We start from the raw sequence: 115,343 nt of genomic DNA, 5'->3' as shown, positions 1-115,343 counted from the left end.
CCTCCGGAGCCTTGGTCCGAATGGTCTCCAGGAGCTCCAGGAAGCGGTCGGTGTCACCGAACCGCCGCATCGCGCGCAGCACGCCCGGCGCCGAGTGCTGGAACGACAGGTCGAAGTAGGGCGCCACCTTGTCGGTGCCGGTCAGGACGTCGATCAGGCCGGGCCGCATCTCGGCGGGCTGGAGGTAGCTGACCCGGATCCGTTCGATGCCGTCGACCGCGGCCAGCTCCGGCAGCAGCGTCTCCAGCAGCCGGATGTCGCCGAGGTCCTTGCCGTAGGAGGTGTTGTTCTCGGAGACGAGCATGACCTCCTTGACGCCCTGCTCGGCCAGCCAGCGGGTCTCGCCGAGCACGTCCGAGGGGCGGCGCGAGATGAACGAGCCGCGGAAGGACGGGATCGCACAGAACGAGCAGCGCCGGTCGCACCCCGAAGCCAGCTTCACCGAGGCCACCGGGTCGTTGCCCAGCCGGCGGCGGAGCGGTGCTCGCGGCCCGGAGGCCGGCGCGACACCCTCGGGCAGGTCCTGCGGCGGGGCCGCCGGCTCCTCGGCACCGGACTGGGCGTGGCCGGGCAGCGCGACCCCGGCTGCGTCCTGGCGCTCGGCCGGGCTGATCGGCAGCAGCTTGCGGCGGTCGCGCGGGGTGTGCGCGGCGTGGATGCCGCCGCTGAGGATGGTCTGTAGCCGGTCGGAGATGTCGGAGTAGTCGTCGAACCCGAGCACCCCGTCCGCCTCGGGCAGCGCTTCGGCGAGCTCCTTGCCGTAGCGCTCGGCCATGCAGCCGACGGCCACCACGGCCTGGGTCCGGCCGTGATCCTTCAGATCGTTGGCCTCCAGCAGGGCGTCGACGGAGTCCTTCTTGGCGGCCTCGACGAAGCCACAGGTGTTGACGACGGCCACGTCCGCGTCGACGGCGTCCTCGACGAGCTCCCAGCCGTCCGCTGCCAAGCGGCCTGCGAGTTCCTCCGAGTCCACCTCGTTACGGGCGCAGCCAAGGGTGACAAGGGCGACGGTACGGCGTTCGGGCATGGGGCTCAGCCTACTTCGTCCCGGACGCCCCCATGGCGCGCAGGTCTCCGCCGCCCGTCCCGGGACCCCGGGGGCGGGCGGCGGGAAGCGCCCGGGCGGCGGCCCTCAGCCCGCCTGCGGGTCCCCCGGCGTGTAGCTCAGCCGCTCGACCGAGCCCTCGTCGCCGACCTTCTTGACCTCCTTGCCGTTGACGTACAGCTGTACGGCCCCGGCGTTCCCGACGACGAGATCGATCCGCTTCTTGTCGGTGAACGTCTTCGACTCCCCCTGCTTGAGCAGCCCGTCCTGCAGGAGTTTGCCGTTGGCGTCCTTGGCGGAGATCCAGCTCTGCCCGTCCTTGGCAGTCACCTTGATCGTGACCTTGTCCTTGGGCAGTCCGGCGATGGCGCTGTCGGACGGGGCCGGGCGGGGCGGCTGGGGGGCCTGGGGGTGGATGGTGCTGGGGGCCGGGCCCGGCTTGTCGGCCTTGGCGGTGTCGGAGGCGATCGGGCCGCCCTGGTGCTTGCTGCCGCTGCTGAAGAACGTGAAGCCGGCGAAGCCGATGACGGCGACGATCGCCGCGACCATCGCGGCGGTCCAGTTGGGGCGGCGCGGTTCCGACCGGATCCGCTCCGCCTCGAAGAGCGGGGCGGCGACGGTCGGAGTGGGCCGGCCGCCGTGGTCGGCGTCGTAGCGTTCGATCAGGGATTGGGGGTCGAGGGAGACGGCACGGGCGAGCGCTCTGATGTGTCCGCGCGCGTAGACGTCGCCGCCGCAGCGCGAGAAGTCGTCCTGTTCGATCGCGTGCACGAGGGGGATCCGCACCCGCGTCGCCGTACTGACCTCTTCGACGGTCAGTCCCGCACCGATGCGGGCCTGCTGGAGGGCTCGGCCGACCGATGGCCGGTCCGGACCGGCGGAAGGCCGGTCCTCTTCGGGGGAGTTGGGGGAGTTGCCGATGGACACGGGGGCGCCTTTCGAGCGTGTAGCCACCTGCTGGAAGTTCAGTCTAGGGGTGTTACGAAAGGGTCGGGCAAGCGGGAGAGCCGGGTTTGTACGCCATCAGAACGCCCCGTGGCGCTGCCTCGGGGCCGGAGGCCGGAGCAGCCTCCCCCGCCTCCCTCAACTTGACGTACCGCCAAGGGAAACGGTTGCCTCCGCGCGCGGACGAGCGGGTCCGCACGTGCGTGCTACTGGGTAGCCTCCCCCCGGATGACCGCCAGCACTCCGTCCAATTCATCCGGCTTCACCAACACGTCACGCGCCTTGGAGCCCTCGCTCGGCCCGACGACGTTCCGCGACTCCATCAGGTCCATCAGCCGCCCGGCCTTGGCGAACCCCACCCGCAGCTTGCGCTGGAGCATCGACGTCGACCCGAACTGGGTGGACACCACCAGCTCCGCCGCCTGGCACAGCAGGTCGAGGTCGTCGCCGATGTCCTCGTCGATCTCCTTCTTCTTGGCGGTGCCGACGGTGACGTCGTCCCGGAAGACGGGCGCCATCTGGTCCTTGCAGTGCTGGACGACGACGGCCACCTCCTCCTCGGTGACGAACGCGCCCTGCATCCGGACCGGCTTGTTGGCCCCCATCGGCAGGAAGAGCCCGTCGCCCTTGCCGATCAGCTTCTCGGCGCCCGGCTGATCGAGGATGACCCGGCTGTCGGCCAGCGAGGAGGTGGCGAACGCCAGCCGGGACGGCACGTTGGCCTTGATCAGACCGGTGACGACGTCGACCGACGGCCGCTGGGTCGCCAGCACCAGGTGGATGCCGGCCGCGCGGGCCAGCTGCGTGATGCGGACGATGGCGTCCTCGACGTCCCGCGGCGCGACCATCATCAGGTCCGCCAGCTCGTCCACGATCACCAGCAGGTACGGGTAGGGCGTCAGCTCGCGCTCGCTGCCCTCGGGCGTCTTGAGCTTGCCGGAGCGGATGGCCGCGTTGAAGTCGTCGATGTGCCGGTAGCCGAAGGCCGCGAGGTCGTCGTAGCGCAGATCCATCTCGCGCACCACCCACTGGAGCGCCTCGGCGGCCCGCTTGGGGTTGGTGATGATCGGCGTGATCAGGTGCGGGATGCCCTCGTAGGCCGTCAGTTCCACCCGCTTGGGGTCGACGAGCACCATGCGGACGTCCTCGGGGCTGGCCCGCATCATGATCGAGGTGATCAAGCAGTTGATGCAGGACGACTTGCCGGAGCCGGTCGCGCCGGCGACCAGTACGTGCGGCATCTTCGCGATGTTCGCCATCACGTAGCCGCCCTCGACGTCCTTGCCGAGCGCGACCAGCATCGGATGGTCGTCCCCGGCGGCGTCCGCCAGGCGCAGTACGTCGCCGACGTTGACCATCTCGCGGTCGGTGTTCGGGATCTCGATGCCGACCGCGGACTTGCCGGGGATCGGCGAGATGATCCGCACGTCCGGGGAGGCCACCGCGTACGCGATGTTCTTGGCCAGTGCCGTGATCTTCTCGACCTTCACCGCGGGGCCGAGCTCGACCTCGTACCGGGTGACCGTCGGGCCGCGGGTGAAGCCGGTGACGGCGGCGTCGACCTTGAACTCGGTGAAGACGTTGGTCAGCGACTCCACTATGGCGTCGTTGGCGGCGCTGCGGGACTTGCCGGGACCACCGCGGGTGAGCAGGTCGAGCGACGGCAGCGCGTAGGTGATGTCGCCGGCGAGCTGGAGCTGCTCGGCGCGCGGCGGCAGGTCGCCGGTCGGCTCCGGTGCCGCCTTGGTGAGGTCCGGCACCGCGCCCTTGGTGAGGTCCGGCACCGACGAGGAGCGCTCGGCCTTGGGCGCCGGGACGGCCGCGGGCGGCTCCGCGCCCCGGGCCGGCGGCACCGCGCCGCTCTCCTCGGCGATGTCCGCGGTGCGCTCCCGCCGCTCCCCGGAGATGCCGCCGCTGAGCTCGGCGACCAGCGGCGAGGGTTGCACGCCGTGCAGCACCGCGCCGTCCAGCGCAGCGGCGGCCGCGGCGGCGACGTCCACCGCGTCCATCGGCCGGTCGGCGGGCTGGGCCGCGGCCCGGCGCGGCCGCCGCCGCTTGGCGAGCGCGGCCTCCTCCAACGCCTCCGGTTCGGCCTCCGTGGGAGAGGTCCGGTACGACCGGCGGGCCGGCTGTTCACGCCACTCCTCGGCGTACTCCACCTCGTCGTCGTACGCCGCCTCGTCCGTGGTCTCCAGCAAGCCGAGCCGCGCGCCGAGCGCCCGGAGCCGCTGCGGGATGGCGTTCACCGGCGTCGCGGTCACCACCAGCAGGCCGAAGACGGTCAGCAGCACCAGCAGCGCCACCGCCAGGGTCTGCCCGACGGTGAAGATCAGGGGCTTGGACACCGCCCAGCCGACATAGCCGCCGGCGTCCTGTATGGCGGCGAGCCCGTCGCCCCGCCCCGGGGACCCACAGGCCATCGCCACCTGTCCGAGCACGCCGATCACCAGCGCCGAGAGCCCGATGATGATCCGGCCGTTGGCTTCCGGCCGCTCCGGGTGGCGGATGAGTCGGACCGCGATGCCACCGAGCAGTATCGGGACGACCAGGTCGAGCCGCCCGAACGCACCGGTCACCAGCAGCTCGACGAGGTTGCCGACCGGGCCGGAGAGGTTGGACCAGGTGCCGGCCGCGACGACCAGTGCCAGGCCGAGCAGCAGCAGCCCCAGCCCGTCCTTGCGGTGCGCCGGATCGAGGTTCTTGGCGCCGCGGCCGAAGCCGCGGAACACCGCCCCGATGGCGTGCGCGGCACCCAGCCAGCAGGCCCGCGCGAGACGGTAGACGCCGCCGGTCGGCGACGGCGCCGGCTTCGGCGCGACCTTCTTGGCGGGCGCCCTCTTCGCCGGGGCCTTCTTGGCGACCGCGGCCTTCTTGGCCGGCGGCCGCTTCGCTGGCGCCTTCTTGGCGGCGGTCTTCTTCGCGGCGCCTCCGGACTGTCCGGCGCGCGGCTTCGAGGGGCCCGCCGTGCGCTGGGTTCCCTTGCCGGACGTACGTGAGGCCATGCCGACGAGATTACAGGCGCCGGCGTGCGCGGCACGAGCGCGTGGCGCTTCACCCATTCGTGTCGCGCGCCCGGCTCATGAAAGGCCGTCAGCCGGCCGCGGACGTTCCGTCAGCCGGCGGGTGCCCCGGCCCCGGGCTCCAAGGCGTCCAGCGCCCGCCGCAGGCCGGTGAGTTTGCGCTCCAGGTGCGCGGCGGTGGCCACCGCCGCGGCGTCCGCGGACTCGTCGAGCTGTTTGGAGAGTGCCTCGGCCTGCTCCTCGACGGCGGCCAGCCGCGCGGAGAGTTCGGCGAGCAGCCCGGGGGACTCCTTGGCCTCACCGACGTTCTGTCGGCCGCCGTCCAGTTGCAGCCTCAGCAGCGAGGCCTGCTCACGCAGTTGGCAGTTCTTCATGTACAGGTCGACGAAGACCGAGACCTTGGCGCGTAGCACCCACGGGTCGAACGGCTTGGAGATGTAGTCGACCGCGCCGGCCGCGTAACCGCGGAAGGTGTGGTGCGGGCCGTGGTTGATCGCGGTGAGGAAGATGATCGGGATGTCCCGGGTGCGCTCCCGCCGCTTGATGTGCGCGGCGGTTTCGAAACCGTCCATCCCCGGCATCTGCACATCGAGCAGAATGACCGCGAAGTCGTCGGTGAGCAGTGCTTTGAGCGCTTCCTCCCCGGACGATGCCCGCACCAGTGTCTGATCGAGCGCGGAGAGGATTGCCTCCAGCGCCAGCAGATTCTCCGGCCGGTCATCGACCAGGAGGATCTTGGCCTTCTGCACCATGGCCCGTCCTCCTCGCCCCGGCATGGAACCGGACGCCGCCCCAGGGGACGACTCCGTCATGCCGCCCGTCCTTGTGCCGGTCATCGTAGCTGCACCCCGCCCGTCGCCACACCCTGTCACCGCGATGTCACTGTGCACGTAGCAGAAACGCAGCGAGAGACGAGAAAGTTCCCCGAATCCCGCGGTTCCACACGTCCACGGCCACACTGAGTCAGCACGCGATGATCCTTCCGGATCCCATATTGGACGCCCACTGGACGGCCCGTCACCTCTGGCGCATCCAGTGCTCCATGACCGACAGCAGATGATCGGTGTCCACCGGCTTGGTCACGTAGTCCGACGCCCCGGAGTCGATGCTCTTTTCCCGGTCGCCCTTCATGGCCTTCGCCGTCAGCGCGATGATCGGCAGGCCGGCGAACTGCGGCATCCGCCGGATCGCCGAGGTGGTCGCGTAACCGTCCATCTCCGGCATCATGATGTCCATCAGGACCAGCACGATGTCGTCGTGCTGCTCCAGCACCTCGATGCCCTCCCGGCCGTTCTCGGCGTACAGCACCGACAGCCCGTGCTGCTCCAGCACGCTGGTGAGGGCGAAGACGTTGCGGATGTCGTCGTCGACGATCAGCACCTTCTCGCCGTGGAACCCACCCTCGAAGCCCGGGTCGACCAGATCCTGTCCGTTGCCGAGCCAGGACTCCTCCGGCTGTTGGGCGACCGGCTGCGCCGCCGCGGAGAGTTGCTGCGACCCGAGCGTCGGGTGGCCCGGCAGTGCGAACCGCTGCGCCCCGCCGGAAACCGCCCGCCGGCGGCGCCGGTTGAGACTGCCGACGGTCCCCGTCTCGCGCGGCGGCTCCACGCTCTCCTGGAGCCCGTCCTCGGTCTCGCGCGCCTCCGCGTCCATCGCCAGCCCGCCGGCTACCAGCTGCGGATAGCCCTGCGGCGGCAGCCCGCCCGGGTTGTGCGGCAGGTACAGGGTGAACGTCGAACCGCGGTTGGGCTCGCTCTGGGCGTGGATCTCCCCACCCAGCAGACGGGCGATCTCCCGGCTGATGGACAGGCCCAGGCCGGTGCCGCCGTACTTGCGGCTGGTGGTGCCGTCCGCCTGCTTGAACGCCTCGAAGATGACCCGCATCTTGCTCGACGCGATGCCGATCCCGGTGTCGGTCACCGAGAACGCGATCATGTCGGCGTCCGGGTCGCGCAACGAACCGTGCTCCAGCAACTGTTCGCGGATGGCCACCGGGACGTCCTCCCCGGCCGGCCGGATCACCAACTCGACGGCGCCGCTGTCGGTGAACTTCACCGCGTTGGAGAGCAGGTTGCGCAGCACCTGCAGGAGCCGCTGCTCGTCGGTGTGCAGGGTCGCGGGCAACTCCGGAGAGACCCGTACCGAGAAGTCGAGTCCCTTCTCGGCGGTCAGCGGCCGGAACGTGGCCTCGACGTAGTCGACGAGCTGGACCAGCGCGATCCGGGTCGGACTGACGTCCATCTTGCCGGCCTCCACCTTGGACAGGTCGAGGATGTCGTTGATCAACTGGAGCAGGTCCGAGCCGGCGCCGTGGATGGTCTCGGAGAACTCCACCTGCTTCGGGGAGAGGTTCCCCTCGGCGTTGTCGGCGAGCAGCTTGGCGAGGATCAGCAGCGAGTTCAGCGGCGTCCGCAGCTCGTGCGACATGTTCGCCAGGAATTCCGACTTGTAGCGCATCGAGACCGCGAGCTGCTCGGCGCGCTCCTCCAGGACCTGCCGCGCCTCCTCGATCTCGGTGTTCTTCACCTCGATGTCGCGGTTCTGCGCCCGCAGCTGTTCGGCCTTCTCCTCCAGCTCGGAGTTGGACAGCTCCAGCGCCTTCTGCCGGCTCTCCAACTCCGCGGAGCGCTCCCGGAGTTGTTCGGTCAGCTCCTGCGACTGCCCCAGCAGCACCTCGGTCTTGGTGTTCACCGAGATGGTGTTGACGCTGGTCGCGATCATCTCGGCGATCTGGCTGAGGAAGTCCTTCTGGATCTGGGTGAACGGCTGGAAGGACGCCAGCTCGATCACGCCGAGCACCTTGTCCTCGAAGAGCACCGGCAGCACGATGACGTTGGCCGGCGGCGCCTCCCCCAGCCCCGAGGCGATCTTGAGGTATCCGGAGGGCACGTTCTCCACCAGGATCGTGCGGCCCTCCTCCGCCGCCGTCCCGATCAGCGTCTCCCCCGGCCGGAACGTCGTGGGCATCCCGCCCATGGAGTAGCCGTACGAGCCCATCAGCCGCAGTTCGTATCCGCTGCTGCCTTCGGCGCCGAGCTCCTGCACGTCGGGCCGCGCGGCGAGGAAGAACGCCCCGTGCTGCGCGGAGACCGCGGGCGAGAGCTCGCTCATGATGAGCGTGGCGACGTCCTTGAGGTCGCGGCGGCCCTGCATCAGACCGGAGATCCGGGCGAGGTTGCCCTTCAGCCAGTCCTGCTCCTCGTTGGCGAGGGTGGTCTCCCGGAGCGTGGAGATCATGGTGTTGATGTTGTCCTGGAGCTCCAGGATCTCGCCAGCCGCGTCCACGTCGATCCGGACGTTGTGGTCGCCGAGGGTCACCGCCGCGGCGACCGCGGCGATGGCACGCACCTGCCGGGTGAGATTCCCGGCCATCTCGTTCACCGACTCCGTCAGGTCCTTCCAGGTGCCGGCCACGCCGCGCACCTGCGCCTGACCGCCCAGCTGGCCCTCCGTACCCACCTCGCGGGCCACCCTGGTGACCTGCTCGGCGAACGAGGACAGCTGGTCGACCATCGTGTTGATGGTGGTCTTCAGCGCCAGGATCTCGCCCCGCGCGTCGATGTCGATCTTCTTGGTCAGATCGCCCTTGGCGATGGCGGTGGTGACCATGGCGATGTTGCGGACCTGACCGGTCAGGTTGTTGGCCATGGAGTTCACCGACTCGGTGAGGTCCTTCCACGTACCGGCGACGCCGGGGACGCGGGCCTGGCCGCCCAGGATGCCGTCGGTGCCCACCTCACGGGCCACCCGGGTCACCTCGTCGGCGAACGACGAGAGGGTGGTCACCATGGTGTTGACGGTGTCGGCCAGCTGCGCGACCTCGCCGCGCGCCTCGACCGTCACCTTCTTCGTCAGATCGCCGTTGGCGACCGCCGCCGAGACCTGCGAGATGTTCCGCACCTGGATGGTCAGGTTGTTGGCCATCAGGTTGACGTTGTCGCTGAGGTCCTTCCAGATACCGGTGACGCCCGGAACCCTTGCCTGGCCGCCGAGTTGACCTTCGGTACCGACCTCGCGGGCCACCCGCGTCACCTGCTCCGCGAACAGCGACAGCTGGTCGACCATGGTGTTCACGGTCGTGACGAGTTCGAGGATCTCGCCCTTGGCGTCGACCGTGATCTTCTTCGACAGGTCGCCGCGGGCCACCGCGGTGGTCACCTCGCCGATGTTGCGCACCTGCGAGGTCAGGTTGTTCGCCATGAAGTTGACGGACTGGGTGAGGTCCTTCCACGTACCGCTGACGCCCTGGACCTCGGCCTGGCCGCCCAGGATGCCCTCGGTGCCGACCTCACGGGCGACCCGGGTGACCTCCTCGGCGAACGAGGAGAGCTGGTCCACCATGGTGTTGAGGGTGTTCTTCAGCTCCAGGATCTCGCCGCGGGCGTCCACGTCGATCTTCTGCGACAGGTCACCGCGCGCCACCGCGGTCGCGACCTGCGCGATGTTGCGGACCTGGGCGGTGAGGTTGCCGGCCATGCCGTTCACCGAGTCGGTCAGGTCACGCCAGACGCCGGCGACGCCCGGCACCTGCGCCTGCCCCCCGAGCCGGCCTTCCGTACCGACCTCCCGGGCGACCCGGGTCACCTGCTCGGCGAAGGCGGAGAGCTGGTCGACCATCGTGTTGATGGTGCTCTTGAGCTCCAGGATCTCGCCGCGCGCATCGACGTCGATCTTCTGCGACAGGTCGCCGCGCGCCACCGCCGTCGTCACCTGGGCGATCTGCCGCACCTGCGAGGTGAGGTTCCCCGCCATGAAGTTGACGGAGTCGGTCAGTTCCTTCCAGGTGCCGCTGACGCCGTCCACCCGCGCCTGACCGCCCAGTCGGCCCTCCGTGCCCACGTCCCTGGCCATGCGGGTGACCTGGTCCGCGAACGACGACAGCTGGTCCACCATGGTGTTCACGGTGTTCTTCAGCTGGAGCATCTCGCCGGAGACGTCGACGGTGACCTTCTGCGACAGGTCGCCGTTGGCCACCGCCGTGGTCACCTGCGCGATGTTGCGCACCTGTCCGGTGAGGTTGCGGAAGGCGGTGTTGACGGAGTCGGTGAGGTCCTTCCAGGTGCCCGCGGCGCCCGGTACGGCGGCCTGGCCACCCAGTTCGCCCTCGACGCCGATCTCCCGGGCCACCCGCGTCACTTCGGCGCCGAACGCCGAGAGCTGGTCCACCATCGTGTTGACGGTGTTCTTCAACTCCAGCATCTCGCCGGCCACATCGACGGTGACCTTCTGCGACAGGTCGCCGTTGGCCACCGCCGTCGTCACCTGCGCGATGTCCCGGACCTGCCCGGTGAGGTTGCGGAAGGCGTTGTTCACCGAGTCGGTGAGGTCCTTCCACGTACCGGCGGCACCCGGCACCTGTGCCTGGCCACCGAGCTGGCCCTCGGCCCCGACCTCGTTCGCGACCCGCGTCACCTCGTCGGCGAAGGTGCGCAGCGTCTCGGTCATGGTGTTGATGGTCTCGGCCAGCTGCGCCACCTCGCCGCGGGCGCTGACCGTGACCTTCTGCGAGAGGTCGCCGCTGGCGACCGCGGTGGTGACCTGGGCGATCCCCCGCACCTGCGCGGTGAGGTTGCCCGCCATGAGATTGACCGAATCGGTCAGGTCCTTCCACACCCCGGCCACACCGGGCACCTGGGCCTGACCGCCCAGCTCGCCCTCCGTACCGACCTCACGGGCGACCCGGGTCACCTCGGAGGCGAACGAGGACAGCTGGTCCACCATCGTGTTGACGGTGTTCTTCAGCTCCAACATCTCGCCGGCGACGTGGACGGTCACCTTCCGCGAGAGGTCACCCTTGGCGACGGCCGTGGTGACGAGCGCGATGTCCCGCACCTGCGCGGTCAGCCGGGACGCCATCGTGTTGACGGAATCCGTGAGGTCCTTCCACGAACCCGACATGCCGCGCACCCGCGCCTGGCCGCCGAGCTTGCCCTCCGTACCGACCTCGCTGGCCACCCTGGTGACCTCGTCGGTGAAGGCGGAGAGCTGGTCCACCAGACCGTTGACGGTCCGCCCGACCTTCAGGAATTCACCGCGCAGGGGATGCTCCGAAGAGCTGTCCGAACTCCGCGACCGCAGATCCATCCGCTGTTCCAGGTCGCCCTCGGAGACCGCGGACAGTACCCGTCCGACCTCGGAAACCGGCCGTACCAGATCGTCCACCAGGGCGTTGGACGCCTCGATGGCCGCGGCCCAGGAGCCCTCGGCGGCGCCGGCCTCCAACCGCTCCGTGAGTTTTCCCTCACGTCCCACGACCCGGCGCACCCGGGCCAGCTCACCGGTCAGGTGAAGATTCCGGTCGGCGACCTCGTTGAAGACCGCCGCGATCTCCGACATGACGCCTTCGCCGGAAACCGTCAATCGCTTCCGGAAGTTCCCATCCCGCATGGCGACGAGCGCGGCGAGCAGCCGATTCAGTGCAGCTGTATCGACCTCAGTCGTCCCATTACTCCGGGATCGTCCGCCTTTTGCGCGCGTGCTTACGCCCCGCGCCGCTACGCCAGACTCCACCGTGCCCCTCCCGCAGGGTCGACCGTTCTCTCCGGGCTCGCTCTTCATGCTTGCCCAGTGTTTCACCATGCCTCAACCAGGCCATAACAGTTCGGCAGCATCGCACACCGTCCCGATGCACGATTGGGGCGAAAGACACGTGACCGGCATCCCCGGGCCCGGCGAAGGTAAGTAACCTGGCATACGGCTGTCCACCCGCCCCAGTTTTTCCCCGGGCGGTGGTGCGAGCACGACAGGTATTCGGAGGGGCACCGCGACCATGGGGGAGCAGATCACCGACACACGCATGAGGAGACCAGTGATCACCGCGCGGGCCGCCGCCACCTTCGAGCCGGTCGGGCGCTCTGTCGCCACTGCCCGTGCCTTCGTCCGTGACACCCTCCAGGGATGGGGCTACGCCGACATCGTCGACGACGCCGTGGTCCTCACCAGCGAACTGGTCACCAATGCCGTGGTGCACGCCGGCACCGCCGCCGACGTGCTCTGCCTGCGCAGCGACGGCGGCGTCCGCATCTCCGTCGCCGACCGCTACCCCGAACGTGAGATTCCACTCCAGAGCACCGGCCAGGCCATGGTCCACCCCGACCGCGAGGGCGGCCGCGGTCTGCTGCTCTGCGGCGCCCTGGCCGCCCGCTGGGGCGTGGAGTACACCACCGCCCAGAAACACGTCTGGTTCCACCTCGACCTCCCCGAACGCCCGGCCGGCACCCGCTCCGCCGGCCCCGCCCTCCCCGTCGATGCCCTCCCGGTCACCGACGCCCGGGTCCGGGTCGCGGTGATCCAGATCGAGCGCGGCGGCTGCGTCACGTTCTGGAACGAGGACGCCCAGGACCTCTTCGGCTACGACCCCGAACAGGTCATCGGCAAACCCCTCACCGACTTCGCCGCCTGGCCGCACACCCCCGGCACCGGCACCGGCATCGCCGAGGCCCTCCAGCTCTCCCGCTGGGAGGGCTCCTACGGCATAAGGGGCGCCGACGGCCGGGTCGTCCCCGTCTACGCCTCCCACCTGCGGGTCCGCGACGCCGACGGCGAGGCGTCCACCGTCTGCCTCCTGGTCCGCGACCACGAGCGCGCCATCCTCCAGAGCCCCCAGCGTCCCCCCGCCGCCGACGCCGCCACCTCGTCCGAGGGCCGCCCCGTCGACCCCTTCGAGGTCTTCATCGGCTCCCCCGCCCCCGACGACCTCGACGGCCTGCTCCAGCGCACCGTCGAACGCGCCCGCGACATGCTCGACGGCGACGCCGCCTACCTCCTCCTGGCCACCGACGACGAGACCGAGTTGGAGGTCCGCGCCTCGACGGGCCTGCCCTCGGCCCGCCAACGGTTCGCCCGCGTCCCCGTCGAGGCCGGCTCAGGACGCTACGGCTCCGCCCGGATGCCCGCCGTCCACGAGGACCTCACCGCGGTCCCCGGAGCCGTCCCGCTCCTCGCCGGCACCGGCATGCGCTCGGTCGTCACCGTCCCGCTCAAGGTCGAGGGCCGCCTCACCGGCTCACTGGGCGTCGCCGCCGAGGGCCCGGCCCGCTACACCAACGAAGAGGCCCTGCGCCTCCAGTTCGCCGCCGACCGCATCGCCCTCGCCGTCGAACGCGCCCGCCTCACCGAGTTGGAGAAGCTCCGCCGCGGCTCCCTCTCGTTCCTCGTCGAGGCGTCCGACCTCCTGGCCGGCACCCTCGACCGCGACCAGACACTCGCCCTCATGGCGCAGATGACGGTCCCCACCCTCGCCACCTGGTGCGCCGTCTACACGGTCGCCGACCAGAGCTCGGAACCAGAACTCTCCTACGTCCTCCATGAGGACGAAGACCGCATCGACGGCCTCAAGACCCTGCTGATGAAGGTCGATCCACCCGAGCCCGTCCCCACCCCCGGCGCCCGCGTCTGGACCGCCCCCGCCGACGCCGCCCACGACGCGGCGCTGCGCACCTCCCTGCGCAGCCTCGGCTTGGAGGAATCCGCCCGCCCCTCCACGGGGCCCGGCGCCACCCTGGCCACCGCGTCCGCGGTCGGCGGCGAGACCGTCGTACTCCCCCTCGTCGCCCGCAACCGCGTCATCGGCATGCTCACCCTCGGCAAGCCCACCGAGGAACACTTCCGCCAGGAGATCCTCGAACTCGCCGAGGACCTCTCCCGCCGCGCCGCCCTGGCCCTGGACAACGCCCGCCTCTACAGCGAGCGCACCGCCATCAGCCAGTCGCTCCAGCGCAGCCTGCTGCCCCCGGAGCTCCCCGACATCCCCGGCGTCGAGGTCGAGGTCATCTACCGCGCGGCCGGCGAGGGCAACGAGGTCGGCGGCGACTTCTACGACCTCTTCCCCATCCGCGACGGCGCGTACGGCTTCGCCATCGGCGACGTCTGCGGCACCGGCCCGGAAGCCGCCGCCGTCACCGGACTGGCCCGCCACGCCCTCCGCCTCCTCGCCCGCGAGGGCTTCGGCGGCCCTGCCGTCCTGGAACGACTCAACGCCGCCATCCTCGACGAGGGCGCCCGCAGCCGCTTCCTGACGCTCCTTTACGGCGAACTGTGGCCGCAGCCCGACGGCAGTGCCCTGCTGAAGGTGGTCTGCGCCGGCCATCCGCTACCGCTACGCCTCCGCCAGGACGGCACGGTCGCCCCAGCCGCCGAGCCGCAGCCCCTGCTCGGCGTCATGGACGACCTCGAACTCTACGAACAGACCGTCACCCTCGACCCCGGCGACGTCCTGCTGTGCGTCACCGACGGCGTCACCGAACGCCGCGAGGGCACCCGCATGCTCGGCGACGACGGCCTCACCGACGTCCTGACGACGTGTACGGGCCTCACCGCCGGCGCCGTCGCCGCCCGCGTCCTGCGCGCCGTGGAACGCTTCGCCGCCGAACCAGCCTCCGACGACATGGCCATCCTCGCCCTGCGCGTCCCCGAAGTCCCCGCCGCCTAGCCCCCATCGGGCCGGACGGCGGGGGCCCCCTCCTCCGCCAACCCCATACAAAAAAGTCCCCCGCCGAATGGCGGGGGACTTTCCCTTATTTGAGCCCCAATACGGAATCGAACCGTAGACCTTCTCCTTACCATGGAGACGCTCTGCCGACTGAGCTATTGGGGCCGGCAACGAGATAAATACTACCCCACGCCCAGGGCAATTCCGAACCGTCCCCGCACCCACCTAGAAGGCCGGCTGCAGCAATCCCCCGAGTGCATTGCAGGCCCCCGCCATCCGCTGCACCTCACGCCGCGTCATTCCCGCGTCCAACGGCAGCGCCAACGTCTCGTCAACCGCCCGCTCGGTCTCCGGAAGAAAGACGTCCCGCCGCAGCCCCGGCATCCGGTACACCGGCGTCTGCACCGGCACCTTGCAGCCAACTCCCTTGGCCTGCAACGCCCGCGCGAACGCATCCCGGTCCGGCCGCCCATTCCCCGGCACCCGCACCACGTACTGCTCATAGCGGTGCCCGGACGCCGGCGCCGGCGTCCGCACGCCACTCAGCCGTCCGTCCAGATACCTGGCGTGCTCCCGCCGCAGCTCCGCCCCGTCCGGCCGCGCCCCCAGCTCGTCCTCGACCAACACCAACAACCCGTACCGTTGGCCGACTTCACGGATCCACGCCACATCCGCCGGCCGCCCGAACCGGTGTACCGCCATCACCGCGGCGGTCCGACCGGTCACCGCGTCCGCCACCGCCGCCGCATCCAGGCAGTAACTGTCGGCATCCACATCGGCGAACACCGGCACCGCCCCCAACTCCACCACCGCCCGGGCGACTTCGGCGTTGCCGTAGGCCGGCACCACCACCTCATCACCAGCGCGGACACCGGCTGACCTGAGCGTTCCCACTGTCCCCATGCCGCGGAGCATGTCCAGGTCAGTTGAACGTCACGTTACGACCACCACTGCACATCCCAAACAAAAAAGCTCCGGTCCCTGAACCAGAAGGTTCAGGGACCGGAGCTAAATAATTGTTCGGCGGCGTCCTACTCTCCCACAGGGTCCCCCCTGCAGTACCATCGGCGCTGAAAGGCTTAGCTTCCGGGTTCGAAATGTAACCGGGCGTTTCCCTAACGCTAAAACCACCGAAACACTATGAAGATAACCAACCGGAGCATGACTCAACAGTCGTTACTTCAGAACCTACACAGTGGACGCGAGCAACTGAGGACAAGCCCTCGGCCTATTAGTACCAGTCAACTCCACACCTTACGGCGCTTCCATATCTGGCCTATCAACCCAGTCATCTACTGGGAGCCTTACCCCATCAAGTGGGAGGGAGCCCTCATCTCGAAGCAGGCTTCCCGCTTAGATGCTTTCAGCGGTTATCCTTTCCGAACGTAGCCAACCAGCCATGCCCTTGGCAGAACAACTGGCACACCAGAGGTCCGTCCGTCCCGGTCCTCTCGTACTAGGGACAGCCCTTCTCAAGACTCCTACGCGCGCAGCGGATAGGGACCGAACTGTCTCACGACGTTCTAAACCCAGCTCGCGTACCGCTTTAATGGGCGAACAGCCCAACCCTTGGGACCGACTCCAGCCCCAGGATGCGACGAGCCGACATCGAGGTGCCAAACCATCCCGTCGATATGGACTCTTGGGGAAGATCAGCCTGTTATCCCCGGGGTACCTTTTATCCGTTGAGCGACGGCGCTTCCACAAGCCACCGCCGGATCACTAGTCCCTACTTTCGTACCTGCTCGACCCGTCAGTCTCACAGTCAAGCTCCCTTGTGCACTTACACTCAACACCTGATTACCAACCAGGCTGAGGGAACCTTTGGGCGCCTCCGTTACTCTTTAGGAGGCAACCGCCCCAGTTAAACTACCCACCAGACACTGTCCCTGATCCGGATCACGGACCCAGGTTAGACATCCAGCACGACCAGAGTGGTATTTCAACAACGACTCCACACCAACTGGCGTTGGCGCTTCAAAGTCTCCCACCTATCCTACACAAGCCGAACCGAACACCAATATCAAGCTATAGTAAAGGTCCCGGGGTCTTTCCGTCCTGCTGCGCGAAACGAGCATCTTTACTCGTAATGCAATTTCACCGGGCCTATGGTTGAGACAGTCGAGAAGTCGTTACGCCATTCGTGCAGGTCGGAACTTACCCGACAAGGAATTTCGCTACCTTAGGATGGTTATAGTTACCACCGCCGTTTACTGGCGCTTAAGTTCTCAGCTTCGCCCCACCGAAATGGAGCTAACCGGTCCCCTTAACGTTCCAGCACCGGGCAGGCGTCAGTCCGTATACATCGCCTTACGGCTTCGCACGGACCTGTGTTTTTAGTAAACAGTCGCTTCTCGCTGGTCTCTGCGGCCACCCCCAGCTCAGGAAGCAAGTTCCCTCACCAGAAATGGCCCCCCTTCTCCCGAAGTTACGGGGGCATTTTGCCGAGTTCCTTAACCATAGTTCACCCGAACGCCTCGGTATTCTCTACCTGACCACCTGAGTCGGTTTAGGGTACGGGCCGCCATGAAACTCGCTAGAGGCTTTTCTCGACAGCATAGGATCATCCACTTCACCACAATCGGCTCGGCATCAGGTCTCAGCCTTAACGTGTGACGGATTTACCTACCACACGGCCTACACCCTTACCCCGGGACAACCACCGCCCGGGCTGGACTACCTTCCTGCGTCACCCCATCGCTTACCTACTACCACCTTGGGTCAACGGCTCCACCACGTCCCTTTGTCCGAAGACTCCAGGCCGGCTTCACGGCTTTAGCATTAATGGATTCGATATTGGGCGTTTCAAAGCGGGTACCGGAATATCAACCGGTTGTCCATCGACTACGCCTGTCGGCCTCGCCTTAGGTCCCGACTTACCCTGGGCAGATCAGCTTGACCCAGGAACCCTTAGTCAATCGGCGCAAGAGTTTCCCACTCTTGTATCGCTACTCATGCCTGCATTCTCACTCGTGAACCGTCCACAACTCGTTTCCACGGCTGCTTCACCCGGCACACGACGCTCCCCTACCCATCACGATCCCCGTTGGGGGTAATATCGCAATGACACGACTTCGGCGGTGTACTTGAGCCCCGCTACATTGTCGGCGCGGAATCACTTGACCAGTGAGCTATTACGCACTCTTTCAAGGGTGGCTGCTTCTAAGCCAACCTCCTGGTTGTCTCTGCGACTCCACATCCTTTCCCACTTAGCACACGCTTAGGGGCCTTAGTCGATGCTCTGGGCTGTTTCCCTCTCGACCATGGAGCTTATCCCCCACAGTCTCACTGCCGCGCTCTCACTTACCGGCATTCGGAGTTTGGCTAAGGTCAGTAACCCGGTAGGGCCCATCGCCTATCCAGTGCTCTACCTCCGGCAAGAAACACACGACGCTGCACCTAAATGCATTTCGGGGAGAACCAGCTATCACGGAGTTTGATTGGCCTTTCACCCCTAACCACAGGTCATCCCCCAGGTTTTCAACCCTGGTGGGTTCGGTCCTCCACGAAGTCTTACCTCCGCTTCAACCTGCCCATGGCTAGATCACTCCGCTTCGGGTCTTGAGCATGCTACTCCACGCCCTATTCGGACTCGCTTTCGCTACGGCTTCCCCACACGGGTTAACCTCGCAACATACCGCAAACTCGCAGGCTCATTCTTCAAAAGGCACGCAGTCACGACGCACCAAGCAAGCTTGATGCGCGACGCTCCCACGGCTTGTAGGCACACGGTTTCAGGTACTATTTCACTCCGCTCCCGCGGTACTTTTCACCATTCCCTCACGGTACTATCCGCTATCGGTCACCAGGGAATATTTAGGCTTAACGGGTGGTCCCGCCAGATTCACACGGGATTTCTCGGGCCCCGTGCTACTTGGGTGGTTCTTAAGCAAGCCGCTAATGTTTCAGCTACGGGGGTCTTACCCTCTACGCCGGACCTTTCGCATGTCCTTCGCCTACATCAACGGTTTCTGACTCGCCGACCGGCCGGCAGACCGATCAAAAGAACTCCCACAACCCCAACCACGCAACCCCTGCCGGGTATCACACGTGACTGGTTTGGCCTCATCCAGTTTCGCTCGCCACTACTCCCGGAATCACGGTTGTTTTCTCTTCCTGCGGGTACTGAGATGTTTCACTTCCCCGCGTTCCCTCCACACTGCCTATGTGTTCAGCAGCGGGTGACAGCCCATGACGACTGCCGGGTTTCCCCATTCGGACACCCCCGGATCAAAGCTTGGTTGACAGCTCCCCGGGGCCTATCGTGGCCTCCCACGTCCTTCATCGGTTCCTGGTGCCAAGGCATCCACCGTGCGCCCTTAAAAACTTGGCCACAGATGCTCGCGTCCACTGTGCAGTTCTCAAGCAACGACCAGCCACCCGTCACACACCCACAAAGGATGCTTCACCGGGGCCGGCATCGCGAAGGTCCAGACCACAGTCCGTACCCTCAGACACCCAACAGCGCGCCCAACACGACCAGTCAAAACTTGCGTTCCACGCCGAAGCAGTACTAACAAACCCAACCCATCGTGCCGAATAGTCAACGTTCCACCCATGAGCTAACCACCGTCGAACATTCGCCGACGTAGTGGCTCTGGACAATCTTACGACCGTCTAGATGCTCCTTAGAAAGGAGGTGATCCAGCCGCACCTTCCGGTACGGCTACCTTGTTACGACTTCGTCCCAATCGCCAGTCCCACCTTCGACGATTCCCTCCCACAAGGGGTTGGGCCACCGGCTTCGGGTGTTACCGACTTTCGTGACGTGACGGGCGGTGTGTACAAGGCCCGGGAACGTATTCACCGCAGCAATGCTGATCTGCGATTACTAGCAACTCCGACTTCATGGGGTCGAGTTGCAGACCCCAATCCGAACTGAGACCGGCTTTTTGAGATTCGCTCCACCTCGCGGTATCGCAGCTCATTGTACCGGCCATTGTAGCACGTGTGCAGCCCAAGACATAAGGGGCATGATGACTTGACGTCGTCCCCACCTTCCTCCGAGTTGACCCCGGCAGTCTCCTGTGAGTCCCCATCACCCCGAAAGGCATGCTGGCAACACAGAACAAGGGTTGCGCTCGTTGCGGGACTTAACCCAACATCTCACGACACGAGCTGACGACAGCCATGCACCACCTGTACACCGACCACAAGGGGGGCACTATCTCTAGCGCTTTCCGGCGTATGTCAAGCCTTGGTAAGGTTCTTCGCGTTGCGTCGAATTAAGCCACATGCTCCGCTGCTTGTGCGGGCCCCCGTCAATTCCTTTGAGTTTTAGCCTTGCGGCCGTACTCCCCAGGCGGGGAACTTAATGCGTTAGCTGCGGCACGGACGACGTGGAATGTCGCCCACACCTAGTTCCCAACGTTTACGGCGTGGACTACCAGGGTATCTAATCCTGTTCGCTCCCCACGCTTTCGCTCCTCAGCGTCAGTATCGGCCCAGAGATCCGCCTTCGCCACCGGTGTTCCTCCTGATATCTGCGCATTTCACCGCTACACCAGGAATTCCGATCTCCCCTACCGAACTCTAGCCTGCCCGTATCGAATGCAGACCCGGGGTTAAGCCCCGGGCTTTCACATCCGACGTGACAAGCCGCCTACGAGCTCTTTACGCCCAATAATTCCGGACAACGCTCGCGCCCTACGTATTACCGCGGCTGCTGGCACGTAGTTAGCCGGCGCTTCTTCTGCAGGTACCGTCACTCTCGCTTCTTCCCTGCTGAAAGAGGTTTACAACCCGAAGGCCGTCATCCCTCACGCGGCGTCGCTGCATCAGGCTTTCGCCCATTGTGCAATATTCCCCACTGCTGCCTCCCGTAGGAGTCTGGGCCGTGTCTCAGTCCCAGTGTGGCCGGTCGCCCTCTCAGGCCGGCTACCCGTCGTCGCCTTGGTGAGCCATTACCTCACCAACAAGCTGATAGGCCGCGGGCTCATCCTTCACCGCCGGAGCTTTCCACACACAGAAGATGCCTCCGTGTGTCATATCCGGTATTAGACCCCGTTTCCAGGGCTTGTCCCAGAGTGAAGGGCAGATTGCCCACGTGTTACTCACCCGTTCGCCACTAATCCCCTCCCGAAAGAGGTTCATCGTTCGACTTGCATGTGTTAAGCACGCCGCCAGCGTTCGTCCTGAGCCAGGATCAAACTCTCCGTGAATGTTTACCGGTAATCCGGTGTGACACTCGCGTTGAGCGGAACCACGAGGAGGAATAATCCTCACGGTTCACAGCGTCCTCGCTGTGCGCCTCCCAAAAACTTGGAAGGACTTTCAAAGGAACCTCATCTCCATGATGGAGACGGGGTATCAACATATCTGGCGTTGACTTTTGGCACGCTGTTGAGTTCTCAAGGAACGGACGCTTCCTTTGTGCCCGTTTCACCAGGCTCTCCGGGCGCTTCCCTTCGGTCTTGCGTTTCCGACTCTATCAGATCCTTTCGGCCCTGACTTTCGCCGGTGCGATTCGGCCTTTCGGCTTCTTCGCGGTTCCAACCTTACCAGATCCGTTTCCGTCTCTGGCCCCCTGCTGGAGCGAGGTCCGGCCGCTTCGCTTTCGCTTTTCGACCTTTCCGACTTTATCAGATCCTTTTCGCTTCCGGCCCGCTTCTCAATGAGGCGCTACCGGTTCGAATTCGGTTCTGAATTCTGATCGGAGGAGTTTGCCTTTCGGCTGATCCGACTTTATCAGATTGCTCTGGGCCGGAATTCCGCGGTTTGTGGGGAGCAGTCCGCACGCGCAGCGCGCGGTGCTTCCCGTTCTGGCGGAGCCGTAAACGTACTGGAGCGGGGCGCCCGATGCAAATCGGGGCGCCCCGCTCCTACTTGAGGACCGTCGGACGGTCCGTCCGTCAGACCTCGACGACCACAGGGAGGATCATCGGGCGGCGACGGTAGTTGTCCGACACCCACTTGCCGACTGCGCGGCGGATCAGCTGCTGGAGCTGGTGGGGCTCGGCGATGCCGTCCTGGGCCGCCTTGGACAGCGCCTCTTCGATCTTGGGGACGACAGCCTCGAACGCCGCGTCGTCGATGCCCGAACCGCGGCCGTGGACGTTGGGTCCGCCCACGGTCTTTCCGGTGCTGCTGTCGACGACCACGAAGACCGAGATGATGCCCTCGTCGCCCAGGATGCGGCGGTCCTTGAGGTGCGCCTCGGTGACATCGCCGACCGAGAGGCCGTCGACGTAGACGTAGCCGGCCTGGGTCTTGCCGGTGATCTTGGCGATGCCGTTGACCATGTCGACGACCACGCCGTCCTCGGCGATGACGATGCGGTCCTTGGGGATGCCCGTCAGTGCGCCCAGTTCGGCGTTGGCGCGGAGGTGGCGCCATTCGCCGTGTACCGGCATGAGGTTCTTCGGCTTGCAGATGTTGTAGAAGTACAGCAGCTCGCCGGCCGAGGCGTGGCCCGAGACGTGGACCTTGGCGTTGCCCTTGTGGACCACGTTCGCGCCCCAACGGCTGAGGCCGTTGATCACGCGGTAGACCGCGTTCTCGTTACCGGGGATGAGCGACGAGGCCAGGATGACCGTGTCGCCCTGGACGATGCGGATCTGGTGGTCGCGGTTGGCCATCCGGGAGAGGGCGGCCATCGGCTCGCCCTGGGAGCCCGTGCAGACCAGCACCACTTCGTCGTCCGGCAGGTCGTCGAGGGTCTTGACGTCGACGACCAGGCCCGCGGGGACCTTGAGATAGCCCAGTTCGCGGGCGATGCCCATGTTGCGGACCATCGAGCGGCCGACGAAGGCGACCCGGCGGCCGTACTCGTGGGCCGCGTCGAGGATCTGCTGGATGCGGTGCACATGGCTGGCGAAGCTGGCGACGATGATGCGCTTGTCGGCGTTGGCGAACACCTGGCGCAGCACGTTGGAGATGTCGCGCTCCGGCGGGACGAAGCCGGGGACCTCGGCGTTCGTGGAGTCGGAGAGGAGGAGGTCGATGCCCTCCTCGCCGAGCTTGGCGAAGGCCGGGAGGTCGGTCAGTCGACGGTCCAGCGGGAGCTGGTCCATCTTGAAGTCGCCGGTGTGGACGACCATGCCCGCGGGGGTGCGGATGGCGACCGCGAGTGCGTCGGGGATGGAGTGGTTGACGGCGACGAACTGGCACTCGAAGGGGCCCAGGCGCTCGCGGTCGCCCTCGGCGACCTCCAGCGTGTAGGGGCGGATCCGGTGCTCCTGGAGCTTGGCCTCGATGAGGGCCAAGGTCAGCTTGGAGCCGATCAGCGGGATGTCCGGCTTCTCGCGCAGGAGGTAGGGGACGCCACCGATGTGGTCCTCGTGGCCGTGCGTGAGCACGATGCCGTCGATGTCGTCGAGGCGGTCCCTGATGGACGTGAAGTCCGGCAGGATCAGGTCGATTCCGGGCTGCTCCTCCTCGGGGAAAAGCACTCCGCAGTCGACGATCAGCAACCGACCGTCGTACTCGAAGACCGTCATGTTGCGGCCGATCTCACCCAGGCCACCGAGGGGGGTGATGCGCAGGCCGCCCTTGGGCAGCTTCGGCGGGGCGCCGAGCTCAGGATGCGGATGACTCAAAAGACTCTCCTCACCATGCGCGCCACGCTGCCGTCGAGGCACGTGGCGCGCATGACATTCGTGCACTTGCTATGTGGCGGTTGTTGTTGGTCCGTATTCAGTTATGAAGTCTGTATTCAGAGCTGTACCCCGCCGGCGGCGAGATCGCGCTTGAGCTGTTCGGTCTCCTCGGGCGAGAGGTCGACCAGCGGCAGCCGCAGCGGACCGGCGGGCAGGCCCTGCAGGCTGAGGGCGGCCTTGGTCGTGATCACGCCCTGGGTGCGGAACATGCCGGTGAAGACGGGCAGCAGCTTCTGGTGGATCTCCGCGGCCTTGGTGACGTCGCCGTTGAGGTGGGCGTCCAGCAGGGCGCGCAGCTCGGGCGTGACGACGTGCCCCACGACGGAGACGAAGCCGACGGCGCCGACCGAGAGCAGCGGGAGGTTGAGCATGTCGTCACCGCTGTACCAGGCCAGGCCGGAGCGGGCGATGGCCCAGCTGGCGCGCCCGAGGTCGCCCTTGGCGTCCTTGTTGGCGACGATCCGCGGGTGCTCGGCGAGCCGGACCATGGTCTCGGTGTTGATCGGGACGCCACTGCGGCCGGGGATGTCGTAGAGCATCACCGGCAGGTCGGTGGCGTCCGCGATGGCGGTGAAGTGGCGCAGCAGGCCCTCCTGCGGGGGCTTGCTGTAGTACGGCGTCACCGCGAGCAGACCGTGCGCGCCGGCGTCCTGCGCCGCGCGGGCCAGCTCCAGGCTGTGCCGGGTGTCGTTGGTGCCGGCTCCGGCGACGACGAAGGCGCGGTCGCCGACGGCTTCCACCACGGCACGGACCAGCTGGGATTTCTCCGTATCGCTGGTGGTCGGGGACTCTCCGGTGGTGCCGTTGACGACAAGGCCGTCGTTGCCGGCGTCCACCAGGTGTGCGGCGAGCCGCTGCGCGCCGTCGAGATCGAGGGCGCCATCCGCCGTGAACGGCGTGACCATGGCGGTCAGCACCCGCCCGAAGGGGGTCTGCGGTGTGGAAGTCGGAGCCATGGGTCCCACGCTACTCGTAGGGCGCCGCGGGGTGTGCCTCTGGGGAGGAGGGATGTGGACTCCGGCACTGCCTGCTCGGGGGTTCAAGCAGTGCCGGGTCCGTTTGTTCAGCGTAAAGGAACTTCACAAAGTGCCGCAATCCGGACACTTCGGACGGGTATCCCGGTGGCGCGAGCGCGGCACGTCGTGCGGGCCGTGCGGCGCCGTACGCAGCCGAAGCGCTACGGGGCGATACGGCCGTTCGCATTGAAGGCGGCGTAGGTGAGGGGCATGAGCTTGGCCCAGTGGGCCTCCATCTGCTCGCCGACCATCTCGATCTCGCGCTGCGGGAAGGAGGGGACCTTCGCCTGCTCGTGCTGCGTCCGCAGGCCGAGGAAGTGCATCAGGGACCGGGCGTTGCAGGTGGCGTACATCGAGGAGAAGAGGCCGACGGGGAGCACCGCGCGGGCGACCTCGCGGGCGACGCCGGCGGCGAGCATCTCCTGATACGCCTCGTACGCCTGGCGGTAGCTGTCCTCCATGACCCGGTCGGTGAGCTCGTGCTGCGCCGAGGTGCCCGCGACGAACTCGTACTTGCCGGGGCGGCCCTGCTGGACGAGCTTGCGGGACTCACCGGGGACGTAGAAGACCGGCTCCAGCTGGCGGTAGCGGCCGGACTCCTCGTTGTACGACCAGCCGACGCGGTGGCGCATGAACTCGCGGAAGACGAAGATCGGTGCGCTGATGAAGAACGTCATGGAGTTGTGCTCGAACGGGCTGCCGTGCCGGTCCCGCATCAGGTAGTTGATCAGGCCCTTGGAGCGCTCCGGGTCCTTCTGCAGTTCTTCCAGGGACTGCTCGCCGGCCGTCGAGACCCGGGCCGCCCACAGCACATCGCTGTCCGCTGCGCTGTGCTTGACCAACTCGACCGTCACTTCGCTCCGGAAGCTGACGGGTGCGCTCTCGGCGCGGTCGGGGGTGTGGGACACCGGCGGTTCCTTCCATTCGATCCTCGTGCGCGTCCAGCCTACGGCCCGCCACTGACAGTCCGGGAAATGCCAGCTGATGCCGCGTTAGCGACAAAGCGGAGCAAAGCTGACCCCGCCTGCAACCCGGCGGACGGCGGTTGATATTTTTCACAGAAGTAACGGAAAACGGGCACCAAACGGACGCCTCCGTCGTCTTTCCCTGTGACAGTGCCCACTTCGAGGTTCCTAGGAGAGCCCCCTCATGTTCCGCCGGCGAGAGCCCGTCCCGTTCGCCTTCGTTGCCGAGGCAGACCGGTTCCGCAGCAATATCACTCCCCCGCCGCGCTCGCGCCCCTCGCGCGCGCAGCTCGTCGGCCAGTCCCTGATCACACTCACCGTGGTGGGCGGCCTGACGGGCGCCCTGCTGTTCGGCCTGCCGGCCCTCCAGCAGGACACCTCCGGTTCGACCGGGGTGCACCAATCCGAGGCCGCGCACCGCTGAGCCGGCGGCGGAGCGGGCCACCGGGTGGTTCCGCTCCGCCAGTCCCGATAGCCTCACCGCTCACAGCTTCCGTCGGCATGCCGTTCCGTGCCGACCAGCCCTGAGTGAGGACCAGCAGTGCCCCTGCCCTTCCTGACGGCCGACCGCGCCCTCCAGGCCGACGGCCGCACGGATCCCGTCCCCCCGCCGTACCACGACCCAGAGCACTGGCGCCGTCCCTACCGCCCCGGACCGTGGCGGGTGGGGGCGGCGGCGGTCTTTCTGCTGCTCGCCTCGTTCGTCCTGCTCTCGGCGCTGATCATCGCGCTGGCCGGGTCGCCGGTGGGGGCGGCGGTCTGCGCGGCGGTGGCGGTGCTGGTGATCGCACTGGCACTGCGGCTGGTGCGGGTGGGGGTCTGGGTGAGCGCCCGGGGGCTGCGGCAGGTGAACCTGCTGCGCACCACCACGCTGCAGTGGTCCGCGGTCGCCGCGGTCCGTACGATCCAGCAGCCGGTGCGCTGGCTGGGGCTGCCGCGGACGGTGCAGGGACAGGCGCTGCGCGTCGAGCGGACGCAGGGGGAACCGCTGCGGGCCCTGCTGACGGACCGCAACGGTGACTTCCTGGGCCGCTCGGAGCGGTTCGAGCAGGCCGCCGACGTGCTGGAGGCGTGGGCGGCGGAGTACTGCACCCCCTGAAGACGCCGACCGCCCGGGTCCGTACGACTGTTCCGTACGGACCCGGGCGGTCGGCGTTTTTCCTCGGTGCTTTCCTCGGCGGTATTCCTCGGCGTTTTCCAGGACTCAGCCGGTCCGGACCGGCTCGCCGGGGACCGGTTTGCCGTCGTGCAGGGCGATGGCGCGCTGCATGGCCTTGCGGGCGCGCGGGGTGTCCCGGGCGTCCCGGTAGGCGACGGCGAGCCGGAACCACGCGCGCCAGTCGCCGGGCGCCTCCTCGGTCTCGGCCTGCCGCCGGGCGAAGGCCGCGTCGGCTGCGTCCCGGTCGATCCGGCCGCCGGGGGTGCGCGCGAGGTCGTCGACCGTCAGGCCGCCTTCCGCCTCCAGCTCGCCGGCCAGCCGGTTCGCATCGCGGGCGAAGCGGGTGTTGGCCCACAGGAACCAGCCGCCCAGGCACGGCAGGACGAAGGCCACCGCGCCCATGCCCATCGCCGCCGGCTCCCCGGTCAGCAGGAGCAGGACGCCCTCCATCGCCACCACGCCGAAGACCAGCACCAGCACGGTGGCGAGGAAGAAGTACGTGATCTTTCCGCCCATGATCGTCAGCTCAGATCGAGGAAGTTCTCCAGGCCCACCGTCAGGCCCGGAACGTCTACCACGCGCCGCACACCGAGCAGGATGCCCGGCATGAAGCTGCTGTGGTGCAGGGAGTCGTGGCGGATGGTGAGGGTCTCCCCCACCCCGCCGAGCAGCACCTCCTGGTGCGCCAGCAGACCGCGCAGCCGCACCGAGTGCACCGGGACGCCGTCCACGTCCGCGCCGCGGGCGCCGTCCAGCGCGGTCTGGGTGGCGTCCGGCTGCGGCGGGCAGCCGGCCTCCGCGCGGGCCTTGGCGATCAGCTGCGCGGTGCGGACGGCCGTGCCGGACGGGGCGTCCGCCTTGTTGGGGTGGTGCAGCTCGACGATCTCGGCGGACTCGAAGAAACGCGCCGCCTGCTGCGCGAACCGCATGGTGAGCACCGCGCCGAGGGAGAAGTTCGGGGCGATCAGCACACCGGCGCCGGGGGCGGCGTCGAGCCAGGTGCGCAGCTGCGCGAGGCGCTCGTCGGTCCAGCCGGTCGTGCCGACCACACCGTGGATGCCGTGCCGCAGGCAGAAGTCGAGGTTGTCCATCACCGCGTCAGGATTGGTGAGTTCCACCGCGACCTGGGCGCCGGTCTCCACCAGCGTCTCCAGACTGTCGCCGCGGCCGAGGGCCGCGACCAGCTCCATGTCGTCGGCGGCCTCGACGGCCCGGACGGCCTCGGAGCCGATGCGCCCCTTGGCTCCCAGGACGGCCACGCGCAGCTTGCTCATCGTTTTCCGCTCTCTCTCGTGGTGGGACGGCCCGCTGACGCCGTCGCCTAGGCGACGGCGTCTTCCAGGCGGGCCGCCTGCCGGTCCTTCAGGGGGCCGATGACGGACAGCGAGGGGCGTGCGCCCAGGACATCACGGGCCACCTCCCGGACCTCGTCCGGGGTCACCGCCGATATCCGGGCCAGCACCTCGTCGACCGACATGTGCTCGCCCCAGCACAGTTCGCTCTTGCCGAGCCGGTGCATCAGTGCACCGGTGTCCTCCAGGCCGAGGACCGTGGAGCCGCGCAACTGGCCGATCGCACGACGGATCTCGTCGTCGGTGAGGCCCTCGGCCGCCACCGTGTCGAGTTCGTCGCGGCAGATCTTGAGGACGTCGTGCACCTGGTTGGGCCGGCAGCCGGCGTAGACGCCGAACAGGCCGCAGTCGGCGAAGCCCGAGGTGAAGGAGTACACGCTGTACGCCAGACCGCGCTTCTCGCGGACCTCCTGGAAGAGGCGGGAGCTCATCCCGCCGCCCAGTGCGGTGTTCAGCACGCCCATCGCCCAGCGCCGGTCGTCGTTGCGGGACATGCCCGGCATGCCGAGGACCACATGGGCCTGCTCTGTCTTGCGGCCGAGCAGTTCGACCCGGCCGGCGGTGCGCAGGACGCGGTGGCCGGCGCGCGGGGCGACCGGGGTGGCGTCCGCGCGGTGCAGTGCGCCGGCCCGGTCGAAGGCGCGCCGTACCAGGCGGACGACCTTGGCGTGGTCGACGTTGCCGGCGGCGGTGACGACCAGATGGGTGGGGTCGTAGTGCTTCTTGTAGAAGCGCCGGATGCGATCGGCTGACAGCGCGTTGACGGTGTCGACGGTGCCCAGGACGGGGCGGCCCAGCGGGGTGTCACCGAGCATGGTGTGCGCGAACAGGTCGTGCACGCAGTCGCCCGGGTCGTCCTCGGTCATCGCGATCTCTTCGAGGATCACCCCGCGCTCGGCGTCCACGTCCTCGGCCTCGATCAGCGAGCCGGTGAGCATGTCGCAGACCACGTCTATGGCGAGCGGCAGATCGGTGTCGAGTACCCGCGCGTAGTAGCAGGTGTACTCCTTCGCCGTGAAGGCGTTCATCTCGCCGCCGACCGCGTCGACGGCAGCGGAGATGTCCAGGGCGGAGCGCCGCTGCGTGCCCTTGAAGAGCAGGTGCTCCAGGTAGTGGGTGGCACCGTTCAGGGACGGGGTCTCGTCGCGGGAGCCGACGTGCGCCCAGATCCCGAAGGTGACGGAGCGGACGGTGGGCAGCGTCTCGGTGACCACGCGCAGCCCGCCGGGGAGGGTGGTGCGGCGGACCGTGCCGGCGCCCGCAGCGCCCTTCAGAAGCGTTTGGGTACGGGCGACGGCCCGCCCCTCCGAGGAGGTGCGGGCCGTCGTCGTGTACGTACGGGACGTCACTTGGCCTGGTCGTCCTTCTGATCGGCCGCGGTGTCTTCTCCCTCGATCACGGGGATCAGGGACAGCTTGCCCCGCTGGTCGATCTCGGCGATCTCGACCTGGACCTTGGCGCCCACGCCGAGCACGTCCTCGACGTTCTCGACGCGCTTGCCGCCGGCCAGCTTGCGGATCTGCGAGATGTGCAGCAGGCCGTCCTTGCCCGGGAGCAGGGACACGAACGCACCGAAGGTGGTCGTCTTGACGACGGTGCCCAGGTAGCGCTCGCCGACCTCCGGCATGGTCGGGTTGGCGATGCCGTTGATCGTGGCACGGGCGGCCTCGGCGGCCGGGCCGTCGGCGGCACCGATGTAGATGGTGCCGTCGTCCTCGATCGTGATGTCGGCGCCGGTGTCCTCCTGGATCTGGTTGATCATCTTGCCCTTGGGGCCGATGACCTCACCGATCTTGTCCACCGGGATCTTGACGGTGATGATCCGCGGGGCGTTCGGGGACATCTCGTCCGGGACGTCGATGGCCTCGTTCATGACGTCCAGGATGTGCAGACGCGCGTCACGGGCCTGCTTCAGCGCGGCGGCCAGGACCGAGGCGGGGATGCCGTCGAGCTTGGTGTCGAGCTGGAGCGCGGTCACGAACTGCTTGGTGCCGGCGACCTTGAAGTCCATGTCGCCGAAGGCGTCCTCCGCACCGAGGATGTCGGTGAGGGCGACGTAGTGGGTCTGGCCGTCGATCTCCTGGGAGATCAGGCCCATGGCGATACCGGCGACCGGGGCCTTGAGCGGCACACCGGCGTTCAGCAGCGACATGGTCGAGGCACAAACCGAGCCCATGGACGTCGAGCCGTTGGAACCCAGCGCCTCGGAGACCTGGCGGATCGCGTAGGGGAACTCCTCGCGCGTCGGCAGCACCGGCACGATGGCGCGCTCGGCGAGCGCACCGTGGCCGATCTCGCGGCGCTTGGGGGAGCCCACGCGGCCGGTCTCACCGACGGAGTACGGCGGGAAGTTGTAGTTGTGCATGTAGCGCTTGCGGGTCACCGGGGAGAGGGTGTCCAGCTGCTGCTCCATGCGGAGCATGTTGAGGGTGGTGACGCCCAGGATCTGGGTCTCGCCACGCTCGAACAGCGCGGAACCGTGCACCCGCGGGATCGCCTCGACCTCGGCGGCGAGCGTACGGATGTCCGTGACGCCGCGGCCGTCGATCCGCTTCTTCTCCTTGATGACGCGCTCGCGGACCAGGGTCTTGGTCAGCGAACGGTACGCGGCGGAGATCTCCTTCTCGCGGCCCTCGAACTCCGGGAGCAGCTTCTCGGCGGCCAGAACCTTGACGCGGTCCAGCTCGGCCTCGCGCGCCTGCTTGCCGGCGATGGTGAGCGCCTGCGCGAGCTCGTCCTTGACGGCCTTGGTCAGCGCCTCCAGGACGTCGTCCTGGTAGTCGAGGAAGACCGGGAACTCGCCGGTCGGCTTGGCGGCCTTCGCGGCGAGGTCCGCCTGGGCCTTGCACAGGACCTTGATGAAGGGCTTGGCGGCCTCCAGGCCGGCGGCGACGACCTCCTCGGTCGGGGCCTCGGCACCGCCCTTGACCAGCTCGATGGTCTTCTCGGTGGCCTCGGCCTCGACCATCATGATCGCGACGTCGCCGTCGGGCAGCACCCGGCCGGCCACGACCATGTCGAAGACCGCGTTCTCCAGCTCGGAGTGGGTCGGGAAGGCCACCCACTGGCCGTTGATCAGGGCGACACGGGTGGCGCCGATCGGGCCGGAGAAGGGCAGGCCGGCCAGCTGCGTGGAGCAGGAGGCGGCGTTGATGGCGACCACGTCGTAGAGGTGGTCGGGGTTGAGCGCCATGATCGTCTCGACGATCTGGATCTCGTTGCGCAGGCCCTTCTTGAAGGAGGGGCGCAGCGGCCGGTCGATGAGGCGGCAGGTGAGGATCGCGTCCTCGCTGGGGCGGCCCTCACGGCGGAAGAAGGAACCAGGGATCTTCCCGGCTGCGTACATCCGCTCCTCGACGTCGACGGTCAGCGGGAAGAAGTCCAGCTGGTCCTTCGGGGTCTTGGAAGCGGTGGTGGCCGACAGCACCATGGTGTCGTCGTCCAGGTACGCCACGGCGGAGCCGGCGGCCTGCTTGGCCAGGCGGCCCGTCTCGAAGCGGATGGTGCGGGTGCCGAAGGAACCGTTGTCGATAACGGCCTCGGCGTAGTGGGTCTCGTTCTCCACCAGGAATATCTCCTCGTCTGCGTCCGCTGCCCGTGTGGCAGGGGACCGTCTTCGGTGGAGCGCCGGTGCGGGCCGGTCTTCGATCGAAGCACCCGGAGTGATGTCGCATGGTCTGCCATGGACGGCCCGGGGGCCACTACCGAGGACCGGCGGCCAGGAGGCGCTCCTACCGCGTTCGCTTTTGCGATATGGCACCAGACTACAAAGCTTCCGCCCATCGCGCGGCGGGACGGCAGTCAGGTGCGTACGGCAAAGGGAGCGGCCCCCGGTGGGAACCGCTCCCTATGCGGCACTTCTGCGGACTACTTGGCGCCCGCCGCACCGCGGCGGATGCCCAGGCGCTCGACCAGCACGCGGAAGCGCGTGATGTCCTTCTTCGCCAGGTACTGCAGCAGGCGGCGGCGCTGGCCGACCAGCAGCAGCAGACCACGGCGGGAGTGGTGGTCGTGCTTGTGCGTCTTGAGGTGCTCGGTCAGGTCCGAGATACGGCGGGAGAGCATCGCGACCTGGACCTCGGGGGAGCCGGTGTCACCCTCCTTGGTGGCGAACTCGGCCATGATCTGCTTCTTCGTGGCGGCGTCGAGCGACACGCGTACTCCTTTGGGTTCCGGTCCACGAGCGCCCCTGGAATTGCGTCACAGGGAATCTTGAATGACTCAATTGGACCGTCGGACAGCGTACCAGCAGCAAGGCGGCCCCCCGACCGGGTGGTCGGGGGGCCGTCTCGCCAGCGGTGTGGTGCGGGGCTAGCTGCTGGTGAGGCCGCGCACGGTGTTGTACACGTCGAGCACTGCCAGGCACAGCGGCACCAGGGACAGCAGGACCAGGCCGTCGAAGATGTCGAAGATCCGGCCCCAGAAGGGGGTGACGCCCTTCTTCGGGACGACCAGGCCGACGCCGACGAGGATCGCGGCGCCCACGGCGATGCTGCAGGAGAACCAGACCGTGCGGACGTTCAGCGGACCGGAGTCCTGGAAGCGCTCCAGGGTGACGAAGATGTCGAGCGGCGGGTGCAGCGCGATGCCCAGGATGAGCAGCACGATGGTGAAGATGCCGGCGATGGTCAGGCAGGCGACCTGGGCGGTGTAGTCGAAGAGCCGGGCGCGCAGCATGATCGTGATGCCGGCGGCCATGGCTAGTACCTGGGCCCAGACGTTGTCGGAGAAGCCGAGGACGATACCGGCGGAGCCGACGACCAGGGCGGAGCAGCCGGCGACCAGGCCGAGCAGGAGCTCGTGGCCGCGCTTGGCCTGGTTGCCGATCTTCACGAAGTCGACCGACTCGGTCTCGGAACCGCTTTCCAGGGCGCCCTTGGCGATCTGGTCGGGCGAGCGGTAACCGATGGGCAGCCGGGCGAACCGGGCGGAGAGGCTGGGCAGCCAGGCGACCATGGCGATGGAGACGACGGCGGTGACCGCGGCGACCTCGCGCGGGGCGGCATCGGTGAGGATCGCGGCGAAGACCGCGAGGGTGCCGATGGCGGAGAGGAAGGCGGCCGCGACGAAGGGCGCGTCACCGCGCGGCAGCATGACCACCAGGAGCACCGAGGCGATCAGGACGGTCACGCAGCCGACGAGCAGGTGGAGTCGGCCGGGGCCGCCGCCGGGGTCGACGGGGAAGATGCCGGAGCCCGCGATGAGCAGGTGCGGCAGCGACGCCAGGCCCAGGGCGATCGACGAGGCGTGGTCGTCGTAGACCCGGGCCCGGACGCCGGACAGCGCCACCAGGACGACGCCGACCACGCCGGCGATGATGCCGGGGAGCCGGTGCATGTCGCGGTTGACCGGGTTCGAGAACCACAGGGCGAACGCCATCATGACCAGCAGCAGCACACCGGCGCTGAGGCCGACGACGCGCATCAGGTCGTCGCTCCAGCGGCTGCGGTTCTGCTTGACCGCGGAGGCGATGGCGTCCGAGACGTCGTCGAAGACCGGCAGCGGCAACGACTCGGCGAAAGGCTTCAACAGCAGCAGGTCACCATCGAGGATCTGCTGCTGGGCCAGCGACTGTCCGGCGTCGAGCACCGTGCCGTCGCGGCGTACGAGGTGATATCCGGTCGGGGCGCCCTCGGCCTGGGACTGCCCGGAGAGCCGCAGGATCTCCGGGTAGATATCGACGAGTGCCACGTCCTCCGGCAGCGCCACGTCGATCCGTGCGTCCGGCGCGGCGACGGTGACCCGGCAAAAGCCGGTGCCAGTGCTCGTGCTCACCTGGCGGTTCCCCCTATCCGTTGGGCGTTTTGTCGCGTCGCGCGCCCTATATATAGGGCCGTCCATACGGGGCTGTGGCGCGCTCGCGGGGCGTCAGCGTACCGTCCGATCGGGGCCCTGCCCCACCCACCCCTTGACTTGACGCCTAACAGTAGGATCAACGCCTGCGTCGGGCCAAGGACTTGGCTCGGGGGACCGTCGAATCCAACGGGGGCGGTCCGAGACTGCGAGATGCATGAAGGACTGATGCCTCGGTGAGCGTTGTCATCGTTAAGCGCCCGCCCCGCGCGCTTCCACCTGAAGTCCCCTCCGAGGAGGTGGTACTTGAGGCACCGCCGGAGCTTCCCCGCGAGGGAGAACCGGAGAACCTGCTGATGACCTTCATGCCCATGATGGGCATGGCGTCCTCGGCGGGCTTCTTGTTCATGGGGAACCAACCGTTCATGAAAATCATGGGCGGTTTCATGGTGGCCACCACACTGGCGATGGCGATCATGCAGATCGTCAAGGCCCGCCAGGGGCCTTCCGGACAGATGGTCCAGGAACGCCAGGATTACCTCAAGTACCTTGCGCAGAAGCGGAAAGAGGTACGGCGCACCGCCCGCAGGCAGCGGGACGCGCAGCTGTTCACCCATCCCGATCCGAGCCAGCTGTGGTCCGTCGTGGCCGAGGGCAAACGGGTCTGGGAACGCCGGGCGAACGACCCGGACTTCGCGCAGGTGCGCCTGGGGCTGGGTCCCCAGCAGCTGTCCACTCCGCTGCGGGCGCCGGAGACCGCCCCGGTCGACGAGCTGGAACCGCTGACCGCGCACGCGATGAAGGAATTCCTCGACAAGCACGGCCATCTGGACAGCCTCCCGCTGGCGGTGTCGCTGCGCGCCTTCTACCACCTGACGGTCTCCGGTGACCCGGACACCGTCTACGGCGCCTCGCGCGCCATCCTCGCCCAGCTGTGCACGCTGCACTCGCCCGAGGACCTGGTGGTGGCCGTGGTCGCCGCGCCGGGTGCGCAGGCCGAGTGGGAGTGGACGAAGTGGCTGCCGCAGGTCCAGGACAAGACCACCGACGGCGCCGGTACCCGCCGACTGGTCGTCGGTGACCTCGGTGAGATCGAGGAACTGCTGGCGGACGAGCTGGACGGCCGCGGGCGGTTCAGCCCGCAGGGCCAGCCGGTGACCGACAGCCCGCACGTCGTCGTCGTGCTGGACGGCGGCGACGTCCCGATGGACTCGGTGATCGCCGGGGCCGAGGGCCTTCAGGGCGTCACCATCCTGGAGGTCGTGCCGGGCGACCTGGACGAGATCCGCGGTGGTCTGGCCGTTCAGGTGTGGCCGGGCAAGCTGGTGTTGGAGTCGGCGAGCGGTGCGGTCTACCACGGGACGTGCGACACCCTGTCGATCCCCGAGGCGGAGGCGCTGGCCCGTCAGCTGGCCCCGCTGCGCGCCGGTTCGGGCGCCGACGGCGAGGATCCGCTGCTGTCCTCCATGGACTTCACCGACCTGCTCAACATCGGCGACGCCGGCACGCTGGACGTGTCGCGCACCTGGCGTCCCCGGACGCTCTCCGAGCGCCTGCGTGTCCCGCTCGGTGTCGACCGTGACGGTCAGCCGGTCATGCTGGACATCAAGGAAGCGTCGCAGCAGGGCATGGGCCCGCACGGCCTGTGTGTCGGTGCGACCGGTTCCGGTAAGTCCGAGGTGCTGCGCACCCTGGTGCTCGCGCTCGCGGTCACGCACTCCTCGGAGACCCTCAACTTCATCCTCGCCGACTTCAAGGGTGGCGCCACCTTCACCGGTATGTCGGAGATGCCGCACGTCGCGGCGGTCATCACCAACCTCGGTGAGGACGTCACCCTGATCGACCGCATGCGCGACTCGATCACCGGTGAGCTCCAGCGCCGTCAGGAGCTGCTGCGCTCGGCGGGCAACTACGCCAACATCACCGACTACGAGAAGGCACGTGCCGCCGGCGCTCCGCTGGACCCGCTGCCCTCGCTGGTGATGATCATCGACGAGTTCTCCGAGCTGCTCGCCGCGAAGCCCGACTTCATCGAGATGTTCATCCAGATCGGCCGTATCGGCCGTTCGATGGGTGTGCACATGCTGCTCGCCTCGCAGCGACTGGAAGAGGGCAAGCTGCGCGGTCTGGACACCTTCCTGTCCTACCGACTGGGTCTGCGGACGTTCTCCGCGGCCGAGTCGCGGACCGCGATCGGTGTGCCGGACGCCTACCACCTGCCGAACGTTCCCGGTTCCGGCATCCTGAAGTACGACACCGAGACGATGGTGCAGTTCAAGGCCGCGTACGTCTCCGGTACCTACCGAGGCCCGGGCGGCGGTGGCCGCAGCGCCGGCGGTGGCCGGTCGATGCGGATGCCGGTGCCGTTCACGGCGGCCCCGGTCATCGAGCAGATCATCGAGGAGCCCATCGCCGTCGAGGCGACGGAGCCGGAGATCGACGACGCGCTGGCCGACACCGTCCTGGACGTCATGGTCCAGCGGATGCAGGGTCAGGGCCCGCCGGCGCACCAGGTGTGGCTGCCGCCGCTGGAGGAGGCGCCGACGGTCAACCAGTTGCTGCCGGCCCTCGCGGTCACCCCCGAGCGGGGTGTGCACGCGCCGGAGTACACCGCGCTGGGCAAGCTCGTGGTGCCGGTCGCGCTGGTGGACAAGCCGTTCGAGCAGCGGCGTGACGTGATGTACCTGGACTTCTCCGCCGGTGCCGGTCACGGCCTGGTCGTGGGTGGTCCGCAGTCCGGTAAGTCGACGCTGATCCGGGCCGCCATCGCCTCGTTCGCGCTCACCCACACCCCGGCCGAAGTGCAGTTCTACTGCCTCGACTTCGGCGGCGGCGGCATGCTCAGCCTGGAGGGGCTGCCGCACGTCGGCGGTGTCGCCTCGCGTCTGGACGCCGAGAAGGTGCGCCGTACGGTCTCTGAGGTCGTCGGCATCCTCAACGAGCGCGAGGAGTTCTTCCGCTCGAACAGCATCGACTCGATCTCGACCTACCGCCAGCGGCGGGCCGCGGGCGCCTTCCCCGACCAGAAGTGGGGCGACGTCTTCCTGATCATCGACGGCTGGGGCACGTTCAAGACCGACTACGAGCAGATGGACCCGGTGATCCTGGACATCGCCAGCCGGGGTCTCGGTTTCGGTATCCACCTCATCATCGCCGGCTCGCGCTACACCGAGGTGCGGCCCGCGCTGCGCGACCAGCTCCTCAACCGCGTGGAGCTGCGTCTGGGCGACCCGATGGAGTCGGAGTTCGACCGCAAGCGCGCGGAGAACGTCCCGATGGGCAAGCCCGGTCGCGGTCTGTCCCCCGAGAAGCTCGACTTCCTGGCGGCGCTGCCGCGGCTGGACGGGATGAGCGACCCGGAGACGCTCAGCGACGGCGTCGCGAACCTGGTGCAGACGGTCAGCGAGCACTGGAAGGGCGAGCCCGCCCCCGCGGTGCGGATGCTGCCGACCATGCTGCAGGCCCGCGACCTGCCCCGGGGCAACGACTACCCGGACCACGGCATCGCGATCGGCGTCGACGAGACCACGCTGTCCCCGGCGTTCATCGACTTCGAGACCGACCCGCTGCTGGTCATCTACGGCGAGAGCGAGTCGGGCAAGTCGTCGCTGCTGCGCCTGCTGACGAAGCAGATCGCCGAGCGGTACGCGACCGACAAGGCGCTGATGGTGGTCTCCGACTACCGGCGCGCGCTGCTCGGCGAGATCCCCGACAGCCACCTGTACAAGTACTGCGCCGCCGGGCCGCAGCTCCAGGAGGTCATCAGCGGTCTGGCCGGTTCGCTGGGCCGGCGCATGCCGGGTCCGGACGTCACGCCGGAGCAGCTGCGCAACCGCAGCTGGTACGACCTGCCGGACGCGTTCGTGATCGTCGACGACTACGACCTGGTGGCGACCAGCAGCGGCAACCCGCTGCAGCCGCTGCTGGAGTACCTGCCGTTCGCCCGTGACGTGGGTCTGCGTCTGATCCTGGCGCGCAGCTCCTCGGGTGCCGGCCGGTCCTCGTTCGAGCCGGTCATGCAGCGTGCCAAGGAGCTCGGTGCGCAGGGTCTGATCCTGTCGGCCGACCCGGCCGAGGGCCCGCTGATGGGCAACGTCAAGGGTCAGCAGCTGACGCCCGGACGTGGCACGTTCATCACGCGCAAGCGCGGTGCGCAGCTGGTCCAGACCGGCTTCCTGCCGCTCAGCGGTCAGTAACGACCGGTCCGTACAACGGCGGTGGGGCGCCCCTCTCAGGTGGGGCGCCCCTCTCAGGAGGGGCGCCCCACCGCCGTTTTCCGTTCTTGCGGGCCGGCCCGCACTTCCCGCCGGCGCCTCGCGGGTCAGCCGAAGGCGCCGTGCTGGGTGACGTCCGGGCCGGGCGGGCCCGCCTCGGACGCGGCGCCGGCGGACTTCCCCGCCTTCTGGTCGGCAGCCGTGCCGGCCTTCTCCTCGACCTTCCCGGAACCCTTCTCCGGCCCCTTCCCGGCCGCCTTCTGCTCCGCCGCCTTCTGCCGGGCGGCGGCCTTCGCCTCCTGCTCCTCCGCCGCGCGCTGCGCCTCGGCCGGGTTCGTCCGGACGCCCTTGGCGATGCCCTCGCCGCCGCGCGTCGCGGCCGCGCCGTCCCGGGGCGTGTCGAACGGGTCGGGCCCGTGGGCGCCCGTGGAGGAGGCCCACTGGTGCCGCAGCTGCGGGCCCTGACTCTGACCGCCCCCGCCGCCCCCGCCGCCCCGGCCGCGCTTGCCGAGCGCGCCGCCGAGTCCGTTGGCGAGCTGGCCCAGCGCCATGAAGCCGTAGGCCATTTCGTTGCCGGACGACTGGGTGGCGTTCTGCGCGCCGCCCCCGGAGGACGCGGCGGCCGCGGCGTGGTCCCCGTCGGTGCTGTCGGTGTGGTGCGTGGTGGCGGCGTTCTCCAGGTCGGCCGCGGCCAGCTCGAAGGCCGGCAGGGAGTCGTCGACGGACCGCTTCAGCTGGTGCCACTCGGCGGCGAACGCCTCGCCCGCCGGGCCGTGCCAGTCGGCCGAGGCGGCGGTGCCGACGTGCCGGTCCAGGTCGCGGACGAGCCCGTCCAGGTGCTTGCCCATGTCCCGCCAGCCGGCCGCCGCCTCGTGCAGTGCGTGGGGATTGCGTCGTGGCTCGGTCACTTGACGCTCCGCATGATCTCGACCAGCTCGTCTTCTGCCGCCTGGGTGTTCGCGACGGTCTCCTTGATGCCGCCGCCGACCTCGGCGAGCCGCTGCTGGAGCTGTGCCAGGGCGCGCTCGGCCTCCTCGAAGAGCTCGCGGTAGGGCCGGGCCTCCTCGTCGCTGCCGAAACCGTCCCTGAGCGCATCGGCGTCCGCCCGTCGCCTGAATGCGCCCAGCTGCCGGCTCAGTTCTTCCGCACGCGTCTCGAAGGTCGTACCGAGCTTGTGCAACGCCTCGGTACTGAGCCGGACTTCATCGGACATCATTTCTCCCCGAATTGAATGACAGCGACCTGCTGTACATCGCTCCAGGTCTAGCACACCCGCAATAGGCCCGAAGCCCCTCGGCGGAGTGGCTTGTGTGCGAAGCGGGGAAGGGACGCGGAGCAATATGCGGCAATACCGACAACCCCGCCTTGACGACCCGTTCATACCCGTCATTACACTCAGGACGCCGGTGCAGCACGCGCGGTTGCTGTGCCACCACGTACGAGGGGGCAGACATGAGCAATGAGCGGCAGATCCAGGACGAGGATCTAATGGACGTCGCCCACGATCAGGAGCAGGCGCATCGGCTGCGGAAGGCGCTGAAGGTGCTCGCGGACAACCCGCATGTGGGTGGCAAGCTCCAGGAGATGGCCAAGGAAGTGCTCGCCGGCCGGATGGGCATGAAGGAGGCCATCGAGACGCCCCGTTACATGGACGCGCTGGGCGACCGGCTGAACCAGATGCGGCGGGCGGCCGAGGACCAGACGATGGAGGAGCGCGAGGAGTCCCGCGCGAAGTTCGCCGACTGGCAGCAGAAGCAGGAAGAGGAGGAGGACCGGGAGCGCGCCGAGCGCGACGCCCCGAGCCTCAACCTCGTCACCGGCCCGCGCCGCGGTGGCGGCCGCGGCCACCGCTGACCCGCCCGGCGGAGCCCGGAGTACGCCACGATCCGCCCTCGCTGCCGGTGCGACCGGCACGGCGAGGGCGGATCGTTGTTTTTTCGCGCTCCGCCGGAGTGCTGTGCGGCCCCGCCCGGGAGCCTTTCCGGGTTCTCTGTCCGGGATCATCCGGTTTTTGATCTCCGCCCGGAACCGCCCGACGGAGATCCGGAGAAATATCAGCCGGACAGCACCGTGCCGAACAAGAGCACTCCGCGCAAGAACCCCCCGGACAAGAACAGTCCGGACAACCTCACCTCGGACAAGAACCCGACACCGCACGGAAATTACAAAAAAGGGAATAAGAGGGTAAGGAGGACCCCATCAGCCCCTCTCTCCGCTTCCCCCACTCCCCGTTTCTCCCATAGCGCGGCACTTCCGTGTGCCAGTTCCGGAACAGCCACCCCTCGGCCGTCCCGCGTATCCGGCCCGGATCATAGGATCTATCCCGTACAGGCACGGATCCACGGAAGTGGAGGGCGGGATCGATGGGGGACGAGGAAGTCATGAGCGCCTCAGGCGAAGCAGCCGGCGCGGCGGCCGGATACGCGCCGCACCCGTACATCGGCGGCCGCACCGCCGTCCTCCGCGCACTCGCCGCCTGGCGCATGCGCTGGCCGGGCGCACCGCGCGTCATCGTCCTCACCGGCAGCCCGGGCAGCGGGCGTTCCCGGCTGGTCGCTGGCTTCCTGATGCTGTGCGACCCGGACTACCGCAAGCGGCTCCCGCTGGACGACCTGGATCCGGCGACGGTCCCCCCGGACCTCCCGGCGCCGGCCGTGCCGAACCCCCGGGGCCTGACGGCCGCGCAGGTGTTGTGGCTCCTCGCCGACCACCTCGACCTGGCCGCCGGGCGCGCGGCCGACATCTTCCCCGAAATCGCCTCCCGCGAGGAGCCGCTGACGGTCGTCGTACCGGACGTGGACCTGGCCGGTCCGGTGCGCGCCGCCGACGAGCCGGCGCGCCTGGTGCGCGAGGTCCTGGTGCCGCTCGCCGCGGCGCCGGCGGTCCACCTGCTCGTCGACGTCCCCCGCGAACTCGCCGGCGAGCTGGCCGGTTCGCTGCCGCGCGGCCAGGTGCAGGTGATCGACCTCGACGAGCCCGAGTGGGCCGACCCCGAGGGCCTGGCCCTGCACGCCGAGACCGCGCTCGCCCCGGAAGCCGGCGCCCCCGACCTGCCGTTCACCACCGACCCGGCCGCCCGGCGGGCGCTCGCCGAGGCGCTGGCCCGGCGCGCGAACGGCAGCCGGCTGACGGTCCACCTGGCGGTGCGGTCGCTGTTCGCCCACGCGGAGGGGTTCGATCCCACCGACGAGGCGCAGCTGCCCGCCACCGTGGGCGAGGCCCTCGATCTGCACGCCCGCCGCCTGGGCGCCGATCCGCAGACGCTCCGGCAGATGCTGGCGCCGCTGGCGTTCGCCGAGGGCGACGGGCTCCCGGTCCAGCTGTGGCGCCCGCTGGCGGACGCCGTCGCGGGGCGTGACATGGGCCAGGTCATCGCCGAGGGGATGCTGCTGGCCGCCCCGTTCGTGGAGCCGGTGGAGGTCCCCGCGGACGAGGACACCGCCGACGAGGACATCGCCGACGACGAGGAGACTTCCGGGAGCGCGGGCCCCTCGGATGACGCGGGCGCTGCCGGAACCGCGCTCCGCACCCTGATCCGCCTGACGCACCCGGCCCTCGCCGCCGAGATCCGCTCCGGCACGCCGGACCCCCGGAACGCCCAGACCAAGATCGCCATGGCGCTCCTGGAGGCGGTGCCGCAGCAGGACTGGTCCCGGGCCGATCGCTACGTCCGCGATCACCTCGCCGGGCACACCCTCGACGCCGGCCTGCTCCCCCAACTCCTCACCGATCCGGGCCTGTTCACCCACGCCGACCCGATCACGCTGCGCACCGCCGTCGAGGCCGTCCCGCTCGACCAGTTGGGCGCCCCGGCCCGTACGTACCTGCGCACCGCGCCCCTGCTCACCCGCCTCGGGGCCCAGGCCGACATGCGGGCCGCGCTCCTGGAGACCGCGTTCGTCGAGGACGGCCTCCAGCCGTACGCGGAGGCGCTGCACGGGCTGGGCCTGGATCTGCCGTGGCGCACCCTGTGGAGCCTGCCGCTGCCGGGCGTGGTCTCGGTGACGGTCGGGGCCCTCCCGGCTCCGGAGACGGCGACGGGGGCGGACCCGGCGGCGTCCGGTACCGCCCGCCGCCCCGTCGCCGCACTGGTCGTCCCCGCGGGAACCCCCGGCTCCCACCCGCTGCCGACCGCGGACCACCCGGAGGCCCCGGCCTCCCCCGCGCCCTCGGAGCCCACGGAGGCGCCCAGGGAGGCGGCGACGACCCCCGAGCCGTCCCCCACGCCCCCGTCCCCCACCGCCCTCGTCCTCCACGACCTCCTCCGCCCGGGGTACGTCGACGCCGACCCCGCGCGGGTGCTGCGCCCGTCGGAGCAGGAGCGGGCCATCGCCCCGTACGGGTTCAGCCGCGGTGCCGACTACCTACGGGTGTGGGCCCGGGAGAGCGGCCAGGTGGTGACCGCGCTGATCTCCGACTCCCCGTTCCGCGACGCCGACCTCTCGCCGGAGGGCATCCTCGTCGTCGCCACCGAACGCGGCGTGACGGCCCGTCAGATCCTCGCCCCGGCACCCGCCCCGGCACCGGCCGCCGAGCCCTCCGGGACCAGCGAAGCCAACGGGACTGACGAGACCAACGGGACCCCTGAGGCCACCGGGACCCCCGAGGCCGCAGCCCCCGCCACCGCGTCCGCCCTCCCCCCTCAGGCCACCGCGCCCGCCGAGGCCGCCACCACACCCGCCGGCGCCACCTCCACCGACGCCGCCCACGGCCGCCCCCACGGCCCCGAAGGAGTCCCCTCGTGAACACCCAGGCGCAGGCAGGCGCCACCGCCCAGCCGCCGGTCACCGGCCCCGGCAACACCGCCGTGGCGACCTACCTCGACCCGTCCACCGGCGAGGAGACCAACCTCGCCCAGGTCTCCCGCCCCGGCCTGCCGCCCGCCGAGTACCAGCTGTTCGACGAGTTGCAACGGCTGGGCGTGGACGGCGCCGCGGTCCGCGCGGTCCACACCGACCTGGGGCCGGCGATGCTGCCCGGCGGCTACACCGGCGACTTCGTCCTACGGGCCTTCCCGAACGCCGCGTTCTCCTGCACCACCGAGTACGGCGTGCGCCCCGAGGAGCGCGCTGCGGCCATCACCGGACTGCTCCAGCACATCGAGACCATGCACCGGCTCGCGGGCCGCCAGGCGCCGCCCCAGCCGCACCGCACGCCCGTTCCGCAGGCCGTCGCCCCCGCGCCGCCGCTGCCGAACGCGGACCTCGGCGCCCACCTCACCGAGGTCTTCGGCCCCGACGGCGTACGCCGCCCCGACGCCACGGCGCTCGCCGCCACCCAGCTCCCCGAGGTCACCAGGGCCACCCTGACCGAGGCCGGCCTCCCCGCCCTCGTCCCGTACTTCTTCACCGCCGACGACCCCGCCGCCCCGCCGGCCGGCGGCCTGTTCACCGACGCGGCCGCCCACCTTCGGGGAGCGGGGACGAACGCCCGGCCGGAAATCCTCGACATCCTCGCCGGATACGTCCGCCTCGGCACCGACGGCCTGTACACCCTCGCCGTCCAGTGCACCGCCCCGGAGGACGACCCGAGCCAGCTCGGCACCCTCTGGGCCGTCCAGCCCAGCACCGGCGGCGCCCGCTTCGTCAACCGCTCCCTCGCCGCCTACCTGCGCTCCTTGGCCCTCCTGGTCACCACGCGCCGACAGTTGGCCGGCCTCGACCCGTACGCCTCGGGCGCCGCGGTAGCCGCCTTCCAGGAACAGCTCGTGGCCCTCGATCCGTGGTCCCTGGACGACGCCGACAACTGGTGGTCCCTGGTGACCGAGCAGATGTGGCACGGCCTGTTCTGACCGAGCCTCCGCCACGGCCTCCGCGCGAGATGAACGAGGGGGACTAGGGAGACGAGGGGGACGAAGAGGATGAGAGGGACGAGGGGGACGCACCCCAACGCCCGAGGGCGCCGTGACGCGGTACACCGCACCACAGCGCCCTCACCGCACGAGCCGGGTCCGCAACGCCCACCGTCGACCCGAAGTGAGCCGACGTCGGCGCCCGTTGGTCACCAGGTTTCCACGGCCCAGAACTTGTTGAGGTAGGTCCGGACTTCGTCGAGGGTCAGCCAGCACTCCCACATCTGGCGGGTGGCGCCGTCGCCCCAGGGGTTGCCGAGGCAGATCCGGCCGCCGGCCACGTCGACGTCCTTCACGAAGTAGGCGTGGCTGGCCGCCAGCCGTCCGCCTGCCAGCTTTTCGCGGTCGTTCCCCTTGCCCCAGGTGCCGACCGCGAGCGCCTGGCCACGAGCCCGCCGGTCGGCGGCCTCGTGGCAGAGCCAGGGCGAGTGGTAGTCGAGCGGCTGCGGCTCCCGGCCGGTGAGGAGGCTGAACGCGTCATCCACCCAGCCGCCGCTGATCTGCTCGTAGCCGCCGCGGAGCTTCGCGGCGGCCTTCTCGTAGTAGCCGGGCCAGGTCTCGGCGTAGCGGGCGTCGTCCGTGTGCCCCTTGGCGCACCACAACATGCTGTGCCCGTAGGGCAGATCGGGCACCATCGTGATGTCGACCGGCCGCCCCTCGACGTAGAGCGTGCAGGTCACCGTGCCGTTGGCTTCGAGTCGGAGATGGCGGGCAGCGTGCTGGGGGTTGGCCTGGATCACCCCTTGGATGCTGGTGAGGAACCAACAGGTGCCGAACCGTCCCTGGTCCATGTCCTGCCAGGACATCGCGTCCGTCGAGCCGGAGACCCGCTGCCAGTTCTGGGTGAAGTAGGCACCGTCCACCTTCGCGAACGGCCCCTCGGGCAGTACCCAGCCGTGGTCCGCGCAGTCGCACTCGGGGTCGTACTCGGGCTGGCTGCACACCATCCAGGTGCCGACCAGCATCGCCGCGTACGGGCTCACCGCGCGCAGCAGCCAGCTGAACAGCTCGGCCTGCCTGCGCCAGTCATAGGCAGGTTCGCCGTGCTCGTCTACGACGTGGGTGAGGTCGTCCCAACGCTCCAGGCCCTGCTGGCCCCAGCGGCGGACCACCATGTCCAGCTCGGTCGGCGGCAGCGGGACCAGGAGGTTGGCCACCTGGTCCAGCAGCGACCGCGCGCTGTAGCGGGTCTCGTCGGCGAACAGCAGGTTCCACGCTTGCTGCCCGACGGCCTCGGCCCGCTGCGGGTTCGGCGGCGGGCCGGGTGGCTGCCAGGGGAGTTCGACCAACGGGTGGCCGTCCTTGGTGTAGTTCAGCCGGCTCAGCCCGATGCTGTCGTTGACCCCGCGCACCAGGTCGACCGTGCCGAGCAGCACTTCACCGCCAGGTATGAAGTCCGCCGCGTAGCCCGCTACTTGACGCCAGTTGTTGCGGCCGTATCCCACCGGTCCACCCCCGTACCACTGCTCAACCGCCCAGGAAAAGCCGCTCATGCAGTTCGTGTAGCCGGCCTCGCACCCTGGTGCCTTATCTTGATGAGCCATCAGTACGATGTGAGGCTCACAATCGCTTATGAAGGGTACCTGACATGGGGGACTCCGGGTTTCGGGTTGAGCCCGAAACAATCGGAAGTTATGCGTCAACGGTCGGTGACCAGGTCGAGCAGCTCAGGACGATCCAGAACGCGGTAGCTGCCATCCAAATCTCGTCCACCGCCTTCGGACACCTACCGAACGCGCAGAACCTGGCGGAGGCGTACAAGGAGCACGCCGACGCGAGCCGACAGAACCTTTCCGACCTCGTGCAAGCGCTGACGAACACGTCGGAAGGGCTCCACTTCACCGCGCAGAACTACTCCGAGCATGACCAGGCGGTCAGCTCGTCCTTCGGGGGTGCGTGATGAGCCGAAGCCGCTCGCACTCGACTCCGCACCACCCGTCCGCGCCCTCGCACGGCGGGTCGACGGACCACCCCAGCCCGTCCCCCAGCGGGCCCACCGGCAACAACCACCCCAGCCCGCCCAGCGGGCCCACCGGCAACAACCACCCCAGCCCGCCCAGCGGGGACCAGGACCACACCCAGACGCCCAGTCAGAACCAGAACCACAACCCGCCGGACCCGAACCACAACCGGCAGTCGGATCAGAACCACCCCGACCCGAACCACAACCGCACCGACCATCAGGACGGCGGAGGCGGCGGCAACAGCGGCGGCAACGGCGGCGGCGGTTCTAACGACGGAGGCTCCGGCGGGGACGGCGGGGCGGACGGGGACTCGCCAGGCGGCTGGAAGGGCATCCTCCAGGAAGGGGGCAAGTCCGCAGCCCAGAAGTTCGGCGAAAAGGGCGGCGAGTGGGCCGGGGACAAGCTCTTCGGGGGCTCCAAAGACGAAGGCGGTAAAGGCGGAGGCGAAGGCGGCGCAGGCGGCGGCGAAGGCGCAGGCGGCGGCGAAGGCGGCGCAGGCGCAGGCGGCGAGGGATCCGGCGGTGGCGAGTCCGGGGCACCCGCACCCGGCCAGTACTCCACCCTCCCCTACCCCGCCCCACAGGGCGGCCCCGGGGGCATGTACGGAACGCAGAGCGGATCCGCCGGCGGATATCCGGGTGCGACCACGGGCCTCGCGCCGGCCGGGGACGCGTACGGGTGGATCCGAAAGCCCAACCCGGCGCCCATGGCTTCGCTCCCTGAGGCGACCCATCCCTCCCGGAGCGGGATCGGCGGCATGCTGGACGAGGCCGTCGAGTGGGCCCTGGAGAAGTCCGGCCTGCTGAAGGTGCTGGAAAAGGTCACCGGCGACCTCGCCCAGCTGAACGCGGCCGCCGACGCATGGCAGAACCAGGCCAAGGCCGTGCAGTTGGTGGCCGAGGAACTGAGGACCAACGCCAACCCCCTCTCCCGGCAGTGGGAGGGGCAGGCATCGGGCGCCTTCAGCGGCCACATGGGCGAGATCGTCGAGGCGCTCGACTCCACCGCCGAGGGCATGGCCCAGACCGCGAAGATCATCAACTCGGCCGCGCAGGAGTGCGCACAGGCCGAGGGCATGATCATCGAGATCATCAGTGAGGCCATCGAGGCGCTGATCGTCTCCCTCGCCGCCGAGGCCGTTATCGCCGTTCTCACGGCCGGCATCGGGCTCATCGCGGACGCGCTGATCACCGAGGCGGAGATCACGGTCTTCGTCACGCGCGTCGCCCGGGTGTCCGAAGAGCTCGCCACGAAGCTGGAGGAGCTGCTCAAGGCGCTCAAGGAACTGGGCTCCGCGGTCAAGGCGGTCAAGAACATCAGGACCGCCAAGAACGCCCTCAGCGGGATCAAGAAGGTCGAGAAGGCCGTTGAGGGGGTTCGCGAGTTCGAGCAGGGCGAGGGCGCACTGGCCAAGGGCATGAAGAAGGCCGACGACTTCGTCACGGGCAAGGTCAGGGGCGGGATCGAGTCGGGAGTCAAGTCCGGCCTCGGCATCGATGACGACGACCCGGTGCAGTTCGCCGAAGACGGCAGCGGGAAGGGCCTGGGCAAGGCGGCGGGCAAGTCGGCCTGGGGCGCGGCGAAGGAAGGGCTGATGAGCGACACCAACAAGGAGGCCGTCAAGCAGGAGATCCTGCACGACACGGGTCTCGCGGACGAGCCCAAGCCCTACCGCGTCGACCGGTCCAAGATCGATACGCCCTTCGGGTAAGCACGCCCTTCGGTAGGGCGCCGGCCGTCCCTCACCGGGCGGTCGACCACCAAGGGGGCACCGTGACATCCACGGTGCCCCCTTGGCGCACTCCGGACGCGAACCGGATATCCGGCGGAGACCTCAGCTGACGGCAATCAGTCCAGCAGGACCGCGAACTGCCGGGAGTCGTCCTACTCGTACACGTGCAGCGCGATCCACGAACCGTCGCCGAAGGCCAGGCCGAGCCGGTCCGCGAACGTGAACATGAACGTGAACCAGGATGGGGCGCGTCACGGCGCAACCCGTAGGCGTCGCGGGGCGGTTCGAGCAGGGCGAGCGCGCCAGATGCCCCAAGCGCAGCCGCTCAAGCCCCGATCCGAGAGGGCGAAGCCCCTTCCGAAACCACCCGCCGCCGGACACCGGCACACCGGTACACCGGCCCCCTCCGGAACCGCGCTCCTCAGGGCAGCAGTAGCCAGTCCGAGACGATCGCGGCCACCAGCCCCACGCCGAGCAGCCAGGTGCCCAGTCGGGTGCGCCCGTGCCGGCTGAGTTCGATGACGATTCCGCAGAGTATGAGCGCGGCCCCGTACACCCCGACCACCAGCACCGATCCACGGGTGGCCAGCCGCACCAGGAGCAGCACCGCCATCAGGGCCATCATCACCGAGGCCAGCACGACCCGCACCCGTCGCGCCTGACGTGGCGTCAGCCCCATGCGCCTTTCCTCGCCCTCGTCCTCTTCCTGGGCGTCGGCGTCGGCGTCGGCGTCAAGAAGGGGCTCATCGGAGCGATCAGGCTGATCAGAGTGGTCGTTCCCCTGATCGTTTTCAGCTGCATCCATGAGCGGAAATGCTACGGGACGACCTACGCGCCCACTTCACGCGCCGACCGCCGCTGCGCACACCAACTCCCACCCCGCCATCACCCGAATTTCACCAGTTTCACCCTATCCCCGGCAGGTCAAATCTCCAGAGTTTCAGCATTGTTGCCCCGGGTCCACCGCCGGGCGGCGATCACGCCACTCGCCTTGACACGCTTGCGCACAGTTCGCCTACTGTGGGATCGGCAGGCGTAACGAGACGTAATGATCATGGTGCCGTGTGCACCGTAAAAACAGGGGCAATGGTGGCGGGCAACGCATTCGACGTAGATCCGGATGTACTGCGGGCGCAGGGAAACGCATTCGTCCACATCGGCAGCGATTTCACCAAGGCGTCGAAGAAACTCCAGGACGACCTCAAGGGCATCGGCGACCCTTGGAAACAGTGCGACTTCGGCGACATCTTCGACACGATCTACACCCCCATCCGGGACGGGATGTTCACGTCGATGGATTCCCTGGGCGAACGTCTGGAAGGCATCGGCGACAAGCTCCAGGAAATGGCGCGTTCGTACACCGAGTCCGACGAGCAGGGCGTCCACACCATCAGCGCGGTCGGCCGTCCGGCCATCTGACGCACACCCCGCCGGCCACACTCTCGTCCGGCATCTCCCTTTCACCAGCATTCGCCTACCACCGCACGGGGGACAAGCACTGTGTCACTGACGCTGCCGAGCGAGGTCACCTGGGTCCTGGACCTGCTCGGCTACAACTGGCCGGACGCCGACGAGGACAAACTCCACGAGTGCGCCCAGGTCTGGCGCAATTTCGCCGAATCGGTGAACACGGCGCACGGCCAGGGCTCTTCGGCGGCCAATGCGGTCGTCTCCGCCAATTCCAGTGAAGCCGTCGAGAGTTTCCAGAAGGAATGGGGCGCTTACGACGGCAGCGGCGGCAGCGGGGACAACTACTGCCGCGACGCCGCCACGGCGGCCGACGCCATCGCGCTGGCCTTCGACGCCGCGGCCGTCGCCGTGCTCGCCGGCAAGATTGCGGTCATCGCCCAACTCGTCATGCTGGCCGCCGAGATCATCGCGGCCCAGGCCGCCGCGCCCTTCACTTTCGGTACGTCCGAACTCGCCGCGGCCGGCGCCACCCAGGCGACCCGCCTGATCGTCCGCGAGATCCTCGAAAAGATCAAGCGCGAGGTGATGCAGGCGGCGACCAAGGCCATGGAGCACGCCACCATGGACGCCATCAAGAAGATGGCGAAGAAGGTGGTTTCCAAGGAAGCCCGCAAGGTCGTCACGGACTACGCCAAGCAGCAGATCAAGGAAACGGTCAAGGACACCGTCAAGGACAAGGTCGTCGACGCGGCCAAGGAGAAGGCCAAGGAAGCCGGCACGGAAATGGCGCAGAACGTCGCGCAGCAGGGCATCGAAGCCCACTTCGGTGAACGCGACGGCATCGATCTGGGCGAAACCGCCGACATCGGCAAGAAGAAGGCCGAAGAATACGTCGACGGCGTCAAAGAAGGCGCCAACGACCTCACCAACCCCAAGACGTACATCGACCACGCCAGGGACGACCTCACCAACCGTGGCCTGGACGAAGCGCAGAAACACGTCGACAAGCACACCGGCGGCGCCGCCAGCCGCCACCAGGGCGCCACGGACGCCGTCAAGGACAACGTGAAGGGCAGCGTCCAGGACGTCTTCGGCTGATCCCGAGCCGCTCCCAGCCACGCTCTCCCAGGGCCGCCGCCAGCTGACCTCCCCGGTCCCGCGGCGGCCCTGCCGCCTTCAGTCACCGAGCACACTGCCCGTATCCGCGGCCACCCCGGATTCTTGGCTCCAATCCCGTCCGTCACGGTCATCGTGCCCGCCGTCGTCGCGGGCAGCCTCTCGCCGAATTCGGACTGGACGGCACGATTGGCCAGATCACACGCTGTGGCGTCAAGGCTCCCCGGGCTGCCGTCACATAGGGTGACACGCTGACCAACGTGTGGGGGGGCTCGATGGTGCACCCTCACGCACCCAGGAGTAGCCAGAGCTATGGGGAATTGGGGGAAGCATGTCGACCACGAACGTCGATCCGGCCGCGCTGCGTGCAGCCGCTGGCCACAGCGAGGAGATGCAAGCCGGCGTCGGGACCGCCTTGGGCAGTTTGAGCGCGCATCACCAGTCCGTGCCGGGACAGACCGAGGGCCTTGATTTGACTGGAGAACTTCTGAGAACCCATCAGTCCTGGCACGACCGACTCGATGACGTCAGAAGGGAATGCGGCGAGGTTGCACGGTCACTGAGGGCCTCTGCGGACAACTACGAGCGGAACGACGAGGAAACCGCCAATTCGTTCACTCGTCCCGCTGGAAATTCCCTCTCCATCCGTCCAGCAACGCAGAACACCGCCCGCCACACCAGCCCCTTTGGATGATGTCCGATGGCTCTGACTGTCCGCGAGCTCGAGAATCTTCGCTTCTCTGCATTCGAAAGCGCCAAGCAGGAATGGGAACAGCTAACCCATCGACTCGGAGGCTATAAAGACCGAGTTGATGCCCATATGCGCCTTCCGCTGAAGCACGGCTGGTCCGGAGAAGCAGCTGACACAGCACAGAAGCGCATGAACAGACTGGGCGAGAACTTTCAGTTCGGCAGCCAGGAATGCGCACTAATTCAGACCACCCTGGACGGCGCCATAACCGAACTACGAGCACAGCAGAAGGCGCTCCACCAGGCATTGGACGAAGCCACCCAGAAGGGATATCAGGTCGCTCCGACTGGTGAGGTCATATACGCCGACGAGGGTGACATACCCACCGGAGATCCTGACGCCGGGGTACCAGCGAAAGAGCAGGAGCGGCGCGCCCTTGAGGGGCAGATATTCTCCATCCTTCGCAATGCCGCGGAGATAGACGCTCGTTACTGCCTCGCCCTGGCAAGACTTCGGGTCGGCCGCGGACTGACCGTGGACACCCTGGAGTCACAGAGGGACGCCGGGGATGTTTCCAAAATTGCGGGCACCGCCGTCGGCCTTGAATCGGCTCCCACCAAGGGTACGAATCCGAAGAAGGTCCGGGACTGGTGGAACGGCTTGAGTGAGGAGGAAAAGGATGAGCAACTTGCGCTGAACCCGGGCGTCATCGGAAACCTCGACGGGATACCTGCAAAGACCCGCGACAAGGCGAATCGGGTCAACCTTGATCGGTTGATCGCCATGCACCCGCCTGGCACACCTATGTCGCCAACTGTGCAGCGTCAGTATGAGGGCTTCCAGATGATCAAGGCTCGCTTGGATATGGACCCTGAGCAGGGGCCAGAACCGCTACTGCTGGGCATCGGGGCTGAGGGGCAGGGACGGGCCATCCTGTCGTATGGCGATCCCGACACGGCGGACAATGTCGCCGCGTATGTACCCGGGCTCAATACGCAGCTCAGGGACGTTGGAGGCGAAGACGGCGCCCGTGCATGGAATGTATGGGACGCGGCTCAGAAAGCTGGCGATGGGCGCCACAAAACGGCTTCTATCGTCTGGCTTGGCTACGACGCTCCGCAGCTGGGCACGGATCGCCTCTCGGAGAGTAGCCTTGCGGTCGCCGACAGGGAGCGGGGTCAGCAGGGCGGCGCGGCGTTCGGGAAGTTCCTCGATGGCATCCAGACCACGCATCGAGGTGAACGGCCACATGTGACGGCCATCGGGCACAGTTACGGGTCGTTCACGGTGGGGCAGGCCGCCCAACGCGAAGGTGGAATCCCTGCGGACGACATCATCCTGGTGGGCAGTCCCGGGACCGGAGCTCAAAGGGCCGAGCAGCTTGGTGTGGGTGCAGACCATGTGTGGGCGGGTGCAGCAGAGAGCGATCCGGTCACCCACGCCCCATCCGACTTGGAACTCATCCCTGGTGGCGCCATTGCCCACCTCATGGATCCGCATGAACTTCATTTCGGACAGGACCCGGCCAGCGAGGAGTTTGGTGGGCGAAGATTCGGAGTTTCATTTGGCAATCCCTCGGAGTCCCACTCCAACTACTTTGACAGGGATAAGGGCGGCGACTCTCTGGATAACATGGGGGCGATCGTTGCGGGGCATCCGGAGAAGGTTTCCATCCAGGGGAGACGGTGAAAGTGATGAGGCGAAGGAAGTTCCTCGCAGCAGCCGGTAACGTGGCGCTCGTATCCGCCTGTCTCGCTGGCTGCTCGGCACTCCAAGGAGGTGATCCTGACCCGACCCTGAATCCAAATCAGGCTGTAAAGCGAGTCGACGCTGTTCTAGATGACACCTTCAAGGCAGTACGCCCGGAACTTAAGTGGCGCGATGGCCCGATCAGGACAACAGAGGGCAGGAATTCGTTCACGAACACGTCAAACGGAGAATTGACCGTTGGCAGAACTCGTTATGTGCGCACCAAGGTATCGAAGGAGAAGCTATCCGAACTGATAAAGGCTGTGGATACACATTGGAGGCGGGAAGGGTTCAAGATTGGTGAGCTACATCCCGAAAGGCCGTCGTTTTCCGCTACGACGCCAGACGGCTGCACCATAAAGCTCTCGGTGGGCGGCGTCAACAATGTCTACTTCGACGTCGGCGTTGGCGCAATATCCCCAGGAAGCGGATTTCAACTCAAGGGCGAGGAAGGCGATAAATTCCCCAAGGCGCCCAATGGTGGCCCCGACTACACCCCGGACGTGCGTGACCGCTACTGGTCCACGTAGCACCCGCACCACGGCGCCGCGAGCGCGATGATGCCCCAAGGTGATGGCCCCTGGACGGACAGGGGCCATCGGTAAGGTCGCCCCACCCGATGACACCGCTTACCCCATAGCGGCGGAGTGTCCGCACTGCCTCCATTCCGTCATCGGACGTCGCGACCGAGGACGACCAGGATGCAGGGGCCGCGATGAATCAACGTACGCCCCACACACCCGGAACGGTGTGAGGGGCGGCTCGCCCGTTCCACGGCTCCTCGGACAGGCCAGCGCCTTGTGGCTGTTTCGGCTAACTCCCATCTGGCCAACCTGCCTTCAGTTATTCCACTGCCGGTCCGCTCAACGGCTGTGGCTGTTCCACGGCGTACTCTGCCCAGACGGTTTTACCCGGACCGCCAGAACGCGGAACGACCCCCCAACTGTCCGCAAGGTACGCAACGATCAGCAGCCCGCGCCCGTTCTCCGCGAGCACACCACCAGGATCCGCGGCCGCATCATCCCCTTCGGGCTTGATCACCGCCGTAGGTGCCATAGGCAGCCTCTCGCCTCGCGTATCGGACACCTCCACACGGATGCGCCGGGCGCCCGCTTCCCCCACCGCCGCGAAGAGCCCCAGCCGGAGCGCGAAGTCCCGCCCGGGAACGTGCCCGTGCCGTGCCGCATTGGCGGTGAGTTCTCCGACGACCGCCGTAACGGACTCGTTGACCTCGGTGTCGTACGGATACCCCCACTCGTCGAGACGGATCGACGCCAGCCGGCGGGCCAGCCGGGCACCGCGCCGCGTGGAGGTGAAACGCATCGCGAACTCACCGATTCCGGCGTGGGTTTCGCTGTTTCGGGAAGATGCCACGGAAGAGCGGACTGTGCTGTTCATGGGCCCAACCCTCGCGCCGCCGACATATCTTTGACGAGGAGTGATGCGCTGACCACGGTGCGTTGTACGCACCCGGAGCGCGCGGGTACGCGGCGAAGCCGGAAACCGGGAGGGCAGCGAACATGGACGACGGCGACCAGAGGCCGGAAGACGACGAGCAGTCGGAGTACGAGCCCGAGTCGAGCATCCTGAAGGTGTTCGGACGTCAGCTCAAGCGCCTACGGGAATGGGCGGGCATGGAACGCACCGAGTTGGGCGCACGGACGGGCTACTCCCCCTCCACCATCGCCTCCTACGAACAGGGACGGCGCATCCCACCACCCGACTTCATCGACCAGGCGGACGGAGTCCTGGGGGCACACGGCGTCCTCATCGAGATGAAGGAGGAGGTGGCAAGGGCCCGCTATCCGGCATTCTTCCGGGACGCGGCCCGGTTGGAGACCAAGGCGGTCGGGCTCCATGTTTACGCGACCCAGGCGGTACCCGGACTGTTACAGACAGAGGAATACGCGAACGCGGTCTTCACCATGTGGCGTCCCCTGCTGGACGAAGAGACCATCCGACAGCGAACTGCGGCACGGCTCGACCGTCAGAAGATCTTTGCCCGGAGCCCGCTGCCCACGATCAGCTTCGTTATCGAGGAGGCATCGCTGCGGCGCCCTTTGGGTGGCAAGGCAGTCATGCGGGGCCAGTTGGAACAGATCCTGCTGCACGGCCAGCGCCGCAACGTCGAGATCCAAGTGTTGCCGACCGAGCGGGAGGAGCACGCGGGGCTGGGCGGAGCCTTTACCTTGCTCGAAACGCACGAAGGGCGGAGGATCGCCTACGTGGAGGCGTACAGGGACAGCCGCCTGCACGCAGAGCGGAAAGTGGTCCGGGAGATCGAGGAACAGTACGGGATCCTCAGGGCACAAGCGCTCACGCCGCGCGAATCGCTAGCCTTTGTCGAGAAGTTGCTGGGAGAAGCATGACCATCAAAGAGACTGCGCAGGCCGTGCCCGAGTTGGCCTGGTTCAAGAGCAGCTACAGCAGCGGTGCGGGCGGCGAATGCGTCGAGGTCGCAACTGACCTAGCCTCTGTGCACATTCGCGACTCGAAGGACGCCACCCGGCTCGCGCTGACAACATCCCCCAGCGCCTGGTCCGCATTCGTCGGCTTCGCCAGAGCGCACGCATCCTGACGTCACAGCGGCGCTTCAGTCCCCCGAAGCACGAGGGACGAAGTACCGCAAACAACATGGGGGTCCGCAACCCGAAGGCTGCGGCCCCCCATACATTTCCACTCTTGCGCTGCATCAGAGCCCTACTGGTCAGGCGCAAGGCGGCACTCGCCGGCAGACCCTTCTCCGACCCCAACGAAATCGACCAGGCAACCCAAACCGCGACTCTCCAACCAACGGCCGTTGTCATGCCGCGGGTTGGGCAGTCAGCCTCCGCAACTCGCCGACGTCGACGCCGTTATACGTACACCCTTTCGGGGGGCGTAGCATGATCTCTCCTTTGAACACCCAGCACGAGACAACGGGGATCATGTTGAAGACTCATGCACGCGGCGTTCGCCGCGTCACGCTCGCTGTGACCTGCGTGGCCGCGATCACTTCCTTGGCGGCCTGCGGCCCCGACAACGCTGGCAAGGCGGCCGGCAACGCGTCTGGCCCGGCGAGCAGTTCCGCACCCGGTGCCTCAACCGGCAGCCAGGCCAAGCCGAACGGCATCGAGAAGCAGTCCGGCAAAGAGATCTACCTCAAGGCAACGCAGGCGAACGCCGACGCCAAGTCCTTCCGGGAGCAGGCGACCAGCTCCAAGCAGAAGACCGACCTCAAGCTCTCCGCCACCGAGTGCGTCGGCACGGTCAACAAGTTGCAGCAGGGCTCGTTCGAGATCATCCGCAAGGACAACGACATCTGGGTCAAGGCGGACGCTCAGTTTTCCGCGGGGGCGAAAGCGCACGGCGGCGCGATCCCGTCCGACAAGTGGCTGCACGGCACGCCCAGCAACCTGCTCATGAAAGCCCTGGGCACCTACTGCCACCAAGAGCAGTTCACCAAGCCCAGCAAGGGGCCCGGTGACCTCACCCTGGGCAAGAGCACCACCGTGAACGGGGTGTCGGTCGTCCCGGCGAGCATGAAAGTCGGAGACAAGGGCGTTACCTACTACGTCGCGAACACCGGCACGCCAAACCTCATCAAGCGCGAAGTCACGGGGCGGGACGACCTGCCGACCATCAGCTACTCCGACTTCGGAAAGCCTGTCGGCGCCAGCGCCCCGACGGGCGAGATCGTCGAGGCTCCCAGCCACTGAATCCAACGTGCCGCATGCCGTTGGCCGTCGACGCGGCACAGGACAACACACTGTGACAGCAGCGAGGTTGTGCCTGTGTTCGCCTGAAACGAACAGTCCGGCCTGACGTGCACGAGCACGGGCTCGTCACCACCTCAAGGTTCCTGGTGGCGGCCTACGGCTCAAACGCATTGGGGTCCGCAGCCCGAAGGCCGCGGACCCCAATCAATTTCCGCTACTTTGTGGCTCGCTCGCCCTACGGCAGAGCCTTACCTGCCGGGCGGTGGCGGGTACGAACCAGGCGCGCCGGGCTGCTGGGGCGGGGTCTGCGGGTAGGGCGCATAGCCACCCGGACCACCGAAGGCACCGGGACCGCCAGGCGGCGGACCGTTACGCCGGCCCTTCCGCCGCACCAGCATCACAATGACGACGATGACAACGACGACGACAACTCCGGCCCCGACCAGCATCGCGATGAAGAGCGGGCTCCAACCCTGCTTGTTCACGGGCTGCGTCGCGGTGTCGCTTCCGTTGCTTCCCGTGGAGGCTGCCTGGCCTCCTGTACCTGCGGAAGACGCCTGGTCCTTGGGCATCTTCAGCGGCCCGTTCTTCAGACCTGCGGGGATGTCACTAGAGAGCGCCCTGAGTGGCCTGATGTAGCCATAGCCGTACTTCTGATCGGGGAGAGAGATCCCCTTGGCGGAAGGGGGCAGGCCAGCGGTCTTTGCCAGGCGGTTGACGATCTGGCCAGCGGTCAGGTTGGGGAACTTCTCCCGGAGAAGGGCTGCAGCGCCCGACACGAAGGCGGCTGAATCCGACGTACCAGTGCCCTTCTGGTACTGCGAGGTACCGCTATCTCCAGCAGAGACAATGCCGACGGCAGGTGCCGTCAGCAATACCTGGGGACCATAGTTTGAATTCGCCCAGATATTACCCGATTCCTCAACTCCGCCAACCGTCAAAACGCCTGGGTAGATGCCGGGATATCCGATATCTTCGGCGCCCTTACCATGGTTTCCGGAAGCCACCACAATCAGCACGTTGTGCTTGAAGGCGTAGGCGACGGCCTCTTCTTCCGCTGGCGATCCAGCATTGGTGGCCTGCGAGATGTTGATGACCGAGGCACCCTTGTCGACCGCATAACGAATGGATGCGGCAAAGCCATCTGCGTTTAGCCCCTTGTCCCGCAATGGCAAGATCTTGGCGTCCGGCGCCAGCCCCTTGGCCCCCGATTCGCCTCCTGGCCCGTGCCCATGGGCGGCAATATCTGAGGCCATCGACGTACCATGCGTGTCGCCACCCCGCGGTTCCGCAGAGTTGCCTCCATCGATGAAATCCTTGCCTGGCAGTACGTTGCCCTTCAAGTCCGGGTGCTGGGACTGAACCCCGTCATCAATGACAGCGACGGTCACTCCCTTCCCTGTAGAAATCTTCCAGATCTCGTCGGCCTTGAAGGACCCCAGAAACCACTGCCCGTCTCTGACCTGGTCTGCCGATGCAACCGGCGCGGTGCCGAAGAGCAACGCTCCCGCCACAACCGCGCCGCCCACCGCACGCAGCGTCCGCGTGAAGCTCATGCTGTACACCTCTCTCAACAGGATGGGGCCCTCAGCTACGCATCGGGCCCCGTCTTGTTACTGCCGAATTGCCAACGACAGCTTCCTACTCAATGACCTTCGGAGCAATGTTCCGCTCCGGCGTCCAGGTCTCCTCGTCCTCCACCAGGTAGTCAGGGCGCTCGCCATTCTGGCCCTTGTTGTCCTTGCCCTTGGCACCGTGGGCGCCGGGCGCTCCCGCCATACCAGCAGGACGACGGCCTCCGGCACCAGCAGCACCGGCCTGCGCTCCACCGCGGCTACGGTGCAGGCCCGAGCCACCCTGCCCAGCGGCACCGGCCTTACCACTGCCGCCGCCGATGATGCCGCCCTTCTGACGGGCGAGCGGAGCACCGCGTCCGCCGCCAGCGCCCTTTGCGCCGCCGCCCTTGGCTCCCGCGGCACCGCCCATTCCGGGCATGCCGGGTCGCCCGGCGCCGCGACCAGCCGCACCAGCACCGCCTGTGCCAGCACCGGTACCGGAGCCCTTGATCCCTGCACCGGCGCCCTTACTGCCGCCGTTGCCACCGATCAAGCCACCAGCACCGCCGCCGATACCGCCGCCACCGCCCAGAGATCCGGTACCGGCGCCACCGCCGATACCGCCTCCGCCGTGCGCGCCACCACCGAGTCCGCCAGCGCCACCGCCGATGCCGGTACCACCGGCGCCACCGGTGCCACCACCGCTCGGAGGGTTGAAGCTCTCAAGCCCCGTGTTCACCTTGGGCCCGAGCGAACCAGTGCCGGGCGCAGGAGTCCCGACGCCGCCACTGATGCCAGGCGTGCGAGGGGTCTGGATTTGAGGTGCCCTGAGCCCTCCAGAGGAGCCACCAGGCCCCTGGCCCATACCTGAGATCGACGGGCGACCTACCTGGCGGGGTGCCGTTGATCCAGACGAGATCGGCATGGGGATGGGGGGCGGCGGGCCGCCATCGGGCGACCCGGGGTAGTCCTGGTGTTCGTGATTGGGGAGGCTGGCCTTCCACGTCCCCATAGCCTTGGCCTGCGACACATAGGCCGCCCCCAGCTGCTCCATCTTCACGGCCATGCGCAGCTGCTGCTCTTTACCCGCGGAAAGACTTCCGGAGTTGTTGTCCAAAGCTTGCTGCGTGGTCATGTTGGGGTTGGCCAGGTCACGCTTCAGGCCGGACTCGTCGCGGTCGCCGCCATCCTCGATGGCGTTGACGATGCTGTTGGCGGTACTCGGCTTCTCCATCGACTCGATGTCGGGCTTGAGCTGTTCGAGAACGGTCGCGGCGTTCGTCATCGCCTTGGAGGTGTAGTCGGCGTACGACGCACTGTCAGCGATCTTCTTGCTGATGACTTGCGCTTGGGCCTTGAACTTCTCCGCGGCGGCGCCGTGCCAGCTCTGAAGCACCTCGTTCACCGCCGCGTCAAAGGCGCCCTTGATGCCTCCGCCGCTGCCACCGATCAGCTGGTTGTGTACATCTGACCAGCCCCGCGCCACATTGTGAACCTCGGCCGGACTGGACGCCTTCACCATCTCCTTCATGGTGTCCATGTCCAGCTCGGCGAAGTTCGTCTCGTGCTTGGCGTTGACGCACATCGTCGCCGGAATGTACTCGTAGTCGGTGTAACCCGAGTCACCACTGCTCATGATCTGCTTCCCCCTTTACTGCTCTCCATGCTGACCTCAAGCTCTCCCATACCAGGTTCCGCGTCATCTAGGACATGTTCGCGGCGGTGTCGGCTTCCTGGTTCTGGTAGTTGCCGTGCACCTTCTTCGTCTTGGTGCCGAACTCGTTCGTGACGTCATGGAGATGTCCAACGATCGACTCGATGGCGTTCTTCATGTCCGTGTGGGCGTTGTGCAGCTTTTGCGCCTCGACGAAGTTGACGCCCGCAGAGCCGGTCCCCAGAGCATTCGGCGACAACGTCGTCTTGTACCGCGCGTCGGACTGAGCGCCCCCAAGGTCCTTCAGGATGCCGTTGAGCTTCCTCATGGTCTCTTCGAGGGCGCTCAGATCCACCCGATATTGATCAGCCATTCTTGGCCTCCCCGTGTGATGTCAATCCGGTCTTGCGGCGCCAGTCGCGCAGAGCGATCGAGGAGCCCACGACCACGCCGACGGCCAGAAGGCCGCCGCCGACAATGTAGATGGCGATGCGGCCGCGTCGCTCCTCGGTGGTTTCGCCGAGGGTGGCGACGGCCGGCAGGATGTTGGAGCCGTCGGCCGCGCTGGAGGGTTTGTCCGGCGTGGGTGCGGCGGTCGGTCGGGTGTTGTCGTTGAGCGCGGCGATCGGGTCGATGACACCCCAACCGACGTTGTCGTCACGGCCTCGACGGACGCGCTCGGCGGTCTGCTCAAGGTGCCAGATGATCTCGCGCGGTCCCCACTTGACCTTGTCGCCCTTGTGCTTGGCGACCAGGAGGGCGGCGGCTCCGGCGGCGTACGGGGCGGCGAAGCTGGTGCCCTGGTCGACACAGTTGCCGCCGAGCGGGACGGTGGAGACCATGTCGACGCCAGGGGCGGCGATGTTCACGAAGGCGCCGGGCTGGGAGAACGAGGCGCGCTCGTTGTTGCGGTCCGAGGCGGCGACGGCCAGCACGTTGTCGTAGTCGTCGCTGTACGCGGCCGGGTAGATGTTCTTCTCCTCGCCGCTGCCGCCGCTGTTGCCGGCCGCGGCGACGATCAGGACGCCCTTCTGCTGGGCGTTCTTCACGGCCTTCTCCAGCGGATCCAACTGGCCCCTGCTGGCGTTGGTGCCCTGCGAGATGTTGATGATGTCGACGTTGGCAGCGACCGCGTCGTTGATGGCCGTGGCGAGGCTGTCGGCGGTACCGGCCTTCTCGTCGCCGGTCTGCTGGAACGGGAGGGCCTTGGCTTGGGGGGCGAGGCCGTAGAAGCCGGACGTCGAGTTGGGCCGGGCCGCGATGATGCCGGCGACCTTGGTGCCGTGGCCGACCTTGTCCTGGGTGGGCTTGCCTCCGACGTAGGACTTGCCGGGGCCCTCGATGGCGTCCTGGAGCTGCTTGTTGCCCGCGTCGATGCCGGTGTCGATGACGGCGACCTTGATGCCCTCGCCCTTACCGCTCGCCCACATCTGGTTGGTGAGCAGGCGCTGGAGGGACCAGGGGGTCTCTTTGATGTCGTCGGCGCCGAACTTGCATTCACCGCTCTGCAAGGGCACGTTCTCGTCCGCGATCGCAGGCGCGGCGGTGACGGTCGACAGGCCGACGATGCAGGCCGCCGTGACCAGAGCGCCCGTCGCGCGGCGGCGGTGCACGGCTCGTTGACCAATAGCGCGAGATCCCACGGGTTGTCTGCTCTCCATGAGGAAGGTACGGAGCGGTACAGCGAGTACAGCAAGGTACGGAGTACGGCGGGGGCGGTTTTGGTGAAGGCGGGTGAGGAAGGAATGAGGAAGTGGTGAGGCAGCGGTGCGGATTTCGCCGGCGACCGCAACCGGACGGCAGAAGGGCGAGCGCACATGTGCAGCGCGCTCGCCCTCAATCACCACTGTGCGAGCCGTCGGGGGCTGCTCAGCCGTATGCCTTCCGTACCCGCGTGATGCGAGGTCGGCTACTGCCAGATGCTGGCGTTCTTGGACTCGGTGCTCTGGTAGTTCTGCGCCGCGGTGTCCAGCGCCTTGGCGATGGCCTCAAGCGTCTGCTGGAGGTGCTGGGCGCGCTGGTCCCACTCGCGCTGGCGGGCCTGGTAGCCCTCCTGCGCGGCACCTTCCCAGCTCGCGGCGATCTTCTTGACACCCGACTCGAGGTCGTCGAGCTGCGAGCGGATGTTGGTGGCGGTCGAACGTACGTCCTGACTCGCCTGGCTGATCGTCGAGAAATTGACGAGGATCTGGCCGCCCATGATGTCTCCTCAGGGGGTGATGATGTCTGCTGAATTCACATGCCGCGGTGGAGGGTCGGGACCGGAACTGGCCGGTCGACCGGACCGCGGCGGGTGGGCGATCGCGCCGGGTCAGCGGCGCGGCCCCATCATCCGAAGGGCGAAGCCTGGGCGGTGACGTGCGAGATCGACTGGGCCTGCTCCTCTTCGGAGGCGGTGTAGTTGCCCGTGGTCTGGTCGATCGCTTCCTTGATCTCGCTCAGCAGCTGGTTGATCCGGTTGGCGTCATCGTTCACCTGCGACTGCAGCTGGTGGTACGAGGAGGCCGCCTGGCCCTTCCACCCGGAGGTGATGGAGTCGACGACCGTCTGGAGACGCTGGATCTCACCACGGATCGCCTGGTTGACCGAGTCGATTTTGCCGCTGAACGCGACCATCTCCTCGTGAGTGGTTGTGAACTGACCAGCCATGGTCAAGGTCCCCCATGAGACTCGTACGGCGGCCGCGCGATGCCGGCGAGGGCTTGCGCGGATGGCATCTCTGCTGACGCCTCCTGCCACATTACCCACTCCACACGGGTGTTCCCAACAGGGGGGAGGGGTCTTGTGACGGGATCACAACATTGTCAACTGGGCGGCGGGAAACCGCGGTTCACCGGAACCCGACAGATACGACGCTATCGGGCGCGGTGCGCGGCCGGCACGGTGCGATGCCGCGCCACCCCTCAGGGGGCGGCGGCGCGGCATCGCACCGTGCGGGAAGTCCCGCCTCGGGGTCAGGACGCCTGCGGCTTGCGCGCGCTCGTGACGTCCAGCTGCGGCCCGGCGGAGAGCAGTTTGGACCACGCCTCCAGCATGAGCGGCGGGTGCGCCTCACCGTAGCCGAGGTGGACCTGCGCCTGGTCCTGCTCCTGCTTGTCGCTGCCGGCCTTGGTGGCGGAGTCGTTGTTCCGCGGGATCGAGTAGCGCAGGCCGGTGTCGGTGACCAGGAAGAGGCTGCCAGAGGTCGCCTTGGGGTTGGAGATCTGTTGGTACAGCAGGCCGCTGCCGGGGGTGACGTAGGTGGTGGCCCCCGGGGCGATCTTGGCCGGATAGTCCTTGCCGACCCAGGTGCCCATGTTCGGGACCCCGTTGGGGAAGCCGAGCTTGTCGACGCCCGGGTACTTGGTGGTGGTGCCCTTGTAGACGCTGCAAGAGACGCCGTCCTGGGTGGGCGAGCCCAGGCCGCTGGTCTGGGAGCCGTGCGCGAAGTCGTTGGCCGCGCTGACGGTGTCCTTGGGCCACGGGTTGTCCAGGTCCGTACCGGCGACCTTGCCGTAGAAGGTGTACGGGCGGTTGGTGGCGTCCAGCTTGAGATGGCGGATGCTGCCGGTGGAAACGCTCACCGGCTGCAACGCCTTGCCGTTGTTGCCGTTCAGCTTCGCGGCGTTGGGGCCCTGCTCCAGGAGGTTGGCGACGAAGTTGCTGACCTGCGCGACGCCGTCGAAGAGGACCACGTACTTCTGGCCGTTGCTGTCCTGGAGGATCGAGCCGACCTTCTGCGCCGCGGCCGGGAGGTCGGGGTCGGAGTGCGGGCTCCCCGCACCGGCCACGACCGGCATGCTGATCGCGTACGGGCTCTTGACCAGCGTGTTCATGAACTCGGCGGACACCTTCTGCGGTTCCGCCTGGGAGCCGAAGATGATCCGCCGCAGGGTCCGGTCTTCCTCGACGTCGGTGTGCTTGACGCCGCCCTGCGCCTCCCTCATCGCCTGGCTCGCATCGGCGATCATCTGGAACGCGAAGCCGTTGTTGTCGACCAGCCACTGCACCCCGTCGGGGTCCTCGACGTACAGGGCCTGGTGGAAGTCGAGCTTGCCCTTCTTGGTGTCGTCGAGGGCCTGCTTGTCCTTGCCGTCGAGGACGAAGACGGCCTGCTGGCTCTTGCTGTTCTCACCGCTGCCGGGCCGGTCGCACACCGCCCAGGTCTTCGCCTTGTCGACCTGGGACGCGGTGGGCAGGCGGTCCGGGGCGTACGGAATGCCGATGGCCGGGCCGTGGGGCAGCTTTCCGTCCAGCTCGGATTCCTTGACCTTCACGACCTTGTACTTCTTGGGGTCGAGAAGGAGTTTGGCCGAGGCCAGATTCAGGACGGGGTAGAGCAGTTTCTGCTTCGTACCGTTCGCGTCCTTGTTTTCCAAAACGACATAGCGCGTGGTGGATTCGTCCCCGACGAGGACATTTCCTCCCACGGTGTCCCATCCCTGCGGCGCGACCGGGCTGAAAACACCCAGGGCGCCGAACACCACGGTCGCCAGGACCCCCATCACCACGCTGGGCACCACCGCCTTCAGCGGCTTGGGCGCGCTTTCGATGGAGCCGTTCGGCAGCGGCTTCAGAAATGCCGCATTCGTACGCTTTCGAGCAAACGAATACGCATTCAGCTCGTCCCGACGTGATGCCATTGTTGCTTTCTCTCCCCGCCTGTCGGATCCACATCGACCGCCCCCGGCACTCACGCCGTAGCGCCCTCTACTATGCCGTGTATCGATCGAGCCGTACGGTACGGGTGCCACCTTCCAACGCACCAGTCTCAACGGCGGCCGATACGCCTAGAGCCACCACCAGTAGAGGAGCAGGCCGGGGGATGTCCAGCGCCACCAGGGCTCGACGCCGCAATGGGCGGCAACAGCAGCAACAGCCTTCCGCTGCACCGCAATACGCGGGAAATGAGGGCCAAAACGGTACAGCTCCGAGCGACAGAGGAACTGACGGTCGGGCCGCGGCCGGGCCGGTCTCGCCCCGGCTGCGCCAACAGGCCGGGACCATCGGCGGCGTCCGGGTACAACAGCTGGCCATCATCGAACTCGCCGCGGCGCTGGTCCTGGTGGGCCTGTCGATGCATCACCCGGTGGCGCTGACCGTGGCCGTGGTGGTGGCGGTCATCCTGGTCATCTTCGCGCTCGGCCGGCGCCGGAAGATCCCGCTGCCCGAGTGGATCATCACCGTGCGCGCGATGAACCGCCGCGGCAAGAACACCAGTGACAACCTCGCCGCCACCCAGGGCGTCGACCCCGCCTTCGCCCCGGTGGTGGAGTGCGACCCGGCGCTGCGCACCTACGAGTACACCGACGCCGAGCAGCGCACCGTCGGCTTCGTCGGCGACGGCACCTTCCTGACCGCGATCGTCCAGGTGGACGCGCGCGACGAACCGCTGCGACCGCAGCGCGGCAGCCACATGGTCCCGCTGGAGCTGCTGCACACCGCGCTGGACGTCGAGGACATCCACCTGGAGTCCGTGCAGTTCGTCCAGTACACCCAGCCCGCCCCGGCGCCGCACCTGCCCGAGCAGGCCGTCGCGGCCCGCTCCTACGCGCCGCTCCAGGCCCAGTCGCAGACCCCCGCGGTGCAGCTGACCTGGATCGCGCTGAAGCTGGACCCGGAGCTGTGCGCGGAGGCGATCGCGGCCCGCGGCGGCGGCATGGACGGCGCCCAGCGCTCCCTGCTGCGCGCCGCCGACCAGCTCGTCAGCCGCCTCACCGCACGCGGCGTGCGCGCCAAGGTCCTCGACGAGCGCGAGGTGGTGGCCGCGGTCGGCACCGCGGTGTGCGTCAGCCCGCGGGCCGCCAACGGCGCGATGAGCCGGGACGGTCGGGCCGCCCGCCGCACCCAGGAGACCACCCGGGCGATGCGCTGCGACGACCGCTGGCACACCACGTACTGGATCGGCCGCTGGCCCCAACTGGGCCGGGGCGGTGCCCCGTTGGCCGCCATCACCCAGCTGTTGACCAGCACCCGCGCGATGGCCAGCACCTTCGCGCTGACCGCGACGCACGGCGGCGGCCGACTGCCGGCCATCTCCGGCTACATCCGGTTGTCGACCCGTAGCGACAACGAACTCGACGCCGCGCAGAATGAGTTGGAGCGCCGTTCCGGCTCCGTCAAGGTCGGACTGGTCCGGCTCGACCGCGAGCAGCTGCCCGGCCTGCTGGCCACGCTTCCCCTCGGAGGTACCCGCTGATGGGCACTCCCACGTATCAGCCCCGTGTCAATGTCAGCAGCGACGGCTGGCGCACCCCGACGAACCAGGGCATCTCCGGCGGCCGGGTCTCGCACCTGCCGCGTCCGGACGAGGAGCAGTCCGGGCCGAAGGGGCCGAAGCCACGGCCCGGTTTCGGGCTGCGCGGCCCGCGGCGCAACCCGCACGTCCTGACGGCCGAAGCGCTCGCCGCGCTGACCCTGCCGGTCGGCGACGACGGCGTCATCATCGGCATCGACCCGCAGAACCAGCCGGCCGTGCTGAGCATGCTGCGCCCCGCGCCGATGGAGATCACGCTGGTCGGCAGCATGTGGATGGCGCAGGTGCTGGCGCTGCGGACGGTCGCCACCGGCGCCCGGGTCGCGGTGGAGACCGCCCGGCCGCCGGCCTGGGGTCAGATGGCACAGGCCGCCGGCGGCGGTCAGCAGTGCGTCTCGGTCTTCGACGTGCGCCAGATCGCGCCGCAGGGACCGTCGGTTTCCAGCCCCGTGTTGGTCGTCCGCGACATGGGTGCGCGCCCGCCGCGCAACCAGCTCGCACCGAGCCCCTGGCAGACCGTGTTGACGGTGCTGCCGTTCCTCGGGCCGCGCTCGCCGCAGATGCTCAGCCGGTCGGACCTGGTCGGCCTCCAGCGCCTGTCGCCCGAAGAGGCGGAGGTTGTGACGCGGATCATGCGCCTGCCGGAGAACGTCGGTGCGGTGCTGCCGACGCTGAGCGACAACGCCATGCTGTGGTGCCGGCGGGACGGCGCCCACCAGTTCGTCATGACCCAGCCCACCGAGCCGGAGACCAACCTGCTGGGCGGGCCGCGCCGCATGGACTGACCACTCCCACCGGCCGGTTGCCCGCGGGCGCCGGGCGCGCCTGCACGACCGGCCACCGGGCACGAGCTACGGGCGCATCCACGGGGTGCGCCCGTAGGCGTGCCGACCGGGCTTGAAGACGACATGGCATCGACTGCCGTTATGGGCCGACTGTTGATTAGGCTGTAGGGAGAGCCGCAGGAGCACCTCACGTCGGCAGTGCACGACGGCAGCCGATTACGGGGATGGAGACTTAGCAGTGGTGGCGCAACCCGGGGTGGCGTGCTCCGACTTCCGTTACATCCGATCGATCCGCCTGTATCCGGTCCTGCCGTTCAGGTGCGTTGCAGTAGACCAGGAGGCACAGTGAAAGACCAGGAGGCTTTCCGCCCGGACGGGAACGATCCTGAGGACGATCAGTCTGAGTTCGACCTAACCGGCGAGTTCAAGATCGATTTCGCGGCTCCGGCCTGGTACGGCAGCAACGACACCAGTGGCGGCGCGGCCTCCTCCGCGACCCCGCCCGCCGGTGCCCAGACCACGGATCCGCCGCCGCCGACCGGCCAGCCGCTGGCCGGGCCGGCCCAGGGCGGGCCCGTCCCCGGCGTTCCGCAGCAGGATGCACCCGGTTCGGCCGCGGCTCCCGGGTTCCCGACGCTGCGACCGCACGACGCGGGCGGCGACGCCCCGGTCACCGCACCTGACGGCCCATCGGCTCCGGTCGCCGGCAACGACGGCGCCAACGTCCGCGCCGGCAACGGCCCGGACCCCTCGGCCTCCCTCTGGGACGACGAGGACGACGCGGAGCCGGCAGCGGCGGACGCGGCGCCCGAGCCGCAGGCCGCACCCGCCGCCGCGGACGGCGCCGTAGCGCCCGAGGGACAGCCCGCGCCGGCTCCCGGGCCCGAGACCTCCGCCGCGGCCGCGGCAGCCGCCACAGCGGCCGCACAGCCCGTTGCGCAGCCCGTCCAGGGCCAGCCGCCGGCCCAGCAGCCGCCGCAGGGTGCGCCCGTCCAGGGGGTGCCGCAGCAGGGCGTCGCCCCACAGGGCATGCCGCCGCAGCAGGGGATGCCGCAGGGCACTCCGCAGCCGGGCGCCCCGTGGCCCGGTGCGGACGGTCAGCAGCAGGGGATGCCCGCGCAGGGCGCCCCGGCACAGGGCGGACTCCCGCCGCTGCCGCCGGAGTTCCAGCCCGCCGACCCGCGCATAGCACAGGCGCAGGCCGGCCAGCAGCCGCCGGCCGCTCCGCAACAGCCTCAGCCGCAGCCCCAAGCGCAGCCCCAGCCGCAGGCACCTCAGCAGGGCTACCCGCAACAGCAGCCCCAGCATCCGCAGCAGGGCGGCTACCCGCAACAGCAGCAGGGCGCCCCGGCACAGCAGCAGGGCGGCTACGGCTACCCGCAGCCGGCCTACGGCTACCCCCAGCAGGTGCAGCAGCAGGGTCAGCAGCCGCAGCAGCCGGCCCAGCAACAGCCCAACGCCCAGCCGCAGCAGCCCGCTTACGGCTATCCGCAGCAGGGCTACCCACAGCAGCAGGCCCAGCCCGGTTACCCGCAGCAGGCCCAGCAGCAAGCACCGCAACAGGCCCAGCAGGCCCAGCAGGCCCAGCAGCAGGCCCCACAGCAGCCCCAGCAGCCCCAGCCGGGCCAGCAGCCGCTCCCCGGCCAGCAATTCGGCGACCCCAACGCGGCGGCCAACTACGCCCAGTACTCCCAGCCGGGCCAGCAGCAGCCGCAGCGCGCCACCCCCGGCGCACCGCTCGGCTACAGCGCCGCGGTCGAGCTGACCTCCGACCGACTGCTGCGCAACCAGCCCAAGAAGCGCAAGCCGGGCGCCAACGCCCAGCCGTCCAAGTTCAAGTTGGGCGCGAAGAAGGAGCTGGAGGAGCGCCAGCGCAAGCTGGAGCTGATCCGTACGCCGGTGCTGTCCTGCTACCGGATCGCGGTGATCAGCCTCAAGGGCGGCGTCGGCAAGACCACGACGACCACCGCGCTGGGCGCCACCCTGGCCTCCGAGCGGCAGGACAAGATCCTGGCGATCGACGCCAACCCGGACGCCGGCACGCTCGGCCGCCGGGTGCGCCGCGAAACCGGGGCGACCATCCGTGACCTGGTGCAGGCGATCCCGCACCTGCACAGCTACATGGACATCCGCCGGTTCACCTCGCAGGCCCCCTCGGGCCTGGAGATCCTCGCCAACGACGTCGACCCGGCCGTCTCGACGACCTTCAACGACGAGGACTACCGGCGGGCGATCGACATCCTCGGCAAGCAGTACCCGGTCATCCTCACCGACTCGGGCACCGGTCTGCTCTACAGCGCGATGCGCGGAGTCCTCGACCTCGCCGACCAGTTGATCATCATCTCCACCCCGTCGGTGGACGGTGCGAGCAGCGCCAGCACCACCTTGGACTGGCTCTCCGCGCACGGCTACGCCGACCTGGTGCAGCGCGGCATCACGGTCATCTCCGGGGTCCGCGAGACCGGCAAGATGATCAAGATCGAGGACATCGTGTCGCACTTCGAGACCCGCTGCCGCGGTGTCGTTGTGGTGCCGTTCGACGAACACCTCGCCGCCGGTGCCGAGGTCGACCTCGACATGATGCGGCCGAAGACCCGCGAGGCGTACTTCCACCTCTCCGCCCTGGTCGCCGAGGACTTCGCGCGCCAGCAGCAGGCCCAGGGGATGTACGCGCAGGCACAGATGGGTCAGCAGCAGATGGGCGGCGACCCGTACGCCCAGCAGCAGTACGCCCAGCAGCAGCCCCAGCAGCAGGTCCCGCAGCAGCAGGCCCAGCCGCCGGCCGGCTATCCGCCGCAGCAGGGTGGCTGGTCCCAGCAGCCCGCCGCCCAGCCGCCGGCCGGCTGGCAGCAACAGCCGGCTCCGGACGCGCCGTTGCCGGAGCAGGGTGGCTGGACCCAGCAGCCGCCGCCGCAGTGAGCGGGGCATGAGCAAAGGGGCGGGGCCCGGCAGTCAGCTGCCGGGCCCCGCCCCTTCGTGCGCCATGTGCCGGCGCGGGATGCGTTATGCGTTATGCGTTATGCCAGATCGGAATCGGCGATCAGCCCGCGGGCCTGCTTCACGTCGACCGCCATCCGCTCCAGCAGCGCGTCCAGCGTGGCGAACTTCTCCTGGCCGCGGATGTAGGCGAAGAAGTCCACCGCGACGTGCAGCCCGTACAGGTCGAGCCCGACCCGGTCGATGGCGTACGCCTCCACCGTCCGTACCTTGCCGTCGAACTGCGGGTTGGTGCCGACCGAGATCGCCGCCGGCATCGGCTCGCCCTCGACGTGCAGCAGCCCCGCGTAGACCCCGTCGGCCGGGATCGCGGTGTGCGGCAGGGTCTCCACATTGGCGGTGGGGAAGCCCAGTTCGCGGCCGCGCTGCGCCCCGCGGACGACCACGCCCTCGACCCGGTGCGGCCGCCCCAGGACCTCCCGGGCGCCCGCCACGTCGCCCTCGGCGACCAGCCGGCGGACGAGCGTGGACGAGAACGGCTCGCCGCCGCCCGCGGTGCCCCGCTCGAAGAGGTCGATGACCTCCACCGTGTAGTCATAGGTCCGACCCAGCTCGGCGAGGCTCTCGACGGTGCCCTTGGCCTTGTGGCCGAAGCGGAAGTTCGGGCCCTCCACGACGACCTGCGCGTGCAACTTGTCGACCAGCACCTTCACCACGAAGTCGGCGGGCGCCAGCTGGGAGAACTCCTTGGTGAACGGGAGAACCAGCACGGCGTCCACCCCCAGCTCGGCCATCAGCTCGGCCCGGCGGTGGTGCGGGGCCAGCAGCGGCGGATGGGTGCCGGGGCGGACCACCTCGCTCGGGTGCGGGTCGAAGGTGACGACCACGGCCGGAATCCCCAGCTCACGGGCGCGGGCCACCGCCCGACCGATGATCAATTGGTGGCCGCGGTGCACTCCGTCATACGAGCCGATGGTGACGACGCTGCGCCCCCAACCCTCGGGGATGTCCTCCAAGCCACGCCAGCGCTGCACTCTGCCCGCTCCTCGCCCGAACTCTTGTCCGTCCACTGCGCCATTTCGGCATGACGCAGGTCTAAGACTGCCATGCCGCGAGCGCGGCTTCGCGCGAAGGGTCGCCTGGCCGCTGTTGCATCGGCCACCCTGCGGGGTCGTCCGGCCACCGGCCGGTCGCCGCCCCGGCACCCGGCGGGTCCGGCACCGGCGGCCGGCCCCACCGCCAGGGGCCGCTCCCCCGGCGCGCCACGGCCCGCCGCAGCGCCGCCGGCTCGTCCTCGGCCAGTGCGTCCAGCAGCTCCGCCGCCCGGGGGTGCCCGGCGCCGGCCAGCGTCTCGACGAGGGCGTCCAGCGCCCGGGTGCGGTGGGTGTGCAGCAGGGCCTGCGCGGCGTCCGCGACGGTGATCACACGGGGCGCGGTGGGTGCCGTCAGAAGTGGGCGGGTGTCGTCGAACCAGCCGCACAGCAGCGGCTGGATCCGCTCGGGGTCGGCCTTGAGCAGCTCCGCCACGAGGTCGAGGAACCGCCCTGGGCGGAGATCCGCGGCGCCGGGGCGGAACGCTTCTGCGCCCCCTTCGTACGGCCCTCCGGGACCGTCGGCCCACGGTCGGGCGTCCACCCACCCGTCGTCCGCGCCGCCCCCCGCACCGTGGTCGGCGGCGTGGACCCGGACCCGCGGCGGTGGGGCGAAGGCCCGTGGCGGTCGCCCGCCCGGTGCGGTCGCCCGTGGCCCGTCGGCCGGCAGCAGACGGCGCAGCAGCTCCAGCCGGTCCGTCGCCGCCAGCGCCAGGCACCGCCAGAACACCGGTCCGAACGCCGCCAACCCGGCGTGCGCGAAGCCGCCGGCCGCGACCGACCGCTCGATGATCTGCTCGGCGAGCAGCCGCAGCACGCCCAGATACGGCGTCGCGTCCGGCACCCCCAGCAGGACCCCGCTCAGCCGGCCGGCCGCCGCACCGCCGGAGCCCGTTCCGGGAGCCGTCGCGGCGCACACCAACTCCCGCCATTCCGCCGGCAGTTGCTCGCTCCCATCGGCCCCGCCGACCGCACCAACCACACTGCGCGCACCGCCACCGGGACTTCCGTACGCACTCCGGTACGCGCCCCCGCACACGCCCCCGTCGACCGCCCCGAACGCATCCCCGCACGCCTCCCTGTCGACGTCCAGCACCACCATCCGCGAACCTCCCCGCCCGTTACCGTCCGTGCTCATCGGCGACGACGGTAGACAGACAGTGATCTTCGCGACAGGGTGCACGGCGAACGCGCCCCCGTCCACGCCGTGATTCACTCCGAGCGCCTCCTCGGAGGGGTGAATCACCGCAGCGCACGGGACAGAGACTCAGCGAGGGGGATGGTGGAGCGCGGGCCGAACGCTCCGCGCCCGTCCGCACGGCCCGCGTTCCACCACCTCCCCCTCCGCCCGCCGACGCCGGCCCGGCCGTCCACACCGGGCCGGGAGTTCACCGACCGGACCTAGGGCGGCCTGGTACTTGCAGTACTAGGGCCGATCCGGTGGATCAGGGTCGGACAGGCCCTAGGCGAAGACCGCCAGGCTCTTGGCCCGCCCGCCCTGGTTCTCCACCAGCGCCAGGAACGTCCCGTCCGGCCCGAAGGCCGCCACCGGGCCGTCGCCCTCGAAGAGCGGCATCGGAACCCGCGCGCCGTTGAGCAGCAGCCGGGACTGCGCCTCGGGAACGTCCCAGCGGGTGAACGCGGCGGACGCGGCGTCCCCGAGCGGCATGACCGGCAGGCCACCGCCCTCGGGGTCGTCCACCGCCGCCTGGAGCTGCTCCAGCGTCCGCGCCTGGTCGAGCTTGTACGGACCGACACGGGTGCGGCGCAGTGCCGTCAGATGGCCACCGACCCCGAGCCCGGCGCCCAGGTCACGGGCGAGGGCACGGATGTAGGTACCGGAGGAGCAGACCACGGAGACCAGCACGTCGGTCACCGGGGTGCCGTCCTCGGCCTCGGCCTCGTGCGCGGAGTGCACCACGAACGAGGAGATGGTCACCGGCCGGGCCGGGATCTCCACGTCCTCGCCGTCCCGGACCCGCTTGTAGGAACGCTTACCGTCGATCTTGATCGCGCTGACCTTGGACGGGATCTGCATGATCGCGCCGGAAAGCTCGGCGACCCCGGCGTCGATGTCCTCGCGCGTGATGCCGTGCGCCGCCTTGGACACCAGGAGCTCGCCCTCGGCGTCATCGGTGACGGTGGTCTGCCCGAGCCGCACCGTGCCGACGTACTCCTTCTCCGTCAGCGCGAGGTGGCCCAGCAGCTTGGTGGCCCGCTCCAGTCCCAGGACCAGGACACCGGTCGCCATCGGGTCGAGGGTGCCGGCGTGCCCGACCCGGCGGGTACGGGCCATCCCGCGCATCTTCGCCACGACGTCGTGCGAAGTGAAACCGGACGGCTTGTCGACGATGACCAGGCCGCCCGGCTTGTTGCTCTGCCGCTTCATTCTGTCGCTGCGTCCTCGTCGTCCTCGTCGGCACCCGGCTTGCGGTACGGGTCCGCTTCACCGGCGTACTTGGCGCCCGAAGAGACCTCGCGCACCTTGGCGTCCGAGGCCCGGGCCCGGTCGAGCAGGTCATCGATCATCTGGGCGTTCTCCGGCAGCGCGTCCGCGACGAACGTCAGCGTCGGCGTGAACTTGGTGCCGGCCGCCGCACCGACCGCGGACCGGAGCACGCCCTTGGCGCTCTCCAGCCCGGCGGCGGCGCTGGCCCGGTCCTCGTCGTCTCCGTAGACCGTGTAGAAGACCGTCGCCTCCCGTAGGTCGCCGGTGACCCGGGTGTCGGTGATGGTCACGTGCGTGCCGAGCCGCGGGTCCTTGACGCCGCGCTGCAACTTCTGGGCGACCACCTCCCGGATGAGGTCCGCCAGCTTCTTCGCCCGCGCATTGTCGGCCACTGGTCCGTCTCCTTCTTGTCTTTCACAATTGTGCTTCCACCGGCGACGACCTGCCCCCTCACTCGGGCCAGTCATCGTCGCCGTGCAGCTGCCGGTGTACGGACAGCAGCTCTACTTCGGGCCGTGCGACGACCAAGCGCTCACAACGGTCCATGACGTCCGTCAGGTGTCCGGCGTCCCCGGACACCACCGCCAGGCCGATACGGGCCCTGCGGTACAGGTCCTGGTCCCCCACCTCCGCGACGCTCACCGCGAATTTGCGGTGCAGCTCGGCGACGATCGGGCGGACGACGGAGCGCTTCTCCTTCAGCGACCGTACGTCGCCGAGAAGCAGGTCGAAGGACAGCGTCCCTACGTACATGCAAGACGGGTCAAGCCACCCGTGGGGCCTTAGGGGTACCTCCCGGCGTCGGCCGGGGGCGTACGTGCCATTTCGAACCGTACACGGAACGACCGGGGCCGATCGACGGAAATTCCCGCCGACCGGCCCCTCCCGCCCGTCGCCCGGCCACCACTCCTGGTGGACCGCGCTACGCACGGGCTGTCACACGCGCGTCAGCCGCGCGGCTTCTCCCGCATCTCGTACGTCGCGATGACGTCGTCGATCTTGATGTCGTTGAAGTTTCCGAGGTTGATACCGCCCTCGAAGCCTTCGCGGATCTCGGTGACATCGTCCTTGAAGCGACGCAGGCCCACGATGGTGAGGTCCTCCGCGATGACCTTGCCGTCGCGGATGACGCGCGCCTTGGTGTTGCGCTTGACCTCGCCGGAGCGGATGAGCACACCCGCGATGTTGCCGAGCTTGGACGAACGGAAGATCTCGCGGATCTCGGCCGTACCGAGCTCGACCTCCTCGTACTCCGGCTTGAGCATGCCCTTGAGGGCCGCCTCGATCTCCTCGATCGCCTGGTAGATGACCGAGTAGTACCGGACGTCGACGCCCTCGCGCTCGGCGCGCTGCGTGGCACGACCCTCCGCGCGGACGTTGAAGCCGATGACGATCGCGTCGGAACCGGTCGCCAGGTCGATGTCGGTCTCGGTGACCGCACCGACGCCGCGGTGCAGCACCCGGATGTCGACCTCTTCGCCGACGTCCAGCTGGAGCAGCGAGGACTCCAGGGCCTCGACCGAACCGGACGCGTCGCCCTTGATGATGAGGTTGAGCTGCTGGACCTCGCCCGCCTTGAGCACCTTGTCGAGGTCCTCGAGGGACACCCGGCGGGTGCGCTTGGCGAACGCGGCGTTGCGCTCGCGAGCCGCGCGCTTCTCGGCGATCTGACGCGCCGTGCGGTCCTCGTCGACGACCAGGAAGTTGTCGCCAGCACCCGGGACGTTGGTGAGACCCAGGACCAGGACGGGGGTCGACGGACCCGCTTCCTCGACGTTGTTGCCCTTGTCGTCGAACATCGCGCGGACTCGGCCGTACGCGTCGCCGGCGACCATCGTGTCGCCGACGCGGAGGGTACCGCGCTGGACGAGGACGGTGGCCACGGCGCCGCGGCCGCGGTCGAGGTGGGCCTCGATCGCAATACCCTGCGCGTCCTGCTCGGCGTTGGCCCGCAGGTCGAGCGCGGCATCCGCGGTGAGGACCACGGCCTCCAGCAGGGAGTCGATGTTCAGCCCCTGCTTGGCGGAGATGTCGACGAACATGGTGTCGCCGCCGTACTCCTCGGCCACCAGGCCGTACTCGGTCAGCTGACCGCGCACCTTGGTCGGGTCGGCACCCTCGACGTCGATCTTGTTGACCGCGACCACGATCGGCACGTCGGCCGCCTTGGCGTGGTTCAGGGCCTCGATCGTCTGCGGCATGACACCGTCGTTGGCCGCCACCACGAGGATCGCGATGTCGGTCGACTTCGCACCACGGGCACGCATGGCGGTGAACGCCTCGTGACCCGGGGTGTCGATGAAGGTGATGCGACGCTCTTCGTCGTTGAGCTCGGTCGCGACCTGGTAGGCACCGATGTGCTGGGTGATGCCACCGGCCTCGCCCGCGACCACGTTGGTCTTGCGGATCGCGTCCAGCAGGCGGGTCTTACCGTGGTCGACGTGACCCATGACGGTCACCACCGGCGGACGGGAGACCAGCAGTTCCTCGCCGCCCTCGTTCTCGCCGAACTCGATGTCGAAGGACTCGAGCAGCTCGCGGTCCTCCTCCTCCGGGCTGACGATCTCGACGACGTAGTTCATCTCGTCGGCGAGGAGCTGCAGCGTCTCGTCGGAGACGGACTGCGTCGCGGTGACCATCTCGCCCAGGTTCAGCATGACCTGGACCAGCGACGCCGGGTTGGCGTTGATCTTCTCCGCGAAGTCGGTCAGCGAGGCACCGCGCGACAGGCGAACCGTCGCACCGTTGCCGCGCGGCAGCATGATGCCGCCGACCGACGGGGCCTGCATGGCCTCGTACTCCTGACGGCGCTGCCGCTTCGACTTGCGGCCACGACGCGCCGGACCGCCGGGACGGCCGAACGCACCCTGCGTGCCACCACGGCCGCCGGGACCACCCGGACGACCAGCGAAGCCGGGACGGCCGGCGAAACCGCCGCCACCGCCACCGGGACCGCCGCCACCGGGACGACCGGCGAAACCGCCGCCACCGCCACCGGGACGACCGCCACCGCCGCCGCCACCGGGACGACCGGCGAAGCCACCGCCACCGCCACCGGGACGACCGCCGCCGCCACCGGGACGACCAGCGCCACCCGGACGACCGCCGCCGCCACCGGGACCCGGACGCGGGCCGGCAGCCGGACGCTGCGGCATCATGCCCGGGTTCGGGCGGTTACCGCCGCCGGGACGCGGACCGGCACCGCCGGGCGCCGCACCCTGCGGACGGGGCATCGCACCGGGGGTCGGACGCGTACCGCCGCCCTGGCCCTGCGGCCGGGGACCACCCTGGCCGCCGCCCTGCGGGCGCGGACCGGGCTGGCCGGGACGCGGGGCGCCACCGGGACGCGGGGCCTGCGGACGGGCCATGCCCGTCGAGCCACCGGAGGTGAAGGGGTTGTTGCCCGGACGCGGACCGGCCGGACGGGAGCCGCCGGGACGCGGAGCCTGCCCACCAGGACGCGGAGCGTTGCCACGCTGCTGGCCCTGGCCGGACGACGGACGACCACCGGGACGCGGGCCCGGGGCGGCACCCGGGCGGGCGCCCTGCGGTGCGGCGGGCGCCGGCGACGGCGGGGCCTGGAACTCCGGCTGCGCGGGCGCGGCCGGAGCGGGCTTGGGCGCCGCGGGGCGCGCCGGGGCCGGACGCGGACCCGGGGTGGGGCCAGCGGCAGGCTTGGGGGCCGCGGGGGCCGCGGGGGCCACCGGGGTAACAGGTGCCGCCGGGGTAACGGGTGCCTCCGGGGCAACAGGTGCCTCCGGGGCGGCCAGAGCCGCGGGGCCCGGCTTGGGGGCGCCCGGCTTCGGGGCAGCCGGACGCGCCGCCTGCGCCGGAGTGGGCGCGGACGGCTTCGCGGGGGCCGACTTGCGCGGCGCCGCGGGCTTGCCGGCGGTACGGCCACCGCCGCTGCCCGCCTGGAAAGCGTCGGTCAGCTTGCGAACAACCGGCGCCTCGATCGTCGAGGACGCCGAACGGACGAATTCACCAAGTTCTTGGAGCTTGGCCATGACGACCTTGCTCTCAACACCGAACTCCTTGGCGAGTTCGTAAACCCGGACCTTAGCCACTTCGCTCCTTCTAGGTCCGGGTGTCCACCGGACCGTCGCTACTTCATGGGCGTACTCATCGCGTACTCATCGAGTGCTCATCGCAATCTCGACCTACTTCCGACTCGCGAGGTACCTGACCGCACGGTGTTCCGTGCGCTGTGCGTTTCTTGCTGTGCCTCATTGCCATGGCTGCTGCTCAACGCGCGCCCCCTTCGACGAACCGGCGCAACTCCGCCGTCTCGAATGGGCCGCGGCCCCGGTAGGCCCGGGGGAACGCCCGGCGGCGAACCGCCAGGTCGAGGCAGACCAGTGTCCGGTGCACGTAAGCACCCCGGCCGGGCAGCGTACCGCGAGGATCGGGGACGCACTCGCCCTCGATCACCACGATGCGCAGCAAATCGCCCTTGGCCGCTCGCTCCCGGCAACCCAGACAGGTGCGCTCAGGGCATGCGCGGGCATGCGTCCGGCCAGACACTGCTTAAGTCTACCTCCCCACGGCCACTCCACCCCGATGGGGTAAAGCCGGATCCGTTGCTCAGAATTCCCTGCGCGGCGCCGCGGCACCACTTCTTTTCGTCCCGCCGCGGCCCCGCGGCCCGGTGGCTCAGCCCTGCGCCGACGCGTGCTCGGTGTCGGGGCGGATGTCGATCCGCCAGCCGGTGAGCCGCGCCGCGAGCCGGGCGTTCTGCCCTTCCTTGCCGATGGCCAGCGACAGCTGGTAATCGGGCACGGTCACGCGGGCGGAGCGCGCCGACAGGTCCACGACCTCGACCTTGCTGACCCGGGCCGGGGACAGCGCGTGCGCCACCAGCTCGGCCGGGTCGTCCGACCAGTCCACGATGTCGATCTTCTCGCCGTTGAGCTCGGCCATCACGGCCCGCACCCGGCCGCCCATCGGCCCGATGCACGCGCCCTTGGGGTTCAGTCCCGACCGCGTCGACCGCACCGCGATCTTCGTGCGGTGGCCGGCCTCGCGGGCGATGGCGGCGATCTCCACCGACCCGTCGGCGATCTCCGGCACCTCCATGGCGAACAGCTTCTTCACCAGGTTGGGGTGGGTACGCGACAGGGTGACCGAGGGGCCGCGGACGCCCTTGACGACGCGGACGACGTACGACCGCAGCCGGGTGCCGTGCGTGTACTCCTCGCCCGGGACCTGCTCCTGCACCGGCAGGATGGCCTCCAGCCGGCCGATGTCGACCAGGACGTTCTTGGGGTCCTTGCCCTGCTGGACGACGCCGGTGACGACGTCGCCCTCCCGCCCGGCGTACTCGCCGAACGTGATCTCCTCCTCGGCGTCCCGCAGCCGCTGCAGGATGACCTGCTTGGCAGTGGTCGCCGCGATCCGCCCGAAACCGGACGGGGTGTCGTCGAACTCGCGCGGCTCGGCACCCTCCTCCAGGTCCTCCGGGTCCTCCTTCGCCCACACCGTCACGTGCCCGGTGCTGCGGTCCAGCTCCACCCGCGCCCGGCGGCGGCTGCCCTCGGTGCGGTGGTACGCAATGAGGAGGGCCGACTCGATCGCCTCGACCAGCAGGTCGAACGAGATCTCCTTCTCCCGCACCAGACCCCGCAGGGCACTCATGTCGATGTCCACGGCTACGCCTCCTCCTTGTTCTCGTCGTGCTCGTCGTGCTGGTCTGTGTTCGCGTCCTGCGACGCCTCGCCCTGGGCGGCACGGGCGGGCTTGGGGTTGAACTCCAGCTCGACCCGCGCCTTGGCGATCTCCTCGAAAGCGACCCGGCGGGCCGTCGGCTTGCGGCCCTTGACGCCCGGAACCTCCAGGTCCAGGCCGGTGTCGTCGGTGGCGATGATCCGTGCCACCAGGTCACCGCCCTCGTGGAGGCGGGCCTTGATCAGGCGGCCGACGGCGCGGCGGTAGTGCCGCGACTCGGTCAGCGGCCGGTCGGCACCGGGCGAGGTCACCTCAAGGGTGTACGGGGCGCCGCCCATCGCGTCGGTGTCGTCCAGGACCTTGGACGCCTCGCGGCTCAGCTCGGCACATTCGTCCAATTGGACGCCCGCGTCGGAATCGACCACGATCCTCAGCACCCGGCTCTTGCCGGCCGGGGTCACCTCGATCTCTTCCAGATCCAGGTCTCGCGCGGCGACGAGCGGTTCAAGCAGTCCGCGCAGCCTCTCGCTCTGGGTGGTGCTCATCCGGGTGACTCCTCGGCCGCGTGTGCTGTTGTGGGTAGGTCGCGTGTCGGGTCAAAGCCTATCGGTTCCGGCGGGGTACTGACGATTCGGTGGGTCGTCATGGATACGCTCGCCTGCGGTGATCACGACGGAAGACCCCGGGAAGTGCAACGTGCCGAAAGTGGCGCTCACACGCAGAACGACCCTGCTGGCCGGCGCCGCCCTGGGGGGCGCGGCACTGCTCGCCGGGTGCGCCGACAGTGCCCGGCCCGCGCCGGACGCCCCCGAGCACTCGGCGGCCGCGGAACGGCTGCGGGCCCGGGCCGCCCGGGACAGCACGGCGTTGCTCGCGCGGTACGACGCGATGCTCGCGGCGCATCCGGCGCTGGGGACGCGGCTGCGGCCGCTCCGGGCCGAAGTCGCCCGCCACGCCGAGGCGTTCACCTCCGACCGGCCGTCCGCCGCTGCCTCCGCTTCTGCCTCGGCGCCGCCGGCCGGCGCGGCGCGGGAGGCCGACGCGCCCCGCGTACCGACCGATGAGCGGGGCGCCCGTACGGCGCTCGCCGACGCGGAACGCACGCTCGCGGACGCCCGTACGGCGGCCTTGGTGTCCGCACCGGGCGAACTTGCACGGCTGCTCGCCTCGGTCGCGGCGGCGGGGGCGGCCCATGCGTACCTCCTGACGGAGGTCGGGTGAGGCGGACGCCGTCGAACCCGTGCCCTGTGGTGCGCAGGGCGATGACGTACGGCGCGGAGCCAACGGCGAGGCGCCCCAGCAGAGGGAGAAGGAACGGGGTATGACGACGACGGGCGCACCGCGTGACGGGGGTCGCGACCGCGACGAGTTGACGGCGACGCAGGCCGCGCTGGCGGCGGAGCACGCCGCGGTGTACGGGTACGGCGTGGTCGGCGGGCGGATCGGGGCCGGGCGACGCACGGAGGCACAGGCCGCGTACGACGCGCATCGGTCACGGCGGGACGCGCTGCGCCGCGCCGTGCGGGACCTCGGCGGCACGCCGCAGGCCGCGGCCGCCGGTTACGCGCTGCCGTTCCCGGTGCCGGACGCGGCCGCCGCGGTGCGGCTGGCCGCGGAGTTGGAGGACCGGGTCGCGGCCGTCTACACGGACCTCGTCCGGGCCGCCGGTGGTGCGCACCGCACGGAGGCGGCGGCGGCGCTGCGCGAGGCGGCGGTGCGGGCGGTCCGCTGGCGGGGCAGCGGCGTAGCCTTCCCTGGGCTCGTGGAGCGGGCCGCGGCGCCCGCCCCGTCGGGTGCCGCGGGCACCGACTCCGACGCGCTGTGACGACCGGCCGCCGCGGCGGCCACTCCCCCACGAAAAGGACAGCTCAGGCATGGCAACGGCACCCATCGAACCGCCGCAACGATTGGTGAGCGCGCTCAGCGGCGATCAGGAGGGTCCCGTACGGGCCTGGCTGGCGGCGCTGCCGGAACTGGTCCAACAGCGGCTGGACGCCTGGGAGTTGACGCTGGATCGGGTGCACGCACCGGGTGGTGGCAGCAGTCTCGTGGCGTTCGTGCGGCAGCAGGACGGGACGCCGGCGGCGTTGAAGTTCCCGGTGCCGGGGCGGGCCGCCGCGCAGGAGGCGGCGGCGCTGCGGGTGTGGGACGGCTGGGGTGCGGTGCGACTGCTGCGGGCCGACGAGGCGAGCGGTGCGCTGCTGCTGGAGCGGTTGCAGGGATCGGTGTCGCTGCGCTCGCTGCCGGAGGCCAAGGCGCTGCTGGAGGCGGCCGGCACGGTGCGCCGGCTGTGGGTGGCGCCGCCGGCGGGGCATCCGTTCGCCACGGTGGCGGAGCGGACCGCGGCGGACGCGGAGCGGCTCCGGGCGGCCGGGGAGCCGGCGGGTGCCGGGCCGCTGCTGGACGAGGCGCTGGAGCTGGGGCGGTCGCTGCCGGCCGGGGCGGCGGAGGATTTCGTGCTGCACGGGGCGTTCCGGCAGGGGAAGGTACTGGCCGGGGAGCGCGCGCCGTGGCTGACGGTGGGACCGTCGCCGCTGGTCGGCGAGCGGGCGTACGACCTGGCGCGGCTGGTGCTGGACCGGTTCGAGGATCTGCTGGCCGGGTCGGGCGCGGCCGCGGTGGCCCGACGGCGGGTGGCGAAGCTGGCCGACTCGCTGGACGTGGACCGGGAGCGGCTGCGCGGCTGGACGCTGTACCGGGCGGTGCGCGCGGGGGTGCGGGAGTCGGTGTCGGGTGACCGGCGGCGGGGCGAGTCGCTGCTGGAGTTCGCGACGTACGTGTAGCGGGCGGGTACGGCAACGGGCCGGCGGGGCGGGTGCCCCGGCCGGCCGGCCCGTTGCCGTATGCGGTCAGGCGCTGAGGCGGGCGACGGCCTCCGCGACCGTCAGCTCCTCGCGCTCGCCGGTGCGGCGGTCCTTGACCTCGACGACGCCCTCGCCGGCGCGGCGGCCGGCGACGACGATGGTCGGCACGCCGATCAGCTCCGCGTCGGTGAACTTCACGCCGGGCGAGACGCCGGGCCGGTCGTCGACCAGGACCCGCAGGCCGGCGGCGGTGAGCTGGTCGCTGACCTCCAGGGCGAGTTCGGTCTGCTTGGCCTTGCCGGCCGCGACGACGTGGACGTCGGCGGGGGCCATCTCGCGGGGCCAGCACAGGCCCTTGTCGTCGGCGTGCTGCTCGGCCAGCGCGGCGACGGCCCGCGAGACGCCGATGCCGTACGAGCCCATGGTCACGCGGACCGGCTTGCCGTTCTGGCCCAGCACGTCGAGCTGGAAGGCGTCGGCGTACTTGCGGCCGAGCTGGAAGATGTGGCCGATCTCGATGGCGCGGTCCAGCTTCAGGCCGGTGCCGCAGTTCGGGCAGGGGTCGCCCTCCTGCACCACGACCGCGTCGAGGTACTCGTCGACCTCGAAGTCACGGCCGGCGACGACGTTCTTGGCGTGCACGCCTTCCTTGTTGGCACCGGTGATCCAGGCGGTGCCGGGGGCGATGCGGGGGTCGGCGAGGTACGTCACCTTCGCCAGGCCCTGCGGGCCGACGTAGCCGCGGACGAGGTCGTCGCGGCCCACGAAGTCCTCGGCGGTCACCAGCTCGACGGCGGCCGGGGCGAAGTGCGCCTCGACCTTGTCCATGTCGACCTCGCGGTCACCGGGCACGCCCACGGCCACGATCTCGCCGCCGACCTTGACCAGGAGGTTCTTGAGGGTGGCGGAGGCCGGCACGCCGAGGTGCGCGGCGAGCGTCTCGATGGTCGGGGTGTCCGGCGTCGGGATCTCTTCCAGCGCGGGCACGTCGGCGGCGTCCACCGGCTTCAGGGCGTAGGTGATCGCCTCGGTGTTGGCCGCGTAGTCGCAGCTCGGGCAGTCGGCGAAGGTGTCCTCGCCGGCCGCGGCCGGGGCGAGGAACTCCTCGGACTTGGAGCCGCCCATGGCGCCGGCGGTGGCGGCGCAGATGCGGTAGTCGAGGCCCAGGCGCTCGAAGATCCGCTGGTACGCGGCGCGGTGCAGCGCGTACGACTCGGCGAGACCCTCGTCGGCGGTGTCGAAGGAGTACGAGTCCTTCATCTGGAACTCGCGGCCGCGCAGGATGCCGGCGCGCGGGCGGGCCTCGTCGCGGTACTTGGTCTGGATCTGGTAGAGGATCACCGGCAGGTCCTTGTAGGACGTGCACTGGTCCTTCACCAGCTGGGTGAAGATCTCCTCGTGGGTGGGGCCGAGGAGGTAGTCGCCCCCCTTGCGGTCCTTCAGGCGGAACAGCTCGGCGCCGTACTCCTCCCAGCGGCCGGTCGCCTCGTAGGGCTCCCTGGGCAGGAGGGCGGGCAGCAGGACCTCCTGGCCGCCGATGGCGTCCATCTCCTCGCGCACGATCCGCTCGACGTTGGCGAGGACCTTCTTGCCGAGCGGCAGCCAGGACCAGACACCGGCGGCGGTGCGGCGCACGAAACCGGCGCGCACCAGGAGCTTGTGGCTGAGCACCTCGGCGTCGGCCGGGTCGTCGCGCAGTGTCTTGAACATCAACCGGGACATGCGCTGGACCTGTGCGGCGTTGGCCATGGGAGTTTCTCCTGCGTAAGAAAGGTGACTCCCTGGAGGTTAGCCGTAGGGGTATCGCGCGAGGAAATGCGATTCCGCTGCGCTTGGCCCGCTTCCCACGTTTTTGGCTTTCCCGCCGTGTGGGTTCCGTCTTTGCGCCTTCGGCGCGGGGGGGCCGCTGCGCGGGGCTTTCGGGTGCGGTGACGGGCCGGCGGGCGATGTCCTGGTAGCCCAGGGAGCGGTACAGGCCGCGGGCCGGGCTTTCGGTGTCGATGGCGGAGAGGATGCTGCGGGGTTCGGCGGCCCCGTCGGTGATCCGGGTGATCAGGCCGCGGCCGATGCCGCGGTTCTGGTAGGCGGGGTGGACGTGCAGTTCGGTGATGACGAAGGAGTCGTCGAGCCAGTGGTCCAGGCCCTGGCTGCGCAGGTAGGGCTCGACGACGGTGGACCACCAGTGGGTGCGGTCGTTGGGCATGCCGTAGACGAAGCCGACGAGCCGGCCGGCGGGGGTGGTGGCGCCGAGGGCGCGGGCGCCGGGGCAGCCGAAGTGACGCAGCACGATGTGGCGGCGGACGGCGATCTCGTCGTCGCCGAGTCCGAAGGCGAGGGCTTGTACGGCGAGCGCGTCGTCCACGCGGGCAGCGAGATCGAGCGGGCCGACCGCGACGTCATCCATGGTCGGAGCGTACAAGGCGACGGGTCAGAAAAGTACGCTCATGAACGCGCCGACTTCCTCGAAGCCCACCCGGCGGTAGGCGGCGCGGGCGGCGGTGTTGAAGTCGTTGACGTAGAGGCTGACGACGGGGGCGACGTCGCTGAGGGCGTAGCGGAGGACCGCGGCCATACCGGACTCGGACAGGCCCTTGCCGCGGTGCGCGGGGGCGACCCAGACGCCCTGGATCTGGCAGGCGTGCGGGGTGGCGGCGCCGATCTCGGCCTTGAAGACGACCTTGCCGTCCTCGATGCGGGCGAACGAGCGGCCGGCGCCGACGAGTTCGGCGACCCGTGCCTGGTAGAGCAGTCCGCCGTCGCCGGCCAGCGGGGAGATGCCGACCTCTTCGGTGAACATGGCCACGCACGCGGGCATGATCAGGTCGAGTTCGTCCTTGCGGATCCGCCGGACGCAGGGGTCGGGGGCGATCTCGGTGGACGGGGTGCGGGTGACCATCAGCGGCTGGTGCGCGCGGATCTCGCGGGCCGGGCCCCAGTGGGGTTCCAGCAGTGACCAGAGCACGGCGGTGGGGCCGGCCGGGCCGACGATGGAGGAGCAGCGGCGGCCCTGGCGGCGGGCGCGTTCGGCGAAGCCGCGGACGGCTTCGGGGGTGGCGCAGACGGGGACGAGGTTGGCCCCGGCATAGCAGAGGGACTCCAGTCGGCCGCCGACGTACCAGCCCCACATCTCGCCGCCCAGCCGCCAGGGGTCGAGGCCGGCGACCTGGACCCGGGCGGCGACGAAGGCGTTGGCGACCGGGTCGCGGTCCAGGACCGCGAGTGCCGCGTCGAGCTCTCCCGGTTCGAGGACCTTGATGGTGGTGGTCGTCAGCACGTGTTGGGAAGCCTCACCGTTGCGGGCCTGGGAGGCCAGGCGGAGCGGGTCCTGGCACTGTACCTCCACGGGCCGGGAAGCACCCCGGGCTCCTGGGGGCGACGGGCACGAGCCCCGCGGCCCGGGAGGGCGGCGGGGCTCGGACGGGGTGCGGTGCTGGTCAGCCGGCGGCGGTGACGACCGGCTCGCCGGAGGCGACGCCGTCGGCCTCCATCTGCGCGGCGATCTTCAGGGCCTCTTCGATGAGGGTCTCGACGATCTTGGACTCGGGGACGGTCTTGATGACCTCGCCCTTGACGAAGATCTGGCCCTTGCCGTTGCCGGAGGCGACGCCGAGGTCGGCCTCGCGGGCCTCGCCGGGGCCGTTGACGACGCAGCCCATGACGGCGACCCGGAGCGGGACCTCCATGCCCTCCAGGCCCGCGGTGACCTCGTCGGCGAGCTTGTAGACGTCGACCTGGGCGCGGCCGCAGGACGGGCAGGAGACGATCTCCAGGCGGCGGGGGCGGAGGTTGAGGGACTCCAGGATCTGGATGCCGACCTTGACCTCCTCCACGGGCGGGGCGGAGAGCGAGACCCGGATGGTGTCGCCGATGCCCTCGCTGAGCAGCGCGCCGAAGGCGACCGCGGACTTGATGGTGCCCTGGAAGGCGGGGCCGGCCTCGGTGACGCCCAGGTGGAGGGGGTAGTCGGACTGGGCGGCGAGCTGGCGGTAGGCGTTGACCATCACGACCGGGTCGTTGTGCTTGACCGAGATCTTGATGTCGCGGAAGCCGTGCTCCTCGAAGAGGGACGCCTCCCACAGGGCGGACTCGACCAGGGCCTCGGGGGTGGCCTTGCCGTACTTCTGGAGCAGGCGCCGGTCGAGGGAGCCGGCGTTGACGCCGATCCGGATCGGGGTGCCGGCGGCGGAGGCCGCCTTGGCGATCTCCTTGACCTTGTCGTCGAACTGCTTGATGTTGCCCGGGTTGACCCGGACCGCGGCGCAGCCGGCGTCGATGGCGGCGAAGACGTACTTCGGCTGGAAGTGAATGTCCGCGATCACCGGGATCTGCGACTTCCTCGCGATCACCGCGAGCGCGTCGGCGTCGTCCTGGGTGGGGCAGGCGACCCGGACGATCTGGCAGCCGGAGGCGGTCAGCTCGGCGATCTGCTGGAGCGTGGCGCCAATGTCGGAGGTCCGGGTGGTCGTCATCGACTGCACCGAGACCGGTGCGTCTCCGCCCACGGCGACCGTACCGACCTGGATCTTGCGGCTGACCCGGCGGTCGGCGAGCTTGGTCGGGACGTCCGGCATTCCCAGTGCGATGGCAGTCATCTGGCGAGCAACCCCAAGGTATGGATCAAGGCCCGGATTCGGCGGGCTCCGGTCATCGAGCCTACGGCACCCGGGTTGCCGGAGGCACATCGAACCCTGAGGCCCCTCGAAAGGGGGCGGCCGGGCACGTCCATACGGTCGCAGCGTGCCCGGCCGGGTTTTTGCGGCTTATGTCAGCTTCACCGGGTTCACCACGTCGGCGACCAGCACCAGCAGGGTGAAGCAGATGAAGATCCCGGCGACGACGTAGGCGATCGGCATGAGCTTGGCCACGTCGAAGGGGCCGGGGTCGGGGCGCCGGACGACCTTGGCGAAGGCGCGTCGCAGCGACTCCCACAGGGCGCCGGCGATGTGGCCGCCGTCGAGCGGCAGCAGCGGCAGCATGTTGAACAGGAACAGCGAGAGGTTGAAGCCGGCGACCAGGAAGAGCATGGTCGCCACCCGCTGCTCCGGCGGGATGTGCAGGGAGAAGACCTCGCCACCGACCCGGGCCGCGCCGACCACGCCCATCGGGGAGTCCTGTTTGCGCTCGGCGCCGTTGAAGGCGGCGTTCCACAGGTCCGGGATCTTGCCGGGGAGGTTTATCAGCGACGCGGCGCCCTGCTGGACCATGTTGCCCATGCGGTCGACGGACTGGCCGAAGGACTGCTGGACGATGCCGCTGGCCGGGGTGAAGCCGAGGAATCCGGCGGTGACGTACTGGCCGGGGAGGTAGCCGCCGCGGCCGTCGGTCTTGGCGACCTTGTTCTCGATGAGGTCGGCGTGCAGCGTCTGTCGGGCGCCGTGCCGCTCGACGACGAGCGTGGCCGGTCCGGTGGTCCGGCGGATCTGGTCCTGGAGGGTGCCCCAGTCGGGGACGGCGTGGCCGTTGAAGGAGACGATCTTGTCGCCGGCGCGCAGGCCGGCGGCCTTGGCCGGGGAGTCCTTGGCACCGGCCGAGCACTTGTCGGTCTTCGCGGAGGCCGCGATGACACAGTCGGAGACCGAGCTGACCTGGGTGGTCTGGGTGTTGATGCCGAAGCCCATCAGCACGCTCATGAAGATCACCACGGCCAGGACCAGGTTCATGAACGGCCCGGCGAACATCACGATCACGCGCTTCCAGGGCTTGCGCGTGTAGAACAGCCGGTGCTCGTCGCCGGGCTGGAGCTCCTCGAAGGCCGCCGAGCGGGCGTCCTCGATCATGCCGCGGAACGGCGAGGTGGAGCGGGCCTGGAGCTTCCCGTCGTCGCCGGGCGGGAACATGCCGATCATCCGGATGTAGCCGCCCAGCGGGATCGCCTTGACGCCGTACTCGGTGTCGCCCTTCTTCCGGGAGAAGATCGTCGGCCCGAAGCCCACCATGTACTGCGGCACGCGGATGCCGAACATCTTGGCCGTGGTGAGGTGGCCGAGCTCGTGCCAGGCGATGGAGAACAGCAGGCCGACGACGAAGACGACTATGCCGAGAATGGTCATCCAGGTCGTCATGCGCGAGCCTCCGAGGGGGTGCGTGCCGCCGCGGCGGCCAGTTCGCGGGCGCGGGCGCGCGCCCAGGTCTCGGCCTGCAGGACGTCCGCAACGGTCAGGGAGGTTCCGTCGCCGGGCGTGCTGCCGGGGCGGGCTCCGTCCTGGCTCTGCTTCTTCACCACTCCGGATGCCAGCCCTTCGTCGACCACTGCGGCGACCGTATCCACAATCCCTGTGAACGGCAGCCCGCCGGTGAGGAACGCCGCCACGCACTCCTCGTTCGCGGCGTTGAAGACGGCCGGGGCGGTGCCGCCCAGTTCGCCGACCCTGCAAGCCAGCGGCACGGACGGGAAGGCGTCCTGGTCGAGCGGGAAGAACTCCCAGGTCTGGGCGGTCTTCCAGTCGATGCCGGGCGCCGCGTCGGGGACCCGGTCGGGCCAGCCGAGGCCCAGCGCGATGGGCATCCGCATGTCGGGCGGGCTGGCCTGGGCGAGGGTGGAGCCGTCGGTGAATTCCACCATCGAGTGGACGTAGGACTGCGGGTGGACGGCGACCTCGATGCGGTCGAAGGGGACGTCGAAGAGCAGGTGCGCCTCGATGACCTCCAGGCCCTTGTTGACCAGGGTCGCGGAGTTGATGGTGACGACCGGGCCCATGGACCAGGTGGGGTGGGCCAGCGCCTGCTCGGGGGTGACGCCGGCCAGCTCGCGCCGGGTGCGGCCGCGGAACGGGCCGCCGGAGGCGGTGACCACCAGCTTGCGGACCTCGGCGCGGGTGCCGCCGGTCAGCGCCTGGAAGAGCGCGGAGTGCTCGGAGTCGACGGGGATGATCTGGCCGGGCTTGGCGACGGCCTTGACCAGGGGGCCGCCGACGATCAGCGACTCCTTGTTGGCCAGGGCCAGCACCCGGCCGGCCTTCAGGGCGGCGAGGGTGGGGGCCAGGCCGATGGAGCCGGTGATGCCGTTGAGGACGGTGTGGCAGGGCGAGGCGGCGAGCTCGGTGGCCGCGTCGGGGCCGGCCAGGATCTCCGGCAGCGGTTCGCCCGCGCCGTAGTGTGCGGCCAGCGCCTCGCGGAGCGCGGGCACCGTGTCCTCGCGCGCCACCGCCACCGCGGTGACCCTCAGCCGGTGCGCCTGCTCGGCGAGCAGCTCGACCCGGCCGCCGGACGCGGCGAGCGCGGTGACCCGGAAGCGGCCGGGGTTGCGCAACACGATGTCGATGGCCTGGGTGCCGATCGAACCGGTCGAGCCGAGGATCACGATCTCCCGGGGGCTTGCCGGGTCGCCGGCGGCAATGTCACCGGTGGCCGGCTCGAAGCGCAGGTGCGGGTGGGCGAGGCTGTCCGTCATGTGGTCCATTGTGGCCGGTCCGTGCGGTGCCCCGGCCACCGAGGGCGCCCGCGCCCCGTACGGGCGACGCGTGGGCCGTCCGTACGAGGCGGCTGGGGTTTACCGGTAGGGGCGGCGGGCGTTGTCCTTGGTGCTCCGGCCGGGGGTGGCGTCGGCGATCCAGACGCCGTCCCCGCTGGGGTCGATGATGCCCTCTTCCAGCCAGGTGTAGCGGCCGCCGAGGACCCCGGAGACGACCTTGCGGTCCAGTTCGTCGGTGTTGGTCCACAGCCGGTGGAACAGTTCCTCGATGCGGATTCGGGCCTGCCGGCAGAAGGCGTCGGCGAGCTGGTGCGCCTCCTGGCCGTGGTCGCCGGTGAGCCGCAGGTGCTCGGCCCGGACGCAGGCCGCGCTCATCGCGAACAGTTCCGCGCCGATGTCGACGATCCGGCCGAGGAAGCCCTGTTTGGTCTCCATCTTTCCCTGCCAGCGGGACATCGCGTAGAACGTGGACCGGGCGAGCTTGCGCGAGGTCCGCTCGGCGTACCGCAGGTGGCCCGCCAGTTCGCCGAACTCCTGGTAGGTGCGCGGGAGTTGACCGGGGCCGGCGACGAGCTTGGGCAGCCAGCGGGCGTAGAAGCCGCCGGCCTTGGCGGCCGCCCTGCCCTTGTCGGCCAGGGTCTTGTCGGGGTCGATCAGGTCGCCGGCGACCGACAGGTGGGCGTCCACCGCCTCGCGGGCGATCAGCAGGTGCATGATCTCCGTGGAGCCCTCGAAGATCCGGTTGATCCGCATGTCCCGCAGCATCTGCTCGGCGGGGACCGCGCGTTCGCCGCGGGCGGCGAGCGAGTCGGCGGTCTCGAAGCCGCGACCGCCACGGATCTGGACCAGTTCGTCGGCCATCCGCCAGCCCATCTCGGAGCCGTAGAGCTTGGCCAGGGCGGCCTCGATGCGGATGTCGTTGCGGTTCTCGTCGGCCATCTGGGACGCGAGGTCGACGACCGCCTCCAGGGCGAAGGTGGTCGCGGCGATGAAGGAGATCTTGGCGCCGACCGCCTCGTGCTTGGCGATCGGGCGCCCCCACTGCTCGCGGGCGCCGGACCACTCGCGGGCGATCTTCAGGCACCACTTGCCGGTGCCGGCGCACATCGCGGGCAGCGAGAGCCGGCCGGTGTTGAGCGTGGTCAGGGCGATCTTCAGGCCGGCGCCCTCGGGGCCGATGCGGTTGGCGGCCGGCACCCGCACGTCGTGGAAGCGGGTGACGCCGTTCTCCAGGCCGCGCAGGCCCATGAAGGCGTTGCGGTGCTCGACGGTGATGCCGGGCGAGTCGGCCTCGACGACGAAGGCGGTGATGCCGCCCTTGTGGCCCTCGGAGGCGGGCACCCGGGCCATCACCACCAGCAGGTCGGCGACCACGCCGTTGGTGGTCCACAGCTTCACGCCGTCGAGGACGTAGTCCCCGCCGTCGGGGACCGCGGCGGTCGCCAGTCGGGCCGGGTCGGAGCCCACGTCGGGCTCGGTGAGCAGGAACGCCGAGATGTCCGTACGGGCCAGCCGCGGCAGGAACGTCTCCTTCTGCTCCTGGGTGCCGAAGAGCTTCAGCGGCTGCGGTACGCCGATCGACTGATGCGCGGAGAGCAGCGCGCCGATCGCCGGGCTGGCCGAGCCGACCAGGGCGAGGGCGCGGTTGTAGTAGACCTGGGTGAGCCCGAGGCCGCCGTACTTCGGGTCGATCTTCATGCCGAGGGCGCCCAGTTCCTTGAGCCCGCGGACGGTCTCGTCCGGGATCCGGCCCTCCCGTTCGATCCGGGCACCGTCGACCTGCGTCTCGCAGAACTCCCGCAGCGTGGCGAGGAACTTCTCCCCGCGCCGGACGTCGTCCACCGCGGGGGTGGGGTGCGGATGGATGAGGTCGAGCCGGAAGCGCCCCAGGAACAGCTCCTTGGCGAAGCTGGGCTTGTGCCAGTCCTGCTCACGGGCCGCCTCGGCGACCCGGCGGGCTTCGCGCTCGGAAACGTTGCGGATGGACGGAGCGGTCATCAGGAGCTCACCTCGCCGCGGATCGGGAGTTCCGCCGGCGGACCGGTCGGCCGGCGGACAGTGCTACTTGTGACAAGTACCCGATCCGCGCGGGTTGCACCAGCGGAGCGGAGCCCGCGGGCGGTTCCGCGACAGCGGTGGGGCGAGCGGCCCCGACGGCACCACCGCGCCGCGATCCGGCCGCCGTACGACGGACTGCGGACGGCGCGGTACCGGCCCTTGGGGGGTGCGGCATACCGCGCTGGTTGTACACGCGGGGCGGTCATCCCCCCTTACGGCACGGCCCCGTATCCGCCTCGGTCAGGAGGAACCGGGGCGGAACGGGGCCGTAGCGTCGGAAGTCCGGTCTGTCGGGGGGCAGCGCCGGAAAAAGGGGGACGCGGCGCGCTCCGGAAACAGGGTGCCGGAGCGCGCCGCGCGGAGGGGGCCGGCGCCGGGGGGGGTGCGCCGGCCGGGGCCTGACGGGCGGTACGGCCCAAGGGATGGCCGTCGCTGTCCACCGAGCCAGGCCGGACCGGAGGGGGTGTGGGGTGGGCCGACGGGCCCGGCCCACCCGGTTCCGGGATTTTCCCGGGCCTACAGGTCCAGTCCGGTGAGGATCAGGACCCGCTCGTAGGTGTAGTCGTCCATGGCGTAGCGGACGCCCTCGCGGCCGACGCCGGACTGCTTGACGCCTCCGTAGGGCATCTGGTCGGCGCGGTAGGACGGCACGTCGCCGATGACCACGCCGCCGACCTCCAGCGCGCGGTGGGCGCGGAAGGCGGTCTTGGCGTCGTGCGTGAACACGCCGGCCTGGAGGCCGAACTTGGAGTCGTTGACGGCCGCGAACGCCGCGTCCACCCCGTCGACCTTCTGGAGGGTGAGCACCGGGCCGAAGACCTCTTCGGTGGCGAGGGTCGCGCCGGCCGGCACGTCCTCCAGCACGGTCGGCGCGTAGGAGGCGCCGTCGCGCTTGCCGCCGGCGAGGAGCTTGGCGCCGCGCTCGACGGCGTCGTTCACCCAGGACTCCACGCGCTGCGCGGCGGCCTCGCTGACCAGCGGGCCGACCTCGGTGGCCGGGTCGGTCGGGTCGCCGGTGACCTGGGCCTCGACGGCCGCGACCACCTTGGGCACCAGCCGGTCGTAGACCGAGGCGTCGGCGATGACCCGCTGCACCGAGATGCAGGACTGGCCGCCCTGGTAGTTGGAGAAGGTGGCGATGCGCTGCGCCGCCCAGTCCAGGTCCTGCTCGGAGGACCAGTCGGGCAGGACGACGGCCGCGCCGTTGCCGCCCAGCTCCAGGGTGCAGTGCTTGCGCGGCACCGAGTCGAGGATGGCGTAGCCGACCGTGTCGGAGCCGGTGAAGGAGATGACCGGCAGCCGCTCGTCCTGGACCAGCGCCTCCATGCGGGCGTTGGGGACCGGCAGGATCGACCAGGAGCCGGCGGGCAGGTCGGTGCCGGCCAGCAGCTCACCGATGATCAGGCCGGAGAGCGGGGTGGCCGGGGCCGGCTTGAGGATGATCGGGACGCCGGCGGCGATGGCCGGGGCGATCTTGTGGGCGCAGAGGTTCAGCGGGAAGTTGAACGGCGCGATGCCCAGGACCGTGCCGCGCGGGAAGCGGCGGGTCAGCGCGAGCCGGCCGGCGCCGCCCGCGTCGGTGTCCAGGCGCTGCGCCTCGCCGCCGTTGAAGCGGCGGGCCTCCTCGGCCGCGAAGCGGAACACGGAGATGGCGCGGCCGACCTCGCCACGGGCCCACTTGATGGGCTTGCCGTTCTCCGCGGAGATCAGCTGGGCGATCTCCTCGGTGCGCTCCACCAGCCCGCGCACCACGTGGTCCAGGGCGGCGGCCCGCACGTGGGCGGGGGTCACGGCCAGCTCGTCCTGGACCGCGACGGAGGCGGCGACGGCCTCCTCGACCTGGGCCTCGGTGGGAACGCTCACCGTGCCGACGACACGTCCGTCCCAGGGGGAGGTGACATCGAAGGTGGTCTCGCCGGTGGCCTCACGGCCGGCGAGCCAGAAGGCGGTGGGGGCTGCAGCAGTGTTCGGCACAGTGGATCCCGGCCCTTCAGTGATGGTGGGTGGTGCGCGCGCAGCTCTGGGAGCGGCTTGGCGTAGGACTCTGAAGCCCACCGTAGGGGTGCGAGGGCCTCCTGACGCTTGTCCGAAGCGGCGTAATCCACCGGGTCGCCTCTCCGCGGTGGAGTCCACCGGACCGCTCCTGCCACCCCGGCACCCGCGCTACGGCCCCCAGTCCGCGCCCCGGACCCGGCACGCCGGGCCCCCGACGCCCGGGCGCGGCCCGGCACGGCCCGGCACGGCTCGGCCCGGGGCCTGCCCGGGACCCGCCCGGCCCGGGTGCTCCGCCCGTCCTACTCCCCCACCTGCGCCGACGTCGCCTTCAACGCCAGCCACAACTCCATCCGGACGTCCGCATCGTCCAGCGAGCGGCCCAGGATCTCCTCCACCCGCCGCATCCGGTAGCGCAGGGTGTGGCGGTGCACCCCCAGGTCGGCAGCGGCCGCGTCCCACTGGCCGTGCCGGGCCAGCCAGGCGCGCAGGGACGCCACCAGGTCGCCACGCCCGGTCGCGTCGTGCTCGCGCAACGCCCGCAGCAGCCCGTCGGCGAACGCCCGGACCGCATCGTCCGCGAGCAGCGGCAGGACCGAGCCGGCCGCCACGTCCTCGTGCTCCACCAGGGCGCGGCCGCGGCGGCGGGCGACGGAGAGCGCCTGTTCGGCCTGGCGGTAGGCGTTGGCGGCGGCCATCGGGCCGGTGGGCGCGGAGAGGCCGACGGCCAGCCCCTCGCCCTCCCGGCCGGCGCCGGCCCGGCCGTTCCGGCCGCGCGGACGGGCCTGGGTGCCGAGGCGGGCCTCGGTCGCGGCGGCGAACGCGGTGCCGGCGTCCGCGGCCGCCCCGCCGTCCGCGACCAGCACGATCAGCCGGCCGCCGTCCGGCACGGCGAGCACCGCCTCACCGGTGCGGGCGGCGGCCGACTCCATGGCGTCGGCGAGCGCGTCCAGGACGGGCGCGAGGCCGGCGCCCGGCGGCGACGGGGGGCCCGCCTGTGCCTGGGGGTCCCCCCTGCTCGAACGAAGCTGAGAGCTTGCGGGAGAAGTGGAGAGCTTGGCGGAGGACGCCTGGTCCTCGGCGGGCACCGGCTCGGCCACCAACATCCGGAATGGGGCGTCCAGCAGCCCTCCGTAGAGCCGCCCGGCCACCGCCCGGGCGTGGTCCGGTTCGCCGGCCAGCAGCATCTTCAGGACCGCGGCGCCCAGTCGCTGCTCGGCGTCCTGGAGCGCCCGGGACCGCTCGGTGGTCAGGGTCAGCAGCGCGACCGCGGAGTGCACCGCGTACCGCTCGGCGGTCCCGAGCGGCGCGGCGGTCCCGACGGCGAGCACCCCGCGGGCCCGCCGCCCGGTACCCAGCGACTGGAGCTCCACCCGGTCGTCGCCGTCGGTGTCGCTGACGACGGAGCTGGCTGGCGCCGGCCGCTCCCGTAGCCGCGCCACGTCCTCGGCGAGCCGGGCCGCCCGTCGCGCCGCCCACTCGGGGGCGGCCGCCACCACCGCTCCCGAGGCGTCGTAGAGCGCCGCCCAGCCGCCCAGGTGCGCCGCGAGCCGAGCCAGCAGCTCCGCCGGCCCCTCGGCGCCGAGCGCCGCCCGGGTCAGCTCGCGCTGCGCCTCGAAGCCGGCGGTCACCGCGCGGTACTGGTCGGCCGCCACGGCCGCCGACACCGCCTTGCTGATCGCGATGAACGGCGTCCGGCGCGGCACCCCCAGCAGCGGCAGGTGCTGCCGCCGGGCCGCGTCGACCAGCGCCTCGGGCACCCCTTCGTAATTCACCCCGACCGCGAACCCCAGCCCGACCACGCCCGCCTCGGCGACCCGCCGCACGTACCGGTCCGCGGTCTCCGGGTCCTCCGCATCCAGCTTGAGCGCGGTGATCAGCAGCAGCTCGCCGCCCTCCATATAGGGCACCGGGTCGATCAGCTCGCTGGCGTGCGCCCACCGCACCGGGACGTCCAGCCGGTCCTCGCCCGCGAGCACGGTCAGCTTGAGCACGGTGTGGTTGACCAGGGAGGCGAGGGTGTGCGGCATGAGACCTTCGATGGCTCCGGCGGACGGCACGACCGCGACCGACGGCCGAGTCACCCTGCCGGCCCCCTGCCGACTCCCGCCGATCACCTGCGCCGCCCGTATGAACGGCTGGCATGTACGCCGCCCTGTATGAACGGCTGGTGTCGATTCTGCCTCAACGGAGGGTTTCGGGGACACTCCCGGGCGGAGGCATTCGAGGCGACAGCCGGATCCGGGCCGCGTCGCCGTCCCACCGGCACCGCCGGCACGGTCCACCGGAAGCCCCCCCCCGCGGCCCCCTGTCACCCCTCCCCCACCCCCGCCGGGACCGATCACGGCCACGGCGGCGGTGCGGGACGTCAGGGTGCGGGACTCCAGGGGCAGGGCATCAGGGGCGGAGGTCGATGAGGACGGGTGGAGCGTGCTCACCCTCGACCGTGGTCACCGACAGCACCGCATGGCCGGCCGGCAGCGCGTTCGCGAGGTCGGAGGCGGACCAGCGTTCGCGTTCGACGGTGCGGACGGTGATGGCCTTCGACGTGGCGGCCTTGCCGGTGACCAGCTGGCGGACGAGGTGGAACGCCTTCATCCCGGCACCGTGCGCAATGATCTGACGGTCCGTCACATCACGGGTTTCCACCCATGCCTTGCCCCACACCTCGGCGAACGGCGCCCCGTCCCAGGGCGTGACACCCGCAAACGCCATCCGGCAACCGACCGAGCCGAGCAGAGCACTGCGCAGCGCCTCGGGGACGTCGTCCAGCGAACGCAGCGTCAGCACCGCCCCCGCATTGGCCGAGCGGAGGCGCTGGAGACCGCGCAGCGCCTCCGCGGTGATGGTGTGCGCGGCCTCGTCGAGGACCAGGCAGGCGAACAGCGAGCGGTCGGCACGGGCCACCGCACACTCCGTGAACTGCGCCAGGACCAGCCGGGCGAGGATCCGGGACGCCTCGGCGTGACCGCGTTCGGGAAGCTCGATGCGGACCCGGAGGGGGTGGTCCAGAGCGCGCAGCGAGACCTGCCGGGTGGCTCCCGTCGGGTCGAAGAAGCCGGCGAAGACGGGGCGGTCGAGGAGCGCGATGCGGTCCGCGAGGAGGAGGGCGACATCGCCGGGGCGCTCCGACTGGCGGGCGCGGGCGTCGAGTTCGCGCAGCAGGGTGTGGCCGCCGGCCGCCTCCAGGGCGGTGCGCAGTGCGGTCACCGCCTGCGGCACACCGTCCAGCAGCTCACGCAGCTCGGGGACGGTCGGGAACCGGTCGTGGGCGGCGCGGAACGGGCCGAGCAACTGGGCCAGGGCCGTCGCCGCGCGCCGGCTGTCGCCGCCGGGGAGCTGCTCGGTGAGGTCACCGACCAGGGCCTCGGCCAGGATGCCGGCCGCCTCGTCGGGGTCGGTGGTGCCCCCGTAGAGGTCGAGGTCGCACTCCGGGTCGGGTCGGCCGATCTGCACCACCACGTCGAACGCGTCGTCGGGCCCGAGGGCGGAACCGGCCGGGCCGACGGCGACGACCGCGCACTGCCCGGCCAGCGCCTGCAGACACATCGCCTCCACCACCGGGCGGACGAGCCGGGTGGTCTTACCGCTCCCGGCGGGCCCGACGGCCAGCAGCGAGGTGCCCAGCACCCGGGGCTCCAACGCACAGCCGCTACCGCGGTGTTGGTACGGATTGCGCGGGTGGTCGGCGGCGGTGCCGATCCGGACCTGATGGGCTAGCAGGTCGTGCTGGGCGGTGCGGCCGGCCAGGTCGCGCTGCCCGGAGGGGTGGGCGCAGGCGGCGGCGCCGTGCCGCAGGACGGTGTCGGTGAAGGAGGCCAGGGAGTTCCGGCCGGCCCGCACCGAACGCCAGGCACGCCCGATGCGCGCCACGTCGACATCGTTCATCGCACCCGTACGGGCCTCGGCGGCGAGCCGGTCGGCAGCGTCCGGGGCACCGTGGGCACGGAGTTCGGGCCATTGCGCCGGGTCGGTGGCCGGGACGGGCTTGGCGGCGGGGGCGCGGTCGCGGAGGTGGCGGCGCAGGGGCGTGACGAACCGGCGGATCAGCTCGGGCCAGCGGCCTAGACGGCCGAAGAAGAACGCGATCCCGAGGATCCACAGTCCGTAGTAGGCATTGCTGACCACCATGAACGCCGTGCGGTCCCCGGACGTGCGCGCCGCGGCCCAGGAGTCCGGACGAAGAATTTGGAGCGGCCAGTACCAGTAGGGGCCGAGATAGCCGTTCCAGAGCAACGACCACAGCAACCACCCGCACAGGAACGAGATCACCGCTCCGCTGATCAGCTGCCGCAGGGGGACGCGTTCCGGCTCCTTCTCCGCTCGCGGCCGGTGCCCGTACGTCCAGATCCCCGGCGCCGCGGCCGGCCGTGGCGCGCGCAGCCAGCCCAGCAGGGCTGGCGGCGCCCCGGCGGCGCCCGCGGCGGGAGGTGGGGTGGCGGGCATGGCCGGCGGCGCGGTGGGCCGCGGCGGGGTGTGCGGCGCGGCCGGGCGCGGCACCGCTGGGGGGTCGGGGCGCCGCTCCCCGGACGGCGGGGGTGCGGCGGTGTGCTGTGCGTCCTGCGTGCCCTCGGTGTCCATCGGGTGCCCCTTGTCCCCCTTGAGACGTGGCCTGCCGCGTCGGTTCGCCGGCCTGCCGTTGTCATGCCCGCGCTGGCGCGCCCTCGCCGGGCGTGCCGCCGCTCAATTTACTGGCCGCGCCCCGTGGCTATGTCCGGTGCGGACAACGCAACACGCACACTTCTCCCGAACGGAACATGCCAGACCTGACCCAGCGCCCCTAACCTGCGAGAACAAGACCTCTGTACGTACCTCTGTACGTCCGTGTTCCACCCCCAGGAGACTGCCATGACCGAACTGTCCGGAGGCCCCGCCCTCCCCCAGGAGCGTCGCGTCGTCACCGCGATCCCCGGCCCCAAGTCCCAGGAGCTGTGGGCCCGCAAGCAGGAGACCGTGGCCGCCGGCGTCGGCGCCGTGCTGCCCGTCTTCGTCAAGCGCGCGGGCGGCGGTGTCCTGGAGGACGTGGACGGCAACTCCCTGATCGACTTCGGCTCCGGTATCGCGGTGACCTCGGTCGGCAACAGCGCGGAGGCCGTGGTCCGCCGGGCCGTCGCGCAGCTCGCGGACTTCACCCACACCTGCGCCATGGTCACGCCGTACGAGACGTACGTCGAGGTCTGTGAGCAGCTGGCCGACCTGACGCCGGGCGACCACGCGAAGAAGTCGGCGCTGTTCAACTCGGGTGCCGAGGCGGTGGAGAACGCCGTCAAGATCGCGCGTGCGTACACCAAGCGCCAGGCGGTCGTCGTGTTCGACCACGGCTACCACGGCCGGACGAACCTGACGATGGCGCTGACCGCGAAGAACATGCCGTACAAGCACGGCTTCGGCCCGTTCGCGCCCGAGGTCTACCGCGTGCCGCTGGCCTACCCCTACCGCTGGCTGACCGGCCCGGAGAACTGCGCGCAGGAGGCCGCCGACCAGGTCATCACGCAGATCACCAAGCAGATCGGCGCGGAGAACGTCGCGGCGATCATCATCGAGCCGGTGCTCGGCGAGGGCGGCTTCATCGAGCCGGCCAAGGGCTTCCTCCCGGCCGTCGCGAACTTCGCGAAGGAAAACGGCATCGTCTTCGTCGCGGACGAGATCCAGTCCGGCTTCTGCCGTACCGGCCAGTGGTTCGCGTGTGAGGACGAGGGCGTCGTCCCGGACCTCATCACGACCGCCAAGGGCATCGCGGGCGGTCTGCCGCTGGCGGCCGTCACCGGCCGCGCCGAGATCATGGACGCCGCGCACGCGGGCGGCCTGGGCGGCACCTACGGCGGTAACCCGGTGGCCTGCGCCGCCGCGCTCGGCTCGATCGAGACCATGCGCGAGCTGGACCTGAACGCCAAGGCCAAGCGCATCGAGGAGGTCATGAAGGGCCGCCTCACCGCGATGCAGGAGAAGTTCGACATCATCGGCGAGGTCCGCGGCCGCGGCGCGATGATCGCGATCGAGCTGGTCAAGTCCGGTTCCAAGGACCCGAACCCGGAGGTCACCGGGGCGCTCGCCAAGGCGTGCCACCAGGAGGGCCTGCTGGTGCTGACGACCGGCACGTTCGGCAACGTGCTGCGCTTCCTGCCGCCGCTGGTCATCGGCGAGGACCTGCTGAACGAGGGTCTGGACATCCTTGAGGCGGCGTTCGGCGCGCTCTGAGCGGTCGCGTCGCACAGACGCCTCCGAGCGGGACCTTCCGGGCGCGGCCCGGGGCACGGTACGGGCCGTGTCCCGGGCCGCGCCCCGTTCGCCGTCGCCACTACGGCGGGGCGGCCAACGGCAGCGCAGGGGGTGCGTGAAGAAGATGTGCGGGGGCAATGGCGGGCACGTGATGCGGCTTACGGGGCGCGCTTCCGGTGCCGTACGGTTTCTGCAGATGAGAGAAACACCTCGCCCACAGGGGACTGCGGGCGATGCCCGGTCGGCGCTTCCCCAGCTTCGACCTGGCCGTGCCCTCGCGCACACCACCGGGACCCCTGGCACGGGGGTCTTCGGGAATCCTCACCGATCGGATGTCCGCCCGCCCCAGACCCCCCGGGGCGTGCGGAACACCGGTCCTCGCGGCCGCTCCGGAACTACCCCCCCTGTTCCGGAGCGGCTGCATTTTTTGTTTTGCGGCCTTTGCCGCACTTGCTGTGCTTGCTGTGTTTGCCGCGATTGCAGCGCGTGGGGAGTTGGGGTCGCCGAGGCTGCCGGGGGCGTTGGGGGTGTTGAGAGCGTTGAGGGTGGTTCGTCTGATGGGGCGGTGGCGCGTCGGCCGGTTGCCTGGTGCCCGTGATGCCAGTAGCGCCAGTGGTGCCGGGGGCTCCTCTGGCTCCTCGGGGCCCCCTGGCACCTCGGGCCCCTCTCGTTTCGTTGGTGCACGGTCGGCTCGGTGGTACGGGCTCGTGGCGCTGTGCAGTGCGCTGCTCTTCGGGCTGGTCACCTGGCAGGTGGCGGCCCGCGGCGCGGTGCGCGGGCTCGACGAGCGGCTGGGCCGCGGGGTGGCGGCGAGTAGCGTTCCCGGACCGCTCGCCCAGTTCTTCGCCGATCTCGGCAATACGGCGGTGGCGCTGCCGGTGTTGCTGGTGGTGGCGGGGTGGGCGGTGTGGCGGCTGCGGCGGGGCGTGCGGGGTGCGCCGGGCGGACCGGTTCGGGCGTGGTTGCCGTCGGTCGCCGCGTTGGGGGCCCTGGCCGCCGTGCCGGCGCTCGTCGTTCCGTTCAAGGTCTGGTTGGACCGGCCGGGCCCGCCTCAGATGGCCGGGTCGCACGAGGGGTTCTACCCGTCGGGCCACGGGGCGACGGCGGCCGTCGCGTACGGATTGGTGGCGCTGCTGCTGACCCGGGCGTACGCGGCGGGCTGGGGTGGCCGGACGACGCAGCGGCCGAGCGGCCGGAAAACGGCCGCGACCCCCGGCGCGTGGGTGGTCGCGGCGGGGACCGGACTGCTCAATGCGGGGGTCGGGCTGGGGCTGGTGCGGCAGGGGTACCACTGGCCGTTGGACGTGCTCGGTGGCTGGTGCCTGGCGGGGGTGCTGCTGCCGCTGTGGTGCCTGGTGTGCGACCGATGGGGCGGGCCGGCCGGCGGCCACCGGCCGGGGTCCGGGCGCGGGGACTAAGGCCGGGGCTGGCTGACACCGCGCCAACTCGACGCTGAACGAGGGCAGTTACGGCACGTTGACGGGGTTGACGAAGGTGCCCGGGTGGGTGGCACCGGACTGGTCCAGGATGGCGCCGCCGAAGGGCCACTGGAGCTGGAAGTGCTTCTTCTCGTTCGGCGGGGTGATCAGCACCTGACCGGGCTCGACCTTCTTGTCGTCCGCGCGGGTGGTGGGCAGCAGGGTGATGGTGAACGAGGTGTGCGCGTTCGGCTTCAGCACCTTCGGCTGCGGCTTCTTCGCCGAGCGGCCCAGGTCCCAGGTGGTGCCGTCGGTGCCCTTGATCTGGACGCCCGGGAAGCCGGAGACGGTGCAGGGGGTGCTGCCGATGTTCTTCAGCCACACCGCGGCGGTCTGCTGCTGGTCGCTCTTCATGTCCGGCACGCCGCCGCCCTCCGAACCCCAGCCGGCCTGCAGCCCGTCGGTGGTGCAGCGGCCGAGCCGGTCGCCGGCCTGACCCTTCTGGCCGGTGTGCGAGGACGTGGTGGCGGTGCCGCCGGAACCGCCGGTGGAGTCGCCGGAGCCCTGGGAGCCGGTGCGGCCCTGGGCACCGGTGTCCGGGGCTGCGGCGGAGACGCTGTTGGTCGGGCCTGCGCCGGAGGCACCGGCGGAACCGCCGTTGCAGGCGGCGAGGCCGAGCGCGGCAGCGGTGATCAGGCCGGCGACGGCGGCGCTGCGGCCCCGGCGGAGCGTGCTGCGGTGCGACAAGGTGTCCCCCTCGTAGTCGGGTGCGCGTTCGGTCGTCCGTGCGCAAGCGCCAACCTGTCAGGGACGGTTGGTGATCCACTAACGCCTGACTAACACCGTGCGGGTCCGGACCATCGAGTTCGGGCCGGCGCGCTCACCGCCCCCGGTCGCGAGCCGCCACCGCCGCGTGCAGCGCCAACTCCAGCGCGACCGGGTCGGTGAGCGTCCCGGAGCCGTCCGGCGGAACCAGCCAGCGGACGCCGCCGGCCACCCGGCCGGGACGGGGCACCACGATCCAGGTGCCGGGGCCGGCACCGCGGACGCCGGTGCCCAGCCAGCGGGCGCTGGTCCCGGGCGGGACGAAGAAGCCCGTACGGGTCTGCCGGAAGTCGAACAGGACCGGCCCGGGGCGCTCCCGGCCGCGGGCCAGCACCTCCAGCGCCGGGCGGCCGAGGGCGCCCTTGACGATCAGGACGTCCCAGCACCGGCCGGCCTCCAACAGCGCCACCCCGAGCGGATGGTGCTCCCATGCGCGGCGGCAGGCGTCGGGGTCCGGTGCGGCCGACACCAGCCAGTCCACTGCGGCGTTCGCCCCCGTGGTGGTCATTTCTTCCCCTCCCCTTCGTCCGGCCCGGGCGGGCCGTGTTCCCCAGGGGAGAAGGGGGTGCCGGTTGATCCTTACGCGGGTCGCCGGAGGAATTTCGGCACGGCGGGTTGCGACTTCCGGGAACGCGCACGGGGCGGGCGGCCGCGCGGGCCACCCGCCCCGGACGGGCGTCAAAAGGATCAGCCGGTCAGCTGTCGAAGCCCAGGCCGACCTTGTCCATGGCCTTGAGCCACAGATTGCGCCGGCCGCCGTTCTCGTCGGCACGGGTCATCGACCACTGGGTGATGCCGATGCCCAGCGAACGCACCGGCTCCGGCGGGAACGGCAGCGGCTTGCTCCGCACCATCTCCAGTTCGGTGCGTTCGGTGCGCTCCCCCGACAGCAGGTCCAGCATCACCTCCGCGCCGAAGCGGGTGGCGCCGACGCCGAGCCCGGTGTAGCCGAGCGCGTACGCCGCCCGACCGCCGTGGGCGGTGCCGAAGAACGCCGAGAAGCGGGAGCAGGTGTCGATCGCGCCGCCCCAGGTGTGGGTGAAGCGGATCCCCTCCAACTGCGGGAAGCAGGTGAAGAAGTGCTGGGCGAGCTTGCGGTAGGTGTCCGGGTGGTGGTCGTACTCGGCCCGGACGCCGCCGCCGTAGCGGTAGATGATGTCGTAGCCGCCCCACAGGATGCGGTTGTCGGCGGTGATGCGGAAGTAGTGGAAGTGGTTGGCGCTGTCGCTCAGGCCCGGCCGGTTCTTCCAGCCGATGGCGGCGAGCTGCTCGGCGCTGAGCGGCTCCGTCATCAGGGCGTAGTCGTAGACCGGCGCGACGAACGGGCGGACCCGCTTGACCAGCGACGGGAAGGCGTTGGTGGCCAGCGCCGCGTGCTGGGCGAAGACCCGGCCGTACGGGGTGCGGACCGCGATGCCCGCGCCGCGCGAGGACAGCTCGGTGCCGGGGGTGTGCTCGTAGATGCGGACGCCCAGGGAGCGGCAGGCCCGCTTCAGGCCCCAGGCGAGCTTGGCGGGGTGCACCATGGCGACGCCGGTGCGGTCCCACAGGCCGGCGAGGAAGGTGGGCGAGTCGACCTCGGCGCGCACCGCGTCCCGGTCGAGGAACTCCTGGCCGGTCAGGCCCAGTTGCTCGGCCTCCTCGGCCATCTCGCGGAGCTCGGCGACCTGGTGCGGGGCGGTGGCGACGTCGATCTCGCCGGTGCGCTCGAAGTCGCAGTCGAGGGCGTAGCGGGCGACCGCGTCCTCGATGGCGTCGAGGTTGCGGGCGCCCAGCTCCTCCAGCTTGGTGAGTTCGCCGGGCCAACGGGACAGTCCGTTACCCAGGCTGTGGGTGAGGGAGGCGGCGCAGAAGCCGCCGTTGCGGCCGGAGGCGGCCCAGCCGATCTCCTGGCCCTCGATGAGGACGACATCGCGTTGCGGGTCGCGCTCCTTGGCGAGCAGCGCGGTCCACAGTCCGGAGTACCCCCCGCCGACGACCAGCAGGTCGCAGTGCTCGTCGCCGACGAGTGCCGGTTCGGCGGCCGGCCGGGCCGGGTCCTCCAGCCAGTACGGGGTGAGGGCGGCGTCGGCCAGCGCGTGGACGGGGGAGGCCCCCGATGTCTTGGGCATGGCAGCTCGTGCCATGGTTCTCAGCTCCTCTAGCTGCGGTTGCTGCGCTTGCTGTGCTTGCTGTGCTTACGTCGGGTGCCGGCCAGCTGGCCGGCGAGCACGCACAGGACGGCGACCAGGAACATCGCCGTACCGATGACATTGATTTGAACGGGTGTGCCCCGCTGTGCCGATCCCCAGACGAACATGGGGAAGGTCACGGTGGAGCCGGCGTTGAAGTTGGTGATGATGAAGTCGTCGAAGGAGAGCGCGAAGGACAGCAGGGCGCCGGCCGCGATGCCGGGCGCGGCGATCGGCAGCGTCACCCGTAGGAAGGTCTGTACCGGGGAGGCGTAGAGGTCCTGGGCGGCCTGTTCCAGTCGCGGGTCCATGCTCATCACGCGGGCCTTGACGGCGGTGACGACGAAGCTCAGGCAGAACATGATGTGCGCGATGAGGATCGTCCAGAAGCCGAACTGGATGCCCATGTTGAGGAAGAGGGTGGCCAGCGAGGCGGCCATGACGACCTCGGGCATCGCCATCGGCAGGAAGATCAGGGTGTTGACGGCCGCGCGGGCCCGGAAGCGGTAGCGGGCCAGCGCGAACGCGATCATGGTGCCGAGGACGGTGGCGCCCACGGTGGCCCAGACCGCTATCTCCAGGCTCAGCCCGAGCGAGCCGCACATGTCGGCGACGCCGCACGGATCGGTCCAGGCGTCGGTGGAGAACCGCGTCCACTGGTAGTTGAAGCGCCCGTTGGGCTTGTTGAAGGAGAAGACCATCACCACGATGTTCGGCAGGATCAGGTAGGCCAGCGTGGCCAGTCCTGCCAGGGTGACGAGGTTGTGGCGCAGCCAGCGCAGCGCCTTGCCGGAGGTGCGCCGGGGGGCCGGCGCGCCGGCCGGGGCCGTGGTTGCGGCCGGGTCCTTCGCGGGGGTGTCGGTTGCCGCCATCAGACCAGATCCTCCGTCCCGGACTTGCGGATGTAGATCGTGACCATGGCGAGGATGGCCGCCATGAGGATGAAGGAGAGCGCGGCGGCGGTCGGGTAGTCCAGGACCCGCAGGAACTGCGACTGGATGACGTTGCCGATCATCTTCTGGTCGGTGGAGCCCAGCAGTTCGGCGTTGATGTAGTCGCCGGCGGCCGGGATGAAGGTCAGCAGGGTGCCGGCGACGACGCCGGGCATGGACAGCGGGAAGGTGACCCGGCGGAAGGTGGTGGCCGGGCGGGCGTAGAGGTCGCCGGCGGCCTCGTGCAGCCGCGGGTCGATCCGCTCCAACGAGGTGTACAGCGGCAGGACCATGAACGGCAGGAAGTTGTAGGTCAGACCGCAGACCACGGCCAGCGGGGTGGCCAGCACCCGGTGCCCTTCGGTGATGCCCAGGGCGCTGGTGACGTCCAGGAGGTGCAGTGCGTTGAGCGCGCCGACCACCGGGCCGCCGTCGGCCAGGATCGTCTTCCAGGCCAGGGTGCGGATCAGGAAGCTGGTGAAGAACGGGGCGATGACCAGGATCATCACGATGTTCCGCCACCGGCCGGCCTTGAAGGCGATCAGGTACGCCAAGGGGTAGCCGAGCAGCAGGCAGAGCACGGTGGCGACCGCCGCGTAGCTGACCGAGCGCACGAACTGCGGCCAGTATTCGGCCAGCGCGTCCCAGTAGGTGGCGAGGTGCCAGGTGAGCTTGAAGCCCTCTTCGAGGGAGCCGGTCTGGAGGGAGGTCGACGCCTGGTAGACGAGCGGGGCGGCGAAGAAGACGATCAGCCAGAGGATGCCGGGGAGCAGCAGCCAGTAGGGGACCAGCCGCTTGCGGGTCGGGGTCTTCCGGATCGGCAGCCCCTCGTCCTCGGCTTGCTCGTCCGGTGGCGCGGGGGCGGCGGTGGTGGTCACGCGGCCTCCTCGTCGAGGTCCGCACCGGCGTCGATGTCCTGAGCCGCGTCCAGGCCGAAGGTGTGCTCCGGGTTCCAGTGCACAACGATGTCGGCGCCGGGGACCAGCCGTCCGTCCCGCCCGATGTTCTGCTCGTAGACGGAGAGTTCGCCGATGCCGGGGACGTCGACGACGTACTGGGTGGAGACGCCGATGAAGCTGGCGATCTTGACGCGGCCGGCCATCCGGTTGTGGCCCTCGGGGACCGACCCGGCGTCGTCGGCGTGCGCCAGGGCGACCTTCTCGGGGCGGAAGCCGGCCAGCACCTGCCCGCCCTTGCGGGCCTGGGTGCTACATCGGCCGGTGGGCAGCCGGAGTGTGGCGTCGCCGGCCTTGAGGACGAGTTCCGTGCCGCCCGCCTCGATGACCTCGGCCGCGATGAGGTTGGAGGTGCCCAGGAAGTTGGCGACGAAGGTGGTGGCGGGGTTCTCGTACAACTCGGCGGGGGCGCCGAGCTGTTCGACCCGGCCGCCGTTCATCACGGCCACGGTGTCGGCCATCGTCATGGCCTCCTCCTGGTCGTGGGTGACGTGCACGAAGGTGATGCCGACCTCGGTCTGGATGCGCTTGAGCTCCAGCTGCATCTGGCGGCGCAGCTTGAGGTCGAGGGCGCCCAGCGGCTCGTCCAGCAGGAGCACCTCGGGGTGGTTGATCAGTGCCCGGGCGACCGCGACCCGCTGCTGCTGGCCGCCGGAGAGCTGCTGCGGCTTGCGGCGCGCCATCGGGCCGAGCTGGACCAGGTCGAGCATCTCCTCGACCTGCTTCTTGACGGACTTGATGCCGCGGCGGCGCAGGCCGAAGGCGACGTTCTCGTAGACGTCCAGGTGCGGGAAGAGCGCGTAGTTCTGGAAGACCGTGTTGACCTGGCGCTTGTAGGGCGGCAGGGCGGTGACGTCCTGGCCGGAGAGCGCGACCGTCCCGGTGGTGGGCTCCTCCAGGCCGGCGATCATGCGCAGGGTGGTGGTCTTGCCGCAGCCGGAGGCGCCCAGCAGGGCGAAGAAGGACCCGGCGGGAATGGTGAGGTCGAGCGGGTGGACGGCGGTGAAGGAGCCGTACGTTTTGCTGATCCGGTGCAGGCGGACGTCGCCGCCGCTGCTCTGGGGGGTCGCGGTAGTGGTCATATGGGTCGTCCCGTGGGTCGGAAGGGGGCAGAACGGCTCGGGCGGGTCCGGTGTGCGGCCGGGCGCCGTCGGAGACCGGCTCAGGCGCCGGTGAGGTCGGAGAACTTCCGGTTGAACACCCGGTTCTCCTGGGGGGTCAGTGCGCGGAAGGAGTGGGACCGGGCGACCATCTCCTGGTCCGGCAGGATCAGCGGGTTCTCCGCCAGCTTCCGGTCGATCTTGGCGAGTTCCTCGCGTACCCCGTCGACGGGGCAGGCGTAGTTGATGTACGCGGCGAGCCGGGCCGCGACCTTCGGCTCGTAGAAGTAGTCGATGAGCCGTTCGGCGTTCCCCTTGTGGCGGGCTTTGCTGGGCACCATCAGGTTGTCGGTGGACGTCATGTAGCCGGCCTTGGGGACGGCGTAGCGGATGTCGGGGTTGTCGCTCTGTAGTTGGACGACGTCGCCGGACCAGGCGACGCACGCGGCGAGGTCGCCCTTGTCCAGGTCGCTGGTGTAGTCGTTGCCGGTGAAGCGGCGGATCTGCTGGGTGTCGACGCCCTTCTGGAGCCGGGCGAGCGCGGCGTCGTAGTCGTCGGCGGTGACGTCCTCGGGTCGTTTGCCCATGTCGAGCAGGGTCAGCCCGACGGTGTCGCGCATCTCGGACAGGAAGCCGACCCGCCCCTTGAGCCGCGGGTCCTCCAGCAGCTGGCTGATCGAGTCGACGGTCCGGCCGCCGGTGGCCTTGACGTTGTACGCGATGAGCGCGGGGATGCTCTGCCAGACGTAGGAGTGCTTGCGGCCCGGGTCCCAGGCGGGGTTGCGGAACTGTGCCGACAGGTTGGCCCGGGCGTGCGGCAGGCGGTCCGCGTCGAGCGGCTGGATCCACCCCAGGGAGATCATCCGGGCGCACATCCAGTCGGTGAGCACGATCAGGTCGCGGCCGGTGTCCTGCCCGTTGGCGAGCTGTGCCTGGATCTTGCCGAAGAACTCGTCGTTGTCGTTGATGTCCTCGGTGTACGTCACGGTGATGCCGGTGCGCCGCTGGAAGGCGTCCAGCGTGGGGTGGCGCTTGCCGTCGTCGCTGACGTCCATGTACTCGGTCCAGTTGGAGAAGTTCAGGCGCTTCTCCGACGCGGAGTGGTCCACGGTCAGCGCGGCGTCGGTGCGGCCGGCGGGGGCGATCCCGCAGGCCGACAGGGCCGCGGTGCCACCGACCGCGGCCGCCAGGGCGCCACCGGCGCGCAGCAGCGAGCGGCGGGTCATGGCGAGCCGCCCGGTGGTGAGGCTGCGGCGCATGGCGGTGACCTCGTCCGCGGACAGCGGGACCAGGGGGGCCGGGGGGACGGGCTGCTCGTGGTGCTCCATGCGCGGTGGCCTTTCAAGGGGGTGTGCCCGGCGTGCGGCCGGTGTGGCGGTGATGCGCTGCCCTGCGCTGCCCCGGCCACGGGCGGTGCGGTGCCGGCGGCCGGGGCGTCCCGTCGGACGGGGTCAGGCCCGGTCCCCGAAGATCGTCCGGTGCCAGTCCTTCTTGGCCACCCCGGTGATGTCGTACATGACGTGCTTGACCTGCGTGTACTCCTCGAAGGAGTACGCCGACATGTCCTTGCCGAAGCCCGACGCCTTGGCGCCGCCGTGCGGCATCTCGCTGATGATCGGGATGTGGTCGTTGACCCAGACGCAGCCGGCGTTGATCTCGCGGGTGGCCCGGCCGGTGCGGTAGACGTCCCGGCTCCAGGCGGAAGCGGCCAGCCCGTAGGGGGTGTCGTTGGCGAGCGCGAGGCCCTCGTCGTCGCTGTCGAAGGGCAGCACGACCAGCACCGGACCGAAGATCTCGGACTGGACGATCTCGCTGTCCTGTGCGGCCCCGGTGATCAGCGTCGGCCGGTAGTACGCCCCCTTGGCCAGCTCCCCCTGGGGCGCCTCGCCGCCGGTGACGACGGTGGCGTAGCCCCGGGCCCGCTCGACGAAACCGGCCACCCGGTCCCGCTGGGTGTGCGAGATCAGCGGTCCGAGGTCGGTGTCCGGGTCGAACGGGTCGCCCGGTCGCACGGTCGCCATCAGGTCCGCCACGCCGCTGACGAACGCGTCGTAGAGCGGCCGCTGGACGTAGGCGCGGGTGGCGGCGGTGCAGTCCTGGCCGGTGTTGATCAGGGCGCCGGCGACCGCACCGTGCACGGCGGCTTCCAGGTCGGCGTCGTCGAAGACCACGAACGGGGCCTTGCCGCCGAGCTCCAGATGGAGCCGCTTGACGGTCCCGGTGGCGATCTCGGCGACCCGCTTGCCGACGGCGGTGGAGCCGGTGAAGGAGGTCATGGCGACGTCGGGGTGGCCGACCAGGCGCTCACCGGCGTCCCGGCCAGCGCCCGAGACGATGTTGAGGACGCCGTCCGGGAGCCCGGCGCGCTGCGCGGCCTGCGCGAACAGCAACGAGGTCAGCGGGGTGATCTCGGCGGGCTTCAGGACGATGGTGTTGCCCGCGGCGATGGCCGGCAGGACCTTCCAGGCGGCCATCTGGAGCGGATAGTTCCAGGGCGCGATGGAACCGACCACGCCGACCGGTTCGCGGCGGATCACGGAGGTGTGGTCGCCGCTGTATTCCCCGGCCGCCTTGCCCTCCAGGTGGCGGGCGGCGCCGGCGAAGAACGCGGCGTTGTCGATGGTGCCCGGAACGTCGAACTCCTTGCTGAGCCTGATGGGCTTTCCACAGTTCAGGGATTCGGCGGCGGCGAGGTCTTCGGCGTCCTCGGCGAGCGCCGCCGCGAAGCGGTGCAGGGCCTCGGACCGCTCGCCGGGCGTGGCCCGCGCCCAGCCCGGAAGGGCCTGCGCGGCGGCCGCCACCGCGGCATCCACGTCACCGGTACCTGCGAGTTCGTACCGCAGGACGGTCTCACCGGTGGCCGGGTCGACGACGTCCTGAGTACGGCCGGAGGTGCCGCTCCGCAGACTCCCGGCGATGAATTGCGCCCCTTCGGCGAATCGCTCGGTCACTTCGAATCGCTGGTCCATGGTGCTCTCCTCCGCCGGGCGCCGGGGCCGCTCAGCGGCACTGCCAGGCGTAGCTATTTCCGGAATCGATGGCCGATCCTGACAGAGCTGAAGGCGACCAACAAGTGATTCCGTTGTTGCCTTTTGGTTACGCAACGAATTCTGCGAATTCGGTGGCGCAAAACCCCGACACGTTGTCAGTGCCCGCTGACAGAATCCCGGCATGATGCACAACACCCCGACGACCAGCACCGACCGCCCCGCAGACGGGCCACGCTCGGTCGAGGAGCTGATCGCGCTCACCACCACCGGCCGGCGGGTCGAGTACGTCCACTTCTGGGGCCATCGTCCACCCCGCGACGGCGGCATCGGGGCGAGCTGTTTCAGCCAGTGGTGGCCCGCACCCTTCACCGTCGACGGCGTCCGGTACGCCACCGCCGAGCACTGGATGATGGCCGGCAAGGCCCGGCTCTTCGGGGACGCGGAAGCCGAGCGGCGGGCGATCGCCGCCTCGCACCCCAAGCAGGCCAAGGACGCCGGGCGGACGGTCCGCGGCTTCACCGAGGAGGTCTGGCGGCAGCACTGCTTCGACCTGGTCGTCGAGGGCAGCCGGCACAAATTCGGTCAGCACCCGGAGCTGCGGGAGTTCCTGCTGAACACCGGCCCCCGCGTCCTGGTGGAGGCCAGCCCCCTGGACCGGATATGGGGCATCGGCCTCGCCGCCGACGACGACCGCGCCGCGGACCCAGCCCGCTGGCGCGGGCTGAACCTCCTGGGCTTCGCCCTCATGGCGACCCGGCAGCAGCTGTCCGAGGAGGCCCACACCGAGGCCGATCCGGGGTGACGAGCGGGGGCGGGACCGGACGGGGGTGACGGACGCAGACGGGGGGGGCGGGACCGGGCCAGGGCCGGGGTGACCGACACAGACGGGGGGGCGGCAGGCGGTGGTGCGTCGTGCGTGGTGCCGCTCCAACGAGGACGGCAGTCGGCTGCACGCCCCGGAGACACCTACGGGACGAACGCCTACGGGGGGACACCTAGGGGCGGACGCCCAAGGGATGCCCCCACCGGCCCCCGCGCCCGCCCCGCCTCCCCCATACGATGACCAGACCAGACCACTCCGCACCATCCGCCGCGCGCACCTCACCCCCGCGCACTCCCCCAGGAGGAACCGTTGTCCGACCTCGACGCCTTCATCGCGGGCCTGCCCAAGGCGGAGCTGCACGTCCACCACGTCGGCTCGGCCTCACCGCGGATCGTCTCCGAACTGGCCGCCCGGCACCCGGACTCCGCCGTGCCCAGCGACCCCGAGGCGCTCGCCGACTACTTCACCTTCCGCGACTTCGCCCACTTCATCGAGGTCTACCTCTCCGTCGTGGACCTGATCCGCGACGCCGAGGACGTCCGCCTGCTGACCTACGAGGTCGCCCGCGACATGGCCCGCCAGCAGATCCGCTACGCCGAGCTGACCGTCACGCCCTTCAGCTCGACCCGCCGCGGCATCCCGGACGCCGCCTTCGTCGAGGCCATCGAGGACGCCAGGAAGGCCGCCGAGTCCGAACTGGGCGTGATGCTGCGCTGGTGCTTCGACATCCCCGGCGAGGCCGGCCTGGAGGCCGCCGAGGAGACCGCCCGGATCGCCTGCGAGCTACAGCCCGAGGGCCTGGTCTCGTTCGGCCTGGGCGGCCCTGAGATCGGCGTCCCGCGGCCCCAGTTCAAGCCGTACTTCGACCGGGCCATCGCCGCCGGACTGCGCTCCGTCCCGCACGCCGGCGAGACCACCGGCCCCGGCACCATCTGGGACGCCCTGACCTCCCTGCGCGCCGAGCGGATCGGCCACGGCACCAGCGCCACCCAGGACCCCGAGCTGCTGGCCCACCTCGCCGAGCACCGCATCCCGCTGGAGGTCTGCCCGACCTCCAACATCGCCACCCGGGCGGTCCGCACCCTGGACGAGCACCCGGTGAAGGAGATGGTCGACGCCGGCGTCCTGGTCACCATCAACAGCGACGACCCGCCGATGTTCGGCACCGACCTCAACGCCGAATACGCCATCGCCGCCCGCCTGTTGGAGCTGGACACCACCGGCCTGGCCGCCCTCGCCAAGAACGCGGTCACCGCCTCCTTCATGGACGACGCGGCCAAGACCCGCCTGTCGGCCGAGATCGACGCGTACGCGGCGGGGTGGCGCGGCTAGTCGACGTCCGGCCGGCGCCGGGACGGACGCTCCGAACGGCTCACGGCCCGGCGCGTCCGGGCCGGCCCGCCAGGCATCGGCCGGCGCCGCCCGCCGGGCGCGGTCGCCGACGAGCACGAAGTGTCGGCGCTGGCGGTTGCGTTCGGCGGGCGCCTGGCCCGGCGCACCGCTTGCGGCAGGCGGACGCGGACGGAGCGGCTCGCACCCCGGTCAACTGACGCACCGACCATGCGCGGCCCCCGCCCGCGGCCCGCCCCCGAACGCACCGGTCAACACCGGGCGTTGAGGGCCGGCCCGCCCGCCGGAGGCACAGCGGGCCACACCGGAGACACGCTCAACAGGCCGAACAGGCCGCCCCACCCGCCCCTCACCCCTTGACCAGCCGCCGCGCCACGAGGTGCGAGACGGCGGTGGCGGCCGCCGCGACGGCGATGCCCCGTACCGCGCCGCCCGGGGTCGTGGGCCGCAACCGTCCGGCCCGCCGCAGACGGCCGCGGGCCCAGAGCGTGAACGGAATGACCAGCACGGGCGAGGTGGCGGATCCCGGCGTGTAACCGCGGGTGGCGGCCGCCTGGGCGAGGTGCAGCAGACCGTGTAGCCCGAAGCCGTCCAGTGTGGCCTGGAAGAACGCGGACCGGCCGCCGGTGCGGTACCCCCTGGCCGCAGCGGTGGCCACGATGGCCGCCATCACCGCCACCGCCGTCGCGAACTCCCGCTCGGTGACGCCCTCCAGGGCCCGCCAGACCCGCTCGGGCACCTGCGGGAACCGCTTCCGCAGCACCGGTACGCTCTCCCGCACCCAGCGCGGCCCGAAGGCCACCTCCTCGGCGTCGTGCAGCGCCCAGGCGGCGAACAGCCCCAGGGTGACAGCCGGCGTTATCCCGTCCTCGGACGACATGGACGCCTCGGCGACCTTCGACTTCACCGCAGAGATCGACATAACCGCCGAGTCTGGCAGGCCAGTTGACCACCACGGACACCGCCCCGCCCCGAACACGAGCCCCTACAGCCGCTACAGCCGCTACAGTCCCACGATCCCGTTCCACGCCTTGGCGAATTCGGTCCGCTCCTTCGCCGTGATGTCCCGCGCGATGGCCAACCGCTTGCGCATCGTCCCGTCGGGGAAGATCAACGGGTCCTCGGCCAGCTGCGCCTGCTCCTTGTCCTTGGACGAGGCGAGCACGTCACGCGCGGCCGGCACCGGGCAGACGTAGTTGACCCACGTGGCCAGTTCGGCCGCGACCTCCGGCTGGTAGTAGTAGTCGATCAGCCGCTCGGCGTTCCGCTTGTGGGCCGCGAGGTTGGGGATCATCAGGCTCTCCGCCCACAGCTCCGCGCCCTCCTCGGGGACCACGAACTCGATGTCCGGGTTGTCCGCCTGCAACTGGATCACGTCGCCGGAGTACGCCTGCGCGGCGAGCACATCGCCGGAGTCCAGGTCCTTGATGTAGTCGTTGCCGGTGAACCGGCGGATCTGCCCCTTGCGGACCAGGCCGCCCACCTGGTCGATCATCCGGTGGAAGTCGTCGGCGGTCCAACGGGTGATGTCGACGCCGTTGCCCTGGAGCAGCAGCGCGAACGCCTCGTCGAGCCCGGACAGCAGGGTGACCCGGCCGCGCAGGTCGTCCTTCCACAGGTCGGAGGTGTGCTTGATCTCCCGACCGAGCTTCTTGCGGTTGTAGGCGATGCCGGTGATGCCGGACTGCCAGGGCACCGAGTGCAGGCGGCCGGGGTCGAAGTGCGGGGCGCGCAGCAGCGGGTCGAGGTACTTGGCGACGTTCGGCTGGGCCTTCCGGTCCATCGTCTCGACCCAGCCGAGCCGGACGAACCGGGCGCACATCCAGTCGCTGATGACGATCAGGTCGCGGCCGGTGGCCTGGTGGTTCATCAGTGCCGGACTGATCTTGCCGAAGAACTCGTCGTTGTCGTTGATCTCCTCGGTGTACGTCACGGAGATCCCGGTGCGCTTCTGGAACGCGTCCAGCGTGGGGCGGCGCTGCTTGTCGTGGTCGTCGACGTCGATGTAGAGCGGCCAGTTGGCGAAGACCAGTTTGTGCTCCCGGGCGGAGCGGTCCGGGGCCTCGCGGTCGGCGGCCTCGACGTACGCCGGCGGCACCCCGCATCCCGCCGTGGCGGCCAGCGCCCCGGTCACACCGATTCCGCCCATGCCCCTGAGCAGCGAACGCCGCGAAAGATCAGCCATGGCGAGCACTCTCACGTGCCGCGGGCGGAGGCGGCAAGAGACAGAGCGTCAATTGCCGGGCCTCCGCCCGCGACGGTGTGTCGAGCGTTCCGTGCCGCTCGACGGTGGAGATCCCCTGTGGGGGCCGGTCGGCTCAGCCGTTCAGCGAGGTCATCACGTGCTTGATCCGGGTGTAGTCGTCGAAGCCGTAGGCGGACAGGTCCTTGCCGTAGCCGGACTTCTTGAAGCCACCGTGCGGCATCTCGGCGACCAGCGGGATGTGGGTGTTGATCCACACACAGCCGAAGTCGAGGACCTTGGACATCCGCATCGCGCGGGCGTGGTCCTTGGTCCACACCGAGGAGGCCAGGGCGTACTCGACGCCGTTGGCCCACTCCACCGCCTGCTTCTCGTCGACGAAGGACTGGACGGTGATCACCGGGCCGAAGACCTCGTGCTGGACGATCTCGTCGTCCTGCTTCAGGCCCGAGACGACGGTCGGGGCGAAGAAGTAGCCCTTGTCGCCGACCTGTTCGCCGCCGGCCTCGATCTTGGCGTGCGCGGGCAGCCGCTCGATGAAGCCCTTGACCTGCTTGAGCTGGTTGGCGTTGTTCAGCGGGCCGTAGAGCACGTCCTCGTCGTCGATCGCACCGGTCTTGGTCTCCGAGGCGGCCTTGGCCAGCGCGGCGACGAACTCGTCGTGGATGGACTCCTGGACGAGCACGCGGGTGGCGGCCGTACAGTCCTGGCCGGCGTTGAAGTAACCGGCGGTGGCGATGTCCTCGACGGCCTTGGCGATGTCGGTGTCCTCGAAGACCACGACCGGCGCCTTGCCGCCGAGCTCCAGGTGGACCCGCTTGAGGTCCTTGGACGCGGACTCGGCGACCTGCATACCGGCCCGCACCGAGCCGGTGATCGACGCCATCGCCGGGACCTTGTGCTCGACCATCAGGCGGCCGGTCTCCCGGTCACCGCAGATGACGTTGAACACGCCGCGGGGGTGGCCCAGTTCGTCCAGGACGCTGCCGATGATGTCGGCGATCAGCACCGTCGAGGCGGGGGTGGTGTCGGAGGGCTTGATGACCACGGTGTTGCCCGCGGCGAGCGCCGGGGCGAACTTCCATACGGCCATCATCATCGGGTAGTTCCACGGCGCGACCTGGGCGCAGACGCCCACCGGCTCACGGCGGATGATGGACGTGAAGCCGTCCATGTACTCGCCGGCCGAGCGGCCCTCCAGCATCCGGGCGGCACCCGCGAAGAAGCGGATCTGGTCCACCATCGGCGGGATCTCCTCGGAGCGGACCAGGGCGATCGGCTTGCCGCAGTTCTCGGACTCGGCGGCGATCAGCTCCTCGGCGCGCTCCTCGAAGCGGTCGGCGATCTTGAGGAGGACCTTCTGGCGCTCGGCCGGGATCAGGTCGCGCCAGGCGGGGAAGGCGGCCTCGGCTGCTGCCATGGCCGCGTCCACGTCGGTGGAGCCGGAGAGAGGGGCAGTGGCGTAGGGCTCACCCGTGGCCGGGTTGACCACCTCCGTGGTCCGGCCGTCGGCGGCGTCCCGGAACTCCCCGTCGATGTAGTTGCGCAGACGACGCAGTGCGGTGGTCACTGTGCGCCCCCTTCAGTGTCAGATGTCCGGTGGTTGGGATCCCACAGTAGCCGCGAAGGCCACGTTTTCAACACACCCACACGCCTCGAACAACGGAATCAGTGAAATTCTCCTCGATCAACAACCGATTCCGACGGTTTGGGGTTGCCATACCGTCGAACCTCGTGCACAGTGAAGGACGTGGCCACTCGTGACAGAAACGGCACTGCGTCGATCGACTCCGTCTCCCTGGCGATCATCGAGCAGCTCCAGGAAGACGGGCGCCGTCCGTACGCCGCGATCGGCAAGGCCGTCGGCCTGTCCGAGGCGGCGGTACGCCAGCGCGTACAGAAGCTGCTCGACCAAGGCGTGATGCAGATCGTCGCGGTCACCGACCCCCTCACGGTCGGTTTCCGTCGACAGG

At 69.8% G+C, this 115,343-nt stretch carries 84 protein-coding genes, 1 tRNA gene, 3 rRNA genes and 1 pseudogene (2 of these 89 only partly in view); 28 read left to right on the top strand and 61 right to left on the bottom strand.

Annotated features, from left to right (window positions below):
* From rimO to ACO0M4_RS04545, 5 genes are all read right to left on the bottom strand, one after another.
* Positions 1 to 1,027 carry the 5' portion of a 30S ribosomal protein S12 methylthiotransferase RimO gene (gene rimO / locus ACO0M4_RS04565; protein WP_430368305.1) on the bottom strand. Its footprint begins 479 nt before the window's first position, so only the first 1,027 of its 1,506 coding nucleotides appear in the window; the start codon lies at positions 1,025 to 1,027; its stop codon lies beyond the left edge, outside the window.
* 105 nt (positions 1,028 to 1,132) lie between these two features.
* The gene (locus tag ACO0M4_RS04560) at positions 1,133 to 1,972 is read right to left on the bottom strand and encodes a helix-turn-helix domain-containing protein (protein ID WP_430368304.1); all 840 of its coding nucleotides are present in this window, start codon (positions 1,970 to 1,972) and stop codon (positions 1,133 to 1,135) included.
* A gap of 224 nt (positions 1,973 to 2,196) precedes the next feature.
* Entirely contained in the window at positions 2,197 to 4,992 is a 2,796-nt protein-coding gene (locus ACO0M4_RS04555; protein WP_430368303.1) for a DNA translocase FtsK, read from the bottom strand.
* A 110-nt stretch (positions 4,993 to 5,102) separates the two neighbouring features.
* On the bottom strand, positions 5,103 to 5,762 hold the full coding sequence (locus ACO0M4_RS04550) for a response regulator (protein ID WP_430368302.1): 660 nt from the start codon (positions 5,760 to 5,762) through the stop codon (positions 5,103 to 5,105).
* A 265-nt stretch (positions 5,763 to 6,027) separates the two neighbouring features.
* Positions 6,028 to 11,520 (bottom strand): HAMP domain-containing protein, encoded by a 5,493-nt coding sequence (locus ACO0M4_RS04545; RefSeq protein ID WP_430368301.1) that lies wholly within the window; start codon positions 11,518 to 11,520, stop codon positions 6,028 to 6,030.
* Between the two features lie 298 nt (positions 11,521 to 11,818).
* Between ACO0M4_RS04545 and ACO0M4_RS04540 the strand changes: the two genes are divergently transcribed.
* Positions 11,819 to 14,440 carry a SpoIIE family protein phosphatase gene (locus tag ACO0M4_RS04540; protein ID WP_430371239.1) on the top strand — a complete coding sequence of 874 codons (2,622 nt, stop codon included), beginning with the start codon at positions 11,819 to 11,821 and terminating at the stop codon, positions 14,438 to 14,440.
* A 92-nt stretch (positions 14,441 to 14,532) separates the two neighbouring features.
* Here ACO0M4_RS04540 and ACO0M4_RS04535 read toward each other — a convergent pair.
* The 8 genes from ACO0M4_RS04535 to thyX all read right to left on the bottom strand — a co-directional run bounded on the left by ACO0M4_RS04535 (position 14,533) and on the right by thyX (position 24,961).
* A tRNA-Thr gene (locus ACO0M4_RS04535) sits at positions 14,533 to 14,605 on the bottom strand.
* Between the two features lie 60 nt (positions 14,606 to 14,665).
* Complete coding sequence (locus tag ACO0M4_RS04530) at positions 14,666 to 15,343, bottom strand: DegT/DnrJ/EryC1/StrS family aminotransferase (RefSeq protein ID WP_430368300.1); 678 nt, start codon at positions 15,341 to 15,343, stop codon at positions 14,666 to 14,668.
* Positions 15,344 to 15,458: 115 nt separating this feature from the next.
* A 5S ribosomal RNA gene (gene rrf / locus ACO0M4_RS04525) occupies positions 15,459 to 15,575 on the bottom strand.
* Positions 15,576 to 15,651: 76 nt separating this feature from the next.
* Positions 15,652 to 18,773 (bottom strand): 23S ribosomal RNA (locus ACO0M4_RS04520).
* A 299-nt stretch (positions 18,774 to 19,072) separates the two neighbouring features.
* Positions 19,073 to 20,601, bottom strand: a 16S ribosomal RNA gene (locus ACO0M4_RS04515).
* Together the 16S, 23S and 5S rRNA genes form the textbook arrangement of a ribosomal RNA operon.
* Before the next feature lie 690 nt (positions 20,602 to 21,291).
* Complete coding sequence (locus ACO0M4_RS04510) at positions 21,292 to 22,977, bottom strand: ribonuclease J (RefSeq protein WP_430368299.1); 1,686 nt, start codon at positions 22,975 to 22,977, stop codon at positions 21,292 to 21,294.
* Between the two features lie 116 nt (positions 22,978 to 23,093).
* Positions 23,094 to 23,993 (bottom strand): 4-hydroxy-tetrahydrodipicolinate synthase, encoded by a 900-nt coding sequence (dapA, locus tag ACO0M4_RS04505; RefSeq protein ID WP_430368298.1) that lies wholly within the window; start codon positions 23,991 to 23,993, stop codon positions 23,094 to 23,096.
* Between the two features lie 221 nt (positions 23,994 to 24,214).
* Positions 24,215 to 24,961: an FAD-dependent thymidylate synthase gene (gene thyX / locus ACO0M4_RS04500; protein WP_430368297.1), complete on the bottom strand. Its 747-nt coding sequence runs from the start codon at positions 24,959 to 24,961 to the stop codon at positions 24,215 to 24,217.
* A 241-nt stretch (positions 24,962 to 25,202) separates the two neighbouring features.
* Between thyX and ACO0M4_RS04495 the strand changes: the two genes are divergently transcribed.
* Both ACO0M4_RS04495 and ACO0M4_RS04490 read left to right on the top strand, forming a co-directional pair.
* Positions 25,203 to 25,442, top strand: coding sequence for a hypothetical protein (locus ACO0M4_RS04495; protein WP_430368296.1), 240 nt, complete (start codon positions 25,203 to 25,205; stop codon positions 25,440 to 25,442).
* A gap of 117 nt (positions 25,443 to 25,559) precedes the next feature.
* Positions 25,560 to 26,117 carry a PH domain-containing protein gene (locus tag ACO0M4_RS04490; RefSeq protein ID WP_430368295.1) on the top strand — a complete coding sequence of 186 codons (558 nt, stop codon included), beginning with the start codon at positions 25,560 to 25,562 and terminating at the stop codon, positions 26,115 to 26,117.
* 105 nt (positions 26,118 to 26,222) lie between these two features.
* Here the strand turns inward: ACO0M4_RS04490 and ACO0M4_RS04485 are convergent, their stop codons facing one another.
* The 6 genes from ACO0M4_RS04485 to eccD form a co-directional block, all read right to left on the bottom strand.
* The gene (locus ACO0M4_RS04485) at positions 26,223 to 26,693 is read right to left on the bottom strand and encodes a hypothetical protein (RefSeq protein WP_430368294.1); all 471 of its coding nucleotides are present in this window, start codon (positions 26,691 to 26,693) and stop codon (positions 26,223 to 26,225) included.
* 5 nt (positions 26,694 to 26,698) lie between these two features.
* Complete coding sequence (gene dapB, locus ACO0M4_RS04480) at positions 26,699 to 27,451, bottom strand: 4-hydroxy-tetrahydrodipicolinate reductase (protein ID WP_430368293.1); 753 nt, start codon at positions 27,449 to 27,451, stop codon at positions 26,699 to 26,701.
* Positions 27,452 to 27,498: 47 nt separating this feature from the next.
* On the bottom strand, positions 27,499 to 28,878 hold the full coding sequence (locus ACO0M4_RS04475; RefSeq protein ID WP_430368292.1) for a M16 family metallopeptidase: 1,380 nt from the start codon (positions 28,876 to 28,878) through the stop codon (positions 27,499 to 27,501).
* Positions 28,875 to 31,094, bottom strand: coding sequence for a polyribonucleotide nucleotidyltransferase (locus ACO0M4_RS04470; protein ID WP_430368291.1), 2,220 nt, complete (start codon positions 31,092 to 31,094; stop codon positions 28,875 to 28,877). Before ACO0M4_RS04470 ends, ACO0M4_RS04475 begins: the two co-directional genes overlap by 4 nt.
* Positions 31,095 to 31,396: 302 nt before the next feature.
* Positions 31,397 to 31,684: a 30S ribosomal protein S15 gene (rpsO, locus tag ACO0M4_RS04465; RefSeq protein WP_430368290.1), complete on the bottom strand. Its 288-nt coding sequence runs from the start codon at positions 31,682 to 31,684 to the stop codon at positions 31,397 to 31,399.
* 156 nt (positions 31,685 to 31,840) lie between these two features.
* Positions 31,841 to 33,304 (bottom strand): type VII secretion integral membrane protein EccD, encoded by a 1,464-nt coding sequence (gene eccD, locus ACO0M4_RS04460; RefSeq protein WP_430368289.1) that lies wholly within the window; start codon positions 33,302 to 33,304, stop codon positions 31,841 to 31,843.
* A gap of 254 nt (positions 33,305 to 33,558) precedes the next feature.
* Between eccD and eccCa the strand changes: the two genes are divergently transcribed.
* Positions 33,559 to 37,518, top strand: a complete 3,960-nt coding sequence (gene eccCa / locus ACO0M4_RS04455) for a type VII secretion protein EccCa (protein WP_430368288.1) — start codon at positions 33,559 to 33,561, stop codon at positions 37,516 to 37,518.
* A 125-nt stretch (positions 37,519 to 37,643) separates the two neighbouring features.
* Here eccCa and ACO0M4_RS04450 read toward each other — a convergent pair whose 3' ends face one another.
* Together ACO0M4_RS04450 and ACO0M4_RS04445 are read right to left on the bottom strand one after the other, a co-directional pair.
* Positions 37,644 to 38,444, bottom strand: coding sequence for a WXG100 family type VII secretion target (locus tag ACO0M4_RS04450; protein WP_430368287.1), 801 nt, complete (start codon positions 38,442 to 38,444; stop codon positions 37,644 to 37,646).
* Positions 38,441 to 38,749, bottom strand: coding sequence for a hypothetical protein (locus ACO0M4_RS04445; RefSeq protein WP_430368286.1), 309 nt, complete (start codon positions 38,747 to 38,749; stop codon positions 38,441 to 38,443). Before ACO0M4_RS04445 ends, ACO0M4_RS04450 begins: the two co-directional genes overlap by 4 nt.
* 239 nt (positions 38,750 to 38,988) lie before the next feature.
* Between ACO0M4_RS04445 and ACO0M4_RS04440 the strand changes: the two genes are divergently transcribed.
* From ACO0M4_RS04440 to ACO0M4_RS04430, 3 genes are all read left to right on the top strand, one after another.
* Positions 38,989 to 39,390 carry a hypothetical protein gene (locus ACO0M4_RS04440; protein ID WP_430368285.1) on the top strand — a complete coding sequence of 134 codons (402 nt, stop codon included), beginning with the start codon at positions 38,989 to 38,991 and terminating at the stop codon, positions 39,388 to 39,390.
* A 527-nt stretch (positions 39,391 to 39,917) separates the two neighbouring features.
* On the top strand, positions 39,918 to 42,281 hold the full coding sequence (locus ACO0M4_RS04435) for an ATP-binding protein (RefSeq protein WP_430368284.1): 2,364 nt from the start codon (positions 39,918 to 39,920) through the stop codon (positions 42,279 to 42,281).
* The gene (locus ACO0M4_RS04430; protein ID WP_430368283.1) at positions 42,278 to 43,327 is read left to right on the top strand and encodes an SUKH-4 family immunity protein; all 1,050 of its coding nucleotides are present in this window, start codon (positions 42,278 to 42,280) and stop codon (positions 43,325 to 43,327) included. The genes ACO0M4_RS04435 and ACO0M4_RS04430 overlap by 4 nt, the downstream gene beginning before the upstream one ends.
* A gap of 209 nt (positions 43,328 to 43,536) precedes the next feature.
* Here the strand turns inward: ACO0M4_RS04430 and ACO0M4_RS04425 are convergent, their stop codons facing one another.
* Complete coding sequence (locus ACO0M4_RS04425; RefSeq protein WP_430368282.1) at positions 43,537 to 44,880, bottom strand: C2 family cysteine protease; 1,344 nt, start codon at positions 44,878 to 44,880, stop codon at positions 43,537 to 43,539.
* Positions 44,881 to 44,975: 95 nt separating this feature from the next.
* Here ACO0M4_RS04425 and ACO0M4_RS04420 point away from each other — a divergent pair, with 95 nt between their 5' ends.
* Both ACO0M4_RS04420 and ACO0M4_RS04415 read left to right on the top strand, forming a co-directional pair.
* A complete protein-coding gene (locus tag ACO0M4_RS04420; RefSeq protein WP_430368281.1) occupies positions 44,976 to 45,287 on the top strand; it encodes a WXG100 family type VII secretion target in 312 nt (103 codons plus the stop codon).
* Entirely contained in the window at positions 45,287 to 47,062 is a 1,776-nt protein-coding gene (locus tag ACO0M4_RS04415; RefSeq protein ID WP_430368280.1) for a WXG100 family type VII secretion target, read from the top strand. Before ACO0M4_RS04420 ends, ACO0M4_RS04415 begins: the two co-directional genes overlap by 1 nt.
* A gap of 442 nt (positions 47,063 to 47,504) precedes the next feature.
* On the opposite strand, the gene ACO0M4_RS04410 is transcribed toward ACO0M4_RS04415, so the two are convergent.
* Entirely contained in the window at positions 47,505 to 47,888 is a 384-nt protein-coding gene (locus ACO0M4_RS04410) for a hypothetical protein (protein ID WP_430368279.1), read from the bottom strand.
* Between the two features lie 281 nt (positions 47,889 to 48,169).
* On the opposite strand from ACO0M4_RS04410, the gene ACO0M4_RS04405 reads away from it, so the two are divergent.
* From ACO0M4_RS04405 to ACO0M4_RS04385, 5 genes are all read left to right on the top strand, one after another.
* Positions 48,170 to 48,502: a WXG100 family type VII secretion target gene (locus ACO0M4_RS04405; RefSeq protein ID WP_430368278.1), complete on the top strand. Its 333-nt coding sequence runs from the start codon at positions 48,170 to 48,172 to the stop codon at positions 48,500 to 48,502.
* A gap of 81 nt (positions 48,503 to 48,583) precedes the next feature.
* Positions 48,584 to 49,591 carry a PE-PGRS family protein gene (locus ACO0M4_RS04400; protein ID WP_430368277.1) on the top strand — a complete coding sequence of 336 codons (1,008 nt, stop codon included), beginning with the start codon at positions 48,584 to 48,586 and terminating at the stop codon, positions 49,589 to 49,591.
* A gap of 349 nt (positions 49,592 to 49,940) precedes the next feature.
* Positions 49,941 to 50,303, top strand: a complete 363-nt coding sequence (locus ACO0M4_RS04395; protein WP_430368276.1) for a type VII secretion target — start codon at positions 49,941 to 49,943, stop codon at positions 50,301 to 50,303.
* A gap of 6 nt (positions 50,304 to 50,309) precedes the next feature.
* Positions 50,310 to 51,989 carry an alpha/beta hydrolase gene (locus tag ACO0M4_RS04390; protein ID WP_430368275.1) on the top strand — a complete coding sequence of 560 codons (1,680 nt, stop codon included), beginning with the start codon at positions 50,310 to 50,312 and terminating at the stop codon, positions 51,987 to 51,989.
* Entirely contained in the window at positions 51,986 to 52,579 is a 594-nt protein-coding gene (locus ACO0M4_RS04385; protein WP_430368274.1) for a hypothetical protein, read from the top strand. The genes ACO0M4_RS04390 and ACO0M4_RS04385 overlap by 4 nt, the downstream gene beginning before the upstream one ends.
* A 313-nt stretch (positions 52,580 to 52,892) precedes the next feature.
* Here the strand turns inward: ACO0M4_RS04385 and ACO0M4_RS04380 are convergent, their stop codons facing one another.
* Positions 52,893 to 53,447 (bottom strand): ATP-binding protein, encoded by a 555-nt coding sequence (locus tag ACO0M4_RS04380; RefSeq protein ID WP_430368273.1) that lies wholly within the window; start codon positions 53,445 to 53,447, stop codon positions 52,893 to 52,895.
* 122 nt (positions 53,448 to 53,569) lie between these two features.
* Between ACO0M4_RS04380 and ACO0M4_RS04375 the strand changes: the two genes are divergently transcribed.
* The 3 genes from ACO0M4_RS04375 (at position 53,570) to ACO0M4_RS04365 (ending at position 55,747) form a co-directional block, all read left to right on the top strand.
* Positions 53,570 to 54,418: a helix-turn-helix domain-containing protein gene (locus tag ACO0M4_RS04375; protein WP_430368272.1), complete on the top strand. Its 849-nt coding sequence runs from the start codon at positions 53,570 to 53,572 to the stop codon at positions 54,416 to 54,418.
* A complete protein-coding gene (locus tag ACO0M4_RS04370; RefSeq protein ID WP_430368271.1) occupies positions 54,415 to 54,627 on the top strand; it encodes a DUF397 domain-containing protein in 213 nt (70 codons plus the stop codon). The genes ACO0M4_RS04375 and ACO0M4_RS04370 overlap by 4 nt, the downstream gene beginning before the upstream one ends.
* A gap of 319 nt (positions 54,628 to 54,946) precedes the next feature.
* A complete protein-coding gene (locus tag ACO0M4_RS04365) occupies positions 54,947 to 55,747 on the top strand; it encodes a hypothetical protein (protein WP_430368270.1) in 801 nt (266 codons plus the stop codon).
* 248 nt (positions 55,748 to 55,995) lie between these two features.
* Here the strand turns inward: ACO0M4_RS04365 and mycP (ACO0M4_RS04360) are convergent, their stop codons facing one another.
* From mycP (ACO0M4_RS04360) to ACO0M4_RS04330, 7 genes are all read right to left on the bottom strand, one after another.
* Positions 55,996 to 57,303, bottom strand: coding sequence for a type VII secretion-associated serine protease mycosin (gene mycP, locus ACO0M4_RS04360; protein ID WP_430368269.1), 1,308 nt, complete (start codon positions 57,301 to 57,303; stop codon positions 55,996 to 55,998).
* An 85-nt stretch (positions 57,304 to 57,388) separates the two neighbouring features.
* A complete protein-coding gene (locus ACO0M4_RS04355; protein WP_430368268.1) occupies positions 57,389 to 58,939 on the bottom strand; it encodes a hypothetical protein in 1,551 nt (516 codons plus the stop codon).
* A gap of 67 nt (positions 58,940 to 59,006) precedes the next feature.
* On the bottom strand, positions 59,007 to 59,330 hold the full coding sequence (locus tag ACO0M4_RS04350; RefSeq protein WP_430368267.1) for a hypothetical protein: 324 nt from the start codon (positions 59,328 to 59,330) through the stop codon (positions 59,007 to 59,009).
* On the bottom strand, positions 59,323 to 60,600 hold the full coding sequence (gene mycP / locus ACO0M4_RS04345; protein WP_430368266.1) for a type VII secretion-associated serine protease mycosin: 1,278 nt from the start codon (positions 60,598 to 60,600) through the stop codon (positions 59,323 to 59,325). The genes ACO0M4_RS04350 and mycP (ACO0M4_RS04345) overlap by 8 nt, the downstream gene beginning before the upstream one ends.
* A gap of 266 nt (positions 60,601 to 60,866) precedes the next feature.
* A complete protein-coding gene (locus ACO0M4_RS04340) occupies positions 60,867 to 61,157 on the bottom strand; it encodes a WXG100 family type VII secretion target (protein WP_430368265.1) in 291 nt (96 codons plus the stop codon).
* A gap of 128 nt (positions 61,158 to 61,285) precedes the next feature.
* Complete coding sequence (locus ACO0M4_RS04335; RefSeq protein WP_430368264.1) at positions 61,286 to 61,606, bottom strand: WXG100 family type VII secretion target; 321 nt, start codon at positions 61,604 to 61,606, stop codon at positions 61,286 to 61,288.
* A gap of 305 nt (positions 61,607 to 61,911) precedes the next feature.
* Positions 61,912 to 63,579, bottom strand: coding sequence for a type VII secretion protein EccB (locus tag ACO0M4_RS04330; protein ID WP_430368263.1), 1,668 nt, complete (start codon positions 63,577 to 63,579; stop codon positions 61,912 to 61,914).
* Positions 63,580 to 63,761: 182 nt separating this feature from the next.
* Here ACO0M4_RS04330 and eccE point away from each other — a divergent pair, with 182 nt between their 5' ends.
* From eccE to ACO0M4_RS04315, 3 genes are all read left to right on the top strand, one after another.
* Positions 63,762 to 65,135 (top strand): type VII secretion protein EccE, encoded by a 1,374-nt coding sequence (eccE, locus tag ACO0M4_RS04325; protein ID WP_430368262.1) that lies wholly within the window; start codon positions 63,762 to 63,764, stop codon positions 65,133 to 65,135.
* Positions 65,135 to 65,977, top strand: a complete 843-nt coding sequence (locus tag ACO0M4_RS04320) for a hypothetical protein (protein WP_430368261.1) — start codon at positions 65,135 to 65,137, stop codon at positions 65,975 to 65,977. The genes eccE and ACO0M4_RS04320 overlap by 1 nt, the downstream gene beginning before the upstream one ends.
* 345 nt (positions 65,978 to 66,322) lie before the next feature.
* A complete protein-coding gene (locus ACO0M4_RS04315) occupies positions 66,323 to 68,896 on the top strand; it encodes an SCO5717 family growth-regulating ATPase (RefSeq protein WP_430368260.1) in 2,574 nt (857 codons plus the stop codon).
* Positions 68,897 to 68,994: 98 nt separating this feature from the next.
* Here the strand turns inward: ACO0M4_RS04315 and ACO0M4_RS04310 are convergent, their stop codons facing one another.
* The 9 genes from ACO0M4_RS04310 to rimP all read right to left on the bottom strand — a co-directional run bounded on the left by ACO0M4_RS04310 (position 68,995) and on the right by rimP (position 78,663).
* On the bottom strand, positions 68,995 to 69,948 hold the full coding sequence (locus tag ACO0M4_RS04310; protein WP_430368259.1) for a bifunctional riboflavin kinase/FAD synthetase: 954 nt from the start codon (positions 69,946 to 69,948) through the stop codon (positions 68,995 to 68,997).
* 61 nt (positions 69,949 to 70,009) lie between these two features.
* On the bottom strand, positions 70,010 to 71,143 hold the full coding sequence (locus ACO0M4_RS04305; RefSeq protein WP_430368258.1) for a hypothetical protein: 1,134 nt from the start codon (positions 71,141 to 71,143) through the stop codon (positions 70,010 to 70,012).
* 324 nt (positions 71,144 to 71,467) lie between these two features.
* Positions 71,468 to 72,394 (bottom strand): tRNA pseudouridine(55) synthase TruB, encoded by a 927-nt coding sequence (truB, locus tag ACO0M4_RS04300; protein ID WP_430368257.1) that lies wholly within the window; start codon positions 72,392 to 72,394, stop codon positions 71,468 to 71,470.
* On the bottom strand, positions 72,391 to 72,846 hold the full coding sequence (gene rbfA, locus ACO0M4_RS04295) for a 30S ribosome-binding factor RbfA (RefSeq protein WP_430368256.1): 456 nt from the start codon (positions 72,844 to 72,846) through the stop codon (positions 72,391 to 72,393). The genes truB and rbfA overlap by 4 nt, the downstream gene beginning before the upstream one ends.
* A gap of 58 nt (positions 72,847 to 72,904) precedes the next feature.
* Positions 72,905 to 73,207 carry a DUF503 domain-containing protein gene (locus ACO0M4_RS04290; protein ID WP_430368255.1) on the bottom strand — a complete coding sequence of 101 codons (303 nt, stop codon included), beginning with the start codon at positions 73,205 to 73,207 and terminating at the stop codon, positions 72,905 to 72,907.
* A 194-nt stretch (positions 73,208 to 73,401) separates the two neighbouring features.
* Positions 73,402 to 76,521, bottom strand: a complete 3,120-nt coding sequence (gene infB, locus ACO0M4_RS04285) for a translation initiation factor IF-2 (protein WP_430368254.1) — start codon at positions 76,519 to 76,521, stop codon at positions 73,402 to 73,404.
* A 178-nt stretch (positions 76,522 to 76,699) separates the two neighbouring features.
* On the bottom strand, positions 76,700 to 76,978 hold the full coding sequence (locus tag ACO0M4_RS04280) for a YlxR family protein (RefSeq protein ID WP_078508206.1): 279 nt from the start codon (positions 76,976 to 76,978) through the stop codon (positions 76,700 to 76,702).
* Positions 76,979 to 77,107: 129 nt separating this feature from the next.
* Positions 77,108 to 78,100 carry a transcription termination factor NusA gene (gene nusA / locus ACO0M4_RS04275; RefSeq protein WP_430368253.1) on the bottom strand — a complete coding sequence of 331 codons (993 nt, stop codon included), beginning with the start codon at positions 78,098 to 78,100 and terminating at the stop codon, positions 77,108 to 77,110.
* 2 nt (positions 78,101 to 78,102) lie between these two features.
* Entirely contained in the window at positions 78,103 to 78,663 is a 561-nt protein-coding gene (gene rimP / locus ACO0M4_RS04270) for a ribosome maturation factor RimP (protein WP_430368252.1), read from the bottom strand.
* 160 nt (positions 78,664 to 78,823) lie between these two features.
* Between rimP and ACO0M4_RS04265 the strand changes: the two genes are divergently transcribed.
* The 3 genes from ACO0M4_RS04265 (at position 78,824) to ACO0M4_RS04255 (ending at position 80,901) form a co-directional block, all read left to right on the top strand.
* Positions 78,824 to 79,339, top strand: a complete 516-nt coding sequence (locus ACO0M4_RS04265) for a hypothetical protein (RefSeq protein WP_430368251.1) — start codon at positions 78,824 to 78,826, stop codon at positions 79,337 to 79,339.
* Between the two features lie 100 nt (positions 79,340 to 79,439).
* Positions 79,440 to 79,943 carry a ferritin-like domain-containing protein gene (locus tag ACO0M4_RS04260; RefSeq protein ID WP_430368250.1) on the top strand — a complete coding sequence of 168 codons (504 nt, stop codon included), beginning with the start codon at positions 79,440 to 79,442 and terminating at the stop codon, positions 79,941 to 79,943.
* Between the two features lie 49 nt (positions 79,944 to 79,992).
* A complete protein-coding gene (locus ACO0M4_RS04255; RefSeq protein WP_430368249.1) occupies positions 79,993 to 80,901 on the top strand; it encodes an aminoglycoside phosphotransferase family protein in 909 nt (302 codons plus the stop codon).
* A gap of 66 nt (positions 80,902 to 80,967) precedes the next feature.
* Here the strand turns inward: ACO0M4_RS04255 and ACO0M4_RS04250 are convergent, their stop codons facing one another.
* The 10 genes and pseudogenes from ACO0M4_RS04250 to ACO0M4_RS04205 form a co-directional block, all read right to left on the bottom strand.
* Positions 80,968 to 82,671, bottom strand: coding sequence for a proline--tRNA ligase (locus ACO0M4_RS04250; protein ID WP_430368248.1), 1,704 nt, complete (start codon positions 82,669 to 82,671; stop codon positions 80,968 to 80,970).
* Positions 82,672 to 82,834: 163 nt separating this feature from the next.
* Positions 82,835 to 83,326: pseudogene (locus ACO0M4_RS04245) on the bottom strand (GNAT family N-acetyltransferase); the annotation flags it as partial.
* Between the two features lie 24 nt (positions 83,327 to 83,350).
* Positions 83,351 to 84,196 carry a GNAT family N-acetyltransferase gene (locus ACO0M4_RS04240; protein WP_430371238.1) on the bottom strand — a complete coding sequence of 282 codons (846 nt, stop codon included), beginning with the start codon at positions 84,194 to 84,196 and terminating at the stop codon, positions 83,351 to 83,353.
* 160 nt (positions 84,197 to 84,356) lie between these two features.
* On the bottom strand, positions 84,357 to 85,514 hold the full coding sequence (ispG, locus tag ACO0M4_RS04235; RefSeq protein WP_430368247.1) for a flavodoxin-dependent (E)-4-hydroxy-3-methylbut-2-enyl-diphosphate synthase: 1,158 nt from the start codon (positions 85,512 to 85,514) through the stop codon (positions 84,357 to 84,359).
* Positions 85,515 to 85,682: 168 nt separating this feature from the next.
* The gene (locus tag ACO0M4_RS04230) at positions 85,683 to 86,984 is read right to left on the bottom strand and encodes a M50 family metallopeptidase (RefSeq protein WP_430368246.1); all 1,302 of its coding nucleotides are present in this window, start codon (positions 86,982 to 86,984) and stop codon (positions 85,683 to 85,685) included.
* On the bottom strand, positions 86,981 to 88,312 hold the full coding sequence (dxr, locus tag ACO0M4_RS04225) for a 1-deoxy-D-xylulose-5-phosphate reductoisomerase (RefSeq protein ID WP_430368245.1): 1,332 nt from the start codon (positions 88,310 to 88,312) through the stop codon (positions 86,981 to 86,983). The genes ACO0M4_RS04230 and dxr overlap by 4 nt, the downstream gene beginning before the upstream one ends.
* 99 nt (positions 88,313 to 88,411) lie before the next feature.
* On the bottom strand, positions 88,412 to 90,331 hold the full coding sequence (locus ACO0M4_RS04220; RefSeq protein WP_430368244.1) for an acyl-CoA dehydrogenase family protein: 1,920 nt from the start codon (positions 90,329 to 90,331) through the stop codon (positions 88,412 to 88,414).
* 576 nt (positions 90,332 to 90,907) lie between these two features.
* Positions 90,908 to 92,365: an aldehyde dehydrogenase family protein gene (locus ACO0M4_RS04215; protein WP_430368243.1), complete on the bottom strand. Its 1,458-nt coding sequence runs from the start codon at positions 92,363 to 92,365 to the stop codon at positions 90,908 to 90,910.
* A 320-nt stretch (positions 92,366 to 92,685) separates the two neighbouring features.
* Complete coding sequence (locus tag ACO0M4_RS04210) at positions 92,686 to 94,413, bottom strand: PucR family transcriptional regulator (protein WP_430368242.1); 1,728 nt, start codon at positions 94,411 to 94,413, stop codon at positions 92,686 to 92,688.
* Between the two features lie 367 nt (positions 94,414 to 94,780).
* Positions 94,781 to 96,964 (bottom strand): ATP-binding protein, encoded by a 2,184-nt coding sequence (locus ACO0M4_RS04205; RefSeq protein WP_430368241.1) that lies wholly within the window; start codon positions 96,962 to 96,964, stop codon positions 94,781 to 94,783.
* Between the two features lie 267 nt (positions 96,965 to 97,231).
* On the opposite strand from ACO0M4_RS04205, the gene gabT reads away from it, so the two are divergent.
* Both gabT and ACO0M4_RS04195 read left to right on the top strand, forming a co-directional pair.
* Positions 97,232 to 98,581 (top strand): 4-aminobutyrate--2-oxoglutarate transaminase, encoded by a 1,350-nt coding sequence (gene gabT, locus ACO0M4_RS04200; RefSeq protein ID WP_430368240.1) that lies wholly within the window; start codon positions 97,232 to 97,234, stop codon positions 98,579 to 98,581.
* A 728-nt stretch (positions 98,582 to 99,309) separates the two neighbouring features.
* On the top strand, positions 99,310 to 100,020 hold the full coding sequence (locus ACO0M4_RS04195) for a phosphatase PAP2 family protein (protein WP_430368239.1): 711 nt from the start codon (positions 99,310 to 99,312) through the stop codon (positions 100,018 to 100,020).
* Positions 100,021 to 100,068: 48 nt separating this feature from the next.
* On the opposite strand, the gene ACO0M4_RS04190 is transcribed toward ACO0M4_RS04195, so the two are convergent.
* The 8 genes from ACO0M4_RS04190 to ACO0M4_RS04155 all read right to left on the bottom strand — a co-directional run bounded on the left by ACO0M4_RS04190 (position 100,069) and on the right by ACO0M4_RS04155 (position 108,973).
* Positions 100,069 to 100,767 carry a DUF4232 domain-containing protein gene (locus ACO0M4_RS04190; RefSeq protein WP_430368238.1) on the bottom strand — a complete coding sequence of 233 codons (699 nt, stop codon included), beginning with the start codon at positions 100,765 to 100,767 and terminating at the stop codon, positions 100,069 to 100,071.
* A gap of 133 nt (positions 100,768 to 100,900) precedes the next feature.
* Positions 100,901 to 101,353: a hypothetical protein gene (locus tag ACO0M4_RS04185; protein WP_430368237.1), complete on the bottom strand. Its 453-nt coding sequence runs from the start codon at positions 101,351 to 101,353 to the stop codon at positions 100,901 to 100,903.
* Between the two features lie 187 nt (positions 101,354 to 101,540).
* Entirely contained in the window at positions 101,541 to 102,956 is a 1,416-nt protein-coding gene (locus tag ACO0M4_RS04180; RefSeq protein ID WP_430371237.1) for an NAD(P)/FAD-dependent oxidoreductase, read from the bottom strand.
* Between the two features lie 29 nt (positions 102,957 to 102,985).
* Entirely contained in the window at positions 102,986 to 103,888 is a 903-nt protein-coding gene (locus ACO0M4_RS04175) for an ABC transporter permease (protein WP_430368236.1), read from the bottom strand.
* A complete protein-coding gene (locus tag ACO0M4_RS04170; RefSeq protein WP_430368235.1) occupies positions 103,888 to 104,826 on the bottom strand; it encodes an ABC transporter permease in 939 nt (312 codons plus the stop codon). The genes ACO0M4_RS04175 and ACO0M4_RS04170 overlap by 1 nt, the downstream gene beginning before the upstream one ends.
* A complete protein-coding gene (locus ACO0M4_RS04165; RefSeq protein WP_430368234.1) occupies positions 104,823 to 105,986 on the bottom strand; it encodes an ABC transporter ATP-binding protein in 1,164 nt (387 codons plus the stop codon). Before ACO0M4_RS04165 ends, ACO0M4_RS04170 begins: the two co-directional genes overlap by 4 nt.
* Positions 105,987 to 106,066: 80 nt before the next feature.
* Positions 106,067 to 107,332 carry a polyamine ABC transporter substrate-binding protein gene (locus tag ACO0M4_RS04160; protein WP_430368233.1) on the bottom strand — a complete coding sequence of 422 codons (1,266 nt, stop codon included), beginning with the start codon at positions 107,330 to 107,332 and terminating at the stop codon, positions 106,067 to 106,069.
* Between the two features lie 123 nt (positions 107,333 to 107,455).
* Positions 107,456 to 108,973 carry a gamma-aminobutyraldehyde dehydrogenase gene (locus ACO0M4_RS04155; RefSeq protein ID WP_430368232.1) on the bottom strand — a complete coding sequence of 506 codons (1,518 nt, stop codon included), beginning with the start codon at positions 108,971 to 108,973 and terminating at the stop codon, positions 107,456 to 107,458.
* Positions 108,974 to 109,175: 202 nt separating this feature from the next.
* Between ACO0M4_RS04155 and ACO0M4_RS04150 the strand changes: the two genes are divergently transcribed.
* On the top strand, positions 109,176 to 109,796 hold the full coding sequence (locus ACO0M4_RS04150) for an NADAR family protein (RefSeq protein WP_430368231.1): 621 nt from the start codon (positions 109,176 to 109,178) through the stop codon (positions 109,794 to 109,796).
* Positions 109,797 to 110,126: 330 nt separating this feature from the next.
* Entirely contained in the window at positions 110,127 to 111,149 is a 1,023-nt protein-coding gene (locus tag ACO0M4_RS04145; RefSeq protein ID WP_430368230.1) for an adenosine deaminase, read from the top strand.
* A 367-nt stretch (positions 111,150 to 111,516) separates the two neighbouring features.
* On the opposite strand, the gene ACO0M4_RS04140 is transcribed toward ACO0M4_RS04145, so the two are convergent.
* The 3 genes from ACO0M4_RS04140 to ACO0M4_RS04130 form a co-directional block, all read right to left on the bottom strand.
* The gene (locus ACO0M4_RS04140; protein ID WP_430368229.1) at positions 111,517 to 112,089 is read right to left on the bottom strand and encodes an HXXEE domain-containing protein; all 573 of its coding nucleotides are present in this window, start codon (positions 112,087 to 112,089) and stop codon (positions 111,517 to 111,519) included.
* Positions 112,090 to 112,170: 81 nt separating this feature from the next.
* Positions 112,171 to 113,352, bottom strand: a complete 1,182-nt coding sequence (locus ACO0M4_RS04135; RefSeq protein ID WP_430368228.1) for a polyamine ABC transporter substrate-binding protein — start codon at positions 113,350 to 113,352, stop codon at positions 112,171 to 112,173.
* A 133-nt stretch (positions 113,353 to 113,485) separates the two neighbouring features.
* Entirely contained in the window at positions 113,486 to 114,940 is a 1,455-nt protein-coding gene (locus ACO0M4_RS04130; protein ID WP_430368227.1) for a gamma-aminobutyraldehyde dehydrogenase, read from the bottom strand.
* 180 nt (positions 114,941 to 115,120) lie between these two features.
* Between ACO0M4_RS04130 and ACO0M4_RS04125 the strand changes: the two genes are divergently transcribed.
* Positions 115,121 to 115,343, top strand: partial view of an Lrp/AsnC family transcriptional regulator gene (locus ACO0M4_RS04125; protein WP_430368226.1) — the 5' portion only. It continues 251 nt past the right edge of the window; the window shows 223 of its 474 coding nt (coding positions 1–223); the start codon lies at positions 115,121 to 115,123; the stop codon falls past the right edge of the window.

Origin of the sequence: Streptomyces sp. RGM 3693 (genome assembly GCF_050471125.1) — a bacterium.
Classification (GTDB): Bacteria; Actinomycetota; Actinomycetes; order Streptomycetales; family Streptomycetaceae; genus Streptomyces.
Note: the sequence above shows the minus strand (reverse complement) of the source record. Positions and strands in the feature narration are given on the sequence as shown.

Bases quoted from the DNA above. Each gene is read 5' to 3' on its own strand.
- ACO0M4_RS04155 (WP_430368232.1), bottom strand. From the start codon at position 108,973: ATGGACCAGCGATTCGAAGTGACCGAGCGATTCGCCGAAGGGGCGCAA.
- ACO0M4_RS04185 (WP_430368237.1), bottom strand. From the start codon at position 101,353: ATGACCACCACGGGGGCGAACGCCGCAGTGGACTGGCTGGTGTCGGCC.
- ACO0M4_RS04405 (WP_430368278.1), top strand. From the start codon at position 48,170: ATGGTGGCGGGCAACGCATTCGACGTAGATCCGGATGTACTGCGGGCG.
- ACO0M4_RS04395 (WP_430368276.1), top strand. From the start codon at position 49,941: ATGTCGACCACGAACGTCGATCCGGCCGCGCTGCGTGCAGCCGCTGGC.
- ACO0M4_RS04135 (WP_430368228.1), bottom strand. From the start codon at position 113,352: ATGGCTGATCTTTCGCGGCGTTCGCTGCTCAGGGGCATGGGCGGAATC.
- dapB (WP_430368293.1), bottom strand. From the start codon at position 27,451: ATGAGCAAGCTGCGCGTGGCCGTCCTGGGAGCCAAGGGGCGCATCGGC.
- ACO0M4_RS04165 (WP_430368234.1), bottom strand. From the start codon at position 105,986: ATGACCACTACCGCGACCCCCCAGAGCAGCGGCGGCGACGTCCGCCTG.
- ACO0M4_RS04415 (WP_430368280.1), top strand. From the start codon at position 45,287: ATGAGCCGAAGCCGCTCGCACTCGACTCCGCACCACCCGTCCGCGCCC.
- ACO0M4_RS04550 (WP_430368302.1), bottom strand. From the start codon at position 5,762: ATGGTGCAGAAGGCCAAGATCCTCCTGGTCGATGACCGGCCGGAGAAT.
- ACO0M4_RS04320 (WP_430368261.1), top strand. From the start codon at position 65,135: ATGGGCACTCCCACGTATCAGCCCCGTGTCAATGTCAGCAGCGACGGC.
- ACO0M4_RS04375 (WP_430368272.1), top strand. From the start codon at position 53,570: ATGGACGACGGCGACCAGAGGCCGGAAGACGACGAGCAGTCGGAGTAC.
- eccE (WP_430368262.1), top strand. From the start codon at position 63,762: ATGTCCAGCGCCACCAGGGCTCGACGCCGCAATGGGCGGCAACAGCAG.
- ACO0M4_RS04350 (WP_430368267.1), bottom strand. From the start codon at position 59,330: ATGGCTGATCAATATCGGGTGGATCTGAGCGCCCTCGAAGAGACCATG.
- ACO0M4_RS04230 (WP_430368246.1), bottom strand. From the start codon at position 86,984: ATGACGACCTGGATGACCATTCTCGGCATAGTCGTCTTCGTCGTCGGC.
- ACO0M4_RS04340 (WP_430368265.1), bottom strand. From the start codon at position 61,157: ATGGGCGGCCAGATCCTCGTCAATTTCTCGACGATCAGCCAGGCGAGT.
- ACO0M4_RS04355 (WP_430368268.1), bottom strand. From the start codon at position 58,939: ATGAGCAGTGGTGACTCGGGTTACACCGACTACGAGTACATTCCGGCG.
- ACO0M4_RS04425 (WP_430368282.1), bottom strand. From the start codon at position 44,880: ATGAGCGGCTTTTCCTGGGCGGTTGAGCAGTGGTACGGGGGTGGACCG.
- mycP (WP_430368269.1), bottom strand. From the start codon at position 57,303: ATGAGCTTCACGCGGACGCTGCGTGCGGTGGGCGGCGCGGTTGTGGCG.
- ACO0M4_RS04220 (WP_430368244.1), bottom strand. From the start codon at position 90,331: ATGACCGCTCCGTCCATCCGCAACGTTTCCGAGCGCGAAGCCCGCCGG.
- dapA (WP_430368298.1), bottom strand. From the start codon at position 23,993: ATGGCTCCGACTTCCACACCGCAGACCCCCTTCGGGCGGGTGCTGACC.
- ACO0M4_RS04305 (WP_430368258.1), bottom strand. From the start codon at position 71,143: ATGAGCACGGACGGTAACGGGCGGGGAGGTTCGCGGATGGTGGTGCTG.
- ACO0M4_RS04530 (WP_430368300.1), bottom strand. From the start codon at position 15,343: ATGGGGACAGTGGGAACGCTCAGGTCAGCCGGTGTCCGCGCTGGTGAT.
- ACO0M4_RS04440 (WP_430368285.1), top strand. From the start codon at position 38,989: ATGAGCAATGAGCGGCAGATCCAGGACGAGGATCTAATGGACGTCGCC.
- dxr (WP_430368245.1), bottom strand. From the start codon at position 88,312: ATGACGGACAGCCTCGCCCACCCGCACCTGCGCTTCGAGCCGGCCACC.
- ACO0M4_RS04150 (WP_430368231.1), top strand. From the start codon at position 109,176: ATGATGCACAACACCCCGACGACCAGCACCGACCGCCCCGCAGACGGG.
- ACO0M4_RS04210 (WP_430368242.1), bottom strand. From the start codon at position 94,413: ATGCCGCACACCCTCGCCTCCCTGGTCAACCACACCGTGCTCAAGCTG.
- ACO0M4_RS04370 (WP_430368271.1), top strand. From the start codon at position 54,415: ATGACCATCAAAGAGACTGCGCAGGCCGTGCCCGAGTTGGCCTGGTTC.
- ACO0M4_RS04420 (WP_430368281.1), top strand. From the start codon at position 44,976: ATGGGGGACTCCGGGTTTCGGGTTGAGCCCGAAACAATCGGAAGTTAT.
- ACO0M4_RS04180 (WP_430371237.1), bottom strand. From the start codon at position 102,956: ATGCCCAAGACATCGGGGGCCTCCCCCGTCCACGCGCTGGCCGACGCC.
- truB (WP_430368257.1), bottom strand. From the start codon at position 72,394: ATGAAGCGGCAGAGCAACAAGCCGGGCGGCCTGGTCATCGTCGACAAG.
- ACO0M4_RS04290 (WP_430368255.1), bottom strand. From the start codon at position 73,207: ATGTACGTAGGGACGCTGTCCTTCGACCTGCTTCTCGGCGACGTACGG.
- ACO0M4_RS04445 (WP_430368286.1), bottom strand. From the start codon at position 38,749: ATGTCCGATGAAGTCCGGCTCAGTACCGAGGCGTTGCACAAGCTCGGT.
- ACO0M4_RS04485 (WP_430368294.1), bottom strand. From the start codon at position 26,693: ATGGGCGGAAAGATCACGTACTTCTTCCTCGCCACCGTGCTGGTGCTG.
- ACO0M4_RS04250 (WP_430368248.1), bottom strand. From the start codon at position 82,671: ATGGCCAACGCCGCACAGGTCCAGCGCATGTCCCGGTTGATGTTCAAG.
- gabT (WP_430368240.1), top strand. From the start codon at position 97,232: ATGACCGAACTGTCCGGAGGCCCCGCCCTCCCCCAGGAGCGTCGCGTC.
- ACO0M4_RS04435 (WP_430368284.1), top strand. From the start codon at position 39,918: ATGAGCGCCTCAGGCGAAGCAGCCGGCGCGGCGGCCGGATACGCGCCG.
- ACO0M4_RS04260 (WP_430368250.1), top strand. From the start codon at position 79,440: ATGACGACGACGGGCGCACCGCGTGACGGGGGTCGCGACCGCGACGAG.
- ACO0M4_RS04175 (WP_430368236.1), bottom strand. From the start codon at position 103,888: ATGGCGGCAACCGACACCCCCGCGAAGGACCCGGCCGCAACCACGGCC.
- ACO0M4_RS04390 (WP_430368275.1), top strand. From the start codon at position 50,310: ATGGCTCTGACTGTCCGCGAGCTCGAGAATCTTCGCTTCTCTGCATTC.
- ACO0M4_RS04160 (WP_430368233.1), bottom strand. From the start codon at position 107,332: ATGGAGCACCACGAGCAGCCCGTCCCCCCGGCCCCCCTGGTCCCGCTG.
- rimP (WP_430368252.1), bottom strand. From the start codon at position 78,663: ATGAGCACCACCCAGAGCGAGAGGCTGCGCGGACTGCTTGAACCGCTC.
- ACO0M4_RS04410 (WP_430368279.1), bottom strand. From the start codon at position 47,888: ATGGATGCAGCTGAAAACGATCAGGGGAACGACCACTCTGATCAGCCT.
- ACO0M4_RS04255 (WP_430368249.1), top strand. From the start codon at position 79,993: ATGGCAACGGCACCCATCGAACCGCCGCAACGATTGGTGAGCGCGCTC.
- ACO0M4_RS04330 (WP_430368263.1), bottom strand. From the start codon at position 63,579: ATGGCATCACGTCGGGACGAGCTGAATGCGTATTCGTTTGCTCGAAAG.
- ACO0M4_RS04555 (WP_430368303.1), bottom strand. From the start codon at position 4,992: ATGGCCTCACGTACGTCCGGCAAGGGAACCCAGCGCACGGCGGGCCCC.
- ACO0M4_RS04205 (WP_430368241.1), bottom strand. From the start codon at position 96,964: ATGGACACCGAGGGCACGCAGGACGCACAGCACACCGCCGCACCCCCG.
- ACO0M4_RS04140 (WP_430368229.1), bottom strand. From the start codon at position 112,089: ATGTCGATCTCTGCGGTGAAGTCGAAGGTCGCCGAGGCGTCCATGTCG.
- ACO0M4_RS04380 (WP_430368273.1), bottom strand. From the start codon at position 53,447: ATGAACAGCACAGTCCGCTCTTCCGTGGCATCTTCCCGAAACAGCGAA.
- ACO0M4_RS04495 (WP_430368296.1), top strand. From the start codon at position 25,203: ATGTTCCGCCGGCGAGAGCCCGTCCCGTTCGCCTTCGTTGCCGAGGCA.
- ispG (WP_430368247.1), bottom strand. From the start codon at position 85,514: ATGACTGCCATCGCACTGGGAATGCCGGACGTCCCGACCAAGCTCGCC.
- ACO0M4_RS04335 (WP_430368264.1), bottom strand. From the start codon at position 61,606: ATGGCTGGTCAGTTCACAACCACTCACGAGGAGATGGTCGCGTTCAGC.